Genomic DNA, 115343 nt, shown 5'->3' with positions numbered 1-115343 from the left:
ACTCAAGTTGGTTCCGTGATACTAATAAGTGCGGGCTAGTGGTGAGAACATATTCTTTAGGAAACCTAAATAGAAAAAGGCGCAAATATGCGCCTTTTTCTATTTATGCTTGATAATCGCCAGCACGCTCAGGCTGGTAGTCGACGGCAGTAATGCTAACTTGCATCGTTTTACCATTGGGAGCTGGCCATTCGATGCTTTGACCAACGCTTAACCCAAGAATCGCCGCGCCTATGGGAGCCAGTACCGATATTTTGTTGTTACCGTTGTCCATATCTTTTGGATAACACAGCGTTTTGGTAAAGGTTTCTTTACCGGTCGCCATGGCAAAGGTGATAGTGGAGTTCATGGTCACTATATTATCTGGTACCTCGGTAGGAGGAACCACTGTAGCGCGATCAAGCTCATTTTCTAGCCGTACGACCGCGTCGGACTCGGGCTGTTTCTCTAGCAAGGCTTCTAGCCGTACTAGATCTAGGGTAGATATAGTAATAGGTGGCAACTGAGCCATATAAACCTCCATAAAAAAGCAGGCAACGCTAAAAGCGCTGCCTGATCTCGATACCTAAGATATACCCTAAGACGCTTATTATAGCTAGTCGTCAACCTAGCTATTTTTTATTGATAGCAAAAGTTCAAAGATAATCAAGTTTTCGACACCAAGTTTGCGTTAAATCAAAACCAGTCCGTAACAGCTGAGGCAAACTGACGCCAATTAGTTAGACAACACCATAATAAATTAAGGATAAAGCATGAAAAAAGTTTCCCTATTGGTTGCCGCTGCCTTATTGGCTCCTTCTGCTTTTGCTCACCAAGCTGGCGATGTCTTAGTTCGTGGCGGTGCTATTATGGTGAGCCCTAATGGCAGCGGTGGTGAAGTACCAGGTGCAGGCCCAATAGATGTAAAAAATGACACCCAGTTTGGTTTTACTGTTTCCTACCTTTTGACCGACAACTGGGGTGTTGAACTATTGGGTGCTACGCCTTTCTCTCATGGCGTGGACTTAGAAGGTGCAGGCGAAGTTGCGAAAGTTAAACATCTACCGCCTAGTCTGATGGCACAGTATTACTTTGGTAATTCACAGAGCAAGGTACGTCCTTACGTAGGTGCTGGTATTAACTACACTTTTTTCTTTGATGAAAAAGGCGTTAATGCTTTAGATGGAGCTAAAATTAATGCTAGCAGCTCTTGGGGCTGGGCCGCGCAGGCGGGTATTGATATGGCCGTTAATGAGAATTGGTTCGTGAACAGTTCTCTTTGGTATATGGACATTGATACTGAGGTGACGATTAATGGCGGCTCAGCGACTAAAACCAGCATAGACCCTGTAGGCGTTATGGTGGGTTTAGGCTACCGCTTCTAATAAATTAGTTATTTACGAGGCGCTAGGTCTCGGAGCGATTAGGGTGGGTCTCAGGATCTGCCCTTTTTTGTGCCCTTTTTTGTGAACTCCTGAGCTAACTGGCCGAAACAGCCTTTCGTTTAAGTGCTGTTGTGGTCGCGGACAGTACTCAGATCCACACACACATGTGTTATTCTGAGTTCAACGAAATTATCGAATCAATTGCTCGTTTGGATGCGGACGTGATCACTATCGAAACATCACGTTCTAACATGCAACTGCTGGACGTATTCCGTGACTTCGCCTACCCCAATGAGATTGGATCTGGCGTGTACGACATCCACTCACCGCGTACGCCGACTGTGGCAGAAATGGTTAAGTTGATCGAAAAAGCCGTTGCACGTCTGCCAAAAGAGCGCATCTGGGTGAATCCAGACTGTGGTTTGAAGACGCGTAACTGGGAAGAGACTCGTATTGCCTTGGCCAACATGGTGACAGCGACCACCGAACTGCGTAAGACCTATGCCAGCCGAGGCATAAAGGAATCGTTTTAATTTAAGTTGTCAGGAGATAAACATGGGTTTTTATAGCGCGCGTCATGTAGAAGCGCTGAATCAGACAATGGCTGAGCTAAATGGCGATATTAATGTCTCATTTGAGTTTTTTCCGCCAAACAGTGAGCAGATGGAGAAAACCTTATGGGACTCTATCGACCGACTCAGTACTTTGGCACCCAAGTTTGTCTCCGTTACTTACGGTGCTAACTCTGGTACTCGAGATAGAACCCATAAGGTGATCAAAGACATTCAGGAGAAAACGGGCCTGATTGCCGTACCACACCTGACTTGTATCGATGCCAGCCGTACCGAATTACGTGAGATTGCTAAAGATTACTGGAACAGCGGTATTCGCTCTATTGTGGCATTGCGCGGTGATTTACCTGAGGGCTTGGCAAAGCCCGACATGTATGCCGAAGACTTAGTGCGACTGCTCAAAGAAGAAGCCGACTTTGATATCTCGGTGGCGGCCTATCCTGAGGTACACCCAGAAGCAAAGAGCGCGCAGGCGGATTTACTGAGCTTGAAGCGTAAGATAGATGCGGGTGCTAATCGTGCGATTACGCAGTTCTTCTTCGATGTGGAGTCTTACCTGCGTTTTAGAGATCGTTGCGTGACTATCGGCATCGACACTGAAATAGTGCCGGGTATATTGCCGGTGTCTAACTATCAGACCTTAATTAAGTTTGCGGGGTTTTCTAACGTACGTATTCCAAACTGGATGCATCAGCGCTTCCAAGGCTTGGAAAACGATCAGAATACTCGAAACTTAGTGGGCGCCAGTATTGCCATGGATCAGGTACGCGTATTGAGCCAAGAAGGAGTGAAAGATTTCCACTTCTATACCCTCAACCGCTCGGATCTGACTTATGCGATTTGTCACAGCTTAGGCGTGCGTCCGCAAATAACAGTGCCAGCTTAAGTCGGCAATCATTCGATAGGCGACTTTGCGTAGCATGAGCAAGTAAAAGCCCCGTAACTTAGGTTACGGGGCTTTTTATTTAAGGCGACGCTGAGTTTGACTTATAGCTTATGGCTGAAAGAGCGAAGCCTTTTTTCGCCTCACCTCTCAGGATTATTTAGGCTTTTAACGCTTGCGCTATATCCGCAATAATATCGTCGATATGCTCGATGCCGATGGATAGACGGATCATCTCCGGCTTAACGCCGGCTTGTGCCTGTTCGACTTCACTCATTTGACGATGAGTGGTGGAAGCGGGGTGGCAGGCGAGAGATCGCGTATCACCAATATTCACCAAGCGCTTGATAAGCGCGAGGGCATCGTAGAAACGCACACCGGCTTCATAACCGCCTTTCAGACCAAAGGATAAAATGGCCGACGGCTTGCCCTTCATGTAGCGCTGGGCACGTTCGTAATCTGGATGGTCTTTTAAGCCCGCATAATTTACCCAGTCAACGGCGGCATGATTCTGTAAATACTCTGCCACTTTAAAGGTATTTTCTACATGACGTTCCATGCGCAGTGGCAAGGTTTCTAGCCCTTGCAGCAACAAGAAGGTATTCATCGGCGACAAGGTGCTGCCGGTATTGCGCAGTGGCACTGTGCGGGCGCGGGCAATAAAGGCCGCAGGGCCAAAGGATTCGGTATACACAACGCCATGATAAGCAGGCTCAGGATTATTAAACTGTGGGAAGCGGGTTTTATGCTGAGACCAATCAAACTTGCCGCTGTCGACAATCATGCCCCCCAGCGAGTTACCGTGGCCGCCTATGTATTTGGTCAGCGAATGCAGCACAATATCGGCACCAAATTCGATGGGCTTACACAAAATTGGGCTGGCGACCGTGTTATCCACCACTAAAGGCACGCCTTGGGCATGGGCGGCATCGGCCAAGCCTTGCAAGTCGGTGACGTTGCCGGCTGGGTTACCAATACTTTCGCAAAATACCGCCTTGGTTCTGTCATCGATCAGTTTGGTTATCGCCTCTGGGCTAGCATCTTCGGCAAAACGCACTTCTATGCCCATGCTCGGCAACATATGTGCGAATAAGGTATAGGTGCCGCCATAGAGCTGAGGCGTGGTGACTATGTTATCGCCGTTTTGCGCCAAGTTGATTAAAGTATAATGAATGGCGGCGCTGCCTGCCGATACTGCCAGGCCAGCGATGCCGCCTTCCAGTGCGGCTACCCGCTGCTCGATCACATCGTTGGTGGGGTTCATGATGCGGGTATAGATATTGCCCGGCACTTCCAGGTTAAACAAATCGGCGCCATGCTGGGCGCTGTCAAACTCGTAAGCCACGGTTTGGTAGATGGGCACGGCCACGGATTTGGTGGTGGGATCTGTGGTGTAACCGTAATGAACCACCAGCGTTTCGTCTTTCATGACATCTTGTCCTTGTATGAGTGAGATGAGCCAATGTAGGAACTTTCATTCGCTGTGTAAAGCGCGCTAGCGTGGTAAAAAAACCTGTGCCAGTAAGCCACCTCGCGGATGATTGCTCAGTAATAACTGGCCACCATGTTGGTGGACTAAGGTGCGCGCTATGGCCAACCCCAAGCCAATGCTGCCATCTTCCATATTTCGCGCCGTATCCAGCCGAGTAAAGGGTTTAAACACTTCCTCTAATTGCTCTGCGGGTATGCCGGGGCCAAAGTCGCGAATACGTATTTGTACTTGGGTAGGCGTGACCTCGAGTTCGGCTTCCACTTTGCCGCCATATTTTACGCCATTGTCGAGCAGGTTTTGTAAGGCACGGCGCAAGGCACTGGGGCGACCGCGATAAATAACGGCGCTTTGCGCCACTAAGCTGACATCAAAGCCATTATCTTGTAAGTCATCACACAGGCTTTGTAGCAAGCTGGGTAAGTCCAAATTACGGATCGGCTCGGCTAAGCCGTCTTCCCGAGCAAATTGCAAAGTAGCGCTCAGCATCTGCTCCATGATACTCAAGCTTTGTTGTATTTTTTGCTTGTCTTCACCGTCGGACAAAAACTCACAGCGCAACTTTACGGTGGTCAGCGGCGTACGTAAGTCGTGAGAAATGGCGGCTAGCATGCGGGTGCGATCCGAGACAAAGCGATCCAGCCGGTCTTGCATGCGGTTAAAGGCGGTGAGGGTGTGGCGAATTTCTCGCGGGCCGCTTTCGCTAATAGGCTCAGGCTTATCACCGCGACCGAGCCGCTCTGCCTGCTGGGCCAACTGTTTTAAGGGGCGAGTGGTGCGCTGCAAGAGCCAGATCATCAAGCCCGCTAACAGCCCAGCTAATAGTACAAAAGACAACACGGCTTTAATCGACCAGTTGGGAATTTCGTTATCACGTAATGAGATAAAATCCAGCCAGCGGCCATCTTCCAGCTCAATGCTGCCCTGTAAACGCACATCGGTGCGCATGCCTTGAGCTCGGCGTGTTGGCTGTGCTTGGCCACGGGGGTGATTATGAGGTAACGAGTGGCCAGCAACCGGGTTGCGCTCGGCGCTGATCTGAATGGCAAGCTGTTTGGGGTATTCCAGCTTGCTGCGCACTATGCGCTCAAACTTTGGATTGCGCTCCGCAGGCGTGGTGCCTTGATCCCTGATGCGCAAACGTAGCGTTTCGCTGCGGCTGGCGCGCAATATCTCATCATGTAAGTTCTCGGGGGATTGATTGAGTAAGCGAATGGCTGACACAACCCGTTGCAGGGCAAAGCGACTGTCGACTAAGCCAAGCGTTTCTTCTCGCTCCATGCGATAAATCTGTATGCCTACCAGCTGTATGACGACTAAAAACAGCAGTGCCACCATGACGATTTGGCCACTTAGGCTGCTCAGCCAAAAACGTAGGCGCTTAATCCCCATGGCGCACATCCGCTACTAACATATAGCCGCCGCCCCAAATGGTTTTGATTAAGCGTGGTTGCTTGGAGTCCAGCTCCAACTTGCGGCGCAGCCGACTGACCAGTGTATCTATGGCGCGATCGAAGGCTTGAGCTTCGCGACCACGGGCCAAATCTAACAGCTGATCTCGGCTAAGCACATGATGCGGATGCTGCGTAAACACCCGTAATAAATCAAACTCGGCTGTGCTTAAGCTGACGGTGATACCTTGCTCGTCGCGCAGCTCGCGCCGACTGAGGTCTAAGCACCAGCGATCAAAGTGCAAGTGCGCCGCTTCTTGCACGGCGTTGGCTGGGCTCTCAGCTATGGATTGACGCCTAAGTACGGCTTTAATGCGTGCGAGTAATTCCCGAGGATTAAACGGCTTAGGTAAATAGTCATCGGCACCCATCTCTAAGCCCACGATGCGGTCTGTTTCTTCGCCGACGGCGGTGAGCATAATAATGGGCACCTGATTACCTTGACCGCGCAGCTCTCGGCACAAGGTTAAGCCATCGTCGCCGGGCAGCATAAGATCGAGAATAATTAAGTCTGGGGCATGATGGGTTAAATGCTGGCGCATGGCATTGCCGTCCGCCACGCCTTGCACGCGATAGCCGTGCTGTTCTAAGAAGCGCTTTAGTAAATCACGGATCTCACCGTGGTCATCCACCACCAATAATTGTTTAGTCTGATCCATGCCTGCTCCTCTTGTCGCCGCCACTTATGACCGCTACTTATAACAACGGCGCCAGTATAAGCGGCCAGTAGGCAGAAAGAATGTCAAAGTATGGCAAGCCCCGTTTTTGCCATAGGTTATGGCACATAAGTGAGGGTATAAGTGACGGCACACTTTGTGACAATAAAGCCGAGTTCTGACACATTTTACTGACAGTTGGCTGTTTTAATGGCTACCGAGTCCACCCCTAATTGAGGTCATTATGATGAACATGAAATATAGCGCCCTGATACTCGCCACCAGCTTATTAACCGCTCCGGCTTGGGTCATGGCCGAACAAACAGCCAGTGAGCCGCCAGTTGCAGCAGCTCAAGCTAGTCATCAGCATAAGATGCAACACGGCAGCTATGATGGCCATAAGGGCCATGGCAATAGCTATCAGCGCGGCCATAAGCAGCAGATGAGCCCAGAGCATTTTGAAACGTATTTGAATAAGCATCTAGAGAAGCTGGAAACCCCTGAGCTAAAAGCCCAGTTTATTAAGGCCAGCCAAGCGCGGTTAAACGCGAAAATCGAGCAAGGCCAACTGCGTACGTTAATGGCAGAGCATAAAGCCCAAAAGATAACCGATAAGGCACTTAAAGACGCAACCTTAGAAAAAATCGCCGCCGACCATAAGCTCAAGCAATTGCGTATCAAGCAGTTGCAAGACTTGCTGACTAAAGCGAAGAAGTAAGTGTAAAGCGCCCGGCGCCTAGCTAAATAGAGAACGTGAAGCACCGACGCTGATGGCTTCGGTGCTTTTTTTGCTGGGCGCTTGGTGCTCGGTGCCGGGCGCTGGTCTTAAGGGGCTACGTCTCGGTCAATTGGTTGCTGCAGTGAAATGAGTGTTTCGGTAGATTGAATTTCATCTATGGTTTGCAGTCGGTGCACTAACACCTGCTGCAATTCATCTATGGAATGGGTCATCACCTTAATAAAAATATTGTATTGGCCCGTGGTGTAGTAAGCCTCCACCACCTCTTCAAGCTGCTCTAGCTTGGCTAAAGCCGCCGGATAATCTCGGGCGCTCTTTAAGATAATGCCGATAAAGCAGCACACATCGTAACCGAGTTTTTTTGAGCTCACCTGCACTCGAGTGCCTTGGATAATGCCCGCTTGTTTCATCTTTTCCACCCGCACATGTATGGTGCCGGGGCTGACTGCAAAGCGCTTGGCCAATTCGGCGTAAGGGGCGCGAGCATTGTCCATTAACGCCATGAGAATCGATTTATCTAAATTATCGATTTGATAATGTGGGTCGCCTTTTATCATCATATTTTGTGTATTCCGCAAAAATAAGCCATTTAATTATTTAATCTAGATTAGTGGTGGCATTTTTACTATGTAATGTTGAAATAAAATGCATTTTGTCTGAGAATTCAACAAAACCAATTAGCAACCTAGGTGCATGAGATGAAGCAGTCCTATATTGAACGCCAACGCCAGATCCGTTTTGTAAAAGAATCTTTCTCCGATCAATTGGCGCAGCAGCTCAACCTACTGGAAGTGCAAGCCCCCATTCTCAGTCGTCTAGGCGATGGCATGCAAGACAACCTGTCTGGCTCAGAAAAAGCGGTGCAGGTTAAAGTGAAAGCCATTCCACAATCCACGTTTGAAGTAGTGCACTCCTTGGCTAAGTGGAAGCGCCATACCTTGGCTCGTTTTGAGTTTGAAGCAGGAGAGGGCATTTACACCAACATGAAGGCGCTGCGCCCAGACGAAGACAGCTTAAGCCCCATCCACTCCGTGTATGTGGATCAGTGGGACTGGGAGCTAGTTATGTTGGAACGAGACCGCAACGTCAATTTCTTGGTGACTGTGGTCAATAAGATTTACGATGCTATCAAACAAACGGAAATGGCGGCGGCTGAGCGATACGGCTTAACGCCTTTCTTGCCCGAGCAAATTCATGTCTTGCACGCCGAAGAATTATTAACGCGTTACCCTGATTTAGATGCCAAAGGCCGTGAACGCGCCATTGCCAAAGAGTTTGGTGCGGTATTCTTAATTGGCATAGGTTGTCAGTTAAGCCATGGTGACCGCCATGATGTGCGGGCACCGGATTACGATGATTGGTCGAGCCTAGGTGAAGATGGCTTGTGTGGCTTAAATGGCGATATCTTAGTCTGGAACCCTATCTTAGAAAATGCATTCGAGCTCTCTTCTATGGGGATACGCGTTGATAAAGAAGCGCTACGTTATCAGCTGGCGTTAACTGGCCAAGAAGACAGAGCAGAGCAGGAATGGCACCAAGCGCTGTTAGCCGGTGAGTTGCCTCAAACGGTGGGCGGCGGTATTGGTCAGTCGCGTTTGGCCATGTTGTTGCTGCAGTTATCACATATTGGTCAGGTGCAGTGTGGTGTTTGGCCTGCCGAGCTACATGACTCGATTGACGGCATACTTTAAGCCGAGTTAGCGGTTGATTAGCACTTAAGTTGGTCAAAAAAGGTTAATTAAAAAAATTAGTCAAAAAGACGGGAACCCTAGGGTTCCCGTTTTTATTTGTAGCAAGACAAGTTAAATGTTGATGGAGCAGTTCTGTAACTGAGCGTTTAAAAATTGCATCACTTGACGGCGAGTCACTATGCCAATCACTTTGTTGTCTTCTATCACAGGGTAAATCTTTGGCTTGGCGCCATCCATTAAACGTGCAAGCTCAAATACATCACTGTTGGGGGTGACGGTTAATGGCTCTTTGAACATCAAATCATTTACCGTTACTCGGCTATCGCAGTGATAGCTGGCATTAATAAGTTTAGGTATACAATCCTGCTCCGAAAGAAAGCCAATGATTTTGCGCTGACTATCCACCACGGGCAAACCACTTAAATCCGACGATAATAATTTATCCAGCGCTTGTGTGATCGTCATGTCCGCCGTTAGCAGGGGTATACTACGCCGCATAATTTCGCTTACCGTTGCCATTCCCATGGAGATTCTCCTTACTATTGGTGTAAGCCGAGTGTGCCATTACTCAGCTCGCTATGCCAATTTAGCGTACTTACATACTGTCACAAGCTACTCTGTCTGCTCGTTATTAGTGTAGCGCTAATAGCGAGTTTGATTAGGCTAAATTTATTACCAGAAGAGAGCCATGTACTCGGTGCGCTCAGTCTTGAATTAATTAAAAGCGATAAGGAAGACGCACTCCCACCACATAATCTGGGGCATCTGGGGTGAGGCCTGCTGCCCAGTTAACAACCACAGATAAGTTATCATCTATTGCCCAAGTGACGCCCATGCCCATAGTGGCAGAGTTACCATTGGAGCTTTCAACTTTACTTAGACTTTCCCCTTCGAATGCCTGTTTTGCTTCACGATTAAAGCTTTGGTTAAAGTTAAGCGATAGGCTTAAACGTTCACTGAGTGCAAAGGCCATGCCTAAGCCATAACCAAAAGAGTCGCCTAGTTGTACCTCTCCGGGTAGGCCTTGACCGGCAGAAATATCATCGAAACTGCCTTTTAAATAATGCGTGTAATCAACACTCGCAAACAAAATAGCCGGATCTACAGTTTTTACGGCCGAAAAGCCCGTCGATAGCCCCCACAAACCAGTACCAGTAGCTAGCTTTGTCGGTACATTTAGATTGGTATTCTGATTAGGGGTGTTTGGAATACCAAAAGGGTCGCGGCCGGTAGGGGCAGTGGCTCTAAAATTCCAGACTAAATCAGGACGACTATTAGTTTCAGTTAGCAGTCGATAATAAACAGCGGCACTAATATCACCAATGTTGCTATCGCTTAGGCTATCAAAGACTTTTGTATTGTTATCTGGGCTAGCAGTGTAGTCCATGTAACGGTAGACATAAGGAATTTTTAATTCACCTTGCCAACGGTCGTTAAAGGTATAGCGGCCAGTTACGTCGGCAGTCCATTGATGAGAGCGAATACGGTCGGTATCGATTTTGCCAAGGAAAATAGCATCGAATACGCTGAGCCCCCGCAATAGCAGCTGTTTGCGATCGTAATAGGCATAGCTTAAACCAAAGTCGAGGCTAAATTTTCGATCAAACACGTTGTGTTGTTCTATCAACAGCCCTTCTGTCGAAGCGCTCTTTCCTGGCTCGCGTTGTTCGCTGCTTATACGACCGGCCGAATCTTGTGCGACCGACTGTTGTTGGCTGGTGCTGAGGCTGTTTTGTAGTTGGTGCAGCTGCTGATTCTGCTGAATGAGTTGTTGGCGTAAATTATCGAGCTGCTGTTGCAATAAAGCCTCGTCGGGTCCCGAGGAGGCTTCTTGTGCTGTCACCAGCGTAGCAGAACAGCCTAATATTGCTAAGGCTATTGTTGTTTTGTTCATGCGCATTCCTTGCGTGTTAAATCGTGGTAGTTACCTGATCCCCGTAGGTAATTGCTGCCTTAGGGTTTCTGCCAAATCAGTGTAGGCATTAAGTTGATCGCCCATATAAAATTTAGCCTGATTAGAAAGTAGTTTACTATTGTCAGCAATACTAAATTGTTGCACAAAGCCTTTGCTACCATTGCTGTCACGCAGCATTTGTGTCGTCGTAAGATTGCCGTCGTTAGAAGCGTACGACATGGCTAGACCGCTGTTGTTAAAATCATAACGCACTAAGCCATCGGGTAAGCTTAGCTGATATTGACCTTGCGTGAGTGATGAGCCTTTTACCTGCATTTGGCCGGACATAAAACTAAGGTCGTTAAGTCCTGCGTTACCATTACCGGCAATTTGTGCTATCTGCACCACACCACTGCCATTAGGTGCATTATTAATACTATTTTGAGCGCTGCCTGTCGATAAAGATCCTTCATCTCCGTAATGGTTAACACTCACAGTAGGCTGATTATGATTGAAATTAACATTTAGCTGCATGCCGCTGGTCATAATAGTGCCATTGGGACCGGCAATAGAAGTAATAAATTCAATGCCAAAGTAATGATTTTTAGGGCCGGCCACAAATTTACCGCGCTGTGCACCTAACACTTCATCACTAACAAGCATGCCAATGTCACTATTAAAAGGAGCGGATATGTCAGCTGCTTCTACTAGACCTATACTAGATGCCAATGTTAATAACACTATTGATTTTTTCATGAACGCCTCACAATAAATCCTTATAGTTGAAGCCAAATTCCATTAATGCTGCATCAGATACGGGAACAAAACGTCCGTCTCTGCCTCGCGCCGTTAGTGGCGGTGCTGGGTTTGCAAGAATAGAGTGCTTATCGTAACCCTTACCAACAATAGCCAAAATAATATTGTTCCAACCAGATAAAAACTCATCCATTTCTATGATTTTATTACCCAATGCTGGGTCTGCTAAATAAACGCGGTTTTCACTGTCAATTTTTTTTAACACGACAAAGTGATGAAAGCCTCTAATATTAAGCAGCACAATTGAAGGGATGGTGAGTTGGTTTATATCTTCGGCATTAACTTTAAAGCCTTTAGCCTCCATACCGAGCATTTCTACGTAATTCTTCATATCCAGCATAGAAAAACCGTATTTAGCGACCAATTCTGGGTCTGACATGGCCAGCATACCATCCATTACCCATTTTTCTTTAGTTGGTATGTTGTAAGAATATTTTAATATAGTAGCAACAGAAGCGGCGCCACAACTAAAGTCTGTTTGCTGCTGCTCTACGCCAATAAAACGGCGCTCTGCTAGACTGGTGACTTTTTTGCTGGCTCCACCTACGCCTGAAACTACGCCTGTCATATTAATACTGGCAGCCATAGTGGAAGATGAAAAACAGAGTAAAGCACTAATTAACAATATCCTCATTGCTGTTCCCTCAGCAAAAATAAAAAGACTCCGGATTGCTCCGGAGTCTAGATGGGTACTAGAAGTTACCAACACTCAGTGCCAAGCTGTTGCTTTGCAGGTTATTAGTACCTGCTGCTACGTTAACACCCAGGTTACCAGAAGCGTAATTTAAAGAGCCGCCGCTGATGTTCGCATTGTTTACGTTAGTGCGACCTACTGTGTAATTAATCGTGTCTACAGTACCGGCCAGAGAAATGGTGCCTAAATCGATAGTGCCATTGTCAGCAAACTCAAATTTGCCTGGCTCTCTACCGTTGTTATCAAAGTCGATATGACCGCCGTATGTTTTATTACCGCCACCACTGTGGCCACCATTCTCAGTACCACCAAGCCAAATTTGTGGGTAAACGTTATTGCTTTGGCTGCTGGTACCATTGTAGGTGCCGTTAGCAGAGCCTGATAGCGACACGTCCGTAGTGATGACTTCGTGCTTATCCAGCAAGCTATTGTTGTAGGTAGTGTTATTTGAGGTCATTTGGTTATTATTAACGGTTGATACGGCCAAGTTGGCTTTCTCACCATAAGAAACGGCGAAGTTGTTCGCTTGTACGTTACCGTTACCTGCGGCTACGTTCGCCCCTAAGTTACCTGCGGCACCGTTGAGTGAGCCGCCAGAAACGTTGGCGTTATTATGGTTGCCATTATTTGTTACCATATTTTCTGTTGAGATTTGTGAACTGCCAATCTCAGCATCAACGGAGGCGCCTTTAGCCCAAATAACGGGGTGGTGATAGTTGCCGCCTTTTCTTGCTTCACCGCCTTCACCACCACCCTCTCCTGGAGCGGAGGGGGAGTCGTTGACACCTAACACGGTAAGCGCAGTGCTGTTTGCTTGAACGTTATTGTCGCCTGCTGCTACGTTCACACCGCTATTGCCAGCTAGGCCGTTTGCAGAGCCGCCAGAAATATTAGCATCGTTAGAGTTACGAAAGTTTACTACAGTGTTGTCCGAGGTGCCTTGTAGGTTTTTAATAACCGCCATGCCTAACTGGCTGACACCAATACGGCCACCAATATGAGCATATCCATCGTAGTCCATGTCAAGAGCCACATCGACTTCTTTGTCAATATCTACACCTGTTCCATCATTATATCCAGCGAAGGCTGCACCACTTAAACCAAGCATAACTACGGCTGCAACTGGAGCTATAATAAATTTTTTCATTGTCTCTCTCCTTGAAAGCAATTTCGATTTTATTTACTTCAACTAAGTTGCGATAGATGCACGGCATTATTAGCACCGTGAATACAGTCGCTTACTGAATGGGCATAGATACCCGGTTTACTGCTATATTGCCATTTCCAGCAATTTGGTTTATTTGAATGGTGCCAGTTGCACCACTCAATGAATTTTTATCTAAATAAAAGCTTTTATTGTTTTTGCTCTCGCCATCTATTGAACTATCTTCGGTTGCTGGGCGAACGCTCAGTGAAACATCAGAAATTATTTGTGTGTTTTCACCAAGCGCAATTGTTAAGTCATTTAATTGCAGGTTGCTTGAGCCAGCTACTTGATTAATAGCAATTAAGCCATGAGCATTTTGCAGTGTGTTGGCTTCGATGCGTACGCTTGCTATGCCGTTGTTATTTAAGGTTTGAGTAGAAAGCTGTGACTTACTCGACGCTTGAGCATTTTGCCCTATGGCAATACTTTTATTATTAGCTTGAATATTATTATCACCCGCCGCGGTATTAACACCTATAATGCCACTGATGTTGTTTAGACTATTAGGTGCAATAAGGTTAATGTCTTGGTGAGGCTCAAGAGCCGCAGTATTGAGAGACACGAATAACAAGGCTGCGGTAGTGTAGCTCACGCTTAGATTGGCTACTAATCTGGCATTGTTGTGATGCATGTCTTGCTCCTACTTTATGTGAGTTGAGGTAGTTAGCTCTCTACACTGCTTGGCTTAAACGCTAATTATCCTGTGGTCGTAGTTATTACGTTGCAACAAGGAGGCCAACTTTTAAGTATTTGATTATTAATGACTTTTTATTGGTGGGTATTTTTTAGTCTCAAAAAAGAGAGTGGATTTGTTAGGTTTTGTGAATTAGCTGTTTATAATCAATTGCTTGCGTTAAATCTCAATCGCAACCTCGAGTATCATAAGTGAGACCTTATTCTTTATTTTTTATATTAATAATTTTTTATAGCTAAATACCTAACTCATCGCTGCTTAACACCATTATCGACTAGCCTTAAGAACACTCCGGCATCATCATCAAGCAGGGAATAGCGAATGAATTACCGGCAACAGCAGGGACCCACATTATTTGTCTGTCACAGCGATGACGACATTGTTAATGAAATCAAAAGGATGACTTGGGATGTTAGACAGTTCCGCCATCTAACTAGCTCGCCACCTCCGTCTATAATGGAAGACGTGCAGGTAGGTGTTATTGAAATCAGTACTCATACCAACCTCGACTTTATCGAGAGTTTTATCCGAGCCAATGCGGCGGTTTTTTGGGTCGCTATGGTGAATAAGGAAAAGTTAGATAATGCGGAGGTGCGTTACTTACTGAAGAATTATTTTTACGACTTTCACAGTAACCCGCCTGATTTTACGCGCCTGAAATATGTGCTGGGACACGCGCTCGGCATGGCTGAGCTGTGTGCCACTGAGCGACTGGCCACCAATGAAACTGCAGCGAATGAGTCCATATTAGGACAAAGCCAAAGCATGTTTCATTTGAAGCAACAGCTGCATAAGGTCGCGACTTGCCAGCTACCGGTGTTGATCACAGGGGAAAGTGGCACAGGTAAAGAGCTGGTCGCACAACAGCTACACGCGGCGTCTGAGTGCGCGCACGGCCCCTTTATTGCGGTCAACTGTGGTGCTTTGCCCGCACAATTAGTGCAGTCAGAGTTATTTGGCCATGAAAAAGGTGCTTTTACCGGCGCTACACAACGCAAGATTGGTAAGTTTGAAGCGGCGCATCAGGGCTCTTTGTTTCTCGATGAAATTGGCGATTTGCCTTTAGAGGAACAGGTTAATTTATTGCGCTTCTTGCAAGAAAAAACCATAGAGCGGGTGGGCTCCCATCAATCAATTCATCTTAATGTCCGTATTATTGCCGCTACCCACGTCGATCTGGAAGCGGCCGTAAAAGAGGGGCGATTTCGTGAAGACTTGTACTTTCGTCTGAATGTGATCCGCTTGAAAATCCCGCCGTTGCGACAACGTGGAGACGATATCTTGATGCTGGCTCGTCACTTTCTTGAGCAGCAGCAGAATCCAAACCGTTTGAGTTTTTCTGAGCAAGCTGAAGTGGCGATGTTGCAGCATAACTGGTCGGGTAATGTGCGAGAGTTGCTAAACCGCGTGCAACGAGCGTCCGTCATGGCTACAGGGCGCTACATTCAACCGATAGACTTAGAGATAGAGTCAGGGCCACCACCCACGGCGGGTGAATGTTTGAAAGCTATTCGTGAAGAAGCAGAACGCGATGCTTTAGCTCGAGCATTGAATGAATCACAAGGCAAGGTGAGCACAGTGGCCAAGCAGCTAAATATTTCTCGCGCTACCCTTTACCGATTATTAGATAAGCACAGTTTGTTGTAATGCTTAAATAAGCATTTAAGTAAGCGCCTGAGCCAACGGCTACTCAAGGAGTAGCCGTTTTATATTCTATTGTCTGCCTTTAGGTCCATTTTTGTTATCCTGACTACCCATTAAATAAATGAGTGCCTGTTAAGATGTCCCCTGCCGCTAGAGGATTTGTGCCTCGCTCCTTACTGCGATTGGTATTGGTCGCCTTTACCTTGGTATTACTGCCACTCATTTTGCTGGTGATCCAGAACGGTCGTAGCTTAGAGCGGGTGATATTATCGGCGCAAGCGGGCATAGAAAGCGCGGTAGTCGACACCCGTCGCGCTACGGATATGAGTGATTTGGCGTTAGAAATGGAGCGCGCTATTCGCCGATATGCGGTGCTAGAAAGCCCCGAAATACGACTCTCTTATCTGCGATTATTAGAACGTTATCGATTAGAGCTTGAACAACTGTTGATGAGCATTGATGGCGGCGAGTTGGGCACTTCTTTGCAGCATCAGCTGCTGTATTTGGTGGACTTGGCTCAGGCAAGCAGCGATGAAATTCGTGACCGAGTGGTGATTTTTAACGCTTTTAGCAGTACCACGCTGGCGCTGGATGAATTGACGCGGTCGCAAATCGATGAACGCATTCAACAAGAGCGCGCTCATGTGATCCTGATCCGCCAGCAGCTCTGGCTGTGGAGTGCCGCCTTAGGTGGCGCCAGTTTGTTGCTGGCCTTGCTATTTACCTACCTGATTATTCGCCCGGTGCGGCAACTTGAAAAAAGAATTTTAAATTTAGGCGCCGGCGATGCGCCTGAGACTAAGCCGATCCGTGGCCCTGCCGAGCTGGTGGAGCTGGGTGATAAGTTACAGTGGCTGCACTTGCGCTTGCGTGAGCTTGAAGCGCAAAAACTGCAGTTTTTGCGCCATTTATCCCACGAGCTAAAAACGCCGTTGGCGAGCCTGCGCGAAGGGGCTGATTTGTTACTCGAGTGCGTGACTGGGCCTTTGACCGAGGAACAAGAAGAGATTTGTGAGCTGTTAGTATTGAACAGCTTTCGGCTGCAAGAGTTGATTGAGCAATTACTGGATTACAACCGCATTCAGCAAGTGCAGGTTTATGAAGAGCCGGTGGTGGTGGGGCCCTTGTTAGAGCAAAGCTTAGCGGCTCACAGGTTGACCATTGAAAACAAAAATTTGCAGGTGAGTGTGGCGCTCAGTGATGAACGTCCATTAGCAGATAGTCACCGTTTAAAGCTGGTGTTGGATAATTTGATCTCTAATGCTGTGAACTACGCAGATGTCGACGGCGTGTTGCAAATTAGGTCTCAGCTTCATGGGCCTGCGGCTGAATATGTATTAACCGTGGCTAACACCGGCCAGCCGATCCCTGAGCAAGATAAAGACCGTATTTTTGAGCCTTTCGTGCAAGGCAATCAGGTGCGTAAAGGCGTATTGAAAGGGTCGGGTATTGGACTGAGTATTGCGCGTGAGGCGGCCTTAAGCATGGGCGGTCGCTTAGTCTTGGATACAAAAATAACAACGCTGGTTTGTTTTGAACTTAGCCTACCTAACTATAATGACAAAGGAATCTCTCATGAATAAAGCATGGTATGGCGCCGCCTTGGCGCTGATGTTGTCTGGTTGTACCTTGCCTTTTCCTTTTCCCTTCAATCAGCAGCCAGAGCCTAAGGTTGAACTTAACCTACCTAATGAGTCTACTCAGCTTAAAGCTTGGTTAGACTTGTCAGATAGAGTGTCGGACAGCAATGACCACCAACGCCAGCAGGCGCTAGCGCAGTTAAAAAATGCCCCGCATGCTGAATTAAAGCGCGCAGTATGGCTGAGCCACCCTAAGGCCAGTTATAGCCAACGCCAGCAAGCTCAACAATTGTTTCAACAACATTTAGCCAGCGTTTCAACGGCGGAGCAGCAGTTATTAAGTGTCTACCAAGGCTATAACCAAGAAATATTACAACAACAGCGTCAGTTAGCGGATCGTCAGCAGCAAATTAATAATTTGACCCAAAAACTGAAAGAGCTGGCCAGTATCGATCAGCAGATCAACGATCGTAAATTTCAAGAGTAACTGTGATGAAACGTAAAGCCAGAATATTACTGGTTGACGATGATGTCAGCTTATTGAAATTGTTAGGATTACGTCTAAGGAGTGAAGGCTTTGCCGTGACCACGGCGAGCAGCGGTGCCGAAGCCTTAACTTGGTTAGAGCAAGAGCGGCCTGACCTAGTATTAAGTGATTTGCGTATGGATGGTATGGACGGCTTGGCGCTATTTGAGCGTATTCAGCGTCTGCACGTGGGTCTGCCGGTGGTGATAATGACGGCTCATGGCTCTATCACAGATGCCATTACTGCCACGCGCTCGGGCGTATTTGGTTTTTTAACTAAGCCGATTGATAAAGAAGAATTACGTAAAACCATTAATCATGCTCTGGCGGTATCCTTGCCCGCCGTGGTCGATGATTGGCAGCAAATATTGCATACCCGCAGTCCTATCATGATTGCCTTGTTGGAGCAGGCACGGCGTATAGCGCCGCTAGATATTAGCGTGTTACTGACTGGGCCTTCAGGTTCAGGAAAGGCGCTGTTGGCCGAGGCGCTGCATGATGCGAGCCCGCGTCAAGATTATCCCTTTATCTCTCTTAACTGCGGTGCCGTTACCGAACAACTACTCGAATCTGAGCTATTTGGTCACGTAAAAGGGGCCTTTGCTGGCGCCATCTCAGATCACCCAGGGATTTTTGTTACCGCCGCCGGCGGTACTGTGTTGTTAGAAGATGTGGGGGAACTGAGCCTGGCTTTACAAGGTAAATTGCTACAGGTTTTGGCGCAGCAGCAAGTGCGGGCTTTAGGGGCCAGTGAGAATATGGCTACTGATGTGCGCGTCTTGTCATCGACCAGTCGCGACTTAGTTACCGCCATGGAGCAGGGGCAGTTTCGTGAAGACTTGTTTTATCGCCTCAATGTCATGAACTTGCAACTGCCGGCACTCGAACACAGGCCAGAAGATATTCCCTTGTTAGCGCGCCAGGCGCTAGAGCAACTTAAAGCGCGCCAACAAACACCGGTGACGGGCTTCTCTCCTGAGGCCTTAGCCATGTTGGCTGCTGCACACTGGCCGGGTAATGTGCGCCAATTACTCAACGTGGTGGAGCAAGCTGTGGCCATGGCTTCGGCGCCCGTGATCGGCACTCAGCTATTAGAAGGTATTTTAGCGGACAGCGGTGAGCGTTTTCCGACCTTTAATGAGGCGCGAGCCGAGTTTGAGCGTCTTTATTTACATAAAATTTTGCGTATGACAGACGGTAACGTGAGTCAGGCGGCGAGCTTGGCTGGGCGCAATCGCACGGATTTTTATAAGCTGCTCAGCCGCCACGGTATTGAGGCCAGCGTCTATAAGGAAAAACGTGAGCAATGAAATTTTTTCGTGGAGAGCACGCTCTTAGTAGATAGCCGTTAATCTTTTACGATCACCACGGAATTCATATGAGACTCATAATTAAGAAAAAATCTCACTTAAGCGAGAGTCAGGTCACCCCTGAATCTGTGTATCGTCAACGCCGCCAAATAGTGCAAGGGCTTGGTTTAGGTCTGGGGGCGGCCGCTTTAAGTGGGCCGGCCAGTGCCAGTTTTCTGGATTCTTTATTAGGAAGTAAAGAGCCTGAAAATAAAGCTCAGGGTGCGAAAGAGGCCGTGGCCCGCACTGAACCGCTGACCTTCAGCCAGCCAAAAGCCTATCAGCTGCAGGTGCCATCTACCGCCGAACGGGTAGCCACCAGTTATAATAATTTCTACGAGTTTGGTGCCGATAAATCCGATCCCGTGCGCTATGCCCAACAATTTAATACCAAGCCGTGGACCATTACTATTTCCGGAGAAGTTGATAAACCGCAAACCATAGATGTGTGGGCTTGGCTGGAAAAACAGCAGTTAGAAGAGCGTATTTATCGCCATCGCTGTGTGGAAGCTTGGTCTATGGTGATCCCTTGGTTGGGTGTGCCGTTAGCCAGTATCATCAAGGCCGCCAGTCCTAACTCCAAGGCCAAGTATGTAGCCTTTGAAACCCTCTATGATCCGAAACAGATGCGCGGCCAAGCATCGCGCTTTGTGGGCGGCGGCATTGAATATCCCTACGTGGAGGGCTTGCGCCTAGACGAAGCCATGCATCCGTTGGCCTTGCTTGCGGTCGGTATGTACGGCAAAACGCTACCGCCGCAAAATGGCGCGCCAGTGCGCTTGGTGTTGCCGTGGAAATACGGCTTTAAAGGTATTAAGTCGATCGTACGTATTCATCTGACCGATAAACAACCCCCCACTACTTGGAATAAGTTAGCGGCTCAAGAATACGGTTTTTATGCCAACGTTAATCCTAAGGTGGATCATCCGCGGTGGAGCCAAGCGACCGAGCGAGTGATCGCCGAGGGCGGCTTATTTGGCAGTGAACGCCAGCCCACCTTGATGTTTAACGGCTATGAAGACGAAGTGGCCAGCCTCTATCAAGGCATGGATCTGCGGAAGTTCTACTAGGTGAAAGCGCTGCGTATAAAATTAAGCCCGAAACAAATAACTGGCCTTAAAGTACTATTGCAACTGGCTGCCATGTTGCCACTGTTGTGGCTGCCTTGGGCCTTCTCGGTTGGGCGCTTTAGTGCCGATCCTATCCCTGAGTTAATTCAGTACACAGGTGATTGGGCGCTGCGCATTTTATTGCTGAGCTTATGCGTGTCGCCGCTGGCTAAGGCACTTAAAAGTGCGCCTTTGATCAAGGTGCGCCGTCTTATCGGCCTGTGGAGCTTTACTTATGCCTGCTTGCATCTACTGATCTGGTTATGGTTGGACTTGCAATGGGGCTGGAGCCTGATTGGCAGTGAAATTATTAAGCGCGGTTTTATTACGTTGGGCATGTTGTCTTGGTTAATACTCTTGTTGCTGAGTTTGACATCGCTGCAAAAAATTCAACGTCGCTTAGGCCGCTCTTGGCAACGCTTGCATAATTGGGTTTATTTGGTCGCCATTTTAATTCCCATTCATTATTGGTGGGCGGTTAAGTCGGGTTGGATACAGCCGCTGATTTATCTGTTGCTCAGCTTGAGTCTATTGTGGTGGCGACGGGATAAGTTGTTACGCCCAGTTAGGCGCCTGCTAAACAAGTAATCTAACGGCCCCAGTGGCCGTTTTTTATTATCAGTCATCCAGAAGCTCTGGCTAGGTTTCCTCTCATCTTGCCATTGCGCTAAACTGGACACTCATCTTTATGGCCAAGTTAGGCGGAGTAATACATGGATAATCAGGCGTGGGCACTGTGTTTTCTCGATGAAGGGGTTGCCTTGTCGGTGATCAGTCGCAAAGAAACCCGTTGTCAGTGGCTCGAAGATGAAGGTCAGGCTTTTGAGCACTTGCTGGGTGAGTACCTCAATTATGTGGCCGAATTGGGTGAGCTTGAGCCCGAGCAAATCGAGGTTGCCAGAGAGCGCTTCACCTTATTGATTGAGCAATATCCCGATCCTGAGGTATTAACGGAATACCTCAATGATCTCACTGCTGGCTTAACCCGCATTCTGTGGTTTGGCTCTTTGTCTGCCTTGGCCGAAGACTATGGCGACTTTCCGCTGGCGCTGCGTGCTTTTTATTGGCAAGAATATGGCGAGGGTGACGAAGACCCGGTGACGCCGGTACTGGAAGATGACTGGATTTATCTGGTGGAATGCATGGACGATTTTTTACTGCAGGATGATTATTAAGCGGCTAAAGATGCTCATCGTATTGCCAAATAAGGGAGCGAAAAAAGTAAGTGATCCTGTATATAGCTGAAAAGCCCAGTGTCGGCCGCGCCGTGGCTGATGTACTGCCTAAGCCACAGCAAAAGGGCGATGGTTTTATTACCGCCGCCAATGGCGATGTGGTGACTTGGTGTATTGGTCATTTACTCGAGCAGGCACAGCCCGAGGCTTATAATGCAGACTATAAAAAATGGCGTAAAGACCACCTACCCATAGTGCCAGACGTTTGGCTGCATACCGTTAAGGCCGCCACCAAAAAGCAGTTTAACGTGGTCAAAAAATTGGTTAAGCAAGCTGATGTGCTGGTCAATATGGGTGACCCGGACAGGGTTGGGCAAATACTGGTTGATGAGATCATTAACTACTGCAAGGTGCCTAAGGCTAAACGCGCCGCCGCCCAGCGCTGTTTAATCAACGATATGAACCCAGATGCCATCAAGCGCTCCCTAAAAGATCTGCGCCCTAACAGCGATTTTATCCCGCTGGCCACGTCTGCCTTGGCGCGATCCCGTGCCGACTGGCTATATGGCATTAATATGACGCGTCTGTGTACGCTGCAAGGTCAGGCATCGGGCTATCAAGGAGTGTTGTCGGTGGGCCGGGTACAAACGCCGATTTTAGGGCTAGTGGTGCACCGTGATCTGGAAATTGAAAACTTCGTGACTAAGCCTTTTTATGAGGTGTTTATTACGCTTAATACGGCCAATAACGAAACCTATACTGCAAAGTGGCAACCCAGTACTGCCTGCGAACCCTATATGGACGAAGACGGCCGAGTATTATTAAAAAAGCTTGCCGAAACTGTGCTGAGAAAAGTCGTGGGCCAAGCAGGACAGGTAACGGCTGTCACCGAGAGCCTAAAAAAACAAGCGCCGCCTTTGCCCTACAACTTATCTTCGCTGCAAATTGATGCCTCTAGGCGCTTTAATTTAACGGCGCAAAAAACGCTGGATATTTGTCAGCAGCTTTATGAGCGACACAAGCTGATCACCTATCCGCGTTCCGATTGCCGCTATTTACCCAATGGTCATTACCAAGATAAATTAAAGGTAGTGCAAGCGGTCAGCAAAACCTGCTCGGCACTGAGTGAGGCCGTTAGTAATGCGGATCTCTCCCTTAAGTCTAAAGCTTGGAACGATGCCAAAGTCGGTGCCCACCACGCCATTATTCCGACTAGTCGAGGGTTGGATGGCAGCCGCCTATCGGCGGATGAACTACAGATCTATGAGCTGGTAGCTCGGCAATATTTGATGCAGTTTTATCCGCCTTTTCAATACCAAGAAAAGCAGATAGAGACCGAAGTGGCCGGCGGCGCTTTTATCAGCCGGCAAAAAGAAGTGCTGAGTAAAGGTTGGAAGGCACTTTTTCCTGAGCGCTCATCAAAAGGCTCATCTGCTGGAGAGGATGAAGAGTTCTCCGCTATTCGATTACCTGAGGTGGTTAAAGGGCAGGGCGTGCAGTGTATTGATGGCCGCTTGGATGAGAAGCAGACCAGTCCGCCTCGTCATTTCACCGATGCGACTTTACTGGCGGCCATGACAGGTATCGCCCGATACGTGTCGGATCCTGAGATCAAAAAAGTATTAAGAGACACGGATGGTTTGGGCACTGAGGCCACGCGAGCAGGCATTATTGAGTTACTGTTTAAGCGGGATTTTTTAATTAAAAAAGGCAAGGAGATCCATGCTACTGAAGTAGGGCGGCGCTTAATTTTATCTTTACCGCCAACCATGGCCTTGCCGGATATGACGGCCCATTGGGAGTCTCAGTTGGATGCGATTGCGGAGAAACGCATCAGTTATCAACAGTTTATGACGCCTATGCTGAGCGGCTTGGATCTCTTGATTAGCCAAGTGGATAAAATCGAATTTACCGGCCTTAAGGGCCACGGCAAAGCATTTCGTAAGAAATTTAAGCGAAAACGCGCTTAGTTAGCGGTCTTTTTACCGCCCTCAGTTTTACCACCTTCAGAATGACATGAGCAAAAAAACGCTAAGGGAAACCTTAGCGTTTTTTATTTCTTAAGTTCTGATAACTCAAACTGTTAACTTTTGATCAGAGGCACCAAGGCGCCGTAACCGGATTGTGGCATCACTTCTAATGGGATAAATTGCAGCGCGCCGCCATTGATGCAGTAACGTAAGCCGCCTCTGTCTTTAGGGCCATCGTTAAACACATGGCCTAAATGGGAGTCGGCCACGCGGGAGCGAATTTCCACCCGCAGCATATTAAAGGCGCTGTCTTCGTGCTCAGTGATCACTTGGCTGTCTATAGGTTGAGTAAAGCTGGGCCAGCCGCATTGTGAGTCGTATTTATCCGTGGATAAAAACAAGGGCTCGCCGCTCACTACATCCACGTAAATACCCGGTGCAAATAAATGGTCATATTCATGGCTGTAGGCGCGCTCGGTGCCCGATTTTTGCGTGATCTTGTACTGCTCTCGGGTCAAGGTGCGCTTAAGCGCATCCTTATCAAAGCCCGCATAACGTTTGGCCGCTAACGCTTCCGCTATGGTATTAGCCGGTGCCAACTTATTAGACTCACCGTTACTCGGCTGCAGTTGAGAGGCGTCGGAATTAGCCGCTGCATCATCGGCAAGCTGGTCATCCGCCAAGCTTAAATCGACATGGCAATAACCATTGGGATTTTTAGCTAAATAATCTTGATGATACATTTCGGCCAAGTAGAAGTTATCTAGGGTCTGATTTTCCACCACTATCTTTTGTTTATATTTACCTTGCTGCTCGTTAATTTCGGCCTCAATCACAGCTTGATCTGCGGCCTCTGTGTAATAAATGCCGCTTCTATACTGCACGCCGCGGTCATTGCCCTGTTTATTGAGGCTGGTGGGATCAATCACCCGAAAATAGTATTTTAATAGCGTTTCAAGATTAGTTTTGTCCGCATTATAGGTAACCTTAACCGTCTCCGCATGGCCTGAGCCGCCAATCACTTGCTCATAGCTGGGGTTGGGTAAACCGCCATTGGCGTAGCCAGATACCGCATCGACTACGCCATTAATGCGCTCCATATAGGCTTCTACGCCCCAAAAACATCCGCCGGCCAAATAAATGGTACGCGTATTAATGGCCTGACCTAGTTCGTTGTAGTAAACGCCGTCTCTTTGTTTAATGGCCTCGATCTTGGTCTCATTTTTGTCGCCGTCTAGGGCTACCGTGGCGGGCTTAGCACCGCTGTTTTTTAAGGCTGCAAAATTATTGGCTGCCTGATCAGCCAAGCCATAGGCCTGACTCTCCGTCATATTACCTTTCACAAGCTGCACTAAATTGCCGTTTTTATCTAGCACCGCCCAGCTGGGATACACTTGCAGACCCAGTTTTTTGATAAGCTCCCCCGAGGTATCCACCAATACAGGCAGCTCAGGGTAGTCCGCTTGCAGCACTCCATACCAAGCACTAAATTTAGCATCAGCCTTTTCACCCAAGTGACCTGGGCTGGCCAGGGTGACTAGGTTGAGATGGGTAAATTTAGGGTCACTGCGCCAACTTTCGGTTTCCTCTAAGGTGCTCAAGCATAACGGGCACCAGCTGGCCCAAAACTTCACTAAGGTGGGCTTATTGCCATCAATGACGTTGGCACCCTTGTCACCTAGCCCTGTAGTCAGCTGGGGCAGGGCCTGCAGTTGTTTAAGCATATTGGTGGGCAACATATCTCGTGAGCGGGTGACGCCGGTGTTTTGTGGGCTTACGTTTTGAGTGTCCGCAGCCGCATTACTTTCGGCGTTGCTCACTTTACCGCAGGCCAACAAAAGACCAGCACTAAGCAAACTAATAACACTGGCCGAACCTAAGTTCTTAAGCCAGCGAGTGGATTTATGTGTAAGAGGCATGAGTTGTCCTTCAGGAGAAGCTTAAGAGCCGAGAAGATGAATAAAAAACGATAAAATAACGCGTTATAAACCCATCAGACCGAGGCTAATGATTTTTTAGTTCGTCTTTCCATAAAAACAGCCCTCAATGCTGGTTTATCTCGCCCCCTCACTCTTTACGCCTTACTCCTCACGCTAAGCAACTTAAGGTACACTGAGTCGGCATTTATTTAGGAACCTTCATCATGCATGTCACCTCGGCTTCTCTCGTCCCTTATAACACCTTTGGCCTTAACCACACCGCAGAACAACTTGTAGAACTGACTACCCGCGAGCAGCTACAAAGTCTATGGCAAGCCTATCCACAGATGCCTTTATTGGTGGGTGAGGGTTCTAATCTGCTGTTTACCGAAGCCTATGCTGGGTTGGTACTGGTCAATCGACTCAAGGGTAAACAAATCACAGAGACAGAAGATGCTTGGCTAGTGAAAGTAGAAGGCGGCGAAAACTGGCATCAACTGGTGTGCTGGTGTCTAGAGCATGGCATGCCAGGGCTGGAAAATTTAAGTTTGATACCCGGTACGGTCGGCGCCTCGCCGGTGCAAAATATTGGCGCTTATGGCGTTGAGTTGGCGCAGTTTTGTAGCCAGGTCGAAAGCTTCGATTGGCAAAGTGGCGAGTATAAAACCTGGTCTGTCGCTGAGTGCGACTTTGGTTATCGCGACAGCGTGTTTAAGCATGAGGCGCGTAGCCATTTAATCGTGAGCGTAACCTTTTGCTTGCCTAAAGCTTGGCAGCCGGTGCTCGGTTATGGGCCGCTGGCGGAATTAGGCGAGGCCGCCACAGCGGCGGAAATTTTTGAACGAGTGTGTGCCACTCGCCAAGCCAAGCTGCCCGATCCGGCAGTGCTCGGTAATGCCGGTAGTTTTTTCAAAAATCCTAAGGTCGTTACGGCACAGGCCGAGGCGCTTAAATTGGCGTGGCCTGCGTTGCCGGTTTTTGCCGCCGAGCCGGGTTTGAGCAAGTTGGCCGCGGGTTGGCTGATTGAACAAGCCGACTTAAAAGGCGTGCAAGTGGGTGGTGCCGGTGTACATACTCAGCAAGCGCTGGTGCTGGTCAATCATGGCGGCGCGACGGCTGCGGATGTTTTGCAACTGGCGGCTTTAGTGCGTGAGCGCGTAGAGCAAAGGTTTGGTGTACGCCTTGAGCCTGAGGTGCGCATGATAGGGGCTGCTGGTGAAACTTATTTAGATGAGGCGTTAGCGTGTCTGAACTGAGTCCATTGCGCGAAAGCTTACTTACATTGTTGGCCGATGGGCAGTTTCATTCGGGTGAGCAGTTAGGCGAACGCTTGGACGTGAGCCGGGCGGCGATCGGTAAGCATATTCAAGCGATTAAAGCGCTGGGGCTAGAAGTCTACAGCGTGAGCGGCAAGGGCTACCGTTTGGCGGTGCCCTTACAGTTGCTCGACCAGCAGCGTTTAAGCCGGGAGCTGGCACCGCAACGGGTGGATCTTATCCCCGTCATTGGCTCCACCAATCAGCATTGGTTATCTGAGCTGGCGCAACTCAATAACGGAGATATTTGTGTCGCCGAATGCCAAACCGCCGGCCGTGGCCGCCGTGGTCGCAGCTGGGTATCGCCTTTCGGTGGCCAGCTAATTATGAGCATGTATTGGCGACTGGAGCAGGGCATGGCGGCGGCCATGGGCTTGAGTTTAGTGGTTGGCGTCGCTTTGGTCGAAGCGTTAGAAACCCAAGGCTTTAGTGATGTGCAGCTTAAGTGGCCCAATGATTTGTATGTGCATGGCCGCAAGCTGGCCGGTATCTTAGTCGAAATGTCCGGCACCGCCGGCGGCCCTTGTCAGCTAGTGATAGGACTGGGCGTTAATTTATTATTACCCGCCAGTGAGCAAGAGCGTATTAGTCAGCCATTTGCCGAATTAGCCGAGCTGGGTAAAATTCATGATCGCAATGGCTTAGTCATAGCGCTCAGCCAGCATCTACAGCATTGCTTAAGCATCTTCGAAGCCCACGGCATCAGCGCCTTTCGCGAACAGTGGAATAGGCTTGATTATTTTAACGGTAAAGCGGTGCGCGTATTAATGGGCGAGCAAGTGATTCAAGGTACGGCGCGCGGCATAGATGAGCAGGGCGCGCTATTGTTGGAATTAGCGGATGGGCGCATTCAGCACTATCTAGGTGGCGAAGTGTCGTTGCGCGGGGAAGATACAGCGCCGAGCGCCGAGCGCCCAGCGCACAGCTCAAGATAATACCCAACACAGTAAAACAAAGACGGCGTTTTTTACTGGGCGCCGGGCGCTTCTTTCAACGTTACTTGCGCAACCACACCTGCTCTATGCCGTGGGCTTGGCCTTTAGTTAGGATCAGCTCGGCCCTGTGTTTAGTGGGTAAGATGTTTTGCTTTAAGTTTTTATAGTTAATTTCTTGCCAAATACGGCTGGCGGTCGCCACGGCTTCTGCTTGTGATAATTGCGCATAGTGATGAAAGTAAGAGTCAGGGTCGCTAAAGGCGCCGTCGCGCAGCTTCAAGAAGCGCTCCACATACCAAGTCTGCAGTAACTGCTCATCCGCATCCACGAAGATAGAAAAATCCACGAAGTCTGACACAAACACCCGATGGGGCTCATGGGGGTAATCCATGCCGCTTTGCAGCACGTTTAAGCCCTCGATAATTACTATGTCTGCCTGCTCTACCACCTCTTGCTCGTCAGGCACTATGTCGTAGCACAAGTGCGAATACACAGGCGCCGTGACTCTGGCTTTACCTGATTTAATATCAGACACAAACTGCACTAAGCGGCGAATGTCATAAGACTCGGGGAAGCCTTTTTTACGCATTAAACCGCGCGCTTCTAGCTCGGCGTTGGGATAAAGAAAACCATCGGTGGTAACCAGCGCCACTTTGGGATGCTGTGGCCAGCGCTCTAACAGTGCGGCAAGAATACGCGCCGTGGTGCTTTTACCCACAGCCACTGAACCGGCCAAACTAATGATATAGGGCACATGACGCGGCTCTTTTCTAAGAAACTGATCCAGCACCTTGCTGCGCCTTTGCTTAGCCTTAATATAGAGATTCAGTAAACGCGACAGCGGCAGGTAAATGTCCCTGACTTCGTCGAGTGACACCTTGTCATTAATGCCGCGCAACCGCATTAGCTCGGCTTCGCTTAACGGCTGATGCACGGTATCGCGCAGCTCAGACCAAGTTTCGCGCGAGAAGGCGAGATAAGGAGACTGGTTGTCTATGTCCATTACACCGTCCATCACTCCATCCAGCAGACTATCCATTAGGTCAGTGTCCATCAGTGCTAAGCCGTCTTTTACATCCATGTTTATTGGGCCTTCTTTTATCGCGTCGTGGAGCTTAGCACCATGTTTATTATCGCTATTCGTCATTGGGCTCTGGGTCATTAGCTATGCCATTGGCTGTCCTGTGAGTCGCTTGGCGACGATACACCAAGGGCTTTGCCTCGACAAGCAAGCGAAAGCCGTGGAGCATTATTAACAAAAGAATTTAGTGCCAGCCTGAGGTGGCTAATTAGGCCGCAAGTAGCGATGAAAAGAGCCTGATTGATTATTTAATGTGCACTTAAACGCCGCTAAGCAAAAAGTTCGCATTCATCCCTTGCATAGAGGCCGCAGCTTAGCCTAGAATTCGCCTCGTTCTAGTGCCGGCATAGCTCAGTTGGTAGAGCAACTGACTTGTAATCAGTAGGTCCCGAGTTCGACTCTTGGTGCCGGCACCATAACATTGGAGGGGTTCCCGAGTGGCTAAAGGGATCAGACTGTAAATCTGACGGCTCAGCCTTCACTGGTTCGAATCCAGTCCCCTCCACCATCTTTAAGATACTGCCCTCGTGCGTTATCTTGTTTAATCGCCAGATTAAACTAAATAAGTTAAATCAGAACAGTTTTGCGGGCATCGTATAATGGCTATTACCTCAGCCTTCCAAGCTGATGACGCGGGTTCGATTCCCGCTGCCCGCTCCAATTCTTATGTTCTAAATTAAAAAGCTGCTGATATAGCTCAGTTGGTAGAGCGCACCCTTGGTAAGGGTGAGGTCCCCAGTTCGAATCCGGGTATCAGCACCATTTCTGTATTGCTCGCCATGTTTTTAATTATTTAACACACTCATCTTGCAGTGTGATTTGTCGATCTCATCATTGGCACCCTTCGGGGCCGCAAAAATCAGCGGATAATTACGCTTACAATCCCAGCTAAAAGTCCTTATAATGCTGCCCTTATTGTGTATAGGGGCGTAGTTCCAATTGGTAGAACGGCGGTCTCCAAAACCGACGGTTGGGGGTTCGAATCCCTCCGCCCCTGCCATATACCTCGCCAATAGCGGGGTCTTCGCGTCCGTAATGGACTCAAGCTTTAAACAGGTAGCCTTATGAGTGCAAATATTGAGAGCCAAAGCGGGGCCAAAGATTCCCTGTTATGGGGACTGGTGTTTATTATTTTAGTTGCAACCGTGGTTGCTAACTCTCTTTATAGCGAGCTGTCGGTGGCGATCCGTGCCGCGGCTGTCGTGGTTGCCTTAGGTGTGGCTGGTTTTCTCGCCTACCAAACTCACAAGGGCAAGAATACCGTCGCCTTTGCTAAAGAATCTCGTCTGGAAATGCGCAAAGTGGTGTGGCCTAACCGCCAAGAAGCAATCCAAACTACCCTGATTGTACTGGCCGTTACTGCTGTAGTCGGCTTGTTTCTATTTATGCTGGATGGCTTGCTAGTATGGCTGGTCAATCTGGTCACCGGAGTATAAGGATTAACCATGTCTGAACCAGAACAAAGAATGCGTTGGTACGTGATCCAAGCGTTTTCCGGGTACGAAGGCCGCGTTCAGAAATCGCTGATCGAGCATATCCGACTGAATGAGATGGAAGAGCAGTTTGGCGAAATTTTAGTGCCAACTGAAGAAATCGTAGAAATGCGTGCCGGTCAAAAACGCAAGAGCGAACGTAAATTCTTCCCCGGCTACGTGCTAGTACAAATGCAGATGAATGATGCAACTTGGCATTTAGTGCGCAGCATTCCGCGCGTCATGGGCTTTATCGGTGGCACGCCTGAGCGTCCGGCACCTATTTCTGATAAAGAAGCAGATTTGATCTTGAATCGTCTGCAAGATGCGATCGACAAGCCAAAACCAAAAACGCTGTTTGAGCCAGGTGAACTGGTGCGCGTCTCTGAAGGTCCGTTCGCCGACTTTAACGGTGTGGTGGAGTCGGTCGATTATGAGAAGAGCCGCATTAAGGTGTCGGTTATGATCTTCGGTCGTTCTACCCCAGTTGAGCTGGAGTTTGGTCAGGTTGAAAAATCCTGATTAAAGTTTGCTCATAGAACTTGCGAGTGGCGGCAAATAGTACTAAAATTTGCCGCCCTTTTAATACAGGGGAGCCGATTACAAGCACAGCTTGACGGCGCTATCACCCAATAACGAGGTAATCTCAATGGCTAAGAAAGTCCAAGCCTACATCAAGCTGCAAGTTGCAGCCGGTGCAGCAAACCCAAGTCCTCCGGTTGGTCCAGCTCTGGGTCAGCACGGCGTTAACATCATGGAATTCTGTAAGGCGTTTAACGCTCGTACAGAAAGCCTAGAGAAAGGCTCGCCAACTCCAGTAATCATTACTGTATACAGCGACCGTTCTTTCACCTTCGAAACCAAGACCCCGCCTGCGGCGTTCTTGTTGTTGAAGGCGGCCGGCGTTAAGTCTGGTTCTGCTAAGCCTAACTCAGCTAAAGTGGGCACTGTTAGCCGCGCTCAGTTAGAAGAAATTGCTGCTATTAAGCAAAAAGACATGACCGGTGCCGATGTTGATGCCCGCGTTCGTACAATCGAAGGTACTGCCCGGTCTATGGGCCTGGTAGTGGAGGGTTAAGACGATGGCTAAATTAACTAAGCGTATGCGTGTTATTCGTGACCGCATCGAAAGCACTAAAAACTACGAAATCAACGAAGCCGTTGCTTTGTTACAAGAATTGGCGACTGCCAAGTTTGTAGAAAGCGTAGACGTTGCCGTTAACCTCGGTATCGATGCTCGTAAGTCTGACCAAAACGTACGTGGCGCAACTGTGCTGCCAAACGGTACTGGTCGTGACGTACGCGTTGCTGTGTTCGCACAGGGTGCAAACGCCGAAGCCGCTAAAGAAGCGGGCGCTGAATTGGTTGGCATGGAAGATCTTGCCGAGCAAATCAAGAAAGGCGAAATGAATTTTGACGTGGTTATCGCATCTCCTGATGCAATGCGCGTTGTAGGTCAGTTGGGCCAAGTATTGGGCCCACGCGGTCTGATGCCTAACCCTAAAGTAGGCACAGTAACGCCTAACGTTGCTGAAGCTGTTAAGAATGCTAAAGCGGGTCAGGTTCGTTATCGTAACGACAAGAACGGTATCATCCACACCACTATTGGTAAGGTTGATTTCACCGTTGAGAACCTGAAAGGAAACTTGGAAGCTTTGTTGGTCGCACTGAAGCGTGCTAAGCCTGCAACTTCTAAAGGTATCTTTATCAAGAAAGTAACCCTGTCTACCACTATGGGTGCAGGTGTTGCGATTGATCAAACTAGCTTAGACGACAAAAAATAAGCATTTACAGGGCGCATCGACTCACGTAGTATTTTGCGCCTTGTGATTTGGTTGGGGGCTTCGACTCCCGTCCAAGACCGCTGGAGACGTTATCGTCTTAATGATCCAGCGTAGATGGTGCCGGGACCCAGTTAGAAAATATTTTTTTCTTCTGGAATCGCCACCTTGGTGTCTCTGATTTTACAGAGACGTGTGTTTAATCTGGGAGTTATCCCAGGTAGATCCAGGAGTTTAGCCAATGGCATTAAGACTCGAAGACAAAAAGGCAATAGTTGCTGAAGTCAACGAAGTTGCCAAGGGCGCCCTGTCTGCAGTAGTTGCCGATGCACGTGGCGTTACTGTAGCTGCTATGACCAAACTGCGTCAGCAGGCACGTGAAAACGGAATTTACCTTAAGGTAGTTCGTAACACGTTAGCCCGCATCGCCGTTAAAGAGACCAGCTATGAGTGCCTCAATGAGGTATTCGTTGGTCCTACCCTGATTGCGTTCTCCAACGAACACCCGGGCGCTGCCGCTCGTTTGTTCAAGGACTTTGCTAAAGAGCAAGCCGCATTCGAGGTTAAAGGTCTGGCATACGAGGGTGCTTTTATCCCCGCAGCCGATATTGACCGTCTTGCAAAACTGCCGACGTACAACGAAGCAATTGCACAGCTGATGGCGACTATGAAAGAAGCTTCTGCTGGCAAGCTGGTACGTACTATCGCAGCTCTGCGCGACCAAAAACAAGCAGCAGAAGCAGCATAAGCTGTTACTTGCTACTTCATATCAAACACTTCAGAACATTAGGAATTTGAGTCATGTCTCTTACTAAAGACCAAATCATTGAAGCCGTTGCAGAAATGTCTGTAATGCAAGTTGTTGAACTGATCGAAGCAATGGAAGAAAAGTTCGGCGTTTCTGCCGCTGCTGCTGTTGCCGTTGCTGGTGAAGCTGCAGTTGCTGAAGAGCAAACTGAGTTTGACGTTATGCTGACTGAAATCGGCGCGAACAAAGTATCTGTTATCAAAGCAGTACGTTCAGCGACTGGCTTGGGCTTGAAAGAAGCCAAAGGCTTAGTTGAGTCTGCTCCATGTGCAGTTAAAGAAGCACTGAGCAAAGGCGAAGCTGAAGCATTGAAGAAAGAGCTTGAAGAAGCTGGTGCTAAAGTTGACCTTAAATAAGCTAAACTTTAGCTTAGCGGCCTAAGCAATTAGGCTAGGGCTGGTGAATATATATTCACCAGCCCTTTTGCGCTGTAGAATGATAGGAATTTTCACATCGTTTGTGCCTATCATTAGCACCAAACACCGGATGTTGTCGAGACGTCCGAGTCCCAAAGAAACGATGTTATTTAGAGCTGTCCCATTTGGACAGATGGGTCACTTATCAGCGAGCTGAGGAACCCTATGGTTTACTCTTACACAGAGAAAAAGCGCATTCGTAAGGACTTCGGTAAACGTGACCAAGTCTTGGACACGCCTTACCTGCTATCAATCCAGCTTGACTCCTTCAAACAGTTTATTGAAGCAGATCCGCGCGGCGAACACGGTTTGGAAGCAGCTTTTCGGAGCGTCTTTCCCATCGCCAGCTATTCTGGCAATGCTGAATTGCAATATGTCAGTTTCCGTTTGGGCGAGCCCGTGTTTGACGTTAAAGAATGTCAAATTCGTGGCGTAACTTATTCGGCGCCCTTGCGCGTTAAATTGCGCATGGTGCTGTACGACAGAGAAGCCGCACCTGGCACTGTCAAAGACATTAAAGAGCAAGAAGTCTACATGGGCGAAATCCCGCTCATGACAGAAAACGGCACCTTCGTTATCAACGGTACCGAGCGGGTAATAGTCTCCCAGCTGCATCGCAGCCCGGGTGTGTTTTTCGATCACGACCGTGGCAAAACCCACTCTTCGGGTAAGGTTTTGTATAACGCGCGTGTGATCCCTTACCGTGGTTCCTGGCTCGATTTTGAGTTTGATGCGAAAGACAACCTGTTTGTTCGTATCGACCGTCGTCGCAAGCTACCCGCAACCATCATGCTGCGTGCTCTTGAGTTCACGACCGAAGAAATTTTGGCCATGTTCTTTGAGACCACCACCTTCGAAGTTACCGAAGGCAAGTTGATGATGGAGCTTAAGCCTGAGCGTCTGCGTGGCGAAACCGCCTCGTTCGACATTTTGGTTGAAGGTGAAGTGCTGGTTGAAACTGGCCGCCGCATTACCGCGCGCCATATTCGTCAGCTAGAAAAATCCGGCATTAATAAAATTGAAGTACCGGTGGAATATGCCGTCGGTAAAGTGGTTGCTAAAGACTATGTTAACGTCGACACCGGCGAACTGGTTATTGGTGCCAACAGCGAGCTGAGCCTGGAAGTATTGGCTAACTTGTCTGTGGCCGGCATTAAGCAGTTTGAGACCCTGTTCACTAACGAACTGGATCACGGCGCTTACATGTCAGAAACCCTGCGTATCGACTCTTCAACCAACCGCGTAGAAGCGCTGGTCGAAGTGTATCGCATGATGCGCCCAGGCGAGCCGCCAACCCGTGATGCCGCGGATACCCTGTTTGAGAACTTATTCTTCTCAGAAGACCGCTATGACCTCTCCACCGTGGGCCGGATGAAATTTAACCGTCGTCTGTTCCGTGATGAGATTGATGGTCCAGGTACCCTGACTAAGTCAGATATCGTTGATGTGATGAAGCGTTTGATCGACATCCGTAACGGTAATGACGAAGTGGACGATATCGACCACTTGGGTAACCGTCGTATTCGCTCGGTTGGCGAAATGGCAGAAAACCAGTTCCGTGTTGGTCTGGTTCGTGTTGAGCGTGCGGTCCGCGAGCGCTTGTCATTAGGCGACTTGGATACCCTGATGCCACAAGACTTAATCAACGCCAAGCCCATTTCGGCGGCGGTGAAAGAGTTCTTTGGCTCAAGCCAATTGTCCCAGTTTATGGACCAAAACAACCCGCTATCAGAAGTCACGCACAAGCGTCGTATTTCTGCATTAGGCCCAGGTGGTTTGACCCGTGAGCGTGCTGGCTTTGAAGTTCGAGACGTACATACCACCCACTACGGTCGTTTGTGCCCAATCGAAACGCCAGAAGGACCAAACATCGGTTTGATCAACTCACTGGCGTGCTACTCGCGCACCAACGAATACGGTTTCCTTGAGACCCCGTATCGTAAAGTGGTCGATGGTCAAATCACAGATGAAGTAGATTACTTGTCTGCTATCGAGGAAGGTCACTTCGTGATCGCTCAGGCTAACGCCGCCTCCGATGACAACAACCGTTTACTTGATGAATTGGTTGCCTCGCGTCATAAAGGTGAAGCCACCTATATGAACGCCGATCAGGTCCAGTACATGGACGTGAGCCCACAACAGGTAGTATCTGTTGCGGCCTCTTTGATCCCGTTCCTTGAGCACGATGATGCTAACCGAGCCTTGATGGGCTCGAACATGCAACGTCAAGCCGTGCCTACACTGCGTGCCGATAAGCCGTTAGTGGGTACCGGTATTGAGCGTGCAGTAGCGGTCGACTCAGGTGTAACTGTGGTAGCCAAGCGTGGTGGTATCGTCGATTACGCCGATTCTTCACGCATAGTGGTAAAAGTTAACGAAGAAGAGATGACGCCTGGCGAAGCCGGTATCGACATCTATAACCTGACCAAATACACCCGTTCTAACCAGAACACCTGTATCAACCAGCGTCCTTGTGTGATGCCGGGTGAGCGGGTACTGGGCGGCGACGTATTGGCCGATGGTCCTTCAACTGACTTGGGCGAACTCGCTCTGGGTCAGAACCTGCGCGTGGCATTTATGCCATGGAACGGTTACAACTTCGAAGACTCCATCTTGTTGAATGAGCGTCTGGTAGAGCATGATCGCCTGACCACCATTCATATTCAGGAACTAACCTGTATCTCTCGTGATACTAAGTTGGGTCCAGAAGAAATCACCGCCGACATCCCGAACGTGGGTGAGTCTGCGCTGAGCAAGCTTGATGAGTCCGGTATCGTCTATGTGGGTGCAGAAATGCGTCCTGGCGATATCTTGGTTGGTAAAGTAACCCCTAAAGGTGAAAGCCAGCTGACGCCGGAAGAGAAGCTGCTGCGAGCTATCTTCGGTGAAAAAGCCTCAGACGTTAAAGACTCGTCTTTACGCGTACCCAACTCAGTGTTTGGTACCGTTATCGACGTACAGGTCTTTACTCGTGATGGCGTAGAAAAAGACAAGCGTGCCCAAGACATAGAGCACATGCAGTTAAAGCAGGCTAAGAAAGACTTAACGGAAGAGTTCAGCATTCTCGAAGACGGCGTTTACGCTCGTGCTCGTAACGTGCTAATCGCCTCTGGTATGTCTGCCGAGCAAGTAGCGAAAATTGATCGCAACAAGCTGCTGGAACAGTCTATCGATGACGAAGCCAAGCAAATTGAGCTTGAGCAATTAGCCGATCAGCAAGCTGAGCTGAAAGCCGACTTCGATAAGATGTTCGAAAACAAACGTCGCAAGATCACCCAAGGTGATGATCTGGCGCCGGGCGTGCTGAAGATCGTTAAGGTGTACTTGGCAGTTAAACGTCAAATTCAGCCTGGCGATAAGATGGCAGGTCGTCACGGTAACAAGGGTGTGGTTTCTACCATAGTTCCTGTTGAAGATATGCCACATGACGTACATGGCGTACCGGTTGACATAGTACTGAACCCATTGGGTGTACCGTCGCGAATGAACATAGGTCAGATCCTTGAGACGCACTTAGGCTTAGCGGCCAAGGGCATCGGCGAGAAAATCGACCGTATGATCAAAGAGCAGCAAGGCTTAGCTCGTCTGCGTGAATTCATTCAGGAAGTTTACGACCTGGGTGATGGCACGCGTCAGAAAGTAGACCTGTCTACCTTCACCGACGCCGAAGTGCAGACGCTGGCTAATAACTTGCGCCACGGCATGCCAATGGCAACGCCTGCGTTCGATGGTGCCGATGAAGGCGAAATCAAGCGTATGTTGCTGCTGGCCGATCTGCCAGAATCTGGTCAGATCACGCTGTATGACGGTCGTACCGGTAACGCGTTTGAGCGTGCGGTCACCGTGGGCTATATGTACATGCTGAAGTTGAACCACTTGGTGGACGACAAGATGCACGCCCGTTCTACTGGTTCTTACAGTCTGGTAACGCAACAGCCGCTGGGTGGTAAAGCTCAGTTTGGTGGTCAGCGTTTCGGTGAGATGGAAGTGTGGGCACTGGAAGCATACGGTGCCGCCTATACCTTGCAAGAAATGTTGACGGTCAAGTCGGATGACGTTAACGGTCGTACCAAGATGTATAAAAACATCGTCGATGGTGATCACCGCATGGAGCCGGGCATGCCCGAGTCTTTCAACGTATTGTTGAAAGAAATTCGCTCTCTCGGTATCAACATCGAGCTGGACGAAAGTTAAGGCGACAGACTGCCTGAGAAATAACGGCGCCCCTTTTCCTAAGGAGAAGGGGCGTCTAGGTAGAACTCCTCACAGGAGACTAATGTGAAAGACTTACTTAAGTTTTTGAAAGCGCAGAATAAGACAGAAGAGTTTGACGGGATCAAAATCGGTCTGGCATCCCCAGACATGATCCGCTCTTGGTCCTATGGCGAAGTCAAAAAGCCTGAGACCATCAACTACCGTACCTTCAAACCGGAGCGTGACGGTCTGTTCTGTGCCCGGATTTTTGGTCCGGTCAAGGACTATGAGTGTCTGTGTGGTAAGTACAAGCGCCTCAAGCATCGCGGTGTTATCTGCGAAAAATGCGGCGTTGAAGTTACCCAGACCAAAGTGCGCCGTGAGCGCATGGGCCACATTGAGCTGGCCAGTCCGGTCGCTCACATCTGGTTCTTGAAGTCCCTGCCAAGCCGTATCGGTTTGTTGCTGGACATGACACTGCGTGACATAGAACGCGTACTGTACTTCGAATCCTTCGTGGTTATCGAAGCCGGTATGACCAATCTTGAGCGTGGTCAAATGCTGTCTGAAGAGCAGTATTTAGACGCGTTAGAAGAGTGGGGCGACGAATTTGACGCCAAGATGGGTGCCGAAGCGGTACTGTCTTTGCTGAGCGCTATCGATCTCGGTGCCGAAATCGAAGTGATGCGTGAAGAGCTGGGTCAAACCAACTCCGAAACCAAGCGTAAGAAAATTACCAAGCGCTTCAAACTGATGGAAGCTTTCTTCGGCTCAGGCAACAAGCCCGAGTGGATGGTGCTGACCGTATTACCCGTATTGCCACCGGATTTGCGTCCGCTGGTACCACTGGACGGCGGCCGTTTTGCGACTTCTGATCTGAACGATTTATATCGTCGTGTGATCAACCGTAACAACCGTTTGAAGCGTCTATTGGACTTGGCCGCGCCCGATATTATCGTGCGTAACGAAAAGCGTATGCTGCAGGAATCTGTGGATGCGCTGCTCGATAACGGCCGTCGCGGTCGTGCCATTACTGGCTCTAACAAGCGTCCTCTGAAATCCTTGGCCGATATGATCAAGGGTAAGCAGGGTCGTTTCCGTCAGAACTTGCTCGGTAAGCGTGTTGACTACTCAGGTCGTTCGGTCATCGTAGTAGGTCCGACTTTGCGTCTGCACCAGTGCGGTCTGCCAAAGAAAATGGCACTCGAGCTGTTCAAGCCCTTCATCTATGGCAAGTTGGAAGCCCGTGGCCTAGCTACGACTATCAAAGCCGCTAAGAAGATGGTTGAGCGCGAAGAAGCCGTAGTGTGGGACGTACTGGATGACGTGATCCGCGAACACCCGGTATTACTGAACCGTGCACCTACCTTGCACCGTTTGGGTATCCAGGCGTTTGAGCCTGTGTTGATCGAAGGTAAAGCGATTCAGTTGCACCCATTAGTGTGTGCGGCCTACAACGCCGACTTCGATGGTGACCAAATGGCGGTCCACGTACCGCTGACCATAGAAGCACAGCTTGAAGCTCGTGCGCTTATGATGTCGACCAACAACATACTGTCTCCTGCTAACGGCGAACCTATCATAGTTCCTTCACAGGACGTGGTATTGGGTCTGTATTACATGACTCGCGACAAGATCAATGCCAAAGGTGAAGGCATGCTCTTGACCAGCGCTAAAGAAGCGGAAATGGTCTATCGCGGCGGTCATGCGGAGCTGCATGCCAAGGTTAAAATTCGTATTACGGATTTCGAGCGCATGGAAGACGGCACCGAAGTAGAGACCACGGCTATCCGTGAGACCACTATCGGTCGTGCCATCCTGAGCTTGATCGTGCCTAAAGGTTTACCTTTTAGCATGATCGACCAAGCCATGGGCAAGAAGCAGATTTCTAAGTTGCTGAACGCTTGTTATCGTCGTTTGGGCCTGAAAGACTCAGTCGTCTTTGCTGACCAACTGATGTATACCGGTTTTCAGTACGCCACGCTGTCTGGCGTGTCTGTGGGTATCAACGACATGGTTATTCCAGCTGCGAAGAAGCACATCATAGATGAAGCCGAAGCGGAAGTGTCTGAAATTCAGGAGCAGTTCCAATCAGGTTTAGTTACCGCGGGCGAGCGTTACAACAAAGTTATCGATATTTGGGCCAGCGCCAACGAGCGCGTGTCTAAGGCGATGATGGAAAACTTGTCGAAAGACAAGGTAATCGACGCCGAAGGTAATGAAGTGCTGCAAGACTCGTTTAACAGCATCTACATGATGGCTGACTCAGGTGCGCGAGGCAGTGCCGCTCAGATCCGTCAGTTGGCGGGTATGCGTGGTCTGATGGCGAAGCCGGATGGCTCCATCATCGAAACGCCAATTATCGCCAACTTCCGTGAAGGTTTGAACGTACTCCAGTACTTCAACTCCACCCACGGTGCACGTAAGGGTCTGGCAGATACCGCATTGAAGACGGCTAACTCCGGTTACCTGACTCGTCGTCTGGTAGACGTGGCGCAAGACTTGGTGATCACCACCGACGACTGTGGCACCTTCAACGGTCTGTGGATCACCTCCTTGATCGAAGGTGGTGACGTAGTTGAGCCGTTGCGTGAGCGCGTATTGGGCCGTGTTGTGGCCGAAGACGTGATCCGCCCAGGCACCGAGAATGAAATCTTAGTTGCACGTAACACCCTGCTCGATGAGAAGTGGTGTGATGTGATCGAAGAAAGCTCGGTTGATGGCATCATGGTGCGCTCTGTTATCACCTGTGATAACGACCACGGCGTGTGTGCTCATTGTTACGGCCGTGACTTGGCCCGTGGCCACTTGGTTAACCAAGGCGAAGCAGTGGGCGTTATCGCCGCTCAGTCTATCGGTGAGCCGGGTACCCAGTTAACGATGCGTACCTTCCACATCGGTGGTGCAGCATCCAGAGCGGCAGCAGAAAACAGCATTCAGGTGAAAAACCCAGGTACCTTGAAGCTGTTGAACGCCAAGTTCGTAACCAACAACGACGGCAAGACGGTTATCGTGTCACGTTCATCAGAACTGACTATTATCGATGACTTGGGTCAAACCCGCGAAAACCACAAACTGCCGTACGGTGCTTTGTTGGAGAAAGCGGACGGCGAGCAGGTACAAATTGGCCAGTTAGTGGCAACGTGGGACCCGCACACCCACCCAATCGTCACCGAAGTAGCAGGTCACCTGAAGTTTATCGACATGATTGATGGCGTGACCATCAGCCGTCAAACCGATGAACTGACCGGTCTGTCCAGTATCGTAGTGATGGACGTGAACGAGCGTCCGGCTTCTGGTAAAGATCTGCGCCCAACGGTGAAGCTGCTTGATGACAACAACAACGATGTCATCATCCCAGGTACCGACTTGTCTGCGCTGTACTTCTTACCAGGCCGTTCGATTGTCAGCCTAGAAGATGGTGCCGTGGTGAACGTGGGTGACGCGGTTGCGCGTATTCCACAAGAATCCAGTGGTACTAAAGATATCACCGGTGGTCTACCACGGGTTGCTGACTTGTTTGAAGCGCGTTTACCGAAAGAGCCGGCTATCTTGGCGGAAATTTCGGGCACCATCGCCTTCGGTAAAGAGACCAAAGGCAAGCGCCGCTTGGTGATCACACCGTTGGATGGTGGCGAACCGTTTGAGGAGATGATCCACAAATGGCGTCACGTGAACGTGTTCGAAGGTGAGAAAGTTGAAAAAGGCGAAGTACTGGCCGATGGTCCAGAATCTGCCCACGATATCTTGCGTCTGCGTGGCATTAGCCCAGTCGCCAACTATATCGTGAACGAAGTGCAAGAGGTTTACCGCTTGCAGGGCGTTAAGATCAACGATAAACACATCGAAACTATCGTGCGTCAGATGCTGCGTCGCGCCGAAATAATGAATGCCGGTGATTCCGATTTCATTAACGGCGAACAAGCAGAAGTGGTGCGTATTCGCCAGGCTAACCGTGCGTTGATTGCCGCGAACAAGCAGCCAGTAGAATACCGTCATGTGTTGATGGGTATTACTAAGGCATCGCTAAGCACTGAATCCTTCATCTCGGCGGCATCCTTCCAGGAAACCACTCGAGTACTGACGGAAGCTGCGGTATCGGGCAAGGTAGATAACTTGCGCGGTCTGAAAGAGAACGTGATCGTTGGCCGTCTGGTACCTGCGGGTACGGGTTTTGCCTTCCATCAGGCGCGTAACGCCAGACGTAATCCAGACCAGCAAGTGGCTGTATCGGCTGATGAAGTCGAACAGAACCTAGCTAACCTGTTGAACGCGACCAAATAAGTAACAAGCAAAGAATCTCGACTCGCTGATAACAAGGCCCCCGTAAGGGGGCCTTTTTTTTGCACCGCAAGTGCTGTGAGGGGAGAATCGTGAGGTGTAAGGTGGACGAGAGAACCATAAGAGCTAAAGGGTGAGGGGAGATAAGTAAAGAGTTAGGCGTCACACACTGGATCTGCAATATGGGTGTGTTGCGCCTCACTCCTCACCATTTACTCCTCACTTGCGCACCTTATTCTTTTAAAGCATAAAAAATCATCTTTTATTCTTTCTTGTTGGACTCAACCTCGTTTAAGCTATACCTATCTGGAAAAAGTGGAAGCAAATCTTATGCTGTTAAAAGAACTCGCGGCGTCTGCCAGCCCGCTAAACGAACAACAAGTCCATAAGCTTACTCAGGTGGCAGCCGAGTTAAGTGCGACTCAACTGGCGTGGGTAAGCGGGTATTTTTACGGCATCAGCCAACATGCTACTGGTATTACGGCACCGGCAGCGATTGCTAATGCACAACCGGCCGGCAAGCTGACCATTATTTATGCCTCACAAACCGGTAACGCTAAAGGCGTAGCCGAAGAATTACGCGCTAGCGCCAGCGCCAATGGCGTGGAAGTGAGCCTATTTAGTGCTGCTGACTATAAAGTCCGCAATCTGAAAAAAGAAACCCATGTCTTAATCGTCGCCAGTACTAACGGCGAGGGCGAAGCCCCAGACGACGCCATTGAGTTTCATAAAGAATTAAAAGCCGGCAAGGCAGGCAAATTAGACGGCCTGCAATACGGCATTATTGGTTTGGGCGACTCCTCTTATGAGTTCTATTGCCAGACCGGTAAAGACTTCGACCAATACTTAAGCAAAGCCGGTGCCAAGCCGTTATTGGCGCGCCTAGATGCAGACGTCGACTACGACGCCGTGTGCCAAAGCTGGATCCAAGAGTCTGTGGCGCTGGTAAAAGAAGCGCTTAAGTCTGAGGCTGCTAATGACGTGGCTGGCTTGGCTGGCGTAGCTCCACTGACTGCCGGTGCCACTAGCCTCTACAACAAAAAGCACCCCTTTACCGCCGAGTTGCTGACCAACCAAGCGATTGTGGGTCGTGATTCAGATAGAGATGTGCGCCATTTTGAGATTTCTCTGGAAGGCTCAGATCTTAGCTATCAGCCCGGCGACGCACTCGGCGTGTGGTTTAGCAACGACGAGCAGTTAGTGGATGCGCTATTGGCGCAAACCGGCGTAGACGGTGCAAGCGAAGTGATTGTGGATGAGCAAAGCGTGAATATCCGTGAAGCCTTAATTCACAACTATGAGCTGACCCAAGGCTATAACAGTTTTGTGCAGTCTTATGCCGAGCTCACCGACGCGCCTAAGTTACGGGCACTGGTCGATGACAAAGCCGCGCTGCGTGAATACTGCGCTACTCATCAAATCCTTGATATCGCCCGTGAGCAACAAGGTGCCTTGAGCGCCGAGCAGCTACAAGCTAGCCTGCGCCGCCTTACACCGCGTTTGTACTCCATTGCCTCGTCGCAAGCTGAAGTAGAAGACGAAGTGCATTTAACTGTGGGTGTGGTGCGTTTTGAGCAAGATGGCCAAGCCCGTAACGGCGGCGCTTCTTCTCATCTGGCAGATCGTTTAGAGGAAGGCGGCCAAGTGCGGGTGTTTATCGAACATAACGATAACTTCCGCCTCCCTGCCAACGACGACACGCCTGTGATCATGGTGGGCCCAGGCACCGGCATAGCGCCGTTCCGTGCCTTTATGCAAGAGCGTGATGCCCGCTCTGCCAACGGTCAAAACTGGTTGTTCTTCGGTAATCCGCACTTTACTCAAGACTTCTTGTATCAGCTGGAATGGCAGCGTTATGTTAAGTCTGGTTTGTTGAACAAGATTTCACTGGCCTTTAGCCGCGACCAGCAAGAAAAAATCTATGTGCAGCACAAATTGCGTGAGCAAGGCGCCGAGGTTTATCAGTGGTTAGAGCAAGGCGCGCACTTTTACGTGTGTGGCGATGCCAACAAGATGGCTAAAGACGTGCATGAGGCGTTGATCGACATAGTGGCCGAGCACGGCAATAAGACTAGCGACCAAGCAACCGAATATGTAGATGCGCTACGCGCAGCTAAGCGTTACCAGAGGGATGTGTACTAATGAGCGAACTAAAACTGTCTGACAACGAACGCATGAAGCGCGAGAGTAATTTTTTGCGCGGCACCATAGAAGCGGATTTAAGCGATGAACTCACCGGTGGTTTTAACGGTGATAACTTCCAGCTGATCCGCGTACACGGCATGTATCAGCAAGACGACCGCGACATTCGTAACGAACGTACCGCCCAAAAGCTAGAGCCCCTGCATAACGTTATGCTGCGCGCTCGCTTACCCGGCGGCATTATCAAGCCTGAGCAGTGGTTGGTAATCGACAAGTTCGCCGAAGAAAGCAGCATCTATGGCAGTATTCGCCTGACTACCCGTCAAACCTTCCAGTTTCACGGTGTGTTAAAGCGCGACATCAAGCATATGCACCAAACTCTGAACAGCACAGGTATCGACTCCATCGCCACCGCCGGTGACGTAAACCGTAACGTGCTGTGCACCAGTAATCCGGTTGAGTCGCATCTGCACCAAGAGGCTTACGAGTGGGCGAAGAAGATCTCCGAGCACTTGCTGCCGAAGACCCGTGCTTATCTTGAAATTTGGCTGGACGGCGAGCGGTTAGATACGCCTGACGAAGAGCCAATTTTGGGTGCCACTTATCTGCCTCGTAAGTTTAAAACCACTGTGGTGATCCCACCGCACAACGATGTGGACTTACACGCCAACGACTTAAACTTCGTGGCCATTGCCGAAGACGGTAAATTGGTCGGCTTTAACGTATTAGTGGGCGGTGGCTTAGCCATGACTCACGGCGACACAGCTACCTTTCCGCGCAAGGCGACCGACTTTGGTTTTATCCCACTGTCGCACACCATCGCCATCGCCGAAGCCGTGGTCACCACCCAGCGCGACATGGGTAACCGTGTGGAGCGTAAAAACGCCAAGACCAAGTACACCCTTGAGCGCGTGGGCGTAGAGGTATTTAAGGCCGAAGTGGAAAAGCGCGCCGGTATCAAGTTTGCCGACAGCCGTCCTTATGAGTTCACTAGCCGTGGCGATCGCTTTGGTTGGGTAGAAGGCATAGACGGTAAGCAGCACTTAACGCTGTTTATCGAAAACGGTCGTATTCTGGATTACCCAGGTAAGACCCTGAAAACCGGTATGCGCGAAATCGCTAAGATTCACCAAGGTGACTTCCGCTTAACTGCCAACCAAAACCTGATCATTGCCGGCGTACCAACCGAGCAAAAAGCACAAATTGAGCAGCTAGCGCGCGAGCACGGTTTAATCGAAGACTCAGTGTCCGAGCAGCGTAAGAGCTCCATGGCCTGTGTGGCACTGCCGACCTGCCCGCTCGCCATGGCGGAGTCTGAGCGGGTGTTGCCCGAGTATGTGACTGAGTTAGAAGGTTATTTGGCCAAGCACAACATCAGTGACGACAACATCATCTTTCGCGTCACCGGCTGCCCGAACGGCTGTGGTCGTGCCATGTTGGCCGAAGTGGGCTTAGTGGGTAAGGCGCCGGGTCGTTATAACCTGCACTTAGGCGGTAACCGCGAAGGCACGCGTATTCCGCGCATGTACAAAGAAAACATCACAGATCGCCAGATAATGGCGGAGCTCGATGAGCTGATTGGTCGTTGGGCGCTCGAGCGTAATAGTGGTGAAGGCTTCGGTGACTTTGTGATCCGTGCCGGTATTATCGCGCCCGTCATCGACTCGGCGAGGGACTTTTATGCCGCAGTCTAGCGTGTTAATTAGCTTATCCGAGCTGAATAACCTGAGCGCTGTTGAACGAGCACAGGCTCTAGCCCCGCTCAATCAAGAGTTGAAAGCCATGAGCGCGCCCGAGCGGGTGCGCTGGGCATTGGAGCACCTACCGGGTGCTCCCGTGTTGTCGTCAAGCTTTGGTATTCAAGCGGCCGTCATGCTGCACTTGGTCACTCAAGAGAAAGCCGATACGCCGGTGATTTTGACCGACACCGGTTACTTATTTCCGGAAACCTATCGCTTTATCGACGAATTAACCGAGCGCTTAGGCCTGAATCTGAAAATTTATCAGGCTAGCCGTTCCAGCGCTTGGCAAGAAGCTTGTTACGGCAAATTGTGGGAGCAGGGCGTAGACGGCATCAGCCGCTATAACCATCTGAACAAAGTCGAGCCCATGCAGCGTGCGTTGCGTGACCTTGAAGCCAGCACTTGGTTTTCGGGCTTGCGCCGCACTCAGTCCGAAAGCCGCGACAGTCTAGAAGTATTGGGCGTGCAAGGCGGGCGTTTTAAGTTCTTGCCGATCATCGACTGGAGCAACAAAGACGTGCATTATTACCTGCAACAGTTTGATTTACCTTATCATCCGCTGTGGGAGCAAGGTTACGTCTCGGTAGGCGACGTGCACACCACGGCGAAATGGGAACCGGGCATGTCTGAAGCCGATACGCGCTTCTTCGGTATGAAACGTGAATGTGGTCTTCATGAAGCCCAAGAAGCTGACGGCAGTGGTATCTAAACGCGGCGGCTCCTTGGGTTAATAAGCCTTAAAAGGAGAATGCATGCGCGTTCAAGAAATAATGACTCGGCGAATTGCCACCGTCCACCAAGACGATCGGCTGGAATTTGTACGAAATATTTTTACCCAGTCGGCGTTTCGCCATTTGTTGGTCTTGAATAGCCAAGAGCAGCTGTGCGGTATTATCAGCCATGCAGATATGAGCCGTGCCCTTAGCCCTTATTTGGGCACGGATGCAGAAGTTGAGCGCGATCGCGATACCTTGCAAAGGCGCGTCCATCAAGTGATGTCACGCGATGTGCTCACCATTACCGGTGCCGCTACCTTGCAAAGCGCCGCGCGCATCATGCTCGAGCATAACATCGGCTGCTTGCCGGTGATGGATAACGGCAAACTCGAAGGCTTGGTCTCTTGGAAAGATTTACTGCGCCAAGTAATTAAATAAAAGCAGCGCCGAGCGCCCGGCGCCCAGCTAAAGAAAAACAAAACACCCTCTGCTCTTTGCCGTCATACCGGACTTGCGACCGTATTTTTGTCTGTTGGGTTGGTTTTTAGCTAGGCGCTGGGTGCCGGGCGCTGCCTATTTATTCCTTTTAGTAATAAAAAAGCATCTTCCATTCTTTTGAGATCTACCTGTCATCCTTTATAGTGTGGCTACTGCAACGTATTAGTGGATACCCTCATGGAACACCTACCTCTCTTTATTAAAATCAAACACCGCCCTTGCTTGGTAGTGGGAGGAGGTGTGGTGGCTGCGCGCAAAGCCAAAGTCTTGCTGGCCCGCGGCGCGCGCTTAACCCTAGTGGCGCCGCAATTGTGCCCAGAGCTTGCCGCTTTGCAGTCGCAGTTTGTTTGGCAAAACGACGTGTTTGCTGAGCACTATCTTGATGAGCAGTTTTTAGTGGTGGCGGCCACCGATAATAAAGAAGTGAATGCGCGCGTCTATCAGGCCGCCAACTCGCGTGGTTTATTGGTGAATAAAGCCGACGACAGCAAGCGCTCGGCGGTGATCTTTCCCTCAATTGTGGAGCGTTTTCCGCTGCAAGTGGCCTTTAGCACCGGCGGCGACGCCCCTTGGCTGGCGCGTTTACTGCGTGCCCGCCTCGATGCCTTGTTACCTAAACACTGGGGCGAGCTAAGCCGAGTGGCGGGTAAGTTGCGCACTAAAGTGCAATTAGCATTTGCTACCAGCGATGAACGCCGCCGCTTTTGGGCGCGGGCCGAAGACGACGCCACGCTTAATACGCTGTTACAACAAGGCGAGTTGGCGAATGCTGAGCGCTGGTTAGAGCAGGCCATCACTCAGCCCCAAACCGGCGAGGTGATTTTGGTGGGGGCGGGTCCTGGCGACCCAGACTTATTAACCATTAAGGCCTTAAATGAATTACAAAAAGCCGAAGTGGTGCTGTATGACCAATTGGTGTCACCGGAAATAATGGCGCTGATCCGCCCAGAAGCCGAGTTAATTGCCGTTGGCAAAAAGGCCGGTCATCACAGCGTGCCCCAAGATCAAATTAATCAGCTGCTGGTAGAGCAAGCACTTAGCGGCAAGCGCGTAGTACGCCTTAAAGGCGGTGACCCTTTTATGTTTGGTCGCGGTGCCGAAGAGCTAGAAACCTTAAAAGCTGCAGGTATTCCTTTTCAAGTCGTGCCGGGTATTACGGCCGCCGCCGGCGCCACTGCTTATGCGGGTATTCCGCTCACGCATCGCGATCACGCGCAAAGCGCAATATTCATTACCGGTCACAGTAAAGAAGATGGCAAAGAGCCAAACTGGGCATCATTGGCACAGAGTCGTCAGACGTTAGTGATTTACATGGGGCTAATGCGCTCCGGTCATATTCAACAGCGCTTAATCGACAATGGTCTGTCATCCAGTACACCTGTGGCCTTAATCGAGCGCGGCACCACGCCCCAGCAGCGGGTAGTGCGTGGCACCTTAAGTGAGCTCGCCGTGTTGGCCGAGCAAGTAGTCAGCCCGTCTTTGATGGTGATTGGCAACGTGGCCGCATTAGCAGATTCACTGGCTTGGTTTAAGCCGCAAGCGGCACAGACAGAAGCCCAAGCACAATACGCTTAAAGGCAAGCCGAAAGCGGTAAGCTGTAAGTTAAAGATAACAACCCTTTTGCAAACCACCTTTATACCGGACTCGTTCCGGTATTTTTTTGCCTGGGTTTTGTTGGCTTAGCTAGGCCCTTGGTGCTGGGCGCTCGGCGCTATATCTTGAGGCTCAACTGCCCCAGTGGTGCCAATAGATCTTGTAGGTCGTTGCGATAATCTGCGGGCGTGGGCTCTGTAATCAGTCCTGCGAGTTCGTTACCGACCGTGGTAAAGCGGTAATAAAGGAGTCGTATGCCTTTGCGTTGTGGCTGCAAGGTCATGGGCTGATTGTTTAATACCACGCGCAGCGGTGCCGTTTGCGAGAGCTCACCGGATTCTAATTCTGCCTGATGCAACAATCCCAATTCAAATAATTGCAACATACCCGCATAAGGGAGGCGATATCGACCTAGATTAAGCCGTTGCTGACGCTGGCCTTGTAACAAAGTGCGATATTGGTAACCAAATAATAACCTTAAGTTATCGTCACCAAAGTGGCAGGCGAGGGCGCTGGCTTTTTGCAGCAAGAGTGCATCTTTTTGGGTCATGAGTTGCAAGCGGCTCAAAGCTTGAATCGAACAATTCCCCGGGCTGAGCATCTCTTGGGAGAGTATATTGGCCCAAAATTGTTGCATGGCGGGATGGCGAATATTTTGTGCTAATTCAAGGAAATGACTAAGCCAGTCGGGATCTGGCTCGTTGGCTAATTCGTCATTATCCTGCTTGCTTGCCAGCTCAACTATGGTTTCTAGATTTTTTTGCCGCGCCGCTTCATCTAGTTGGAGGCGAATTTTAAAGCGCTCACCAAAGCTGATTTTAGTATCGCCATGCAGCAGCCCAGCCACGCCTCTTTGCTCGGCGAGTTGCTGTAAAAGGGCCCTGCGACTCTTTAATTTATTATCCAGTGTTGCAGCTTTTCGCGTCATCAGTTTCTATTGTTAACCATGTTGTTTCTATGTTAAAATTGCGGCCTAAATTTTAAATGGAGCGGCGCATGTACATGCAACAAAATCCAAAAAGCAAAACCAGTATGGCCAGAGTGCTATTAATGGTGGGCTATCTATCCAGTCTGGGTATTTTAGCGACCATAATTGCCATCATAGAATAAGCCTGCGCAAAACATAAGGTCTTGATGAGGCTTATATTTTTAATTATTAAGTGCGCGTCGCACTCAGTTTTCGACGTCGATCATCTGCTCACTAGTTAATGCCTCTTCTTTAGCGAAAAGCACTATTCCTTTCTGAACAAACAGCATAATCTTTAAGCTTTTGGGCTGAAATTGTTATGCCTGTGCCGCTACGCATGTTTCATCGGTCATTATCTAATCCTGAAGAATATAAGCGCTAACTGCTCTCGAGCCTGCTGTGCACCCAAGGCTATGGGAGTATTTGATTTACGGCTGTGTATTCACGCCATAAAAAAACCCTCATTCACTGAGGGTTTTTTTGTGCACATTTTTCGTGCACATTTTTCGTGCATATTTTTTGTACACATTATTTGTATAAAGGATAAGCGGGACGCTTAGGCTTTATTAAAGCGCTCGGCAGAGCTTAAAATCTCGGCTTCGGCGGCGGCTTTGTCGCCCCAGCCTTCCAACTTCACCCACTTGCCCGCTTCCAAATCTTTGTAGTGCTCGAAGAAGTGCTGGATTTGCGCCTTCAGTGAAGCAGACACATCGTTGATGTCCTGAATGTGCTCGTATTCTTTGCTCAGCTTAGTGTGTGGCACGGCAATGATCTTGGCATCTTCACCAGACTCATCTGTCATGTGCAGCACGCCCACTGGGCGACAACGGATCACAGAGCCGGCTTCTAACGGATACGGGGTATGAACCAGTACGTCAACTGGGTCACCGTCCAGTGACAGTGTGTGGTTCACATAGCCGTAGTTGCATGGGTAAAACATAGGCGTTGACATGAAACGGTCTACAAAAAGCGCGCCTGTGTCTTTATCTACTTCGTATTTAATCGGATCTGCGTTTTGTGGAATTTCGATTACTACGTAAATATCTTCTGGCAAATTAAGGCCGGCAGGGACGTTCTTCAGGCTCATGAGAGCTCCTTTAATAGTGTGTTACAAACTTAAACTTGAGTTTACCACGCTAAGCGGGCAGGTTCGGTTATACCAAGGGATAATGCTTACTAGGCAGATATTATAACTAGTGTCGCAGAGATCACCATACAAGTGCCCAAAGTGCGGACACATTGTTAGAATGGAGCCAATACAGCAGCCAGAGGCACGTTATGCACATCCATATTCTCGGTATTTGTGGCACCTTCATGGGCGGCATTGCCGTTCTCGCCAAACAACTCGGCTATCGGGTCACCGGCAGTGATGCCAATGTTTACCCGCCTATGAGTACTCAGCTTATGGCTCAGGGTATAGAGCTGATTGAAGGTTATGATCCGGCTCAGCTCGACGATATCCCCGACTTGGTGGTGATTGGCAATGCAATGAGCCGTGGTAATCCGTGTGTGGAGGCAGTATTAAATCGTCGCCTGCCTTACACCTCTGGCCCACAATGGCTGCTGGAGCATATGCTGCAAGACCGCTGGGTGTTAGCTGTGTCTGGCACCCACGGTAAAACCACCACAGCCGGTATGTTGGCTTGGATCTTAGCAGACTGCGGGCTAAACCCTGGCTTCTTAATCGGCGGTGTACCGGGCAACTTCGAGGTATCGGCCCGCTTAGGTGAGGCGCCGTTTTTTGTGATTGAGGCAGATGAATACGACAGCGCCTTCTTCGATAAGCGCTCCAAGTTTGTGCATTACCGCCCTAGCACGCTGATTTTGAACAATCTTGAGTTCGACCATGCCGATATATTCCCAGATCTTGCGGCCATTCAACGTCAATTCCATCATTTACTGCGCATGGTGCCGGGCCATGGCCGGGTGCTGGCGCCGACTCAAACGCCTGCCATAGATGAAGTGCTGGCCATGGGCTGCTGGAGTGAAGTGGAGCGCCTAGGTGAGGGGAAGGACGGGGGCGAAGGCGGCCAGTGGCAAGCCAAGGCGTTGAGCGCAGATGGCAGCCAGTTTGCGGTATTCGTGGATGGCCAACAGGTGGGCGAAGTGCACTGGGGCTGCATCGGCCTGCATAACGTTAATAATGGCCTAATGGCCTTGGCGGCGGCGCGCCATGCCGGTGTGCCTGTGCATGAAGCCATTAAATCGCTGTGCTTATTTGTGTCGCCTAAGCGGCGTATGGAGCTAAAGGGTACCGTGAGCCAAGTGAGCGTTTGGGACGACTTTGCTCATCACCCCACCGCTATCGCCACTACCTTGGCGGGACTGAAAGCCCAAGTTAACGCGCAAAGCCAAGGCCGCGTATTAGCGGTATTAGAACCACGATCTAATACCATGAAGATGGGTATTCATCAGCAGCCGTTAGCGGATTCACTGCAATTGGCGGACGCTACCTATTTCTTTAAGCCTAGCGGCTTAGATTGGGACTTGGGCACGGTCGCTAACGCCTGCCCACAAGGTCAAATTTATGAGGATTTGGATATCTTAATTGCCGCTTTAGTGAAAGAAGCCCAGCCCCATGACCATATTTTAGTGATGAGCAATGGCGGCTTTGGTGGCATTCATCAGCGGCTGTTAGATGCCTTGGCGCTGCGCTCAGGTAGTCGTTTATGAGTGCGCTTAACTTAGTACCAAACTATCCAAGAGCAAGGCAGATAACGCTGGCCTTATCTGGCGCTTCAGGCGCCCCATATGCACTGGCGTTGTTAAAGCGTTTGCTAGAAGCCGACTTGCAGGTGCACTTGTTGGTTTCCAGTGCCGCACGTGTGGTGATGGCCACCGAACAAGACGAACAGTGGCCGGCACAACCCGCCGCTTTGGCTACCTTATTAAGCGAGCGTTATCAGGCCAAATCTGAGCAGCTGAAAGTCTATGGCAAAGAAGAGTGGTTTTCACCTGTGGCGTCTGGCTCAGGTGCGCCCCGGCGCATGGTGATTTGCCCCTGTTCTATGGGCACAGTGGCAGCCATCGCTATGGGTAACTCGGATAACTTAATCGAGCGCGCCGCAGATGTGGTGATCAAGGAAAAAGGCCAGCTGATCATAGTGCCGCGCGAGTCACCGTATTCGGCGCTACATCTTGAAAACATGCTGAAATTAGCACGCCTAAACGTGACTATTATGCCCGCCTCACCGGGTTTTTATCACCAGCCGAAAACCATTGCCGATTTAGTGGATTTTATGGTGGCGCGCATCTTGGATCATTTAGATGTGGATCACGCACTCATGTCGCGCTGGGGATATGGGCATTAAAACACTGTGAGGAGTAAATGGTGAGGAGTGAGGTGTTAAACCGATGTGCGCTAAGTTTTGGTTTTTGCCTCACTCATTACGCCTCACCCCTCACGGCACTAAATGCAGCCCAGTAAGATTTCCGTTAGAATACGTCTTTAATCACTGTCGGGTACCGTTACCCGAACGGAGCAAAAATGAAACACAGAGTGGATGTCCTGATCAGTACCGAAGAGGTTAATGCCAGGATCCAAGCATTAGGCGAACAAATTACCCAACATTATCAAGGCGTAGATGAGCTGGTGATGGTGGGTTTGCTGCGCGGCTCCTGTGTGTTTATGGCCGATCTGTGCCGCCAAATCCCGTTACCGATACGTCTGGATTTTATGACGGCCTCAAGTTACGGGAACGGCACTAGCAGTAGTCGGGATGTGCGTATTCTCAAAGACTTAGACGATGAAATTAACGGCAAGCATGTGCTGATCGTCGAAGATATTATCGACTCCGGTTACACCTTGAGTAAGGTGAAAGAAATTTTATCGTTGCGCGAACCGGCCTCACTGACCATTTGTTCCTTGCTCGATAAACCGGATCGTCGCGTAGTAGACGTGCCCGTAGATTGGGTGGGCTTTACCATTCCTGATGAGTTTGTGGTGGGTTATGGCATCGATTATGCCCAGCGCTATCGTAATCTGCCCTACATCGGCAAAGTCATACCGCTCGATTGATCTGTTTGTGAGGAGTGAGGTGTAAAGGGTGAAGAGGACAAGCTAAAAGCCTAAAATCAACCCCTTTCGCAACGAAATCCACGCCTCTTTGTTTACGATAAGCACGGAAAAATAGAGATCAGGTCTGAAAGTGATTCCATTGGTAAGACCAAGGGCAATGTTTGTCTTTAGCTGATCGCTTAAAGCCTTTTTTTCGCACTTATCTTAGCTTTATTTTTCTGTGGATTCCGTGTTCTTCCGTGGCAAAAAGTCTTTAGTCTTTAAAGACATACTTGCGGCAAGTTCTTATGAGTTATGCCATATCAATGAGCTATTTGTTTAGCGATTCACTAGCCTAGGAATAAGGCGACGAGCAGATTCGTTGGCCGTCTCTGGGCTTCTTTATGTTATGGAGCTATTGATGACCAAAGCACTGGAAATTACAGGCTTACGCAAAATCTACGCCGGTGGTGTGGAAGCGCTGAAGGGTATAGATTTGACCGTAGAGCAGGGAGACTTCTATGCCCTGTTAGGACCTAATGGAGCGGGTAAATCCACCACTATCGGCATTATTTCGTCCTTGGTAAATAAAACCGCCGGCAGCGTTAAAGTGTTTGGCTTCGATATCGACACCCATTTAGAAGACGCCAAAATCCAAATTGGTTTAGTGCCGCAAGAATTTAACTTTAATCAGTTTGAAAAAGTCGAGCAGGTGGTGATCAACCAAGCTGGCTTATACGGAGTAGAGCGTAAAGAAGCCAAAGTGCGTGCCGAGCGTTACTTAAAGCAATTAGATTTATGGGATAAGCGTAACGCTATTTCACGCACCCTGTCTGGCGGCATGAAACGCCGTTTGATGATAGCCCGCGCCCTGATGCATGAGCCTAAACTGCTGATCTTGGATGAGCCAACCGCGGGTGTGGATATTGAAATTCGTCGCGCCATGTGGGACTTTTTAAAGTTGATCAACGAGCAAGGCATCACCATTATTCTGACTACCCATTATCTGGAAGAGGCGGAATTGCTGTGCCGTCATATCGGCATCATAGATAAGGGCCGCTTGGTTGAAAATACCAGCATGAAGGGCCTGCTCGGTAAACTAACCGTAGAAACCTTTCTTCTCGACTTAGCCGCAGACGGCCGAGAGCCGTTTTTATCTGGTTTTAACTGGCAGCTTCTCGACGATCACACCTTAGAGGTGGAAGTCAAAAAAGAGCAGGGCTTAAACAGTGTGTTTGCTCAGCTGAACGAGCAAGGGGTGCGAGTGTTAAGCATGCGTAATAAGTCCAATCGCTTAGAAGAGTTATTTGTTAGCTTGGTAGAAAACGGGAGAGCAGCAGTATGAGCGAGATGCGTTATTATGTGGCCTTTAAGAGTATTTTAACTCGTGAAGTGGTGCGCTTTGGCCGTATTTGGGTACAAACTCTGGTGCCGCCTGCTATCACTATGACGCTGTATTTCGTGATTTTTGGCAACCTGATCGGTAGCCGGATTGGCGAGATGGGCGGCTTTTCTTATATGGCCTTTATCGTGCCAGGCCTGATTATGATGTCGGTGATCACTAACTCTTACTCTAACGTGGCTTCCTCTTTTTACAGTAGTAAGTTCCAAAATAACATTGAAGAGCTATTAGTGGCTCCGGTGCCGACGTATGTGATTATTGCCGGCTACGTGGGTGGCGGTGTGGTGCGCGGTTTGCTGGTGGGCTTAATCGTCAGCCTAGTGTCGTTGTTCTTCGTCGACTTGCATATTGAGCATCTGTTTAGCGTGATATTTACCGTGTTCTTGACCTCGGTATTATTTGCACTGGCCGGACTTTTGAATGCAATTTATGCCCGTAGTTTCGATAATATCAGCATAATTCCGACTTTTATCTTAACGCCGCTCACCTACTTAGGCGGGGTGTTTTACTCCATTAGCTTGCTACCCAGCATCTGGCAGACCATATCGCACGTAAACCCAGTGCTCTATATGGTGAATGCTTTCCGCTATGGCTTCTTGGGTGTGTCGGATGTGCGCTTAAGTGTGGCCTACACCATTATTATCGGTTTTATCTTGGTCTTCTACTGGTGGGCTTGGTACTTGATCCGCACCGGACGCGGATTAAGAACTTAGCACTGTGTGAGGCGTGAAGGGTGAGGAGAGAGGCGAAAACACCGAATTGTTAGGCTTAGGTTTAGGTTTAGGTTTTCCCCTTCACGCTTTACACCTCACTCCTCACAATGACTTGAAAATTAAAATGGCAGCCAATTGGCTGCCTTTTTTTATAGCTGACCCTGCGGGGTGCGATACGTTTTGCGCCGTACGCTGACCGTCAAAACAAGACGATGTTGGTCTTTTACTTGCAGCGTATAGCGCGTACGGCTTTTCCCCAAGCATACTACTAATATTACTGCCTGCTCTTACAGGTTGTAGCATAGCTAAAAATACTACGAGCGCGCTAGGCGCTATTATTTCGGAGTCGCCTCTTGGTTGGTTACACGACCAGTTTTCTAACTCAGATCTAGAAGCACTCCAAGAGATGGAGTTAGCCTACCAAGCTGGCAAACATGTGATTATGATGCTAGATGTACAAATGCTATATAATTTACTCAAACGCATTGGATAGTCAGGGCAAGATCACGAACATTTTTTGAACAATTAGAGCCTTAAATAGTGCGTAGGTTGACGTGATCTACTGATTATGATCATATGCCCTCTTTTGGCGAGAAACCTATGCCCATCGAGACCTTTAAAGCACACTTCCAGCCTGTTGAAGACGCACGACAGAGCGCCAAAATAACCTATCCCTTATTCGATGTGCTATTCGGCAAGCTGTGCTCCGTTATTGCTGGAGCCCGAGGCTGGTTTGAGATCCGTGAATACCTACTAGGCCAGCATGAATGGTTTGTTGAACAGGGCATGTTTGAAGAAGGCGTTCCTGTCGATGACACCATTGCCAGCATCATTTCCAGCATTAAGCCCGAGTTGTTTCAAGCATGCTTTATAGAGTGGATGCAATCTGTGCATCAGCTCACGGATGGTGAGTTAGTGGCGATTGATGGCAAGACCTTACGCGGCTCTTATAGCCGTGAAAACCGTAATGCAACTATCCATATGGTGAGCGCTTATTCGTCAGCGAATAAGCTGGTACTCGGTCAGGTAAAAACGGACAGTAAGAGTAACGAAATTACTGCTATTCCAGAGCTGCTAAAAATGCTCGACCTGCGCGGAGCGCTTGTGTCTATTGATGCCATGGGTTGTCAGACTAAAATAGCCCACGGCATTGTGACCCAAGGTGGTGATTATTTTCTGGCAGTGAAAGGCAACCAAAGTAAGTTAGCTAAAGCAGTTAAAAATGCCTTTGTAGTTCAACGTGCTGTCGGCTTAGACGGCGATAAACTCAAGACTGAGGTTCACCATGGTCGTGTTGAATCTCGACGTAGTTATGTGCTTGATGCCGACGTGCTAAACGGTGACTTCTCCCGTTGGACAGGGCTAAAAACTGTAGTCATGGTTGAAAGTTTTCGTGCTGAAAAAGGCACACCCGTACAGCTTTCGTATCGCTACTACATCAGCTCAAAAGAGATGGATGAAGAGCAAGTTGCTAACGCCGTCCGTGAGCATTGGGGTATAGAATCCATGCATTGGATGCTGGATGTCAGCATGCAGGAAGATGCCTGCCAGATTTATAAAGGTAATGGGGCTGAAAACTTAGCCTGCTTGCGGCACATGTCATTGAACATGCTGCGAGCCGAGCCAACGAAGCTCAGCCTTGTTGGTAAACAGCGGCGGTGCTGGATGAAAATGGAGCACCTTGAGAAAGTGTTAATCGCTGGAATATCTTCAATGGTCAAAGACTAAACACTCATGCGGTTACCCTGGTTTAGGATGCGTCTTTGATGAAGGATTAAATTAAAACAACTAGCAAAGGCTGAATATGCTATTTTATTAATTAATAATCATAACCTTTATTAGTGACTCATCGGGGAATCCTAATATTCTAATGCTTTCATCCGCTTCAATAATTATCTCAACTTGATTGATAAGCTCTGGCTGCTCGCTTTCTCGAGACCCTGCGGGATAAATAACGATCTGGTTATTAGATCCGATCCATTGCTGATTAATATTTTTTTTGTTTTCATCGTAACGTCCAAGTGCAACTATGTCGCAATTTTCGAGAATATTAGATAATTGTCCAAGCTGTGCTAATTCATTTTGTTCATAACCCGTAAACAAGAAAATAGTCAAATTAGTACGCTCTCTAATCTGGTTAATAAGCCACCATAAACTATTAGCCTGATGCATCGGCTCACCGCCAAGAAAAGTAACACCTTTGATATTTGATGTGGTCAAAATAATTTCTAGCAATCGTTCTTTATGAATCAATTGTTTGCTTTTAAATGACCACATCTCTCGATTCCAGCAGCCTTTGCATGCGAGCTTACAGCCCTGAAACCAAACTACAAAGCGCTCTCCGGGGCCATAAATATGACTTGATGCCTCTATGTGTGCCAGATTAAAATATTCACCATAATCTTTAACCACAATGCTATACCGTACGAGTTAGGACTAACTGAATTTGTCCTTTAGCTGTTCTACTTTCCTTCACAGAGTACCCCTGAGATTTGGCCTTAGCGATAGACTGCTGACGGATCGCTTCCACCCGATTTTTTCTCTCTTCTTCCAAGATCGCCCGTTCTTGCTCAGCCAATTGTTCTAAGAGTTGTTGATAAGCAATATCATAAGCCAAGCTCAACTGAGCTAAAAATTGTTTAACTCCCGTATAACGACGATCTGCTAGCTGACTGACAATATTTGCACCCAACTCGTCACTGTCATGTAATAAAACCCAGCGTTCTCCTTGCTGTCGGAAAAGCTGACGACCATTATAATCCTTACGGTTCGTCAAAATATCGCCCAGCTCTATTTGATTACGCTGTGAGATACCTTGTAGCACTGTATTGGTAACCTTTTTCGGATCTGCACCTGAAACCTCTAACGCTGTAAATAAAACGGATTCAAGCGCAAATGGTGTGGCTGTTTTAATCACTGCACTCATGCTTATTTCCTTTCGATTTTTTGTAAAGATGATTGTTTTAATGACTGTTTTTGATGGTACTCATCAGTTTTATTCAGTTCGGTCACACCAGCGTCCAGCTCTAAGAGGTCATTCAATGCACCCAAGCAAGTTTCTCCTTTAAAGCCACTGGTTTTAGCGGTAATACCACCGTCATCATCGATAGTAATAACTATTATTTGCTCAGGCATTTATAAATTCCTTATCACAGACTATTTTACTATTCAGTGTTTTGGCATCTCTGCGTGCTTGTTCCAAATGATCCGTATTGAAAATCACCAAGTAACGTTGCTTATTTAGGTTACGTAGCTCTGCACCGTACATGGGTAGTTCTTCTGCTGGCCATGTAAAAGACGCTAACTTGCGTGATGTGTCCTTGATACCTAATTGTTGATCAAGCGCACTACTCTTATCAGCCTGATATACAAAATTTTGCCCATGATTATTAAGCTTAGTTTGGGCGCTCTCTAACTGGGATTGGGTACTGCTTACCGCTTTTTCTATTTCTTGAAGATCACGTTTAATTTTTTGCAATGCTAAACGATGATTCTCTAATACTCTATCAAGAGCACCATAGTGCTTCTTCCAGACTTTTTCTTTAAACGAGATCTTCCATTGCTGAGCGTGCTCAACTGTCATTGTGCGCAGCGCTTCTCGTTTTTGACGAAGACATTCAGTCTTAGCTGACAACAACTCCTGCTCTTTATCTTCAGGCTGGACATCAGGAAGAAACTGCTCAGGCTGCAAATCATTGATTTGTGCATCTTGCAGTTGTTTGTCGGCAAGCGAGTCTGTAGATTTTTTCCAATCGGATATAAAACTGCTATTAATCTGTTGTTCTTTAATGGGTACCTGCGCCAGTAATTGATCTCGATTTTCTAATCTATCATCAACAGTGAGCTTTATTTCTGACAGCTGTTTTTCTAACATTGTGCGTTCGTTTTCCCACTGATCCTGCTGTACTGCAGCATCTTGTTTTTCAGCCGTATCTTTACTACGTTGACGAATACGCTCATGTAACTCAATCAATATTTTTTGCTGCGCTGTACGTTCGGCTGGCGTCGCCTGAGTAACTGACCAGTCTTTTAATAGAGCTAACTCACGATCCAATTGCTTTACAGAATGGCCTTGACCTAATAAGAAGCTTTTAAGAAAGCCTTTCAATCGTTCTGGGATACCTGCCTGCTGCTCATCAATGACTCGTTGTTGGCGATCTAGTGAAGCAATACGTCCCTGCCAATCCTTCTCAGCAGTACTCCACGCATCATACAATGCATCCTTGCTCGCATCTGCAGGGCTATAAGGAGGATGGATAGTCACTTGATAGTTGATTTGATGCGCAAGCAAATCAGGCTGCCAATTTAAAACGTTTTGAGCTAACTCCTGTGCTCTCTCATTTAAAAACTCATCAATGCTCTCAGTATAAATATCCTGCAATGTATGATCACGGACAGATTCAACCGAGCGAACTAATTCTGGCAGCTCAACAAAACGCAATTCTTGCTGACTCTGCAACTCACCAATACACACTGAAGATTTGAATTGCCAGCTAGCATCAAGCAATGCTTGACGATAGGCATGTTCAAGTTTTTCGCTTTGAGCATTTGATAATTGTAAGCACCAGTTTGTAATACTTGCTTCTGCTGCGTTAGGTAAAAGCCAGTTGCCGTCATCAGATAATAGTAAAGATGGTATAGGCTTATCAGTAAGTGCCACACCGTGCCGTGCTAACTGTGAGATATCGGGTGCATTACCGCTAAGCAGCAGCTGATAAGAATTAATTTGCGGCTTAAATAGTAGATTACTTACACCTGTAACTGTCTCCAAAGCAGCACTAATATTATCTTGTAAAGCTCCACGCAGTTGGTGTGAATGATTGGTTACAATAGTTCCATCAGGATGATGCAATGCTGACTGGGGGCGGTTTTGCTGTAAATACTCAGTCTCTGCGTCTTCCCAGAAAATTTTACAAAAACTTCGTACGCTATCTTCGCGCTGCTGCGACTCTAACTCTATAGTCCAAGCCTGAGCTTCAGGCGCAACAAGCACTTGATGGTCAGTGAGTAAAAAACCTTCGGACTGATTCGTAATATGATCAACAATAATCAGAGTGCCTTGCTGAACAACCCCGCCTCTTATCAAACAGCGTCCTGACAAGGTATCAATCGCGCTTTGATTTAACGTCTCATCACCCAAGAGCAAGTAAATACGAATACCATTATCAGCCTGCTCGCATAATTGCTGAATCAGCATTGCATCTTTAATCTGTTGACATGCAATTAATAGAGTCTGTCGCGCTTTTTTTATGTTTAAAATAACATCACTACAGTTCATACGAACTATTAGGTCAGATGCTGAAAAATCACAGTCAGAGGTTTGCCCCAAGAACAGTTCAGGTAATGTATCGCGAGTGTAATCTACAGTAAAATTATCTTTCCTTACTTTTAGCTGGGCCATTACGCAACCTCCACAGACGTTATACGTTTAAGCGCTATTTTTAAAAATTGTGGAAGTTCATGCTCTTCTTTGGGGGTAAAACTTGGTGTGCCGGTCACTATCAATCCCTTTTCAGTATCCCTAATAAAATCTAAGCCGCTCGTACACTCCCAGCAATAGGTATGTTTCTCTCCAATAAATATCCAATAGCGCCCATGATTATCGTTTTCTTTTTGCATAACCGTTCGACACCAGTGCAATGGTAGTGTGGCCTCATTACCCTTTTGAGACTCTAACGTGAACAAAAATCCGTCAGCATTACTAACACATGACGCAATTGTTGCTAGGTTTCTATTTTGCCTTGATGTGTGTACATAACGGTCAGAGTAAATAATTTTTTCTACAGTATCGTTGCCTGTTAAGAAGGTGACTAACTCCTTAATGTTTAATTCATCATCATTAATTAAGCTGATGGGTAGTCTCAGCTTTTTACTTTGACTCGGTGTTAAATCAGCAATCGCTGCCACATGCCAATACGCTTGCGGCTGCTTTTCACGGTCTAAACTGCTGTCTAACAAGGAGGAGCCTTCGACTAAAGACAAATCAAAGCCTGTCAGTGCAGGATCATCAAGCCATTGTGCTTGCTGCTGACGAGCTCTCTCAGATGAGTGGTATGCTTCGGCATAAAATTCCCCTAACCACTGCTGATGCCATAGTTGCGCATCAGCTGAGTTTTCTGGTTTAACAGGAATATTGCTTAACTCTGCCGTATTAAATCTACCGTATGGCGTTTCTAAGTCGTTAAAATCTTTACTATCGATTTTGAACCGTGCGATTGCATTTGAATACGACTCGAGACTTTGCTGATTAATAGCCAGACGATGATCTTTACTGCTCCAATAACCATCAAGCTGTAACGCAACAGTGCTCATTACTGTCGGCAGATGCTCTTGAAAATCCGATATGGATAAATTAAAGTTTTCAGATCTGCGATTACCTTTTTTTTGTTTAAACTCAAGCACATCCAGCTGACCTTCCAGGCTAACCAGTGATTGTGCTAATGACAGACTCCAAACAAGATCTAACTCTGCATTTCTATCTGCGGCACATACCACTTCGGGTTCGAGTTTTAATAGCGTTAATTTTTGTAATTCTTGCGTAGAATGGCGACCATTATAGACCTCTTCGATGACGTCTAAATCTAGATTTTTATCTACTTTGAACTCTGATTGAGCAGCATCAACACCTTTCAACCATGCTTTAGTGCTTGGCTCAAAAAAAGCTGTATCTCTCTGGATTAAAACAGGGCGAATTTGCAGTAATGGATCGTTATCTATATACCAAATATGGTACAAGCCACGTTCTTTACTCTCAAACGTCCCTGAGCTTTGAACTGCTAAGCCTCTATCAGTCAAGGTACTTAATTCATCATCCCAAAGCGCTTCACGCTGCAGGTAGGCTTTAAGTCTCAAAGGGATATTTTTTTCCTGCTGTACAGCATTGAGCAAAGACACGAGATCAGGACGTTTAAGTAAAAAAGTTAATTTAGCAATAATAGGAAAACGCTTAAGTTGTACTTTACGAGTTAACTGCAAAGAAAACGGCCTAACCTCTCCTCGGTTTTGCGTAGCAAAACTTTGACCATTATTAGTGCCTCCCTGAGTAGAGGTCTTACGCTTATGCTGACTCATATTAATTCATTCCATTTTTAGCTGACTTTTTAGCGTTACAGCCTAGATACTCTTCACAAGATCTAGCTAAATTACGCAGTTCTTCCGTACGTGATTGCTCACTAAAGTACCTGTAATGTCCAACTACAATCAGCTGATAACGCGCACGGGTAATAGAGACATTCAAGCGGTTCGGAGAATCCATAAAGCCATCACGCTGGGTATTCACCATGGATAAAAACACCACATCAGCCTCTTGACCTTGAAAGTAATCAACGGTTGCCAATTTGATTGAAACACCCTTGTAACTAAAGCGTGCATTACGACCTGCATTGCTGGGTAGCTTTTGTAATGCCTCACGCAATGCTTTTTCTTGCCGCTTATAGAAGGTCAAGACCGCCACATCATAGGGTTCGTCTTTTTGGTTCTTCATATTGCCTTCAGCCCAATCACAAAAGGCTTTCAGTTCAGTAATAAGCGCTTGAACTTCCTCAGCGTTAGAGTTGCCAGATGTCTTCCCATTAATATTAAGCCAAGTATTTCGAGCCTTATAACGCTTATAGGCCCACTGACGCGCTGGTGTCGTTTGGCTGCCGTCTGCTAATACACCTTTTGGATAAAACTGGCTTCTTGGAAATGCAGAAATATCAGGATGCATACGATGCTGATAGGTTAGTGTTGTGTGACGCTGTGGCTTTTCATACCGATTAAAACCTTGATTTAAAGTAGTTGGCGCATCGCGCTTAAGTTTCTCTAAACCAGAACCTGATAGGGCTTCTAAAATAGATGGAAAAGCAATGTTTTTTAGAATATGAATTCGCCCATCAGCCTGTACTGATTTTGGGAGAAGACGTTCAAGCGTCTCTGAAAGATAATTCGTTTTTCTATGATGGTTTTTTGATAGCCGCAGCCAATATTCACGCTCCAAGCGCCAGCACACTTCTTCTGACCACTTACTGCTATCAAGACGATCAAGTAATTCTTGCTGGATAGATTGGGTATCTGTTTTCTCGGTATTCTTAATTTTATAAGCTTTGGTTTTTGTACTGCTATGCTTATGAACAAAAGCTTGACTAGTACGCGGCCAGTCTTTATGCAAAACCAGCATATCGTTAGGGATAAGGTACTGAAGTTCGGGTAAAGCGGCTTCATCAATAAAACACAAATTTGCGTTATATAAATGCAGTGGTTGCTGTTGAATAGCAATACTGTCTAAAAACCAATCATAAATTGAAACTCTTAGGCCACTTTTGGCTATTAACAGAATATGACTCAATCCTTTGCGTAAATTAGGTTTATCAAACCTTGCTTCAAGTTCCTTGCTCAACGCTTGAAGTACTGCAGCTGTGACAGGTACCACCATCGGTTGCTGGTACGGAGTGTCATCCTTTCGCGAGTTACCGCGTAACTCCTCTAGTAAAAAACAGGCTTGCTGTATAGCTGGAGATAAATACTGAATTTTTTTAGGATCTCTATCATGCCTTAACATCAACTGGTCAAGATTGGTGACTATTTGTTCACGATCAGTGAAGGGTGAGAGTTGACGCACATCCCCCACTAATACCCAACGCTTAGCAAAGCGCGCCGGCACTAAAAATTCTTGGAACGTAGTTTTGCTGCACTCATCAATGATCATGACATCAAACGGCGGCTCACCCTTATCCAAAGCGATATCTTTCTCATTAAATAATCTCAGAATGCCAATAGTAGTGCCGCAGACTAAGTTTGAGGCATCAATCATCAATTGCTTACTGATATCTTCACAGCCTGACGCACTTCTAAGCGCATCGAACACGTTTTCGAACTGAAAATCTTCAACGCCAGTCGCATTGTTTTCATTACCAATACGTAGAGGAAAAACATGCTTATTTAATGCAGAGTCGTCCTTAATCCTTTCCAACACATTATTGATTGCCGCATGCGTGGACGCAGAGAGTAGAACGCGCTTTCCATCCAAAACCAGCTGAATAATCAACTCTAAAATAGTGGTGGTTTTCCCCGTACCCGGAGGCCCGTCAAGAATTGTAAAGTCTTGGCTCGCCAATGCTTTACTGACAAATTCTCTCTGTCTATCTGAACCATCAAAACTCGGATCAGTTAAGACTTTCCACTGTATAGACTGCTCTGGCACTGCTGAAACGTCTTGCCACTGTATTTTATCACGAGCTTGTAAAAGATGAATAAGAGGACGATGGCCAACAGCAGGGCGATTGACTAACTGATTAATGGCATCTTTTTGCTTTTTAAGTTGACTCGTATCAACACTGACACGGATTTCGTTTTGACTGCCTTGTATCGCAGGGTATTCACTATCCCTGTTCCTTTTACCTTTTAAGTTTTTTGCGAGTAAAACCTGCCGGTCTTCAGGTCGTGACTTAAGCACTCTAAAACCATCACCATATCTATTCTCAGTAGAATCTAGTATTTTTATGCCTTGATTTTCATCAAAGAAGTAATCCAGCTCTGACTTGCCCGTATCGTCACCAACATTATCTTTTTCAATTAACTGAATCCATTTCTCTGCAACCTTACGCCGCTCAATTGCAAAGCTTATCCCTGAAAAAAGAGTGCAACGGATCTGCTCTTGGATTTGAAGTTTAACGTCGCTACACGCTTCTAGTAATAGACCTTCGCTATCCTTAGATAATGTCCAGTCATCAGCGGCTAGAGTTGCTTCTTTATACTGCAGATCACCTAAATTCAACTGCGATAAACTAATTTTTGTAATATCTTCGGTCACGCTAGACGCTAAGCTAGGCCTGTTCTCAGATAGAACACGCCAAGCATTTCCGTCAGGTTTAACAGATAAATTATTGAGTGCAGATAAATTTAGCGTTTTAATAACTTTAAAAGCAACACTTTGTCCTTCTATAGATAGCGAACTGCTTTCGGTAATCTGTCCTTCTAGCGTCATGCTACAAGTAGTTTGCTCAACGACTTTGCACTGCTGCCCATCCACATGCACGTAAGCTAGGCTGCCTAGGTCAACGGAAAGCGGACGAATTAATAGACTGTAACCGCTCCACTGAATTTCAGACGGTTCAGCAATTTCAGGTAAAAAAATCTGGAATTGATTAGTACCTGCACGATAATCATTTTCCTTTATGATGAAGCGCTGACGGCTAGCGCCTTTACCAACAATGAGGGGGTCTTCCAACTGAGGATCAAAGCCATCATAAAACGTTGCCTCCTCACACCCAGATAAAATTTCATGCCAACCTTTTTGAGCGTCTGCAATTTCTATTTCACACACTGGCGTCAAGCGCCAGATTCGCAGGTTAGGCTTTAAGCGGTAGGAGTGAGTGGCAACAGGCTTCCATTCACAACTCACTTCTTTGTCTTCTAACGCTTTAATACTGTTATTGAGGTAATTTATAAAAGGTACTAATACATCATTGGTTTGCTTAGCCAGCGTTGCTGCATCAAAACCGTTATCTTCCAAGGCGGTGAAAAAGGGGTTATCCATTCGTTAAGACTCGATTAAATAAAAGGGTTTTCGCCTTCCTGCTTCAGACGAGGCTTTTGGCTGCTTGGTGTCTCCAAGGGTTCTGGCTCAGCAGAACTTGCCATAACTGCACGCCCCTTGGCCCAGTCTCGGGTTTTGCTGATCATCTCTGCCATGGTTTGGGATAATGGCGTAGATGATTGAATCGCTTTAAGAATATCGTCCTTGCAAAGCTGATGACCATCATCAAAAGCCAAGAACATCGCCTCTTTCACCGCTTCCTCTAACTCTGCGCCAGTGAAGCCTTTACTTGCTTGTGCCAACTCTATGAGTTCACTGTCTGAGCAGGCATCTAGACGATCACGTCGCTTGAGGTGAATAGAGAGGATATCTTTGCGATCACTCTCTACCGGCAAATCAACAAAGAAGATCTCATCAACACGTCCTTTACGCAGTAACTCAGGTGGCAACTGCGCAATATGATTGGCAGTTGCGACTACAAACACCGGTTTTTCTTTCTCTTGCATCCATGTCAGAAACGTACCCAAAACACGCGATGTAGTACCACCATCTGTAGCTCCTGAACTTTGCATACCTGATAGGCCTTTTTCGATCTCATCAATCCATAAAATGCTAGGTGCAAGGGCTTCAGCAGTTTGCAAAGCAGAACGAATATTGGCTTCTGACTGACCAACAATACCGCCGTAAATCTTACCCATATCAAGACGCAAGAGTGGTAGCTGCCAAGCACTGGCCACGGCTTTAGCGGCTAAACTTTTGCCTGTTCCAGGTAATCCCAGTAACAATACACCTCGAGGTGTTTCTAGGCCAAAGTCACGAGCATCTTGAGTGAAAGCCTGGCGGCGACGGTTTAGCCAAGACTTAAGGTTATCAAGGCCACCGATATCATCTAAAGTGGCTTTAGGATGAAAGTACTCCAAATGACCGCTTTTACGAATGACCTGCTCTTTCTCCTTAACTATAAAAGGGATTTGAGCTTCGGTCAGCTGGCCCTCCTGATTAGCAACCTTAGAAAACGCCAACTGCGCTTCACTAGTAGACAAGCCAAGTGCTGCATCAAGTAGCGCTGAAGACTCTCGATAATCACGATCATCAATCTGATAACGCTGTTTTGCTTGTTGCATGATTTTTTTAAGATCATTGACATCAGGTAATGACATTTCCATCACCTGCACCTCCTTTTCCAGCTCGATCGGCAATAAAGCTGTGGGCTGTGATAGCACAACTGAACAGCCAGTAATCTCACGGCTTGCTACAGCAATAGCAAAAGCACGTAGTCGGCTAATAAGTGAGTGATCTGCGGGCGTTAAAAAATGATGGAAATCTTCAAGTAATAGCAAGAAGTCTGAGCGTTCGCCTTCCTTACTGCGATCGAGTAACCACTCTAATATGTCATTAGGCTGACTATGGTCATCTATGGTTTCCCAAATTTTCTCATTATGGCTGTACTTTCTTAAACCTTCGGGCATATTCCAAACGAAAAACTCTCTTTTAAGCTCAAGCGATATTTGTGTACAGCAAGCGCGAATGCGTAATGTTTCATGACTAACGATTTGAATGATCGCTGCTGATGACTGAAGGTTTATGGCAAATGTTTTTGAAAAATTCACTCTCGCACCTTTTTATATAAGAACGTTTTAAACATATATTCATGTGAAATTACATTTTTAAAGATTAACAAGGCAGAGGATATGTTGCGAAAAATAGTAGGGCATGACACTGTAAATTCGATAGCTATTTAAATATCACTGCGATATAGCTCGACTTATACGCCATTAAAATCTCAATGTTAAGTTTATAAAAATGGTACCAATTGGAGCACCATTACAGTTGTTTGTAAGCTATGATTTTTTTGTGATTATGGTAGCTCTTACCCACTAGCAAGCATTCCAATAACTATTCGTGGCTCAGTAAATAAGTGCAGAAAATTTAACCAGATATAATAAGGTATTCAAGCTGCCCGTCAACAGCTGGTTACGCATTATTGCGCATAGGTTGTAGAAAGTGATTACCCGTTCTGCGGTAGCTTACTACTGATAGATGCTTTTTAAGCATCAACCACGTCTGCGTATCCAGCAATATAGGCGTTGCTGTGATCTGAAAGCCCAAGCTCTGGTAAAACTGCACGTTGCTGAGCTTATCAGTTTCCAGATACAGGCTAATGCCGTTTGCCTCTTTAACCGCGTATTCCATCAAGGTCCGACCTATGCATTGGCGCTGAAAATTGGGTGCTATCGCTAAAGGACCAAGGTGCCAGTGTGGGACTTTAGGATCCAGTGCCGCCCATTGACTGAGCCAGCGTAGTGTTCTCAGCCAGCCTAACGGTGAGTTACTGGCCAGCAGTGCGGGCATCAGCTTCATCATCTCTACGTAACCCGGCTGGCAACATCCGGGTTTAAGACGACCTAATACGCCGACTAGCTGCTGATCCACATAAGCGCCCGTCAGCTCACCATTCCGGCTTATGTAAGGCAATAAGCCACTAAACAGCCGCGTTAACCGCTGCTGGCGTTTTTCTCGCCGGCGACCAAAAACCTTAATGTAACGGATTGTCCAGCATAGCCTCGGCGCACAGCGAAGCCGAGGTGGCTAAATCCGCGGGGCGTAATGGCTGAATGAGAGTGAGATTAGATGAAGTATTGATGTTAAGAGCCGGCCTCTGAGGTGTTGATGGTCGTCGTTGCTTAGCTTTACAGGTGTTCGCCTTCGGCGAAATGCGAGAGCAAGCGTTCGCCTACAAACCTTAGCGAAAGCTCGAGCATACAAACAAAAACACCGAGCATCGGCTCGGTGTTTATCTTTAACGTACGGCGTAAAGCGTAAAGCGTACGGCTTACAGCGGCTCTTAAGCTAATTGCAGCGGAATGTTTTTGCTGGTGCGCACTATGTTGTTGTCCACATCCAGATACACCAAGCTTGGCTGGTATTTTTCAATCTGCTGCTCGCTCATGGGGGCATAAGCACAAATGATGATGCGATCCCCCACAGCGGCCTTACGGGCGGCGGCGCCATTGAGCGAGATCATCTTAGAGCCACGCTCACCGGAAATTGCATAGGTGTGAAAGCGCTCGCCATTTTCGATGTTATAAATATCGATTTGTTCAAATTCGCGAATGTTTACCGCATCCAGCAAGTCTTGGTCGATGGCGCAAGAACCTTCGTAGTTTAGCTCAGCGTGAGTCACCCGTGCTTGATGCAGCTTGCCTCTCAGCATAACGCGTTGCATATCCATGTTTCCTGATCTCCGTTGTAAGTGCTGAGGACTTATTGGCCCCAAGTGCACGCATCCGACGGCTCGCTAAAAAATCCTGACGAGCCAGTCCTGCCAAAATAAAGGCGCATCTTATAAAGACACGACCCGATTGTCTATTAATCGCGCCTTGCCTAAGAAGGCCGCCATTAAAATCACCACAGCTTGGGTTCGCTCGGTAATGGGCAACAGCGTGTGCGCGTCTACGATGTCGATAGCATCTGTGGTAAAGCCTCGGCCATTTAGACGCGCACTGGCGTCATTCACTAAGGTGGCAAAGTCGCGCTCACCCTGAGTGATGCGTTCGGCCAGCGCATTCATGGTGGCCGCCAATTCGGGCGCTTGGGCCAGCTCACTGGTTGTTAAATAACCGTTGCGTGAGCTTAGCGCTAAGCCGCTGTCGGCACGCACAGTGGGCTGGCTTATAATATCCAGCGGCATATTTAAATCGCTGACCATTTTACGGATCAGTGCTAGCTGCTGATAGTCTTTTTCACCGAAGCAGGCGACATCGGGCTGTACCAGATTGAACAGCTTACACACAACCGTGCTCACACCATCAAAGTGGCCTGGGCGCAGCGCGCCTTCCAGCACTTGGCTAATGCCTGGCACTATCACGCGGGTTTGCTGCTGTTGGCCTTCTGGATACATCAACTCAGGGGTGGGCGTAAATATGGCATCCGCTAAGCCCGCTAAACGCTCGCAGTCTTGCGTTAGGGTGCGCGGATAGGCGCTTAGGTCTGAAGCGCGGTCAAACTGCAACGGATTAACGAAGATGCTGACCACTACCTTGTCGCAATGCAGGCGCGCCGTGTGCACCAACTGCAGATGACCGGCGTGTAAATTGCCCATGGTCGGCACGAAGCCGATGCGCAAGCCTTGGCGACGCCAATTGTTAATGGTGGCTCTTAACTTGGTAATCTCAGAAATAAGCGGCATGTTCTGCTCTCTATTTTCCATTCTTTTCAATTAAGTGTTAATTGAAGCTGTGTTCTGGGCCGGGGAAGCGGCCTTCTGCCACCTCACACACGTAAGCGCTGATGGCAGCTTGTACGCTGTCGTGCTCGGCTAAGAAGTTCTTAGTGAACTTAGGGACGTAGCCTGTGGTTAGACCCAAGGCGTCTTGCATCACCAGCACTTGGCCATCGGTATCTGGGCCGGCACCTATGCCGATCACCGGAATGCTCAGTGATTGGCTAATCTCTTTTGCCAGCGGGCTGGGCACGCATTCCAGTACCAGTAGCTGAATGCCGGCGGCTTCAAGCGCCTTGGCATCTTGCTTAATTTTTGCCGCTTGATCTAAGTCGCGGCCTTGCAGCTTAAAGCCACCAAACACGTGTACCGATTGCGGTGTTAAGCCTAAATGGCCACACACAGGCACGCCTTGGCGAGTTAGCTGAGTGATGGTCTCACTCAGCCAAGCGCCGCCTTCCAGTTTCACCATGTGCGCGCCGGCACGCATTAGCGTGGCGGCATTGGTGCAGGCAAGCTCTGCATTGCTGTAACTCATAAACGGCAAGTCGGCGACCACCAGTGCTGTGGTGCAGCCTTTGGCCACACAACGGGTGTGATAAGCCATTTCTTCGACGGTGACTTTTAGCGTGCTGTCTTCGCCTTGTAAGACCATGCCGAGCGAGTCGCCAATTAAAATGGCATGGGCTCCGGCTTGCTCAAACACTTTGGCAAAGGTGGCATCGTAGGCGGTGATCATGGCGATTTTTTGCCGATCGCGTTTCATCGCTAACAGGCGGGCTGTGGTTGTTTTACTCATTAGAGATTCCTTTGACTACGAGAGCAGTGGCGTCATGCCATTGATGGGGCAAGTTCGCAGCAACTCGGTGAGGGCCGTACCACAAGGCAAAATAAGCTCAGGGCACAGACTTGCCAACGGATACAGCACAAACTCGCGCTGCTTCATGCCGTAGTGGGGCAGGGTTAATCTGTCGTCATGCATTATCAAGTCGTCGTACAACAAGATATCTAAGTCCAGAGTACGTGGCCCCCAACGCTCATCTTTTCGCACGCGGCCCTGTGTTTGCTCTATGGCTTGCAGCGCATCCAACAGTGCGTGTGGCGCTAATTCAGTATCAAATACAGACACACCATTAATATAGGGCGGCTGCTCAGCCGGCCCCATAGGTTGGCTTTGATACAGTGGCGAGTGGCGCAGGCTACCGGGGACAGCAAGGTCAAAAAGCGCGGCTTGCGCCGCCTTTATGTGTGCCAGCGGCTCGCCTAAGTTGGCGCCTAAGGCTACATACACTCGACTCATGCTTCTTTTTTCTTGCGCGGGCGACGACGAGGGCGCTTGCGCGGTGCTTTGGTCGGCTCTTCGCCGCCAAACTGATTGTGACGAGCTTGGGCGGTACGAGATAACTGTTGGCGGTCCACCGGATTGGCCAGTTGAAAGTCGGTCCACCAGTCGGCTAATTCTTTGAGCCTAGGATCCAGCTCGGCGCGCAATAACAAGAAGTCATACCCGGCACGAAACTTAGGATGCTCTAATAAGCGATGCGGACGTTTGCCGCTGCGCTTAGTTAAGCGGTCTTGCAACATCCAGATATCGCGCACTACCGAGCTAAAGCGCCGCGGTATGGCCACGCTCTTCACTTGGCGGCCCAGCACTTCGTCCATGGCCAGCAAGAAAGCATCGTAATAGTTGAGGCCGCCTTCGTGCATAAACTGCTGGGTGCGGGTTTCTACTGGGCCCCATAATAGGGCGGCGTACAAGAAAGCCGGGGTCACGCGCAGGTCTTGAGCGATGCGCTGGTCGGTATTGGTCAGCGCCAGTTCCAAAAATTTATGATAGTCGTTATCACCCTGGCCCATTACTTCTGCCGCTTCGGGGAATAAGGGCTCAAACAAACCGAATTGTTGTAACTGACGATAAGTTTCGAGGCCGTAACCGGCTAACAATAATTTTAGGGTTTCTTCAAACAAACGAGCGGCGGGAATATCCCCAAGCAGCGGCGCTAACTCACGGATAGGTGCTGCGGTGCGTGGGCTTATGGTTAAGCCTAGCTTGGCCGAAAAACGCACGGCGCGGATCATACGCACCGGATCTTCGCGGTAGCGGGTTTCTGGGTCGCCAATCAGCTCTAAGCGGCGGTTTTCAAGATCTTGCAAACCATTAGCAAAACCCACCACGCTAAAGTCGGCAATGTTGTAATACAAAGCATTGACGCTAAAGTCGCGACGCTCGGCGTCTTCTTCTATGGTGCCGTAGACGTTGTCACGCAGCAGCATGCCTTCAGAAGACTGAGATGATACATTTTTGTTGTTATTGACCTCATGATGATGACCACGAAAGGTCGCCACTTCGATCACATCACGACCGAATAAGATGTGCGCCAAGCGAAAACGACGGCCCACAAGGCGGCTGTTACTAAACAGCTGCTTGACTTGCTCCGGCGTGGCGCTGGTGGCGATATCGAAGTCTTTAGGCTGGCGGCCCAATAACAAATCACGTACGCCACCGCCGACTAAATAGGCTTCGAAGCCAGATTTATTGAGGCGATACAGCACTTTAAGGGCGTTATCACTGATTTGTTGACGTGAAATACCGTGTTGGTCGCGTGTTAAGAGCACGGGTTGCAACGGCAGTGCCTCCTGGGGCGTTCCGGCCTGCGGGGCTCGGGTTAGTAGCTTCTTACAAAAGCCAGCAATCTGGGAAAAAATAGGACACCTCGTATGGCCTTTAGCTGAAAAAATCGGCGCGTTATCATAGCGTCGAGCGTTGAAAATGCGGATCTGTACGCATTACAACTCAATGTGTGTGGTACTGGGCACCTGTGGCAACTGCCAGTGAGCGATAGCCCAGTTTAATACCACTGTTACGTCTTCCTGCCACAGTGTGGCCGGTGGTGCCTGGCCTAAAAAGGCGAGGGCTTGGTATAACTGACGACTCGCTTGGTTTAAATCCAAGGCGGTTGCATGGTTTTGCTTAGACAATTTATTACCGGCTAGTGTTGCCAAGGGTAAGTGCAGCCAACTAGGAGTAGGGGCCTTTAGCTTTTGATATAGCGAAATTTGTCGGCCTGTGGGCTCCAATAAATCGGCTCCGCGCACTACTTCGGTAATGCCTGCATCCGCGTCATCTAACACCACCGCCAGATTATACGCATAAAAACCGTCACGGCGACGCACAATAAAATCTTCTTCTGCAAGTGCGCGCGGTATTTTAACACACCCTTGCAGTTGATCGACAAACTCATAAACGGGATTAGTCATCACCAAACGGGTTGCCGCGTGCGCAGGCCCTAGCCCGAGCGCGCGACAGTGGCCGGTATAAAAACCGCCACCTTCGGCAATCATTTTGCGGCTGCAATGGCAATAATAGGTTAACCCTTGGCTTGCCCAGTCATCCAGCACCGCTTGATAAGCGGCCAAGCGCTGGCTTTGGTAGACCAAGGGGCCATCCCAATGTAAACCAAAGGCATCTAGGGTAAAGAGAATATCATCGGCCGCACCCGAGACTTCTCGAGGTGGGTCTAGGTCTTCAATGCGTAGCAGCCAGCTTCCCTGATGACTTTTGGCTTGCAAGTAACTACCTAAGGCGGCAATTAAGGAACCAAAATGCAGGGGGCCACTGGGTGAGGGGGCAAAGCGCCCAATATAAGGCTTGGGCGCACTGTTATTCATGAGCTTATGCTTAGTAGCCGGCCATCTGTTTTTCTTTGATTTCGGCAAGCGTTTTACAATCTATGCATAAATCGGCGGTCGGTCTGGCTTCCAGACGACGAATGCCAATTTCTACACCACAGTGCTCACAGTAACCAAAATCGTCTTCTTCGATTTTCTGCAGGGTTTTTTCGATTTTCTTGATCAGTTTGCGTTCTCTATCACGCGCACGTAGTTCAAGTGCAAATTCTTCTTCTTGAGCCGCTCTGTCCACCGGATCGGGGAAGTTAGCGGCCTCATCTTTCATGTAGCCCACGGTGCGATCGACTTCTTCGCGCAACTGCGTGCGCCAAGCGCCCAGAATTTTACGAAAGTGCGTTTTCTGCGCATCATTCATGTATTCTTCATCGGGCTTTGCCTGATAGGCCTCAACACCGGCGATGGCCAGAATACCGAGAGATTTCTTGATTTCGACTGCTGGCATTCTGTATCTCCTCAGAAGCAATATTGCGCCAACCAAATTTTTGAGCGGCTATCTATAGCAGAAAGCCTATTCACAAGGCAATTTTTGCCGTGCTATTTCAGTGAAAAATCTACGAGAAACAAGACGAGGAGCACTTTATTCAGGTTAAATAAGGTCTCATTCTTATCTGATCAAGCGTCTCAGTCTTGTGTTATTAAGTAAGGTACTACTTGATGCTTCCACAATATTGGGGCCATAAAGCAGGTTTTCAAGAGGCAAGTCGCCAGACAAGTGGGTTTGTTTAACTATTTAACGTATGACTATAGGTGTGAGTGTGCAGTTTTCATCTTCATTGCAGTCTGGTGTATTAGTCCAGCGCTATAAACGCTTTTTAGCGGACGTAAACGTCAATGGTCAAACCTTGACCATCCATTGCCCCAACACCGGCAAGATGACCGGCTGTGCCGAACCGGGGTGGACTGTCTATTTTTCGACCTCCAATAATCTTAAACGCAAATATGCCCACACTTGGGAGCTAGTGCAAAACCAGCAACATCAGTTTATTTGTGTGAACACCAATCAAGCCAATGCGCTGGTAGCCGAAGCGCTGGCCAATCACACCATAGCGCCCTTAGCGCATTATACGCAGGTGATGGCAGAGGTACGCTATGGCAGCGAAAACAGTCGTATCGACTTCTTATTGCGGGCTGAGGGTTCGCCTGACTGCTATGTGGAAGTGAAAAGCGTGACCCTTCTTGATGACCAAGCGCTAGCTGAGGGTGTAGCTGACGGCTTGAACCATGAAGCTGGGCAAGGCTACTTTCCTGACACTAAGAGCGAGCGTGCACAAAAGCACGTGCGTGAGCTGATGCAGTGTGTGCGGGATGGTCACAGAGCCGTGCTGCTGTTTTGCGTATTACACACCGGCATTGCACGAGTGAGCCCGGCCCAGCATCTGGATCCTACCTACGGGGCGCTGGTCGCCGAGGCTATGGCGCTTGGGGTGGAATGCCTAGCTTGGCGCGCCCATATTAGCCCCGATGGCATGCAGTTAGTCGAACAAGTGCCGTTTTTGCTGTAGCGACGCCGTAGGTTCTACGCCTCACCTTTCACTCCTCACCCCTCACCCCTCACCCCTCACCCCTCACAGTCAGTGAGAGGCCAGCTGGCTTCAATGTGGTAATCATGACCCAAGGCGCTGGGCACAGAACTATATAAAGCCAGTTGGCGCGGGCGAAAAATGATAGGGCTAATACTTGGCAGCGCCGATAAATCTGACAACTCGGTTTGACGATACAAACTAATGTGTGGCCGATAGGCTTTGTGCGGTGGGGCTAGGCGCAAAGAAGCACAGCGCAATAGTAAGTCTTGATATAAGTCGCTGAGTGCTTGCGGCACCTCACTGGGGCCGAGCCAGAGCACATTGGCACTGGGAAAATAGCCGAGCTTATCAAGCTGTAATGTAAAGCCGGACAGGGTGAGGGTCGGCAATTGTCTTAGCAAAGAATGATGCTGAGTGGCGTTGAGTTGGCCTAAGAAACGTAGCGTTAAATGAAACTGGCTGGCAGGAATGCGCCGGCTGGGCAGGGCTAGTTGCTCTTGCAGCCCCTCTTGTAGCTGGCAAAGTGGTGCCGTCAGCTCTGCTGCGGGAAAGGCTAAAAATAATCGGGTGTCATCTGGCATCTTAGGATGGGTCCCTTATGGTTCTATGTGGTTCGGCATAACAGAGGCGGTTATAGGTTAGGATGCCGTGTCTCAAAGAAAAAACCCAGTGCTACACCTTATTTTTGCCATAGAGTCCACGGACGTAAGCCAGTGCAAAAGAGGTAAGTGAGCGAAATTGATGGAGATTAAGATGCTACCCCAGGAGTGTTTTCCGTTTGGCTCTTATCTCTTAGCTCTTCCTGATTACGTATGAACTTCAGCCATGATGCGCGTTGTTTTGGTTTGTTCTTTGTAGCAGCCAATTTATTCGGCTGGCCAGCTTTGCTGGCTGTTACTGAGGTTTAGATTTAGACCAAAACACCAAACCGGGCCGAATAAATTGGCCCCTACAAGGTCAAAACACCAAACTGAGCCTCATATTCTTTACCGAAGAGGCGGCACCTCCATGTAACCTATTGAATTTATTGATACTGAACTCACTGATATATGGCTGAGCTTTGTGGGTAATCAGGTAGCTCTTAGCCTATTTTCCGTGCGTGCAGTGGCAAAAAAGTCTTGGATCGCTAAGTAAAAACTGCTGGCCCAACATCCACATGCGTTATGCCGTATTATTTGCTGGCCGCCATTCTGAGTCTGTCTCCATGGGGATCTGCTCGCTCGGCGCTAACTCAGCAAATCCCCAATATTGCAGCGCTTGCTCGGGCACCAAAGGTCTCGCAAGCAGAAAGCCTTGCCCATAATCACAGCCGATCTTTTTCAGAAACCTCAACTGTGCAGCGGTTTCAATGCCTTCGGCCACCACTTTTAGCCCCAGCTTATGTACCATTATGGTCATGGCCTCAACCATCTGGCGATCAATGGGACTGGTTTCTAGGTTTATGATAAAGGAACGGTCGATTTTTAGGATATCGACCGGAACAAGGCGTAATTGCGATAGCGAAGAATAGCCGGTGCCAAAGTCATCAATCGAGATGCGTATCCCTAGGCGCCTCAGGTTAGCTATCAGCATCATGGCAAGCTCGACATTCTCCATCAGCATGGACTCGGTAATTTCCAGTTCAAGCAAGCTGGGCGTAATCTGGCAACGCGCTAATAGGGCTTCAACCCTATTCGCAAATTCAGGTTCGCGTAGCTGACAGACGCTCAAGTTCACCGCCACCGGCTTTACGCTGAGCTCGGCTTGCATTTGTTGCTGAATAAAACCACAGGCCGCTTCTATTACCCAGTAACCAATGGGCACTATCAATCCCGTTTGCTCCGCAATCTTAATAAAGCTGCCTGGGTTTTGCATACCTCGTTCTGGTTGATGCCAGCGTAGTAAGGCTTCAAACTTTTCGGTCAGCCCATTGCTCAGGGCAACTATGGGTTGAAAGACCAGCGAAAATTCTTCTCGGACCAAGGCCCGACGTAACTCTTCTTCGAGCCGTATCGAGTACAGCGCCTGCTCTTGCATCGCTATGTTGTAAAAAGAAAGCTGATTTCTGCCCGCTCGTTTTGATTCATACATGGCCAAGTCGGCATTGCGCAATAACTCACCACTGCTGATGCCATCTTGTGGTGCTAATGTAATCCCAATGCTGGCGCCTACTATGGCTTCATTTTGAGCCAACTGTACCGGTAGACCTATATTGACAATAATTTTTTCGGCAACTAGGCGTACATGTTCGACGCTTTCTATGTGCATCAAGACCACCGCAAATTCGTCCCCTCCTAAGCGGCCGACGAGATCACACTCTCTTACTGTGGCTTTCAGTCGTTGAGCGACTTCGATCAGTAATCGATCACCATCATGGTGTCCGGTGGAGTCGTTGATGCGTTTAAAGTCATCTAGATCTAGGTAAAGTAATGCTAGGCCGCCACCCCCACGTCGAATATTCAACATGGCCTGATCTAACTGCTCGGTAAGAAAGCGCCGATTAGCCAAACCCGTGAGTTCATCAAAAAAAGCCAACTGTTCCAAGCGACTAGTTTGTATTTTTATCAGTGCTCTTAACCGCTCTGGCTCTAACAGGATACGGCGTATTAGCAGCGAAAATAGGCCAGCCGTAAGCAGGCTGAGCAGGGTGCCCAGCATAATTTGCAAGGTGAAGTTGATGGGCCTGTCCATCGCGAGGAACCATTCCCCATTTGGAACCTTAATTATTTTTCTTACCTGCTGCTCAGTAAGATCCTTACTGGAGCGGGCAAAAATAGTCATCTGCTTAGTATCTGGATGTAAACGCGATAGTTCAAAGGCATAGCCTTTACGATCGAGTTGATCGATCGCTGTAAATGACAATAGATCATCCAGATAAAGCAATGCCGTCGCAAACCCCCAAAAATAGGGCTCGCCGTTGTTCTCAAGAAAAACGGGGTTTCGCACCAGTATGCCCATACGGCCCTGTACCAGCATAAAGGGGCCCGCCAAGGTTAAGGTTTTACTGTCGATCGCTTGCCAGGCCTCCTTACTGCGCGTATCACTTAGCAACAGGTTATGACCAATGCCCTTTTCATTGCCCGCCAGTGGATAAATTTGCTGAGTGATGCCGTTAGGGGCCAGCTGCAGGCTGGAGACACCGCCTATAGTCTGCATCACTTCTTTAGCAAAACTGTTGAAATCCTTGAACCGGCCGTTACTGCGCCGCACTTCTTGGGCAAGAATATAAGTCGATGATAATGAATGAGTGAGATGCCGCTCTATGGCGGAGGCTTGAGTACTCACTACCTCTTCCATTGAGCGTTGCTGCTCTTTGTGGCGAGCCTCAATATTTAGATAAGTGTAATAAGACCCTGCTGCAAAAATACAGATAAACGCCATCAGGGTATAAAGGCTGCTGAGCCTAAATGTAAGCATTTATTTCTCTTACCTGGTTTGCCAGGAATTTTTGAGAGGCTAGTTTAGCGGCACTAAGCATGACAACTGATTCATGCCTACATCAGTGTAACAGACCTTACTCAGTTCTCTGCTAACCACTATACATAGGTTCCTATACTGAGCATCCTATGGAGCTCACTTATAATCATAACTGTAAAGCCGGTCACAAGTTCTTTGCGGGTGTTCTTCTCACGTTAGGGCATGAACGAGCAGTGAGCAAAAACGCCACACAATATAGCGAACTAAGTGGCGTGTAATCGAGCCTTAACTAATCGTGACTGACGCACTGTATAGGAGAAAAACAGAGGATCAAACCCTGGTTATGCATCGCGCTTTAGGCCGAGTTTTGGCATTATATAGCCGTTCTTATATTCACCGTTTTTGCATTTGCGTTTTCCATCACTGCTCTTTCCATCATTAGGTTATCCCGTGAATCAGCTTCCTATTGCCCAAGTACTGCCAGAATTAAAGGCGGCATTAAAGGTGCCACATATTATTTTGGAAGCGCCGCCTGGTGCAGGCAAGTCGACCGGCTTGCCGTTATGGCTATTGGCGCAACCCGAGGTAGCAGGCCGCATTATCTTGCTGGAGCCCAGACGCTTGGCGGCACGCAGCATAGCCCAGTACTTAGCGAGCCAGTTAGGCGAACAGCCGGGCCAACAGGTGGGGTATCGAATGCGCGGTGAAAGCTGCGTCAGTAAGCACACCCGCTTAGAAGTGGTGACCGAGGGGGTATTAACGCGCATGCTGCAAGCGGATCCTGAGCTTGGCGGCGTCGACTTACTGATTTTTGATGAGTTTCATGAGCGCAGCTTACAGGCCGAGCTGGCGTTGGCCTTTGCGCTTGAGTGCCAAGAGCTACGTGAAAATTTAACCATAATGATCATGTCCGCCACGCTCGATGGCTTGGCGCTGGATGAGCTGCTGCCCGATGCGGTTTACATTAAAAGTGCTGGGCGCAGTTTTCCGGTCGAGGTCAGTTATCAGCCGCGCAATTTGCATGCGCGTCTCGATGACGCCATGGGCCGCGCCATTGTAAACGCGTTGGCCGAGCATGCGGGCAGTGTGCTGGCTTTTTTACCCGGTGAGCGCGAAATTCGCGATACCTTGCTGTGGCTTGAAAGACAAGGGCTTGAGAGACAGGGGCTCGAAGGTAAAATTGATACGCAAGTGGAGCTGCGGCCTTTATACGGTCGCCTGAGCTTACCAGAGCAACAAGCGGCGATTGCCCCTGCAGCGGCGGGGCGGCGTAAGGTAGTGTTAGCCACTAATGTGGCAGAAACCTCGCTCACCATAGATGGCATCAGCATAGTGGTGGACTCAGGTCTAGAGAGGCGCGCCGAGTTTGAACCTCAGTCAGGCATGACACGACTTTACACGCGGCCCATTAGTCAAACTTCGGCCACCCAAAGGGCCGGCCGCGCGGGTCGTTTGCAGCCGGGCAGTTGCGTGCGGCTATGGAGCCAAGAGCAGCAGCAACGCTTGTTAGTGCGCCGGCCTGCGGAAATTGAACAAAGTGATTTGGCCAGCTTCGTACTGGAGTGCGCCGCTTGGGGTTGTACGCCGGAGCAGTTGGCTTTGCTAACGCAGCCGCCCGTGCCGCTGTTAGCCGCCGCGCGCCAACAATTAACTGATTTACAGCTGATCACTGGCAGCCAGCTAACGGCCTTGGGCCGCCAAGTCTGGCAATTAGGTTGTGAGCCAAGTCTTGGCCAATTACTGCTTAGCGCTCAAGCATGGCAGCAGCAAGGGCATCAAGGTGCGCTGGCAGATGCTGTGTATTTAGTGGCCTTATTAGAAGAAGGTCGCTGGGATTCGGGCCCCTTATCGGGGCAGTTGTTAGCGCGGCAGGGCGCGCTTAAAGCCGCGGCGCGGCGCTGGTTTACGCGCCTACAAGCCAAACCGGCCACGCCGAGTGGCGAATATGTGGGCCCGCTATTGGCCAATGCGCGGCCCGAATGGGTGGCTTTATTACGGCAAGAGGCACGCCAGCTCAGCCGTTATGGCTTGGCCGGTGGTTTGAGTGCCGACTTGCCCAAAGATAGTCCCTTGCAAGGCAAAAATATGCTGGCCATCGCCGCCTTAGGCCGCAGCGAACGGGGCATTTTTATTCAAGCCGCAGAGCCCATTGCATTGGCGCAGTTACAAACCTTTGCTGGGGCTCATTTTAGTGATCAGGCTCATTTAGAATGGGATAACGAGGCTAATCGGGTGCGCGCCGAGCGCCAGTGGTGTTTTGGCAGTTTAGTGTTACAGCGCACGCCCCTGACCAATATCAGCCCAGAGCAAAAGGCGCAGTGCTTATTGGGAGAGGTGAAACGCCGCGGTTGGCAGGCGTTGCCGCTAGATGAGGCGGCCGAGCAGTATTGGCTGAGATTAAAGCTTGCCGGACAAAAGCTGGCCGATCGCGGCTTCGCCGTTTGTGATGAAAACAGCTGGCTAAATGAGGCCGAGCACTGGTTATTACCTTATTTAACAGGGCTTGGCCGTTGGGAAGCGCTGGCGCGCTTGCCTTGGGCACAGATATTTAAAAGTCGTCTGGACTGGTCACAGCAGCAATTGCTGGATACCCTGCTACCCGGCTCACTGACCTTGGCTACGGGTACTCAAGCGCGCATTCGTTATCGAGAAACCGAAGACCCCGTATTGCCGGTGCGTTTACAAGAGATGTTTGGCCAAGCCACTGGGCCTGAGCTCGCCCAAGGGCGGGTGTCTTTGGTGCTAGAGCTGTTGTCGCCGGCGCGGCGTCCATTACAAATTACTCGAGACTTGGCCGCATTTTGGGCCGGCTCTTATGAAGATGTTAAAAAAGAAATGCGGGGGCGCTACCCTAAGCACCATTGGCCAGATAGCCCGGCCACCACGGCGCCAACCCAGTATACCAAGAGGCATATAAAGCACTGATTATGGCAAAAGATACTCAAAAGCAGAAAAAATCGAAGAAGAAGCCGGTGAGACAAAACCGCTTTTGGTGGGGCCTGCTGTTTAAATTAACACTGGTATTTGCAGTGCTAATGGGCATATTTGGTATTTATTTAGATAGCCAAGTTCGTGAGCGCTTCGATGGCCAAAAATGGGCGCTGCCGGCCTTGGTGTATAGCCGACCGTTAGAGCTATTCCCCGACCAAAAGCTGTCTCATGCTCAGATGTTGCGAGAGCTGGCGCTATTAAACTATCGTAAGGTGGCCAGCCCCAGCCGCCCGGGTGAATACTCGGCCAACAATAACCGCATTGAAATTAACCGTCGTCCCTTTACCTTCTCCGATGGTCCAGAAGAGGCGCGGCAAATTTTACTCACCTTCGCAGGCCAACGCTTACAGTCGATTAAAAACCCCACCAACGGTCGTGAGCTGGGTTATGCGCGCATGGATCCCGTATTGCTGGATCGCTTAAACGTAGAAAAGCGTGAAGACCGCCTATTGGTGCGTTTAGACCAAGTGCCTGAGCTGCTGAAAACCGCCTTAATTACGGTAGAAGACAGAGAATTTTATAACCACGACGGTGTGTCGCCGATGGCGATACTGCGTGCCTTGGTGGTAAACGTAAAAGCGGGGCGCACGGTACAGGGCGGCAGTACTCTGACCCAGCAGTTGGCAAAAAATTTATTCTTAACCCAAGACCGTAGTTTATGGCGCAAGGTACAAGAAGCCTATATGGCGCTGATCATCGACTTTCGCTACGACAAAGACGAGATCTTAGAAGCCTATTTGAACGAAGTGTATCTGGGCCAAAATGGTAACCAAGGGGTGTATGGCTTTGGCTTAGCCAGTTATTTCTATTTTGGCTTACCACTTAATGAGCTAAACCCCGATCAAATCGCCCTTATGGTGGCGCTCGTGAAAGGGCCGTCTTATTACGATCCTTGGCGCAATGCTGAGCGCGCTCGCGAGCGTCGGGATCTGGTGCTGCGGCTATTAGCTAACGACGCTCATATTGACCGCGCCACCTATGAGCGAGCAAGTGAGACGCCGCTGCAGCTTATCGAGCGCGGCCGTATGGGTTATGGCCGTACACCGGCCTTTATGGGCTTATTGCGCCAAGAGCTGCAAGAGCGATTTGGCAGTGACTTCTTACGCCAAAACGGCCTGAAAATTTTCAGTAGTCTGGATCCTATCGCCCAACACAGTGCCGAACAGGCAATCTTGGAGCAGGTAAAACAGCTACGCGCTAACACTAAGAAGCCAGATCTTGAGGCGGCCATGGTGGTAAGCAACTGGCGCAAGGGTGAAGTGAGCGCCGTGGTGGGCGGGGCCGATCCTAGCTTTGCCGGTTTTAACCGCGCCTTATCGGCACGACGTGCCATTGGCTCACTGATCAAGCCACCTGTGTATGCGGAAGCCCTAGCTAATGGTTTTACCTTAGGCAGTGCCATTAAAGACCAACCCATTAGTCTGCGTAGTGAAGGTGGGCAAGTGTGGAAACCTAATAACTATGACCGTAAGTTCCGTGGTCAGGTGATGCTGGTGGACGCCTTGGCACAATCTTTAAACGTGCCGACCGTAAACTTAGGCATGGCAGTGGGGCTGGATAACATCATTAAAGGCCTGCAGCGTATGGGTGTGCGCCAAACCATTCCCGCCTATCCGTCTTTGATGTTAGGCACGCTGGAATTGACGCCTATGGAGGTGAATCAGCTGTATTTAACCTTGGCTAACCAAGGTCTGTATCAGCCATTAACCTCGATTCGCGCCATTCAAGATGATAAAGGCGAGCTCTTGTATCAGCACACCGCCAAGGCCACTCAGGTATTGGATCCGGATGCGGGTTACTTAGCCTTGTATGCCATGACCCGAGTGGTGGGTGGGGGGACGGCGGCGCACTTGGCCGCACGTTTCCCCAATCGAGTGATGGCGGGTAAAACCGGTACCACCAACGACTTGCGCGATGCTTGGTATGCGGGACTCGATAACGAAGAGTTAGCCAGTGTCTGGGTGGGCTTAGATAATAACGCCAGCACCGGCTTAACCGGTGCCAGCGGTGCGCTGCGCATTTATAGCCGCTACTTAGACAGCCGTGGTGTGGACTCTTTGGAGCTTAAATCGCCACCGGGTATCGACCAAGTTAACTTAGCTTACAGTGACGGCATGCCGGCCGACCCGCGTTGCGAGCAAACCCGCTTACTGCCTGCCAAGGTCTCGGCTTTGCCGCCGATCCGAGCGTGTCAGCCGGCTGAGCCGATTTACAATTTGCCCAAAACCGGTGAGCAAGTAGGCGACTGGTTAAAAGACATCTTTAACTTCGCGCGCTAACTTCGTCGTGAAGGGTAAAGGGCAAAGTGTGAGGCGAGCGCTAGCATTAAGCATTAAACCCAACTTAAACAGGCAGCTGATCAAAATCAGCTGCCTGTTTTTTTATATCGATTTAACTCCTCACTCCTCACGCTTAACCCCTCACATTTTGCTGGGTCGTATATGCTCAAGGTGTCTAATCGGAGGATGTGTCATGTTTTCTTTTCATCACCTGACCATGAGCGTGCAGAATTTATCCGCTTCTGAGTCGTTTTATAAAGGCTTAGGCTTTGAACCCGTCTATCGCTGGCAGGATGACGTTGGGTTGTTGCAAATTTGTCATTTGCAGTTAGGGCAAGCGGTGTTGGAGCTGTATTGTTTTAAACCCGATGAAGAAATAGATACGTTGGCGGCGTTTCCGCCTTGGGCCAATGGTGTGCGTTTGGGGCTAAGACATTTTGCGTTGCAGGTCAATGACGTGGATGATGCTTTGAGTGCCTTGCATGGCGCGGGATTATTAACGGATAAACCCTCTGTGGTGCGCGGTCAAAGCTGTGATCGCTATGTATTTATCATGGATCCGGATGGTAATAGCATTGAATTATTAGAGGGGCCACTGGTGCATATCCAGCGGCCCGAGCAGCCTAATTAATCTAAGCCTGTAAACAATTCAGGGCTAATCTATTACGCCGCCATGGCCGCGAACGCCTTATCGGCGGCGGCTAAGGTGTGAGCAATTTCTTTGTCGCCGTGAGCCAGTGACATAAAGCCTGCTTCAAAAGCGCTGGGTGCCAAGTACACGCCTTGATCCAACATCAAATGGAAGAAGCGTTTAAAGGCATCCACGTCACAATCCATCACTTGTGCGTAGCTGTGGATATTTTTTTCAGTGGTGAAGAAGAAGCCAAACATGGCGCCCACTTGAGTGGTGGTAAAAGGGATGCCGTGTTTATCGGCCGCTGCTTGTAAGCCATTGACCAGCGCTCTGGTGCTGGCTTCCAGCTTATCGTGCAAACCCGGTGTGCAAAGGGCGTTTAGGGTGGCTAAACCGGCGGCCATGGCAATTGGATTGCCAGACAAGGTGCCAGCCTGATACACGGGCCCCGTTGGTGCCAAGTGTTCCATTACTTCACGACGGCCACCAAAGGCGCCTACTGGCATGCCGCCACCTATGATTTTACCGAGCGTGGTTAAATCTGGGGTTACGCCATAGCGCTGTTGGGCGCCGCCCAAAGCCACACGGAAACCACACATCACTTCATCAAAAATCAATAAGGCGCTGTACTGGTCACAAATATCGCGCAAGCCTTGCAAGAAACCATTTGCCGGCGGAATACAGTTCATATTGCCGGCAATCGGCTCGACGATAATGCAGGCGATGTCGTTAGGGGCGGCGGCAAAGGCGGCTTTAACTGACTCTAAATCGTTAAAAGTGGCGGTCAGCGTGTGCTTGGCAAAATCCGCCGGCACACCCGGTGAGTTAGGCTGGCCTAAGGTCAGCGCACCGGATCCGGCTTTTACCAACAAACAGTCGGCGTGGCCGTGATAACAACCTTCAAACTTTAAGATCTTGTCGCGATGAGTAAAGCCGCGGGCTAAACGAATGGCGCTCATGGTGGCTTCGGTGCCGGAGTTGACCATGCGCGTGAGCTCCATGGAGGGCACCAGCTCCTTAACCTTTTCGGCCATGGTCACTTCACTGGCGGTTGGCGCGCCAAAGCTTAAGCCGCGCTCTGCGGCTTCAATGACGGCCTCGCGCACCACGGGGGCGTTATGGCCCAAAATCATCGGCCCCCAAGAGCCGATGTAATCCACATAGGACTGGCCGTCCGCATCATAGATATAGGCACCATCGGCGCGTTCGATAAAGCGCGGCGTACCGCCTACACCATTAAAGGCGCGCACCGGAGAGTTAACGCCACCTGGAATAACGAGGCGGGCCTTGGCAAATAAATCGTCAGACTTGGACATGTAAGCATCCTTTGAATTGAGCCGTGGCCGTAAGTACGGCCAATGTGAGCTGACTATATCAAAAACTCGTATCAAAAACTGCGCCTAGCTCGAATGTGTTGAGCCTGAGATCGCTAAATTAAGGACACGCTAAATTAAGCTAAGCGAAAGCCTTGCTGGCGCCCAAGGCTGTGCTTTGGCACAATTCGGCCTTACCTGATGGAGACGTTATGATGACTAAAGTTTTAGATCGTCGTTTTATGCTGTCTTTAGTGTTTTGCGTGGTGTTGGCATTGCTGCTGGGCTTTAGCGCGCTGCGTTATTACGAGCAAAAACAGTTATTGACGCTGCAAGCCACCCAAGTTGAGCGTAGCCGCCAAGAGTTACTGGCGCTGCGGGTGGATTTACAAACGCTACTCAGTGCCGAAAGCAGTCAGTTGGCACAACTGGATTTGCAGTCACGGCAACTGGCCGAGCAAGCCCAACAGTTGGCCCTATACCGACAAGTGCTGGCTAGCGACAGTGGTGGCGAGCTGCTGTTAACCCATGAAGATATTACGCCGCTCGGTGAAACGGGCTTATTTGCCTACCGACTGGTACTGTTACAACCCACTAAGACAGATAAACGTGTTACTGGCCAAGCACGCTTGAAAGTACGAGCGTTGCAAGACGGTAAGTCGGTGTTACTCAGTGAAGAGACCTTGGGTGTGGCAACTGTCAGCTTAGACTTTCGCCATTTTCAGGTGTTAAGCGGTCAGCTGCAATTGCCCGAGGGTAGCCAAGCCCAGACCTTAGAGTTGCACTTAAATTTAGTTGGCAGGCCGACGCGCACCTTGAGTCTTAACTGGCCAACCGCGGAGCCTGCGCCGGTAATCGGTGTTGTCACAACGCCGCCATAGCTAAAGGTCTACGGACAATACTTGACCTGTTTAGTCGGGTATTAGATAATTTTGGTCGATAACTAATTTTAGAGGTAGTGATGAGCGAAGCAATGTTCTTGCCAATCCAGATGAGTGATGCGGCAGCCACCAAGATCCAAGCCTTAATCACCGAAGAAGAAAATCCCGAGTTGCGTCTGCGTGTTTACATTACCGGAGGCGGTTGCTCGGGTTTTGAATATGGTTTTACCTTCGATGAAAAAACCAATGACGGCGATACCGTGATCGAGAAAAACGGCGTCATCATGGTGGTCGACAGCATGAGCCTGCAATACCTAATTGGCGGCACGGTCGACTATATCGATGGCCTCGCCGGTTCACGCTTTTTGGTTACCAACCCTAACGCCACCAGCACCTGTGGTTGTGGCTCATCGTTTAGCGTTTAATTCTTATAGACGTTTAAGCCCTTAATTGAGAGGTGTGCTTATGTCAGTACTTGATTGGTTTAAAGACTTGTCGCCCGAGTCAAATTCGGCCGCGCCTATCGTCGAGAGTGCGGCGCAATTAGCCCTGTATGAAAAAGACTGGTGCCCCTATTGCGAGCGGGTAAAAAGTGTCATTAACGAGCTGGGCCTGGCGATTCAAGAGTGTGATATTAATCAGCCCGAACACTTACAAGCTTTGATGCATGGTGGCGGCCAGCGCATGGTGCCTTGCCTGCGCATTGAGTCTGAGCCCGGTCAATTTTTTTGGTTGTATGAATCCGCAGATATTATTGCTTATCTGCGCTTGCACGCGGCCGTGCTTAAATGAGCGAGTTTTGCTTACACCCGCAATTAGTGGCCGATAGCTTGCTCTTGGGTGAGCTGCCCTTGTGTTTGGTGTTACTGGCGAACGACCGTCAATATCCGTGGTTGATTTTGGTGCCTAAGCGCGCCGAGCTGCGTGAAATCCATCACTTAAGCGAGCAGGATCAGCAACAGCTGATGCGTGAGTCTTGTGCGGTAGCGGCCTTGTTGGAAAGTGAATTGAGCGCGCAGAAGATAAACGTAGCCGCCTTGGGCAATATGGTGGCGCAGTTGCATGTGCATCATGTGGCGCGCTTTAGCAGCGATGCCGCGTGGCCTGCGCCAATTTGGGGCAAGCATCCCGCCTTAGCTTATGATGCACCTGACGAGCAAATAAGCGGGTGGCAAGGCCGCTTAAAGGCGCTAGTCGGCTTCACTGCGGCGTAAGCGTGCAGTGTTAGGCGTGAGTGTTACCCTCACGCCACACCTTTTCTACTCGTTATTGCTCGCCAACATAATGTCACTCACCTTATTCAGCTGTGCCATCAGGCGGTTAGCCTGGGGTTTAAAGCTGGCTAATTCGGCTGGTGATAATACGGCGGCTTGAGGCATATCGACCGTTTTCGGGTCTTTGTGCACGCCGTTGACCAAGAACTCATAATGCAAATGTGGTCCGGTTACTCGACCGGTGGCGCCCACGGTACCAATTTGTTGTTCTTGTTTTACCTTTTCGCCTCTATTCACCATGCGCTTATGTAAGTGCAAATATTTGGTGATGTAGGTGCTGTCGTGGCGGATCACCACATAGTTGCCATTAAACGGGCTAAAGCCAGACTCCAACACCAGGCCCCCGCCGGCAGCCACAACCGGCGTGCCGGTGCGTGCTGCATAATCGATACCGCGATGGGCTTTGATTTGACCCGTGACCGGATGCAGGCGGCGCGGATTAAAGTTAGAGCTAATGTGCGAAAAGTTGACTGGGGCCCGCAAGAAACTCTTGCGCATATAGCGGCCTTCTGGCGAATAATAATTACCGTCTTTATGGCGTATGGCGTTATATACCTTGCCTTGGTTGGTAAAGGCTGCGGCTAAAATATTACCGGAATTGACTAAAATGCCGTCTTTAAAATGCTGCTCATACAAAACGGTAAAGCTGTCGTTGGCGCGAATGTCCAAGGCAAAATCCACGTCCCAGGCAAACATACCGGCCAAACTCATGATTTGATTGGGCGTGAGGCCGGCACTGGCGGCAGCGTTCCAAAAGTTAGAACTTACCGTGGCTTGGGCAAATTCGGTGCGCAACTCCAGCTCTTCGCTGTCAATTTTTGAGCTCAAGCCAGTCGCCGTTTGGCTAATCAGCAGGGTACGGCTGTCATCCAATGGATAACGCAAACTGCTAAAGGCGTTGTCTTCATCCAAGGTAACATTCAGCTGCTTGCCAGGATAGAGTTTTGCCAGCTCCTCACCGGCGCCCTTGAGCTGGTTAATATCATGCACCAGCTGAGAGGGCAGGCCGCTGCGGGCAAAGATGGCGGACAAGGTATCGCCACTGCGTACTGTGATGGTGCGTTCGCGAGTCAGTGGTTGTGTGTCTAGCTCTGCCGACTCTTCTATGTTGAGTTCTAAGGCCAGAGGCTGGCGCTCACCGACAATGTGGGTAACAAGCTCATGTTCAGCCTGGGCGCGCCCGGCTAGGGCGGTTTCAGAAGGCGCGAACGACAGCAATCCAACCATTACACTCAATACCGAAATCGCCACCTTATGGGGGCGTGGAAGTTGTTTGAAGCGTCTAATCATGAGGGGCCTAATGCTCTTCCTTGAAAGTATGAAAGATTTTACAGGCTTTCCAATTTATCTGCCATTCCAGTAATATGCTCGCCTTATTTTGTTTGGTTTGTCTACATAGCCATTTCGAACAGCGAGCGTCTTTGACTGGATGTTCAAAATCGCTATTTAGGTGCACAGCACAGGAGTAAAGTTGTCATGTCCGAGCTAGAAACGGCACTGGCGGAAATTAAGCGCGGTGTAGAAGAGATTTTGGTTGAAGAAGAGCTGGTGGCTAAGTTAAAGCTAGGTCGGCCGTTACGCGTTAAATTGGGCATGGATCCTACCGCTCCCGATATTCATTTAGGTCACACTGTGATCCTCAATAAACTGCGTCAGTTTCAAGACTTAGGTCATGACGTGTTATTGCTGATTGGCGATTTTACCGCCCAAGTGGGTGACCCTAGCGGTAAGAACAGCACCCGCCCGCCGCTGACGGCGGAGCAAGTGGCCGACAACGCTAAAACCTATGCCGAGCAAGCCTTTAAGGTGCTTGACGCCGATAAAACCCAAATCGTGTACAACTCCAGTTGGTTAGGCGAGTTGGGCGCCACCGGCATGATTAAATTGGCCTCTAAGTTGACGGTAGCGCGTATGTTAGAGCGCGACGACTTTAAGAAGCGCTACGCCGGTGGCCAGTCGATTGCCATTCATGAATTTATGTATCCCTTGTTACAAGGCTATGACTCGGTGGCATTAAAAGCCGACATTGAGCTGGGCGGCACCGACCAAAAGTTCAATCTCTTGATGGGCCGTGAGCTGCAAAAAGACGCGGGCCAGCCGGCACAAGTGGTGATTACCATGCCGTTGTTAGAAGGCCTAGACGGCGTGAAAAAAATGTCTAAGTCTGCGAATAACTACATAGGCGTGGATGAAGCGCCGAGCGAAATGTTCGGCAAAATCATGTCGCTGTCTGATGAAATCATGTGGCGCTACTTCGAGCTCTTATCTCGTTTGAGCTTGGATGAGATCGCCGGCCTCAAGCAACAAGTGGCCGAGGGCACCAACCCGCGCGACATTAAAATCTTGCTGGCCAAGGAAATCATCAGCCGTTATCACGACGCTGATGCCGCAGAACAGGCGCACCAAGACTTCGTGAATCGTTTTCAGAAGAACGCCATTCCTGATGATTTACCAGAAGTGACCCTAAGTGTGGAAGCGGAAGGTATGGCCATCGCTAATCTGTTGAAAGAGGCCGGTTTAGTGGCTTCCACCTCGGAAGCGCTGCGCATGATCAAACAAGGCGCGGTTAAGGTGGATGGCGATAAGCTGGAAGACGGTAAGTTGCTGGTGACTGCTGGTACAGCCGTGTATCAAGTGGGCAAGCGCAAGTTCGCTAAGGTGACCTTGGCTTGAGTGTGAGGAGTGAGGGGTAAATAGTGAGGAGTAACACACCGAATTTGTAGACGGAGATGTTATTCTTTTACGCCTAAGCACAAAAAAGGCCTCCTGATAAAGGAGGCCTTTTTACTTTGCGCCACAAATCTTGTTACACATCCTAATAGCGTGTTTAAAATTTCGCCTCACGCCTCACGCCTCACGCCTCAGCGATTCAACGAAAACGCGGGTAGCGACAGGTGCCAACGAATGGCGGCGATGCGCAAGATAAAGGTGCCTGACATGCCCAGTAAGGTGGCCAATAGCGGCGTGATACCCAGCGCTAAGGAGCCAGTGTAGAGTATGCCGCCCAAGATGCAGGCGGTGGCGTAAATTTCACGCTGCAACACCATGGGAATTTCGCGAGCTAACACATCGCGGATCATGCCGCCCGCCACGCCTGTGATCACGCCCATCACTACCGCCACCATGCCTGAAGTGCCGTGACTCAAGGCTTTTTCGGTGCCAATAATGGTAAAAATGGCTAAACCAAAGGCATCGGCTAGCGGCAATATATACCAAGGTAGGCGTCGAGGTAGTTTGGCTATGTATTGGCCTAATAAGGCGGTGGCTAAGATCACCCACAGGTATAAAGTATTTTCGGTCCAAAATACCTTATCGGCGCCGATAATAAGGTCGCGAATGGTACCGCCGCCGATGGCGGTTACGGCGGCCAGTACGATGACGCCAAAGCCGTCCATGCGCAAGCGCCCAGCCACCAGCACTCCGGAAAACGCGAACACAGCGGTGCCAAACAGATCACTCCAGTAAAACACCGACTCAACCAAGGGCTGCATTCACGGTTACCTTATAAAAAGAGTTAAAAAAACAGCGCTATTGTATAGAGGCGCCGAAATGAACTCAATTAGGAAGCGTGTGCGTGGCGCACTTTATCCATTTGCTCGCAAAGTTGGCGAATGCCTTGGGTGGTGCGGGTGGTAAAACGATGCATCAAGTTGGCATCCACCGTCAGTAATTGCCGATTGGCCACGGCTTGCAGCGCCGGCCATTGTTGCCAGTGGCGAAGCTCCGCATTATCTGCGGCCACTATCACGTCTGGATTTTGCGCCAACACTTGCTCGGCGTTCACTTGCGGGTAGGGCGCAAGGCTGTCTTCCATGATATTCACGCCACCACACAAGGTCACCGCTTGGCTCATCCAAGTACTGCCATTGGCAGACATAAGGGGCACTTCGGCGATTTGATAAAATACCGTCAGCGGCGTGCGGTCTTGATACTGGAGTTTCAGCTCACCCAGCTCTTGCTCATATTCTTTGATAACGACGCCAGCTTGTGCTTGATGGCCGGTTAACTCACCTAATTGCTCAAGCTCTGTGCTTAAATCCGCGAAAGTAGCAGGCGCCGAAAAAAACACCGACATACCTAACTGCACCAGCGGTTGCACCACTTGGCTCTGGGCCGAGCCCCAAGCCACAATCAAGTCTGGCGACAACGCCAAGATACGCTCGGTATTAAGCGACCTATAGTTGGCGACCTTGGGCAAGGTCTTGGCGGCGGCGGGATAATCGCTGGCATCGTCGATGGCGACCACTTGTCCACCGGCACCTATGGCAAACAGCAGTTCGGTAATGTGTGGCGCCAAGCTAATAATGCGTTGGGCAGGCTTGGTTTCGGGACTAAGGGCGGTAACTTGAGCCGTTGCGTTAGCCGCTGTGCAAAGTAATGCGGTGATAAAGAGCGAATAAAACCAAGCGGTTTTAGGCTTCATATTAATCGTCATGAGTCCATTAACCATTTAATAAAGGAATAAGCATTAAGGCCCAGGCGATCGATAACCAAAATAATAAGGCGATGACCAGTCGCCATAAAATAGCGCGGGTAGCGGCCTCATTAATATATAGCTGGCTGCCTAATTTAGGGTAGTAATCGGTGGCGTCCGTATAACGCCTCGGGCCCCCGAGTCCTACATTTACGCCTCCGGCCACCACGGCTAATAACCGACCACTGGCGGCAAACGCCCATAATCGGCCTTGAGGCCAAGCCTTAATGGCGCGTATTGATCCCGGATAAATCAGTAAACTGAACGCAAACATTTGAAAGGGTAGCCAAGCCAGCGTGCGATAAGCCAAGGAGGGAAACCAGCCAAAGGCGCGCCATGCCACTAGTTTATGGGGCCAAGCTTGCGCCGCGTAACGTAACACCCCAAACAGTAGTGCGGCGTAAATACCGGCTACTAAATACCAAACCAATAACGCAAAATCGGCAGCAAGGCGCAGTATTGTCACCTCGGCCAGCGTTTTATACAAACCTAAGGGCGACAAGGGGTCGGTTTGGCGCAAGCATAAAGGCGACAGCGCCAAGCGCGCTAAGGGTCTGTTATCTACGCTATTACGCATGCAAGTGGGTAGCGCTCGGCTGAGCCGCCCCATGTCCAAACAGCACCACAGTAATAACGGCTCGAGTAAATGTGGCCAAGGAGCTAACACCGCCAGCGCCCAATAAGTGGCGACCAGCGGCAGCAGCAAGCATAGCAGCGCGCCGCTGCCGGCCCGTTTGAGATAACGAGGGCTATAACGCTCGCCATTCAAGCGCTGACCCAGCAACTGCAGCCCTTGGGTTATTAGCTGTTGTACCCGAGTAGCGGGCAGTATTAGGCTGAGCACAACACCCAAGGTGAGCAAAATAACAGGCTGCTCAAGCAGCGACAGAGTTAGCATGGCTGCTGTGGCTTAGTTTGGCAAACGAGCGAGCATGGCTTGCACCATCAGGGATGAGTGCGCTGCCGCCACTTCTAAAAATGCCTCAAACGACTCGGCTTGTTCTTTACCGGCAATATCAGACAGCGCGCGCACGACCACAAAAGGTACGCCAAATTGATGGCAAACTTGGGCAATGCCTGCCGCTTCCATATCACAGGCTTTCATTAGCGGAAACTGAGTGACGGCCTTTTGCAGCTGATCTTCGCGGTGCATAAACTGATCACCGGTACAAATTAAGCCCACCGCTGAATTAATGTCATTCTGCTCGGCTAGGCAGGCTTCTGCCAAGGCGATCAGCGAGCTGTCTGCGATAAAAGCGGCGGGCTGTTGTGCCATCTGGCCCATCTCGTAACCGAAGGCGGTCACGTCTACGTCGTGAAAACGGACTTCACTGGACACAATAACGTCACCCACTTTAAGGTTGGGGTCAAAGCCACCCGCTGAGCCGGTGTTAATCACGGCCTTAGGTGAAAAGCGCTCCAGCAATAAGGTGGTCGCGACACTGGCCGCCACTTTGCCAATACCCGAGCGCGTAATCACTACATCTTGGCCTGATAGCGTGCCTTGATAAAATTCACAGCCCGCTACGGTAATGGTGTGGGTGTTCTCCAGCTTGGCACGAAGTACGGCAACTTCCTGCTCCATGGCGCCAATAATGCCGATAGTCATAAGGTTCTCTCGCAACGAAAATAATGGGGAGAGTTTATCACTATCTAAGCCGTTCGGCGTCACTGCGGCATAAAATATCGCCACCAGATGCTTATTGTCAGCTGCAATAGAGACCAAGTTTTAAAGAAAGTTTTTGCCACGAAATACACGGACATAGAGCAAGAATAAAGAGACATTTATATTTTCCTGATTACTTATGAACCTCAGCCATTATGTCCGATGTTTGGGTTTGTTTTTTCTCACTGCCCGGTTGGCTCCAAGGCCAAGGGGCTAGCACTTGTAGCAGCCCGTCTCTTTAATAAAGAGGACTTCGGCTGGCCAGCTCCGCTGGCTGTTTGTGAGGTTTAAGAATAAAACCAAAACCGTGCCGAAGTCCTCTTCGCCGAAGAGACGGGCACCTACAAGAGAGGAGACGGGCATCCCCCTGTAACTTATTGAATTCATTGATGCTGAATTAACTGAAATATGGCTGAGCTTTCTGGGTAATCAGGTATATTTTTAAGGTCTTACCAGCTCAAAGTTAGTTTTTTCATTTTCGCTTTCTGTGTCTTTCCGTGTATTCCGTGGCCAATAAGTCTTTAATCTGTCATCGCAAACTTGCTACAAAAAAGGCCGCTCGATGAGCGGCCTATCATTGCAGGAAAGCAAGCTTATACCCCGATATAGTCCAAGATGCCTTCGGCGGCTTTACGGCCTTCGGCGATGGCGGTGACCACCAAATCCGAACCCCGTACCGCGTCGCCGCCGGCGAAGATTTTGGCGTTGCTGGTTTGAAAGGCGAATTCGGCTTGCTCGGGGGCGACAATGCGGCCCGACTGATCGGCCTCTATGCCAAACTCCTGCAGCCAAGGTTGATCGTGGGGCTGAAACCCGAACGCCATAATCACCACATCGGCGGGCAGCACTTGCTCGGAGCCCGCGATGGCTTCTGGCCGGCGACGTCCCTTAGCATCGGGCTCGCCCAGCTGGGTGGACACCACCTCGACGCCGCTGACTTTGCCGTTGGCGTCAACCTGCACGCCAGTCGGCTGCAGGTTAAACATGAAGTTCACCCCTTCTTCGCGGGCGTTTTGCACCTCGCGGCGTGAGCCCGGCATATTGGCTTCGTCGCGGCGATAGGCACACAGCACATCAGCGGCACCTTGACGAATAGAGGTGCGTACACAGTCCATGGCGGTATCACCACCGCCCAGCACCACGACTTTCTTGCCGGCCATGTCGATGTAATCGGAGGCCTGCTTCTCGAAGCCCAGTACCCGATTGGCGTTGGAGATCAAAAATGGCAGCGCATCATAAACGCCTTCGGCATCTTCGTTGCTCAAGCCACCGCGCAGATACTTGTAGGTGCCTACCGCCAGAAACACCGCATCGTAATCCTCAAGCAACGACTGAAAACTGACGTCTTTGCCTACTTCGGTATTGAGGCAAAACTCTATGCCCATATCGGAGAAAATCTCACGGCGATTGCTCATCACCGACTTTTCCAGCTTGAAAGAGGGAATACCAAAGGTCAGCAAGCCGCCAATTTCCGGGTAACGGTCAAATACTACTGGGGTAACACCATTACGCGCCAGCACATCGGCACAAGCCAAGCCCGCCGGGCCCGCACCAATCACCGCCACCTTGCGATCGGTTTTTATTACCTTAGACATATCAGGGCGCCAGCCCAGCTCGAAGGCCTTGTCGGTAATGTATTTTTCGATATTACCGATAGTTACGGCACCAAATTCGTCGTTCAGCGTGCAAGCGCCTTCGCATAATCTGTCTTGCGGGCACACCCGGCCGCACACCTCGGGTAGGCTATTGGTTTGATGACACAAGTCAGCCGCCTCAAAGATGCGGCCCTCGTTGGCCAGTTTCAGCCAGTTGGGAATATAGTTGTGTACCGGACACTTCCATTCGCAGTAAGGGTTGCCGCAGTCTAGGCAGCGATCGGCCTGCATCTCGACCTGATTGTCGGAGAAGGGCTCGTAGATTTCCACAAACTCGATTTTACGGGTGCTGATCGGCTTCTTGGCCGGATCGACCCGTTGCACATCGATAAACTGAAATACGTTCTGACTCATCACACTCTTCCTTTACTGTGCATGGACACGCAGCTCTGCGCTGGAACGGCTTTGATGGCCCAACAAAGAAGTCACATCACTGGATTTTGGTTTAACCAACTTAAACTTGGGCAAGTATTGGCCGAAATCGGTGAGAATTTGCTGTGCTCTTTGGCTGCCCGTTTCTTGCAGGTGCTGGGTGATAATGCCGCGCAGGTGTTCTTGGTGGATCATCAAGTCACCCAGCTCCAGCAATTCCACCAGCTCGAAGTTGGTTTTCAGTTCGAAGTCGTTCGCCTCATCCAGTACATAGGCAAAGCCGCCTGTCATGCCGGCCGCAAAGTTAACGCCGGTGGAGCCCAGCACTGTCACTATGCCGCTGGTCATGTATTCGCAACCGTTGTCGCCCACGCCTTCTACCACGGCTAGGGTGCCGGAGTTGCGCACCGCGAATCGTTCACCGGCACGACCCGCCACGTATAAATGGCCACCTGTGGCGCCATACAGGCAGGTGTTGCCCACCAGTGTCGCTTCGTGCGAGGCAAACGCCACGCCCACATGAGACTTGATCACCAGCTTGCCGCCTGTCATGCCCTTGCCGACGTAATCATTGGCATCGCCGGTGAGTATCATCTCCAGACCTCCGGCGTTCCAGACCCCGAAGCTTTGGCCAGCGGTGCCATCCAGATGGATACGAATTGGGTCTGCCGCCATGCCTTGGTTGCCGTGACGCCGAGCGATTTCGCCAGACAAACGGGAGCCCACCGAGCGGTCGGTATTGCGAATCGAGTAATAGAAGTCGCCACCGCTGCTGTTTTCCACCGCACTCAGGGTGTCTTGAGTGATCTTTAGGTTAAGCTCGCCCTTGTCGACGTTGGGGTTGGCTGCCTGACAGAAGACGCCCAGCCCCGGCTTGGGTTGAGGTTTGGCAATGATGTCAGACAAGTCCAGTTTCTGCTGCTTGGCGGTCAGGCCGGGCAGTATTTCCAGCAAATCGGTGCGCCCGATGAGATCTGTCAGCTGGGCCACACCCAATTGAGCCATCAGCTGGCGGGTTTCTTCGGCGATAAACTTAAAGTAGTTTTCTACCATCTCGGGCAGGCCAAGGAAGTGATCGCGGCGCAGTTTTTCATCCTGAGTGGCCACGCCGGTGGCGCAGTTATTCAGGTGGCAAATACGCAGATACTTGCAGCCTAAGGCCACCATGGGGCCAGTACCAAAGCCGAAGCTCTCGGCACCCAGAATGGCTGCCTTAACGATATCCAAACCGGTTTTCAGGCCGCCGTCTACCTGTAGTCGTATCTTGTGGCGCAGGCCGTTAGCCACCAACGCCTGTTGAGTTTCGGCCAATCCTAACTCCCAAGGGGAGCCGGCATACTTAACCGAAGACAGCGGGCTGGCGCCCGTGCCGCCATCGTAACCCGAGATAGTAATCAGATCCGCATAGGCCTTGGCTACCCCTGTGGCGATAGTGCCGACCCCAGGCTCGGACACCAGCTTGACCGAGACTAAACAGTTGGGATTAATTTGCTTAATATCGAAGATCAGCTGGGCCAAATCCTCGATAGAATAAATATCGTGGTGCGGCGGCGGTGAAATCAGCGTTACCCCAGGTACCGCATAGCGCAACTTGGCGATCTCAGCCGTCACCTTGTGACCGGGCAACTGGCCGCCTTCACCGGGCTTGGCACCTTGGGCTATTTTGATCTGAATCACTTCGGCGTTCATCAAGTAGTGGGGCGTGACCCCAAAGCGACCGGAAGCCACCTGTTTTATCTTGGAGTTCTTCAAGCTATTAAAACGCCGCGCGTCTTCACCGCCTTCGCCGGAATTACTCTTGCCGCCGAGGCGGTTCATGGCGATGGCCAATGACTCATGGGCTTCTGGGCCTAAGGCACCTATGGACATAGCCGCACTGTCGAAGCGGGGAAAAAGCTCACTGGCTGGCTCTACTTGATCCAGCGGTATGCCCGAGCCATTTACTTTAAGCGCGAGCAAGTCACGCAGCGTGGCCACCGGGCGCTCATTTACCAGCTTGGCGTACAGCTGGTAGTCTTGGTAATTGCCGGAACGCACCGCAGTTTGTAGAGTGGTGACCACATCTGGGTTATAGCTGTGGTATTCGCCGTCGTGCACATACTTGAGTAGCCCACCTTGATTAAGGGGCTTGCGATCGATCCAAGCGACTCGGCTCAGGTTGAATAAATCTTGCTGAAAGTCTTCGAAAGAAGCCCCTTGCACGCGACTGGAAACCCCCTTGAAGCACAGATTAATCACTTCCTGATGCAGGCCTATGGCTTCAAATAGTTGCGAGTAGCGGTAAGAGGCGATGGTGCTGATGCCCATCTTGGACATCACCTTGTACAGGCCCTTATTGATGGCGTTGCGAAAATTAAGCAGCGCCTCACGCAGCGGCATTTTGAGCACGCCGTCTTCCACCATGCGCGCCAGCGTTTCATAGGCCAAATAGGGATAGATGGCGGTGACGCCAAACCCAAGCAACACCGCAAACTGATGGGGGTCTCGGGTGCTGGCGGTTTCCACTATGATGTTGGAGTCGCAGCGCAGGTTGTGTTCGACCAAGGTGCGCTGTACCGCACCGGCGGCCATGGCAGCTGGAATGGGTAGTCGGTCTTTACTGATATGACGGTCGCTCAGCACCAGCAATACGCTACCATTTTCAACGGCGTCTTTGGCATCGTCACACAAGCGGGTAATGGCCGCTTGCAGGCCCTCTATTGGATCGAAGTTCAGATCCAGCACAGTGTGTTTATGGTGGGTTTGATCCAAATTCATCAGCTGATGAAAATCGGAATACAGCAAAATGGGTGATTCAAACTGCACCCTATGAGCGTGACCATGGGTTTCGTTAAATACGTTTTGCTCGCGACCGATAAGGGTGGTCAGCGACATAACGTGATTTTCCCGCAACGAGTCGATAGGCGGGTTGGTTACTTGGGCAAACATTTGGCGGAAATAATCATAAAGGGAGCGCGGCTTGCTAGACAGCACCGCCATGGGAGTATCGTCACCCATGGAGCCCACAGCTTCTTGGCCGTTTTCACCCATTACTCGGATCACCTGCTCTAAATCTTCTATCGAGTAGCCAAACAGCTTCTGATAAGTGCGCAGGGTATCGGTGTCCAGCTCGCTTTGGCCGGCCAGATCGTCGGGTAAATCCTCGAAGCGGGTGAGGCGGCGCTTGTGCTTGGTCATCCACTCTTGATAAGGATGGCGACACTTAAGGTCGTCATCAATCTCGAAGCTGGTCCAAATCTTGCCCTTAGCGGTGTCGACTACGAATAATTCGCCGGGGCCGACACGGCCTTTTTCGATGACTTCATCTGGGGTGTAATCCCAGATGCCGATTTCTGAGGCGAGCGTAATAAAGCCGTCTTTGGTACGCACAAAACGCGCAGGACGCAGGCCGTTACGGTCTAGGGCACAGGCGGCGAAGCGACCGTCAGACATCACTATGCCGGCGGGGCCATCCCAAGGCTCCATATGCATGGAGTTAAAATCGTAGAAGGCGCGCAAGTCTTGATCCATGGCGGTATTCTTCTGCCAAGCGGGCGGGATCAGCATGCGCATGGCGCGGAACAAGTCCATACCGCCGGCCAGAAACAGCTCCAACATGTTGTCGAGACTGGAGGAGTCGGAGCCGTCTGTGTTAACGAAAGGCGCCGCTTCTTTGAGATCTGGCAATAATGGCGAGCCAAATTTGTAAGCGCGTGCCTGAGCCCAGCGCCGATTACCGCCTATGGTATTGATTTCGCCGTTATGGGCCAGAAAACGGAACGGCTGAGCCAGCGGCCAGCGCGGTTGGGTATTGGTGGAAAAACGCTGGTGGAATACACAAATTGCCGATTGCAGGCGAATGTCTGCCAAGTCCAGATAGAAGCGCGGCAAATCCGCGGGCATGCACAGGCCCTTGTAGGTCATCACCAAATTAGACAGGCTGACCACATAGAAGTACTCGTCATTAATGCGTTTTTCAATCCGCCGGCGCATGATGTAGAGTCGACGTTCAATGTCTTTTTCTACCCAACCGGTGGGCGCATTAATAAATACCTGCTCGATACGGGGCAGTGAGGCCATGGCTATTTCGCCCAACACCTGAGTATTAATCGGCACCTCTCGCCAGCCCACCAAGCTCAGGGTTTCTTTTTCCAGTTCTTCATTAACGATGCGCCGACATTGCTCGGCCAGCACTGGGTCTGGATTAAGAAACATCATGCCCACCGCATATTTACGGCCGAGCTGCCAATTTTTGTCTTTGGCAATGGCGTGAAAGAAGCTATCGGGCTTTTGCATTAACAGGCCGCAACCGTCACCGGTTTTACCATCGGCGGCGATACCGCCGCGGTGCTGCATGCGATCGAGCGCCGAAATGGCCAGCCGAACCAGCTTATGGCTGGCATCACCCTCTATATGGGCGATCAGGCCAAAACCACAGTTATCCTTCTCAAGCGTGGGGTCATAAAGAGGCATTTCCATTTCTCCATTACTGCACTAAGACGAGCGCACTATTACATTCAAGCACTATGTGGGTGAGGTAGCATGCCTTTTTTGTCGCTTATCCAATATAGTATTTTTTATGTGACAGCAATATCAGAATCATGGGCATCATCACATGTTTTTCACTCTGATCGGCGCTTGCGGGTGCTTATTTAAGGTAAAGAAGGTGAGCTATCACGGCATGACAGTTTAGGGTTAAGTCGGTATCCTGCGCTTATACCTCATGGATGGAAAAGAGTGATGAAACCCATAAAAACTTGGGCCCAGTATTACGTCGATTTGATGACCAAATTAGGCATAGTGCGTTTTAGTATGCTGTTGGCCACCTGTATTATCTTTCTGGCAATTTTTATCCAAGTAGGCGTGACGCTATTTTTGCGCGGTAACGTGGAGTCGGTGGACTTAGTACGCTCGGTATTTTTTGGGTTATTGGTTACGCCTTGGGCCGTGTATTTTTTATCTGTGGTGGTGGATCAGCTTGAAGACTCACGCCAGCGCTTGAGTCGCTTGGTGCAACGACTGCAACAGATGCGCGAGCGCGATTTAGAGCTCAACAATGAGCTACAAGAGAAAATCGAACTGCTGAATTGCCAAATAGAAGAAACCCACAAGGCGGAAACTGGCCGCGATCAGGCAATAGAAGATTTAGAAGCGGAAGTCTATCAGCGCGAAAAGGCACAAATGGAGTCTCAAGAGCGTATGGCCTTGCTGCGCTCCTTTATCGATACCTCGCCAGACTTAGTGTATTACCGCAACGAGCGCGAACAGTTCTCGGGTTGTAACCGCGCCATGGAAAACCTACTGGGCAAGCAAGAAAAAGAGCTGATCGGCTTAACGCCCTATGATGTGTATCCTGCGGATGTGGCCGAAAAAGTGGTCGAAACCGATAAGGAAGTGTTTGCCCGCAATGAAAGCCAAACCTATGAGCAATGGCTGCAATATCCTGAGGGTCGCCGTGCCTGCTTTGAATTGCGCAAGGTGCCGTTTTTTGACCGCAATGGTAAACGCTTAGGATTATTAGGCTTTGGCCGGGATATTACCGAGCGTAAGCGTTATCAAGAAGAATTAGAGAAAGCCAGTCGCGATAAAACCACCTTTATCTCTACCATCAGCCACGAATTGCGCACTCCCTTAAACGGCATAGTGGGTTTAAGCCGTATTTTGCTGGCCACCAAGCTAGACAAAGCACAGCACCAGCATATGAAAACCATTCACTTTAGTGCCGTCACCTTGGGTAATATTTTTAACGATATTATTGATTTAGATAAAATTGATCGCAGCCGTTTGGAGCTGGCGCCTGAGCCCATGGACTTTCCCGGCTTCTTAGACGATTTAGAAAGCTTGGCCCGCTTGCAGGCCGAGCAAAAAGGCCTGTATTTACACTTTGATCGCGATGGCGATATTCCCGACTGGATCATGGCCGATGGTACCCGCCTGCGCCAAGTGTTGTGGAACTTGGTCGGCAATGCGGTGAAGTTTACCGATGAGGGCGGCGTGACCATTCGTTGCATGGCCGATGAGCTGATGGTAGGCGAGATAACCTTACGCTTCGATATTGAAGACACCGGCATCGGTATTCCGCTAGGCCTGCAAGAGCAAATATTTGCCCTCTACTTTCAGGTAGAAGGCGATAAATATGCCACAGGTACCGGCATTGGTTTGGCGGTGTCTAAGCAGTTGGTGGAAGCCATGCGCGGCACCATTGAACTCGACAGTGAACCCAATGAGGGCTCCTGTTTTAGCATCACCATTAAGGTACCCAGAAGTGTGGCGCCGGTTGATGACCCAGTAGTGGCGCACCTGCCTTGTTTGTCTATGCTGCTGGTAGAGGACGTAGAGCTAAACGTCACTGTGGCCTGTGCGCTGTTAGAAAAGCTGGGTCATCAAGTCACGGTCGCCCGCGACGGTAAAGAAGCTTTTGCCTGCTTGGCGCAGCAAAGCTTTGATCTGGTGTTTTTAGATATTCAACTGCCGGACATGACAGGCTTTGATATAGCGGCGCGACTGCGCCAAGAAGCGAGCGAGCAAGGGTACAGCTTGCCGCCATTGGTGGCGCTCACCGCCAACTTGATAAGCGACAAGCAAGAATATCTGGCCAAGGGCATGGACGATGCCATTAGTAAGCCCTTGTCTTCTAAGGCCATTAAAGGTGTATTGGCGCGCTTTTTTGCCCATAAGCCCAGAGTCAGTAGCCGTGCTCGCCTGTTGGCTGCCACGTCTACGCCGCTCATGATAGACGCGCCGACCACAGCCGCGCCGCCTTTAGAGCCTGCAATTAATCATGATGAAAGCATTATATTGAATAGCGTATTTCTTAACGATTATGTAGATACGGTCGGCGCCAATATCTTGTTGTCGAGTGTGGATATGCTGGATGATATGGCGGTTGATTACCTCTGCAAACTCAATGAGTTTATGGCGGCGAAAGCGCAAGACCAAATTGTGGAAGAGGCGCACAAGATCAAAGGTGCGGCGGGCTCTGTGGGCTTAAAGCGTATTCAGCAATTGGCACAACTGATCCAGAGCCCTGAGCACCCAGATTGGTGGCAAGAAGTCCCTCGTTGGACGCAGCAATTAAACCAGCATCTACCCGGCGATTTGGCCGTATTGCGCCATTGGCTTGAGAGCCGCGTATGAGTGATTACCAAGATTTTATCTTAAGTGACCGCCAACAAAGCTTGCCTGATGCTCTGTCTGAGACGAAACCAGATACCAAACCAGTGGCGAAAAAAGAGACGGCTTTAAGCGCTATAGAAGCGGATCGCAGTCGTATCGTGCAATGCTCGCCGGTGCGCCGCTTGCAACAAAAAACACAGGTGTTTCCGCTGGACGTAAAAGCCTCGGTGCGCAGCCGCTTAACGCATTCGCTGGAGGTGAAAGAAATCGGCCGACAACTTGCGCTGTTAGTGTTGGCAGGCAATGAAGAGGTGATCGATAAACAAGCCTTTGTTAGCCTAGTGGAGATGGCCTGTTTGCTGCACGACGTGGGCAATCCGCCCTTTGGCCATTTTGGCGAAGTGGTGATGATTGACTGGTTGCGCACCCGCTTGCCGAGTTTATTTTCGCAAGCCCTAGGCCAAGGCTCTCGGCAATGGCCGATGTTACTGGCGGACTTACAGCAGTTTGAGGGTAACGCCCAAAGTTTGCGCTTGTTGCACAGTGTACAGAGTTTAAATTTAACCTTGAGTCAGCTGGCGGCCTTGCAAAAGTACGTGCGTGGCGGCTATCAGCGCCAAGGCCAAGCTCAAGAAGGAAAAAAGCGGCCTTGGCAACAAAAGCCCGGTCATTACTTTAGTGAGCGCCCGCTGGTACAAGAGATCAGGGCGCTATTTCCCAGTACTAGGCGGGGGCGCTATCCGCTAACGTTTTTAATGGAAGCCGCCGATGACATGGCCTACGGCGTGGCAGATTTGGAAGATGCGGTTGACCGCGGCGTGCTCAGTATAGTGGAGCTGGAGCAGGCGATTTTGCGTGACGGCAATGCGTATCTGCAAGACTGCTGGCACCAAGCGCTAGCCGCCGAACCGGGCTTTTTCGCTCGTTTTCGCCAACTGTTGAATGATGATTTATTAGTGCTAGTGAGCGAGCAATATCTTGCGCATCAGGCGGCTATCTTGGCTGGCAGCCATGATCAACCCTTGCTCGCAGTAGAGCAGGCGCCGGCTCAGGCGTTGCAGTGGTTGAAAGACTTTGCGCAGCGCGAGGTGTTTAAGCATCGTGAGGTGGAAGCATTAGAATTAGCGGGCTTTGCCGCACTGAAAGGTATTTTGGGTGCGTTTGCGCCCTTGCTGGCCTTACCGGAGTCTGAATTTACTAGCTTAGAAAGACGCCAAGATGCAGAAGGACTGTTACTGCGCCGTTTATACCACAGGCTGCCACCGCGCCATTTAGCGGCGTATAAAAGAGACAGCCAACATGCGCCTTTGTTTGAACAGGCGCATGAGCGTGAGTGGTATTTTAGAGTCCGCCTATTACTGGACTTCGTGAGCGGCATGACAGATACCTACGTGCTCGAAGAGTATCGGCTCTTGTGTGGTTTTCAGGGCTAGAACGTGGTGTTTAGGGTTAGTGTGGTTTTAAGGTTAGCTGTTTTATGCCTTCCTGTTCACTGACTCTTAGCTACCCGAGAAAACTCTTCGACACCAAAGCTGGTGGAGGTTTCTTTCTGCAATAGAGTCAACAGCAAGATGGCGCGCATTTCGCCGTCGGCTTCGAGATAAATCGCTTCTAGGCCGGCAAAGGGGCCTTGTTCTATCCGCACCGTCTCGCCCTTTAGCGGCACATCGCTTAACTGCTCTCTGAGCGCATCGCTGTCGCAATGGGCCATCAAGTCATACACCAATTCGCTCGGTACTACGCTTGGGCCTCCGCCAAAACGCACTAAGCTGCGCACTCCTCGGGTGGAGCCTATGGTAGTGGAGCTGACAAGTTCAAGGTCGGCATGCACGAAAATATAACCTGGAAATAAGGCCTCGGTGCGAGTCACTAACTTGTTGCGCACGCGCTTTTTTACCTCGGCGTAAGGGTAAAAAGCGTCTATATCCTGATTATTTAAGTTCTGTAAGGCGCGATCTTCTTCTCGGGGGCGACACTGCGCCAAATACCACTTTTGCATACTAGGCCCCTATCAACATTACGTGAGCATTATTATGACAGCACAATGAAAAAAGGCCACGGCAAGCCGTGACCTTTCGTCGAGTGAAGAGTTGATTACCAGCCCTTAACTACTTATTTTTAACTACCAGCCTTTGACCACGCCGCCTTTAAACAGCTCTTTCGCTGCTTCATAGACTTCATCGCTTTGATAAGCCTTAACGAAGGTCTGTACGCGCGCATCTTCTTGGTTGTCTTTGCGTGCCACAATTAAGTTGGTGTAAGGGGAGTCTTTGTCTTCCACAAACAAACCATCACGCTCTGGTAGCAAATCGAGCTGTGAGGCGTAAGTGGTGTTGATGATGGCAAAGGCCACGTCATCTAAAGAGCGCGGCAATTGTGGTGCTTCTAGCTCGATAATGTTCAGATTTTTTGGGTTCGCAGTAATGTTTAATGGGGTGGCTTCGAGGCCGGCCGCATCATCCACTTCAATCAGGCCTTGCTGTTCTAATAACAGTAAGCTGCGACCTAAGTTAGTAGGATCGTTAGGCACGGCTATCTTGGCACCCTCTTCTAACTCGTCCAATGACTTGATGACTTTAGAATAAGCGGCAATGGGGTAGACGAAAGTTTTACCTACTTGCACTAACTCATAACCGCGGTCGGCAATTTGTTTGTCGAGGTAAGGCTGATGTTGGAAGGCATTAAGATCTAAGCTGCCATCGCTTAACGCCACGTTTGGCGTTACATAATCGCTGAAAGAAACCAGCTCCACGTCCAGATTGTATTTTTCTTTGGCGACTTTGGCGGCCACTTCGGCCACTTGCTCTTCGGCACCGGCAATCACGCCTATGCGTAGGGGTTTAATGGCAGCGGCAGGTTCAGCGGCGGCGGTTTCTTTGGGTGCTTGATCGCAGGCGCTCAGTGCGAGCGCCGACGCTAAGACGCTGACGGTGGTTAATGCTGAAAAACTAAACTTCATAGCCTAAATTCCTTGTTTAATTAACGATGATCTACATAAGTAACCAGACGATCGCCGGCGCTTTGAATAACTTGTACTAATACGACCAAAATCAAGATAACCAACAGCATCACTTGCAAGTCGAAGCGCTGATAGCCGTAGCGAATACCCACATCGCCTAAGCCTCCGCCACCTACCACACCGGCCATGGCCGAGTAATTCACCAGTGTCACCAGTGTAATAATCACGCCGTTGAGCATGCTGGGCAGGGCTTCGGGCAGCAAGACTTTGCTAATGATCTGCATCCGCGTCGCCCCCATGGCCTGCGCCGCTTCTGTGAGTCCGGCCGGCACTTCCATCAGTGCGCCTTCCATCAATCTGGCGACAAATGGAATGGCTGCCACCGTAAGCGGTACCACGGCGGCCAGAGTACCAATACTGCTACCGACAATGAAGCGGGTAAAAGGAATAATGGCCACTAATAAAATGATAAAGGGAATGGAGCGGCCGATATTTACCACAGCTCCCAGAAACCAGTTAAGGGTGGCGTGTTGCCAAATTTGGCCGGGCTTACTCACGTGCAGAGCCACACCTAGGGGAATGCCAAACAAACAGGCGAGCGCCCCCGAGCCAAAGGTCATCAGCAAGGTTTCCCAAAACGCGGATAACAACAAATTAATCATGGCGTCGGACATAACCTAATACCTCTACTTGGATCTTATGGTCTTGCAGGTAAGCCAATGCGGCCTGTGTTTGAGCAGGCTCGCCTTCGAGCTCCGCCAGCATAAAGCCAAACTTAACGCCGCCTGCATATTCCATGTCGGCACTTAAGATGCTGACATCCACACCCAGCTCACGGCTTAAAATAGAAATCAGCGGGCTATCGACGGTTTCGCCACTAAAGCCAAGGCGCACCAAAGGCAAACTGTCGGCGCAGGGCTCGGCCTGTAAGCGAGTTTGATAATCTTCCGGAATGCTCAAATTAGTGGTGGAAGCAATAAAACGGCGTGCCAGTTCTGTTTTCGCATTAGCAAAAAACCAAGCCACTTCGCCTTGTTCGATTAGCTCGCCGTCACTAATGATCGCCACCCGGTCACAGATGGTTTTGACCACCTGCATCTCGTGGGTGATCAGCAGTATGGTGAGACCAAGCTTGCGATTTAAGTCTTTAAGCAGTGCCAAAATTGATTGCGTCGTATTAGGGTCCAGCGCCGAGGTGGCCTCATCACATAACAACACATTAGGCTTAGGCGCCAAGGCGCGGGCGATGGCGACCCTTTGCTTTTGTCCGCCCGACAGCGCATTAGGATAAGCGTTAGCTCTGTGGCTTAAGCCTACTAACTCTAATAGCTCCGCCACTCTGACTTTAATTTGCGCTTTATTCATGCCGGCCAGCTCGAGCGGCAAGGCGACGTTGGCCGCTACGGTACGGGACGACAACAAGTTAAAATGCTGAAATATCATGCCGATTTTGCGTCGTGCCGCCGGTAACTGATGTTCTTGCAGCTGGGTTAAATCTTGGCCGTCGACTAAGATTTGGCCACTGGTGGGGCTTTCTAACATATTCACGCAGCGGATCAGCGTGCTCTTACCCGCGCCCGACTCGCCGATTACGCCCATAATTTGGCCGGCGCTCACTGCTAGGTTAATGTTTCGCACCGCATGCACGGCCTGTTTGCCGTCGCCGTAGCGTTTACTGATATTGATTAGCTTGATCATCAATGGATGAGCCTTTGCGGTAAGGTTTTCACTATTTTAACAGAACACAATTTTAACATAATACAATAGTGACAAGTCACAAAAGTATGACCAATAACGGCTGATGCTAAGCCGTCTAGATGTCTGAGTCAATGCAAAATACACTCTGTTTATTATAAGGTGAAGCCCGTCTCTTTCTTGCTTAGCGAGGCTCAGGTAGGCTAGGGTGCTCACAGCGTTATTTCCACGCTTTCAGGGAAAGAATTTAAGGAAAACAATGGCTCAGTATTTTTTGCGGCGCTTATTGCTGCTGATCCCGACTTTTTTGGGGATCACCCTAGTGGTGTTTGCCATTACCCGTTTCGTGCCGGGCGGCCCCGTCGAGCGCATGTTGATGGAAAGTCAAATGCAAAGCAGCGAGTTTAGCCAAAGCTCGCGTGGCAGCCAGATGCTCTCGGCGGAACAAATTGATGAGCTAAAAGCCTTCTATGGCCTAGATAAGCCGGTGTTCGAAGCCTATCGCGATTGGCTAACTAAGTTGGTGCAATTAGACTTGGGCGAGTCGAGCCGTTATTTTTTGCCGGTGTGGGAGCTGATTAAAGAGCGCCTTCCGGTGTCCGCCTTCTTTGGCATCTGTACTTTTATCCTCAGTTATCTGATCTCTATCCCGCTTGGCATCCTCAAGGCGCTGAAACATAACAGCCGCTTTGATAGCATCAGCTCTATGCTGATCTACGCCGGCTATGCACTGCCCGCTTATGTGGTGGGCATTTTCTTGCTCACGATTTTTGCTTTTCAGTTGGGCTGGTTTCCCATGGGCGGCTTCGTAGGCGATGACTTCTACTACTTAGAAGGTTTCTGGCCTAAGGCGCTGAACTTGTTTCATCACGCCTTCTTGCCGTTAATCGCTTATGCCATTGGTGACTTTGCGGTGCTGACCATGACCATGAAAAACAGCCTGATGGAAAATCTGTCGGCGGATTATGTACGCACCGCCGTCGCTAAGGGCTTGCCGTTTCATAAGGCCGTCACCCGCCATGCGCTGCGCAACAGCATGATCCCCATCGCCAGCCATTTTGGTAACGTGATTTCGGTATTTTTCGCCGGCTCTTTCTTAATCGAGGTGATCTTTAATATCGACGGCCTTGGCTTGCTAGGTTACGAGGCAATAGTAGAGCGCGACTATCCGGTGGTGATGGGCATCTTGGCGGTCACCTCCTTGATGATGTTAGTGGGTAATATTTTATCGGATATCTGCGTGGCGATGGTAGATCCTAGGGTGCGCTTCGATGGCTAATTTCTTCTCAGACGTTACGGTAAAAAAATGGCGCCGCTTTCGCGGTATTCGTCGTGGTTATTACGCCTTTTGTTTATTTATGTTGATGGTCGTGCTGGCGGTCACCGCCGAGCTGTGGGCCAGCAATCGCGCTTTAATCGTTAACTATGAAGGCCAGCTGTATTTCCCCAGTTACGGAGAGGTGATCACCGGCAACACCTTTGGTTTAGGCTATCAATACGAAACTAACTATCGCGAGCTCAAAGCCCTGTTTGCCGAACAAGCGAGCGCAGAACAAGCCAATCCAGAACTCACAAATGCAGACTTAGGCCAAAGCAGCCAATCAAATAACTGGGTGTTATTGCCCGTTGTGCCTTGGAGCCCCTATGAGCAAGATTACAGTGCCAGCGGTTATCCGCCCACGGCACCCAGCGCGGCGCAGGGCCATTATCTAGGCACAGATAGCTCGGGCCGGGATATTTTAGCGCGACTGGTATATGGCTTTCGCACCGCTGTGGGTTTTGCCTTTATCGCACTCACCGCCAGCTACGTAATTGGCGTGCTGTTAGGTTGCGCCATGGGTTTTGTGGGGGGCAAGTTTGACTTGTTCTTTCAGCGCTTTATTGAAGTTTGGTCTCAGGTGCCGTTCTTGTATGTGATCATGATCTTGGTGTCGCTAACCCAGCCTAATTTTATGCTGTTTGTGGGAATTAACGTCTTGTTCGGTTGGATGGGCATTACTTGGTATATGCGCACCCTTACTTATCGTGAAAAAGTGCGCGACTATGTGTTGGCGGCCCGCGCTCAAGGAGCAGGGCTATGGCGGATTATCGTGCACCATATATTGCCCAATACTTTAGTGATGATAGTGACGCTGGCGCCTTTTACTGTGGTCGCCAATATTTCATTGCTCACGGCACTTGATTATTTGGGCTTTGGTTTAGCACCGCCCACGCCCAGTTGGGGTGAGTTATTGCGCCAAGGGGTAAATCATTTAGATGCGCCTTGGATTGTGGGCTCTGTGGTCACGGCTGTGTCTTTGGTGCTGATTACCGTATCTTTTATTGGCGAGGCGATCCGTGAAGCCTTGGATCCCAAACATTTTTCTCGTTATGAATAGGCAGGGAAGCATGAAAAAATTATTCAAAAAGTTAGGTGGCTGGTTACTGGCCTTAGGGCTAGTGGCCAACATCAATGTCAGTGCGGCCGAGCTACCCAGCGGGCTGGATTGGCAGACTAATAATGACGATCCTGTCTTTGCCTCTCCTGAGGCCAAGCGTGGCGGTGTGTTTAATTTAAGCTTGATGAGCTTCCCGCTGACCTTTCGCACCGTAGGGCCCGACTCCAATACCGCGTTTCGCTCTTTTATCTTAGAAAATCAGTTAGGGCTATATTCGCTACATCCCGTCACCCAAAATCCCATTCCCGGCTTGGCCACTCATTGGGCCTTTGGCGACGATAATAAAACCATGTACTTCAAGCTCAATCCCGCCGCGCGCTGGTCTGATGGTAAGCCGGTCACCAGTAGCGATTTCTTATTTGCCATCGAGATGATGCGCTCCGAGGTGATCCGCGCCCCTTGGTATAACAACTATTTCAGCGAAGAGATTGTCGATGTCACGGCCTTCGATGAATACACAATTTCGGTGACCGCGGGCAGCGAAAAAAGTCAGCGTGAGTTACTCAATACCGTGGGCTTAACGCCAGAGCCAAAACATTTTTATACGCTCACCGACGATTGGGTGCGCAGCTACAACTGGGCGCAAGCCCCAGTAACCGGTGCTTACGTGATGGACGATGTAAAACGCGGCCGCTCTATTAGCTTTAAGCGCCTCGATGACTGGTGGGGCAATAGCTTGAAGTATTATCGGCACCGTTTTAACCCCGATGTGATCCGCTTAACCGTGATCCGCGATCTTAATATCTCTTATCGGCATTTTTTGCGTGGCGACATCGACACCTTTGGTCTGATTTTGCCGGAATGGTGGCACGATAAAACCGATACCCCAGAATACAAACAAGGCTTAATTAACCGCATTTGGTTTTATAACGACATGCCTCAAGGCGCCCAAGGTTTTCACCTCAACACTGCCCATCCCCGTTTAAGCGATCAGCGTGTGCGCGAAGGCATGGCGCATGCTCTGAATATGCAACGCATGCTGGACACCATATTGCGCGGTGATTACGAGCGCATGCATACCTTTGGTACCGGTTACGATGCCTTTACCGATGCGGGCATTCATGCTCGCGATTACGACATTAAACGCGCCCGTGAGCTGTTTGCCGAAGCGGGATATGACCAACAAGGGCCTGGAGGCTTTTTACGTAATCAAGCGGGTGATGTGTTGAGCTTAGCTGTCACCTACACCACCCAAGAGCACACGCCTCGCCTCGCCATATTGCGCGAAGAAGCCCGTAAAGCCGGACTCGACTTGCAGCTTAATTTGGTGGATGGGGCCAGTGGTTTCAAAGTCATGCTGGAGAAAAAGCATGAAGCGGCGTGGCTAGGTTGGGCGGGCGGTGGCTTGTATCCCCAATATTGGGAGTTTTTCCACTCGGCTAACGCCAATATTCCACAAACCAATAACCTGTTTAATATTGCCGATGCAGAGCTTGATCGGTTAATCGAGCAATATCGAGTGACCATGGACTTGGATGCTAAAGCCGCTATATCGCAGCAAATTCAACGCCGCGTGCATGAGTTGGCGATTTTTATTCCCGGCTACCAAGTGCCTTATACCCGTGAAGCTTATTGGCGCTATATACGTTTGCCCGAGGTCAAAGGCAGCCGCCATTCGCCATCGCTGTTTTGGCCTATGGAAGGTACCACTTACAGCACGGGTGGCTTGTTCTGGATAGATGAAGATCTTAAAAAAGAAGTGAAAGCCGGCAAGGCGCGCTTTGAACCCGTGCTGGAGATAGATGAAACTTGGCGGCATAAGGAGCAGTAATGGAGGCCCTGTCACAGGTTACAAAAACGGAGCCTTCGCTTTCGGATCCGCTACTACAAGTTGAACATCTGGCTGTGAGCTTCACCACCGAACAAGGTGAGTTTCGGGTGGTAGACGATGTGAGCTTTAGCTTATTGGCCGGCCAAACCCTCGGTCTGGTGGGTGAGTCTGGTTGTGGCAAGAGCGTCACCGCCTTGAGCTTGTTAGGGCTGCTGCCTAAGCCGGCGGGGCAGGTGGTGGGAGGTCAGGCGCTGTTTCAAGGGCAGGACCTCTTAACCTTAACTTGTGATAAGCGTTATCAAGTACGCGGCAATAAAATTGCCATGATTTTTCAAGAGCCGATGACGGCGCTCAATCCGGTGCACACAGTGGGCCGTCAGTTGATGGAGGTCTATCAACTGCACAGGCCTGAAATGAGCAAACGCGAGCAACAGCAAGCGGCCACGGACATGCTGCAACAGGTGGGTATCCCAGAAGCTAAAGCGCGACTCAAAGCCTACCCTCATCAGCTATCGGGTGGCATGCGCCAAAGAGTGATGATTGCCATGGCGCTGGCTTGTGAGCCGGACTTATTAATTTGTGACGAGCCGACAACGGCATTGGATGTCACCATACAAGCGCAAATTCTGCATTTGATTAAAGCCTTGCAGCAGAGAAATGGCATGGCGGTGTTATTTATTACCCATGACTTAGGCGTAGTGGCGCAAATTTGTGACCAAGTATTAGTTATGTATGCGGGGCGCAGCGCCGAGCAAGCGCCGGTATTGCGCTTATATGAGAGCCCAGCCCACCCTTATACCCAAGGCTTGTTGGCGTCTATTCCTCGGCTAAACCAACCCAGTAAAACCGTGTTGGCCACCATTCCCGGCCAAGTGCCCAGCCTAGAAGAGCAGGTGAGTGGTTGTCGCTTTGCTAATCGCTGCCTATATCAAACCGACATTTGCCAACAGCAACCCAGTGTGGAGCAAGTAGCGGAAACGCATACGGTGTGGTGTCATCATTGGCGGGAGTTAGCCTTATGACTAAGGGCATAAGCATCGAGCAGGTGCAGGAAGCCGCCCCAGAGTTGAACGCATCAAAATCAGCCGCGCCTCTCTTGCAACTAGAAAACTTGGCGCAACATTTCACGCTGGGTGGTGGTTTATTACGCCGTGGCCAAACCCTGTATGCGGTCGATGGCGTCAGCTTTACCTTGGCCGCCGGCAAAACCCTTGGGCTGGTGGGCGAGTCTGGGTGTGGTAAGTCGACGCTGGCCCGCTCCTTACTCAAATTACAGCAGCCAAGCTCTGGCCGCATTTATTTCAATGGTAAAGATATTACTGACTATTCGGCTCGGCAAATGCGCCCATTACGCCAGCAAATGCAGCTGGTATTTCAAGACCCTCAAGAATCCCTAAATAGTCGTCATACCATAGCGACTATTTTACAGGAGCCTTTTGTTATTCACGGGCTCGGCACAGCCAAAGAGCGTCAAGCGTGGGCGGGCGAGTTATTGCAGCGAGTTGGCTTACCAATTTCGGCGCTTAATCGTTATCCCCATGAGTTTTCTGGCGGCCAACGACAACGTATCGGTATCGCGCGCGCCATGGCGCTGAAGCCGAAATTGCTGGTGTGTGATGAAGCAGTGTCCGCGTTAGACGTGTCGGTACAATCGCAGATTTTGAATTTATTGCTATCGCTGCAGCAAGAATACCAACTGGCGATTTTGTTTATTGCCCACAATCTTTCGGTAGTTAAGCACATCTCGGATCATATCGCCGTCATGTATCTGGGCCGCATTATTGAGCTGGCGCCTAGTGATGCCTTATACGCCCAAGCCTTGCATCCTTATACTCAAGCGCTGCTGGCCGCGATCCCAGAGCCGGATCCCAGACGGCGCAAGGCACCTTTGATGCTACAAGGCGAGCCGCCGTCACCGGCCAATCCGCCTTCGGGCTGTCATTTTCGTACTCGCTGCCCTTATGCAGGCGAGCGCTGTATCAATGAAGTGCCGCTCTTGCTGCCAGCAGAACCGACTCTTGGCGCAGAACCCTTGTTAAACACAGAGCAAGCTGGTGGCGAAGCCCATCACGTCGCCTGTCACTTTTACCGAGAAATCATGAGTGGTGAACGCTTACCTCAGAATTAGGTGGCTGTGATATTATGGCTCTCTTATATAGAGACTGTTGTCCCAGACATTTCTACACTCTTTTCCAACACCACTTAATAGGAAGTACCCGTGAGCAGAGCAGCAATTTTTCTCGACCGAGATGGCGTTATCAATCAAGACGGCGGCTATGTGTCCACTAGAGATAACTTTGTCTTCATTGAAGGCGTGATCGGCGCCATGAAGCAGCTAAAAGCAAAAGGCTATCAGCTAGTAGTGGTGACCAACCAATCTGGTATTGCGCGGGGCCTGTTCAGTGAAAATGATTTTATTCGTTTAACTGAATGGATGGATTGGTCACTTGCGGATCAAGATGTGGATCTCGACGGTATTTACTTTTGCCCTCATCACCCGACAGAGGGCAACACGGCTAACACTCAAGCCTGCCAATGCCGTAAACCTGCACCTGGTATGTTTTTAGAAGCCATTGCCGATCTGGATATAGATGCCAGCGTTTCCTATATGGTGGGCGATAAGGTTTCTGACCTGCAAGCCGCCCAAGCCGCAGGTGTAACTAACTTAGTATTAGTGCGTACCGGTAAAGAAATCACGACAGAAGGTGAGGCTATGGCGGGCGCCGTGTATCCGTCCTTGGTCGAATTTGCAGAAAAACTCCCCACATTGGTGTGATCTAGCGCATATTGCTCAAATGCTGACCGCTTGAGCGGCTTTTGCTAAAAAAGCCCTTGCGCTAAAACGAGAGCTCCCTATAATGCGCACCACTGACACGGGGCAAGGCGCTCACGGTCACAAGGGTTTGAGAAAACGAAATTTATTTTGAAACAAGCACTTGACGAACACTACGGATTGCGTAGAATACGCATCCCGACCTGAGACACGGTCACGCTCTTTAACAATTTATCAAGCAAACTGTGT

The 115343-nt window shown here is 49.7% G+C and carries 95 protein-coding genes, 5 tRNA genes and 1 pseudogene (1 of these 101 running past the window's edge); 56 read left to right on the top strand and 45 right to left on the bottom strand.

Annotated elements, in window-relative coordinates; translation table 11 throughout:
- Together ACEN2G_RS07190 and rnk are read right to left on the bottom strand one after the other, a co-directional pair.
- Window positions 1–6, bottom strand: the beginning of a protein-coding gene (locus tag ACEN2G_RS07190; RefSeq protein WP_442020795.1) for an AEC family transporter. Its footprint begins 951 nt before the window's first position; 6 of the gene's 957 nt are visible here — the first part of the coding sequence; the start codon lies at window positions 4–6; its stop codon lies off the left edge, out of view.
- 97 nt (window positions 7–103) lie between these two features.
- Window positions 104–511 carry a nucleoside diphosphate kinase regulator gene (gene rnk, locus ACEN2G_RS07185; RefSeq protein WP_442020794.1) on the bottom strand — a complete coding sequence of 136 codons (408 nt, stop codon included), beginning with the start codon at window positions 509–511 and terminating at the stop codon, window positions 104–106.
- 241 nt (window positions 512–752) lie between these two features.
- Here rnk and ACEN2G_RS07180 point away from each other — a divergent pair, with 241 nt between their 5' ends.
- The 3 genes and pseudogenes from ACEN2G_RS07180 to metF all read left to right on the top strand — a co-directional run bounded on the left by ACEN2G_RS07180 (window position 753) and on the right by metF (window position 2822).
- Window positions 753–1364 (top strand): OmpW family outer membrane protein, encoded by a 612-nt coding sequence (locus tag ACEN2G_RS07180; RefSeq protein WP_442020793.1) that lies wholly within the window; start codon window positions 753–755, stop codon window positions 1362–1364.
- Between the two features lie 101 nt (window positions 1365–1465).
- Window positions 1466–1897, top strand: a pseudogene (locus tag ACEN2G_RS07175) (5-methyltetrahydropteroyltriglutamate--homocysteine S-methyltransferase); the annotation flags it as partial.
- 22 nt (window positions 1898–1919) lie between these two features.
- A complete protein-coding gene (metF, locus tag ACEN2G_RS07170) occupies window positions 1920–2822 on the top strand; it encodes a methylenetetrahydrofolate reductase (RefSeq protein WP_442020792.1) in 903 nt (300 codons plus the stop codon).
- A 157-nt stretch (window positions 2823–2979) separates the two neighbouring features.
- Here the strand turns inward: metF and ACEN2G_RS07165 are convergent, their stop codons facing one another.
- The 3 genes from ACEN2G_RS07165 to ACEN2G_RS07155 all read right to left on the bottom strand — a co-directional run bounded on the left by ACEN2G_RS07165 (window position 2980) and on the right by ACEN2G_RS07155 (window position 6418).
- Window positions 2980–4248 (bottom strand): O-acetylhomoserine aminocarboxypropyltransferase/cysteine synthase family protein, encoded by a 1269-nt coding sequence (locus tag ACEN2G_RS07165; protein ID WP_442020791.1) that lies wholly within the window; start codon window positions 4246–4248, stop codon window positions 2980–2982.
- Window positions 4249–4314: 66 nt separating this feature from the next.
- Window positions 4315–5700 (bottom strand): ATP-binding protein, encoded by a 1386-nt coding sequence (locus ACEN2G_RS07160; RefSeq protein ID WP_442020790.1) that lies wholly within the window; start codon window positions 5698–5700, stop codon window positions 4315–4317.
- Window positions 5690–6418 (bottom strand): response regulator, encoded by a 729-nt coding sequence (locus ACEN2G_RS07155; protein ID WP_442020789.1) that lies wholly within the window; start codon window positions 6416–6418, stop codon window positions 5690–5692. Before ACEN2G_RS07155 ends, ACEN2G_RS07160 begins: the two co-directional genes overlap by 11 nt.
- Window positions 6419–6659: 241 nt before the next feature.
- Between ACEN2G_RS07155 and ACEN2G_RS07150 the strand changes: the two genes are divergently transcribed.
- Window positions 6660–7133 carry a hypothetical protein gene (locus tag ACEN2G_RS07150; RefSeq protein ID WP_442020788.1) on the top strand — a complete coding sequence of 158 codons (474 nt, stop codon included), beginning with the start codon at window positions 6660–6662 and terminating at the stop codon, window positions 7131–7133.
- Window positions 7134–7240: 107 nt separating this feature from the next.
- On the opposite strand, the gene asnC is transcribed toward ACEN2G_RS07150, so the two are convergent.
- Entirely contained in the window at window positions 7241–7714 is a 474-nt protein-coding gene (gene asnC, locus ACEN2G_RS07145; RefSeq protein WP_442020787.1) for a transcriptional regulator AsnC, read from the bottom strand.
- Window positions 7715–7852: 138 nt separating this feature from the next.
- Here asnC and asnA point away from each other — a divergent pair, with 138 nt between their 5' ends.
- Complete coding sequence (gene asnA / locus ACEN2G_RS07140) at window positions 7853–8845, top strand: aspartate--ammonia ligase (protein ID WP_442020786.1); 993 nt, start codon at window positions 7853–7855, stop codon at window positions 8843–8845.
- A gap of 111 nt (window positions 8846–8956) precedes the next feature.
- Here asnA and ACEN2G_RS07135 read toward each other — a convergent pair whose 3' ends face one another.
- The 6 genes from ACEN2G_RS07135 to ACEN2G_RS07110 form a co-directional block, all read right to left on the bottom strand.
- Window positions 8957–9364, bottom strand: coding sequence for a CBS domain-containing protein (locus tag ACEN2G_RS07135; RefSeq protein WP_442020801.1), 408 nt, complete (start codon window positions 9362–9364; stop codon window positions 8957–8959).
- Between the two features lie 199 nt (window positions 9365–9563).
- Window positions 9564–10739, bottom strand: a complete 1176-nt coding sequence (locus tag ACEN2G_RS07130) for a transporter (RefSeq protein WP_442020785.1) — start codon at window positions 10737–10739, stop codon at window positions 9564–9566.
- Window positions 10740–10769: 30 nt separating this feature from the next.
- Window positions 10770–11495: a hypothetical protein gene (locus ACEN2G_RS07125; protein ID WP_442020784.1), complete on the bottom strand. Its 726-nt coding sequence runs from the start codon at window positions 11493–11495 to the stop codon at window positions 10770–10772.
- Between the two features lie 7 nt (window positions 11496–11502).
- The gene (locus ACEN2G_RS07120) at window positions 11503–12189 is read right to left on the bottom strand and encodes a C39 family peptidase (RefSeq protein ID WP_442020783.1); all 687 of its coding nucleotides are present in this window, start codon (window positions 12187–12189) and stop codon (window positions 11503–11505) included.
- Between the two features lie 58 nt (window positions 12190–12247).
- A complete protein-coding gene (locus ACEN2G_RS07115; RefSeq protein WP_442020782.1) occupies window positions 12248–13396 on the bottom strand; it encodes a hypothetical protein in 1149 nt (382 codons plus the stop codon).
- Between the two features lie 91 nt (window positions 13397–13487).
- Complete coding sequence (locus ACEN2G_RS07110) at window positions 13488–14087, bottom strand: hypothetical protein (RefSeq protein ID WP_442020781.1); 600 nt, start codon at window positions 14085–14087, stop codon at window positions 13488–13490.
- Window positions 14088–14471: 384 nt separating this feature from the next.
- On the opposite strand from ACEN2G_RS07110, the gene ACEN2G_RS07105 reads away from it, so the two are divergent.
- The 8 genes from ACEN2G_RS07105 (at window position 14472) to ACEN2G_RS07070 (ending at window position 23503) form a co-directional block, all read left to right on the top strand.
- Window positions 14472–15797 carry a sigma 54-interacting transcriptional regulator gene (locus ACEN2G_RS07105; RefSeq protein ID WP_442020780.1) on the top strand — a complete coding sequence of 442 codons (1326 nt, stop codon included), beginning with the start codon at window positions 14472–14474 and terminating at the stop codon, window positions 15795–15797.
- Between the two features lie 134 nt (window positions 15798–15931).
- Entirely contained in the window at window positions 15932–17377 is a 1446-nt protein-coding gene (locus ACEN2G_RS07100; protein WP_442020779.1) for a sensor histidine kinase, read from the top strand.
- The gene (locus ACEN2G_RS07095) at window positions 17370–17861 is read left to right on the top strand and encodes a hypothetical protein (RefSeq protein WP_442020778.1); all 492 of its coding nucleotides are present in this window, start codon (window positions 17370–17372) and stop codon (window positions 17859–17861) included. The genes ACEN2G_RS07100 and ACEN2G_RS07095 overlap by 8 nt, the downstream gene beginning before the upstream one ends.
- A 5-nt stretch (window positions 17862–17866) precedes the next feature.
- Window positions 17867–19210, top strand: coding sequence for a sigma 54-interacting transcriptional regulator (locus ACEN2G_RS07090; protein ID WP_442020800.1), 1344 nt, complete (start codon window positions 17867–17869; stop codon window positions 19208–19210).
- A gap of 68 nt (window positions 19211–19278) precedes the next feature.
- Window positions 19279–20319: a protein-methionine-sulfoxide reductase catalytic subunit MsrP gene (msrP, locus tag ACEN2G_RS07085; RefSeq protein ID WP_442020777.1), complete on the top strand. Its 1041-nt coding sequence runs from the start codon at window positions 19279–19281 to the stop codon at window positions 20317–20319.
- A 9-nt stretch (window positions 20320–20328) separates the two neighbouring features.
- Window positions 20329–20946, top strand: a complete 618-nt coding sequence (locus tag ACEN2G_RS07080; protein ID WP_442020799.1) for a sulfite oxidase heme-binding subunit YedZ — start codon at window positions 20329–20331, stop codon at window positions 20944–20946.
- Window positions 20947–21071: 125 nt separating this feature from the next.
- Window positions 21072–21533, top strand: a complete 462-nt coding sequence (locus ACEN2G_RS07075; RefSeq protein WP_442020776.1) for a hypothetical protein — start codon at window positions 21072–21074, stop codon at window positions 21531–21533.
- A 50-nt stretch (window positions 21534–21583) separates the two neighbouring features.
- Entirely contained in the window at window positions 21584–23503 is a 1920-nt protein-coding gene (locus ACEN2G_RS07070) for a DNA topoisomerase III (RefSeq protein ID WP_442020775.1), read from the top strand.
- A 113-nt stretch (window positions 23504–23616) separates the two neighbouring features.
- Here ACEN2G_RS07070 and msrAB read toward each other — a convergent pair whose 3' ends face one another.
- Complete coding sequence (gene msrAB / locus ACEN2G_RS07065; protein ID WP_442020774.1) at window positions 23617–25422, bottom strand: bifunctional peptide-methionine (S)-S-oxide reductase MsrA/peptide-methionine (R)-S-oxide reductase MsrB; 1806 nt, start codon at window positions 25420–25422, stop codon at window positions 23617–23619.
- Between the two features lie 224 nt (window positions 25423–25646).
- Between msrAB and murB the strand changes: the two genes are divergently transcribed.
- Window positions 25647–26678, top strand: a complete 1032-nt coding sequence (gene murB, locus ACEN2G_RS07060; protein WP_442020773.1) for a UDP-N-acetylmuramate dehydrogenase — start codon at window positions 25647–25649, stop codon at window positions 26676–26678.
- Window positions 26666–27673: a bifunctional biotin--[acetyl-CoA-carboxylase] ligase/biotin operon repressor BirA gene (birA, locus tag ACEN2G_RS07055; protein WP_442020772.1), complete on the top strand. Its 1008-nt coding sequence runs from the start codon at window positions 26666–26668 to the stop codon at window positions 27671–27673. The genes murB and birA overlap by 13 nt, the downstream gene beginning before the upstream one ends.
- A gap of 61 nt (window positions 27674–27734) precedes the next feature.
- Here the strand turns inward: birA and coaA are convergent, their stop codons facing one another.
- A complete protein-coding gene (gene coaA, locus ACEN2G_RS07050) occupies window positions 27735–28676 on the bottom strand; it encodes a type I pantothenate kinase (protein ID WP_442020798.1) in 942 nt (313 codons plus the stop codon).
- Between the two features lie 418 nt (window positions 28677–29094).
- On the opposite strand from coaA, the gene ACEN2G_RS07045 reads away from it, so the two are divergent.
- From ACEN2G_RS07045 to cysG, 18 genes are all read left to right on the top strand, one after another.
- Window positions 29095–29170, top strand: a tRNA-Thr gene (locus ACEN2G_RS07045).
- Window positions 29171–29177: 7 nt separating this feature from the next.
- A tRNA-Tyr gene (locus tag ACEN2G_RS07040) sits at window positions 29178–29262 on the top strand.
- Between the two features lie 77 nt (window positions 29263–29339).
- Window positions 29340–29414 (top strand) — tRNA-Gly (locus ACEN2G_RS07035).
- Window positions 29415–29440: 26 nt separating this feature from the next.
- Window positions 29441–29516: transfer RNA gene (locus ACEN2G_RS07030), tRNA-Thr, on the top strand.
- Between the two features lie 161 nt (window positions 29517–29677).
- Window positions 29678–29754, top strand: a tRNA-Trp gene (locus ACEN2G_RS07025).
- Between the two features lie 64 nt (window positions 29755–29818).
- Window positions 29819–30190, top strand: coding sequence for a preprotein translocase subunit SecE (gene secE, locus ACEN2G_RS07020; protein ID WP_442020771.1), 372 nt, complete (start codon window positions 29819–29821; stop codon window positions 30188–30190).
- A 9-nt stretch (window positions 30191–30199) separates the two neighbouring features.
- Window positions 30200–30748, top strand: a complete 549-nt coding sequence (gene nusG / locus ACEN2G_RS07015; protein ID WP_442020770.1) for a transcription termination/antitermination protein NusG — start codon at window positions 30200–30202, stop codon at window positions 30746–30748.
- Window positions 30749–30875: 127 nt separating this feature from the next.
- A complete protein-coding gene (gene rplK, locus ACEN2G_RS07010; RefSeq protein WP_442020769.1) occupies window positions 30876–31304 on the top strand; it encodes a 50S ribosomal protein L11 in 429 nt (142 codons plus the stop codon).
- 4 nt (window positions 31305–31308) lie between these two features.
- Window positions 31309–32010 carry a 50S ribosomal protein L1 gene (rplA, locus tag ACEN2G_RS07005; RefSeq protein WP_442020768.1) on the top strand — a complete coding sequence of 234 codons (702 nt, stop codon included), beginning with the start codon at window positions 31309–31311 and terminating at the stop codon, window positions 32008–32010.
- A gap of 238 nt (window positions 32011–32248) precedes the next feature.
- Window positions 32249–32755 (top strand): 50S ribosomal protein L10, encoded by a 507-nt coding sequence (gene rplJ / locus ACEN2G_RS07000; RefSeq protein WP_442020767.1) that lies wholly within the window; start codon window positions 32249–32251, stop codon window positions 32753–32755.
- Between the two features lie 53 nt (window positions 32756–32808).
- A complete protein-coding gene (rplL, locus tag ACEN2G_RS06995) occupies window positions 32809–33171 on the top strand; it encodes a 50S ribosomal protein L7/L12 (RefSeq protein ID WP_442020766.1) in 363 nt (120 codons plus the stop codon).
- A 225-nt stretch (window positions 33172–33396) separates the two neighbouring features.
- Entirely contained in the window at window positions 33397–37425 is a 4029-nt protein-coding gene (gene rpoB, locus ACEN2G_RS06990) for a DNA-directed RNA polymerase subunit beta (RefSeq protein WP_442020765.1), read from the top strand.
- Between the two features lie 84 nt (window positions 37426–37509).
- Window positions 37510–41709 (top strand): DNA-directed RNA polymerase subunit beta', encoded by a 4200-nt coding sequence (gene rpoC, locus ACEN2G_RS06985; RefSeq protein ID WP_442020764.1) that lies wholly within the window; start codon window positions 37510–37512, stop codon window positions 41707–41709.
- A gap of 327 nt (window positions 41710–42036) precedes the next feature.
- On the top strand, window positions 42037–43848 hold the full coding sequence (locus tag ACEN2G_RS06980) for an assimilatory sulfite reductase (NADPH) flavoprotein subunit (protein WP_442020763.1): 1812 nt from the start codon (window positions 42037–42039) through the stop codon (window positions 43846–43848).
- Window positions 43848–45542 (top strand): assimilatory sulfite reductase (NADPH) hemoprotein subunit, encoded by a 1695-nt coding sequence (gene cysI, locus ACEN2G_RS06975; RefSeq protein WP_442020762.1) that lies wholly within the window; start codon window positions 43848–43850, stop codon window positions 45540–45542. The genes ACEN2G_RS06980 and cysI overlap by 1 nt, the downstream gene beginning before the upstream one ends.
- Window positions 45529–46299, top strand: a complete 771-nt coding sequence (locus tag ACEN2G_RS06970) for a phosphoadenylyl-sulfate reductase (protein ID WP_442020761.1) — start codon at window positions 45529–45531, stop codon at window positions 46297–46299. The genes cysI and ACEN2G_RS06970 overlap by 14 nt, the downstream gene beginning before the upstream one ends.
- Before the next feature lie 43 nt (window positions 46300–46342).
- Window positions 46343–46744 carry a CBS domain-containing protein gene (locus ACEN2G_RS06965; protein ID WP_442020760.1) on the top strand — a complete coding sequence of 134 codons (402 nt, stop codon included), beginning with the start codon at window positions 46343–46345 and terminating at the stop codon, window positions 46742–46744.
- 237 nt (window positions 46745–46981) lie between these two features.
- Complete coding sequence (cysG, locus tag ACEN2G_RS06960; RefSeq protein ID WP_442020759.1) at window positions 46982–48379, top strand: siroheme synthase CysG; 1398 nt, start codon at window positions 46982–46984, stop codon at window positions 48377–48379.
- Between the two features lie 137 nt (window positions 48380–48516).
- On the opposite strand, the gene ACEN2G_RS06955 is transcribed toward cysG, so the two are convergent.
- Together ACEN2G_RS06955 and ppa are read right to left on the bottom strand one after the other, a co-directional pair.
- On the bottom strand, window positions 48517–49326 hold the full coding sequence (locus ACEN2G_RS06955; RefSeq protein ID WP_442020758.1) for a TIGR03899 family protein: 810 nt from the start codon (window positions 49324–49326) through the stop codon (window positions 48517–48519).
- A 595-nt stretch (window positions 49327–49921) separates the two neighbouring features.
- Window positions 49922–50452, bottom strand: coding sequence for an inorganic diphosphatase (gene ppa / locus ACEN2G_RS06950; RefSeq protein ID WP_442020757.1), 531 nt, complete (start codon window positions 50450–50452; stop codon window positions 49922–49924).
- 191 nt (window positions 50453–50643) lie between these two features.
- Here ppa and mpl point away from each other — a divergent pair, with 191 nt between their 5' ends.
- The 6 genes from mpl (at window position 50644) to ACEN2G_RS06920 (ending at window position 57205) form a co-directional block, all read left to right on the top strand.
- Window positions 50644–52038, top strand: a complete 1395-nt coding sequence (gene mpl / locus ACEN2G_RS06945; protein ID WP_442020756.1) for a UDP-N-acetylmuramate:L-alanyl-gamma-D-glutamyl-meso-diaminopimelate ligase — start codon at window positions 50644–50646, stop codon at window positions 52036–52038.
- A complete protein-coding gene (locus tag ACEN2G_RS06940) occupies window positions 52035–52676 on the top strand; it encodes a flavin prenyltransferase UbiX (protein ID WP_442020755.1) in 642 nt (213 codons plus the stop codon). The genes mpl and ACEN2G_RS06940 overlap by 4 nt, the downstream gene beginning before the upstream one ends.
- Before the next feature lie 176 nt (window positions 52677–52852).
- Window positions 52853–53383, top strand: coding sequence for a hypoxanthine phosphoribosyltransferase (gene hpt, locus ACEN2G_RS06935; RefSeq protein ID WP_442020754.1), 531 nt, complete (start codon window positions 52853–52855; stop codon window positions 53381–53383).
- A 400-nt stretch (window positions 53384–53783) separates the two neighbouring features.
- A complete protein-coding gene (locus ACEN2G_RS06930) occupies window positions 53784–54707 on the top strand; it encodes an ABC transporter ATP-binding protein (protein ID WP_442020753.1) in 924 nt (307 codons plus the stop codon).
- A complete protein-coding gene (locus ACEN2G_RS06925; protein ID WP_442020752.1) occupies window positions 54704–55477 on the top strand; it encodes an ABC transporter permease in 774 nt (257 codons plus the stop codon). The genes ACEN2G_RS06930 and ACEN2G_RS06925 overlap by 4 nt, the downstream gene beginning before the upstream one ends.
- A 600-nt stretch (window positions 55478–56077) precedes the next feature.
- Window positions 56078–57205, top strand: coding sequence for an ISAs1 family transposase (locus tag ACEN2G_RS06920; RefSeq protein ID WP_442020751.1), 1128 nt, complete (start codon window positions 56078–56080; stop codon window positions 57203–57205).
- 87 nt (window positions 57206–57292) lie between these two features.
- On the opposite strand, the gene ACEN2G_RS06915 is transcribed toward ACEN2G_RS06920, so the two are convergent.
- The 15 genes from ACEN2G_RS06915 to dksA form a co-directional block, all read right to left on the bottom strand.
- Window positions 57293–57889: a 4Fe-4S single cluster domain-containing protein gene (locus ACEN2G_RS06915; RefSeq protein WP_442020750.1), complete on the bottom strand. Its 597-nt coding sequence runs from the start codon at window positions 57887–57889 to the stop codon at window positions 57293–57295.
- Window positions 57890–57893: 4 nt separating this feature from the next.
- Window positions 57894–58403: a hypothetical protein gene (locus ACEN2G_RS06910; RefSeq protein WP_442020749.1), complete on the bottom strand. Its 510-nt coding sequence runs from the start codon at window positions 58401–58403 to the stop codon at window positions 57894–57896.
- 2 nt (window positions 58404–58405) lie between these two features.
- Window positions 58406–58612 carry a DUF2997 domain-containing protein gene (locus ACEN2G_RS06905; protein ID WP_442020748.1) on the bottom strand — a complete coding sequence of 69 codons (207 nt, stop codon included), beginning with the start codon at window positions 58610–58612 and terminating at the stop codon, window positions 58406–58408.
- Window positions 58605–60878, bottom strand: a complete 2274-nt coding sequence (locus ACEN2G_RS06900) for a hypothetical protein (protein WP_442020747.1) — start codon at window positions 60876–60878, stop codon at window positions 58605–58607. The genes ACEN2G_RS06905 and ACEN2G_RS06900 overlap by 8 nt, the downstream gene beginning before the upstream one ends.
- Complete coding sequence (locus tag ACEN2G_RS06895; protein WP_442020746.1) at window positions 60878–62548, bottom strand: hypothetical protein; 1671 nt, start codon at window positions 62546–62548, stop codon at window positions 60878–60880. Before ACEN2G_RS06895 ends, ACEN2G_RS06900 begins: the two co-directional genes overlap by 1 nt.
- A 1-nt stretch (window position 62549) precedes the next feature.
- Window positions 62550–65993, bottom strand: coding sequence for an AAA domain-containing protein (locus tag ACEN2G_RS06890; protein WP_442020745.1), 3444 nt, complete (start codon window positions 65991–65993; stop codon window positions 62550–62552).
- A 14-nt stretch (window positions 65994–66007) separates the two neighbouring features.
- A complete protein-coding gene (locus tag ACEN2G_RS06885; RefSeq protein WP_442020744.1) occupies window positions 66008–67603 on the bottom strand; it encodes an AAA family ATPase in 1596 nt (531 codons plus the stop codon).
- 364 nt (window positions 67604–67967) lie between these two features.
- Window positions 67968–68426: a GNAT family N-acetyltransferase gene (locus ACEN2G_RS06880; protein WP_442020743.1), complete on the bottom strand. Its 459-nt coding sequence runs from the start codon at window positions 68424–68426 to the stop codon at window positions 67968–67970.
- 412 nt (window positions 68427–68838) lie between these two features.
- Window positions 68839–69225 carry an aspartate 1-decarboxylase gene (gene panD, locus ACEN2G_RS06875; protein WP_442020742.1) on the bottom strand — a complete coding sequence of 129 codons (387 nt, stop codon included), beginning with the start codon at window positions 69223–69225 and terminating at the stop codon, window positions 68839–68841.
- A gap of 111 nt (window positions 69226–69336) precedes the next feature.
- Window positions 69337–70182 (bottom strand): pantoate--beta-alanine ligase, encoded by an 846-nt coding sequence (gene panC, locus ACEN2G_RS06870; RefSeq protein WP_442020741.1) that lies wholly within the window; start codon window positions 70180–70182, stop codon window positions 69337–69339.
- Window positions 70183–70219: 37 nt separating this feature from the next.
- Window positions 70220–71014 (bottom strand): 3-methyl-2-oxobutanoate hydroxymethyltransferase, encoded by a 795-nt coding sequence (gene panB / locus ACEN2G_RS06865; RefSeq protein WP_442020740.1) that lies wholly within the window; start codon window positions 71012–71014, stop codon window positions 70220–70222.
- Between the two features lie 15 nt (window positions 71015–71029).
- Entirely contained in the window at window positions 71030–71515 is a 486-nt protein-coding gene (folK, locus tag ACEN2G_RS06860; protein ID WP_442020739.1) for a 2-amino-4-hydroxy-6-hydroxymethyldihydropteridine diphosphokinase, read from the bottom strand.
- On the bottom strand, window positions 71512–72840 hold the full coding sequence (pcnB, locus tag ACEN2G_RS06855; RefSeq protein WP_442020738.1) for a polynucleotide adenylyltransferase PcnB: 1329 nt from the start codon (window positions 72838–72840) through the stop codon (window positions 71512–71514). Before pcnB ends, folK begins: the two co-directional genes overlap by 4 nt.
- A gap of 162 nt (window positions 72841–73002) precedes the next feature.
- Entirely contained in the window at window positions 73003–73884 is an 882-nt protein-coding gene (gene gluQRS / locus ACEN2G_RS06850) for a tRNA glutamyl-Q(34) synthetase GluQRS (RefSeq protein ID WP_442020737.1), read from the bottom strand.
- Between the two features lie 10 nt (window positions 73885–73894).
- A complete protein-coding gene (gene dksA, locus ACEN2G_RS06845; protein WP_442020736.1) occupies window positions 73895–74347 on the bottom strand; it encodes an RNA polymerase-binding protein DksA in 453 nt (150 codons plus the stop codon).
- A 313-nt stretch (window positions 74348–74660) separates the two neighbouring features.
- On the opposite strand from dksA, the gene sfsA reads away from it, so the two are divergent.
- On the top strand, window positions 74661–75407 hold the full coding sequence (gene sfsA / locus ACEN2G_RS06840) for a DNA/RNA nuclease SfsA (protein ID WP_442020735.1): 747 nt from the start codon (window positions 74661–74663) through the stop codon (window positions 75405–75407).
- Window positions 75408–75463: 56 nt separating this feature from the next.
- Here sfsA and thpR read toward each other — a convergent pair whose 3' ends face one another.
- Both thpR and ACEN2G_RS06830 read right to left on the bottom strand, forming a co-directional pair.
- Entirely contained in the window at window positions 75464–76009 is a 546-nt protein-coding gene (gene thpR / locus ACEN2G_RS06835) for an RNA 2',3'-cyclic phosphodiesterase (RefSeq protein WP_442020734.1), read from the bottom strand.
- Window positions 76010–76589: 580 nt separating this feature from the next.
- A complete protein-coding gene (locus ACEN2G_RS06830; protein ID WP_442020733.1) occupies window positions 76590–78824 on the bottom strand; it encodes a bifunctional diguanylate cyclase/phosphodiesterase in 2235 nt (744 codons plus the stop codon).
- Between the two features lie 450 nt (window positions 78825–79274).
- On the opposite strand from ACEN2G_RS06830, the gene hrpB reads away from it, so the two are divergent.
- The 3 genes from hrpB (at window position 79275) to ACEN2G_RS06815 (ending at window position 84725) form a co-directional block, all read left to right on the top strand.
- A complete protein-coding gene (gene hrpB, locus ACEN2G_RS06825; protein WP_442020732.1) occupies window positions 79275–81749 on the top strand; it encodes an ATP-dependent helicase HrpB in 2475 nt (824 codons plus the stop codon).
- Between the two features lie 2 nt (window positions 81750–81751).
- Window positions 81752–84094, top strand: coding sequence for a penicillin-binding protein 1B (gene mrcB / locus ACEN2G_RS06820; RefSeq protein ID WP_442020731.1), 2343 nt, complete (start codon window positions 81752–81754; stop codon window positions 84092–84094).
- 193 nt (window positions 84095–84287) lie between these two features.
- On the top strand, window positions 84288–84725 hold the full coding sequence (locus tag ACEN2G_RS06815) for a VOC family protein (RefSeq protein WP_442020730.1): 438 nt from the start codon (window positions 84288–84290) through the stop codon (window positions 84723–84725).
- A gap of 32 nt (window positions 84726–84757) precedes the next feature.
- On the opposite strand, the gene hemL is transcribed toward ACEN2G_RS06815, so the two are convergent.
- Window positions 84758–86044: a glutamate-1-semialdehyde 2,1-aminomutase gene (gene hemL, locus ACEN2G_RS06810; RefSeq protein WP_442020729.1), complete on the bottom strand. Its 1287-nt coding sequence runs from the start codon at window positions 86042–86044 to the stop codon at window positions 84758–84760.
- 209 nt (window positions 86045–86253) lie between these two features.
- Between hemL and ACEN2G_RS06805 the strand changes: the two genes are divergently transcribed.
- The 4 genes from ACEN2G_RS06805 to ACEN2G_RS06790 all read left to right on the top strand — a co-directional run bounded on the left by ACEN2G_RS06805 (window position 86254) and on the right by ACEN2G_RS06790 (window position 88136).
- Window positions 86254–86922 carry a DUF6776 family protein gene (locus tag ACEN2G_RS06805; protein ID WP_442020728.1) on the top strand — a complete coding sequence of 223 codons (669 nt, stop codon included), beginning with the start codon at window positions 86254–86256 and terminating at the stop codon, window positions 86920–86922.
- Between the two features lie 80 nt (window positions 86923–87002).
- On the top strand, window positions 87003–87347 hold the full coding sequence (erpA, locus tag ACEN2G_RS06800) for an iron-sulfur cluster insertion protein ErpA (RefSeq protein WP_442020727.1): 345 nt from the start codon (window positions 87003–87005) through the stop codon (window positions 87345–87347).
- Between the two features lie 40 nt (window positions 87348–87387).
- Window positions 87388–87714: a glutaredoxin family protein gene (locus ACEN2G_RS06795; protein ID WP_442020726.1), complete on the top strand. Its 327-nt coding sequence runs from the start codon at window positions 87388–87390 to the stop codon at window positions 87712–87714.
- Window positions 87711–88136 (top strand): HIT domain-containing protein, encoded by a 426-nt coding sequence (locus tag ACEN2G_RS06790; protein ID WP_442020725.1) that lies wholly within the window; start codon window positions 87711–87713, stop codon window positions 88134–88136. The genes ACEN2G_RS06795 and ACEN2G_RS06790 overlap by 4 nt, the downstream gene beginning before the upstream one ends.
- 45 nt (window positions 88137–88181) lie before the next feature.
- On the opposite strand, the gene ACEN2G_RS06785 is transcribed toward ACEN2G_RS06790, so the two are convergent.
- Complete coding sequence (locus tag ACEN2G_RS06785; RefSeq protein ID WP_442020724.1) at window positions 88182–89486, bottom strand: peptidoglycan DD-metalloendopeptidase family protein; 1305 nt, start codon at window positions 89484–89486, stop codon at window positions 88182–88184.
- Window positions 89487–89672: 186 nt separating this feature from the next.
- Here ACEN2G_RS06785 and tyrS point away from each other — a divergent pair, with 186 nt between their 5' ends.
- A complete protein-coding gene (gene tyrS / locus ACEN2G_RS06780; RefSeq protein WP_442020723.1) occupies window positions 89673–90869 on the top strand; it encodes a tyrosine--tRNA ligase in 1197 nt (398 codons plus the stop codon).
- Window positions 90870–91057: 188 nt separating this feature from the next.
- Here tyrS and ACEN2G_RS06775 read toward each other — a convergent pair whose 3' ends face one another.
- The 6 genes from ACEN2G_RS06775 to gltB all read right to left on the bottom strand — a co-directional run bounded on the left by ACEN2G_RS06775 (window position 91058) and on the right by gltB (window position 100815).
- A complete protein-coding gene (locus ACEN2G_RS06775) occupies window positions 91058–91687 on the bottom strand; it encodes a trimeric intracellular cation channel family protein (protein ID WP_442020722.1) in 630 nt (209 codons plus the stop codon).
- A 68-nt stretch (window positions 91688–91755) separates the two neighbouring features.
- Window positions 91756–92631 carry a cobalamin-binding protein gene (locus tag ACEN2G_RS06770; RefSeq protein ID WP_442020721.1) on the bottom strand — a complete coding sequence of 292 codons (876 nt, stop codon included), beginning with the start codon at window positions 92629–92631 and terminating at the stop codon, window positions 91756–91758.
- Between the two features lie 7 nt (window positions 92632–92638).
- Window positions 92639–93568, bottom strand: a complete 930-nt coding sequence (locus tag ACEN2G_RS06765) for a cobalamin biosynthesis protein (protein ID WP_442020720.1) — start codon at window positions 93566–93568, stop codon at window positions 92639–92641.
- 12 nt (window positions 93569–93580) lie between these two features.
- The gene (gene mtnN / locus ACEN2G_RS06760; protein ID WP_442020719.1) at window positions 93581–94279 is read right to left on the bottom strand and encodes a 5'-methylthioadenosine/S-adenosylhomocysteine nucleosidase; all 699 of its coding nucleotides are present in this window, start codon (window positions 94277–94279) and stop codon (window positions 93581–93583) included.
- A 650-nt stretch (window positions 94280–94929) separates the two neighbouring features.
- On the bottom strand, window positions 94930–96345 hold the full coding sequence (locus ACEN2G_RS06755) for an FAD-dependent oxidoreductase (RefSeq protein WP_442020718.1): 1416 nt from the start codon (window positions 96343–96345) through the stop codon (window positions 94930–94932).
- Between the two features lie 12 nt (window positions 96346–96357).
- Window positions 96358–100815: a glutamate synthase large subunit gene (gene gltB, locus ACEN2G_RS06750; protein WP_442020717.1), complete on the bottom strand. Its 4458-nt coding sequence runs from the start codon at window positions 100813–100815 to the stop codon at window positions 96358–96360.
- Window positions 100816–101082: 267 nt separating this feature from the next.
- Between gltB and arcB the strand changes: the two genes are divergently transcribed.
- Together arcB and dgt are read left to right on the top strand one after the other, a co-directional pair.
- Window positions 101083–103479 carry an aerobic respiration two-component sensor histidine kinase ArcB gene (gene arcB / locus ACEN2G_RS06745; protein WP_442020716.1) on the top strand — a complete coding sequence of 799 codons (2397 nt, stop codon included), beginning with the start codon at window positions 101083–101085 and terminating at the stop codon, window positions 103477–103479.
- Window positions 103476–104891 carry a dGTPase gene (gene dgt / locus ACEN2G_RS06740; protein WP_442020715.1) on the top strand — a complete coding sequence of 472 codons (1416 nt, stop codon included), beginning with the start codon at window positions 103476–103478 and terminating at the stop codon, window positions 104889–104891. The genes arcB and dgt overlap by 4 nt, the downstream gene beginning before the upstream one ends.
- A 56-nt stretch (window positions 104892–104947) precedes the next feature.
- Here dgt and rfaH read toward each other — a convergent pair whose 3' ends face one another.
- The 4 genes from rfaH to metN form a co-directional block, all read right to left on the bottom strand.
- The gene (gene rfaH / locus ACEN2G_RS06735; protein WP_442020714.1) at window positions 104948–105457 is read right to left on the bottom strand and encodes a transcription/translation regulatory transformer protein RfaH; all 510 of its coding nucleotides are present in this window, start codon (window positions 105455–105457) and stop codon (window positions 104948–104950) included.
- Between the two features lie 123 nt (window positions 105458–105580).
- Window positions 105581–106417 carry a methionine ABC transporter substrate-binding lipoprotein MetQ gene (gene metQ / locus ACEN2G_RS06730; protein ID WP_442020713.1) on the bottom strand — a complete coding sequence of 279 codons (837 nt, stop codon included), beginning with the start codon at window positions 106415–106417 and terminating at the stop codon, window positions 105581–105583.
- A 20-nt stretch (window positions 106418–106437) separates the two neighbouring features.
- A complete protein-coding gene (locus tag ACEN2G_RS06725) occupies window positions 106438–107091 on the bottom strand; it encodes a methionine ABC transporter permease (protein ID WP_442020712.1) in 654 nt (217 codons plus the stop codon).
- Window positions 107072–108115 (bottom strand): methionine ABC transporter ATP-binding protein MetN, encoded by a 1044-nt coding sequence (metN, locus tag ACEN2G_RS06720; RefSeq protein WP_442020711.1) that lies wholly within the window; start codon window positions 108113–108115, stop codon window positions 107072–107074. The genes ACEN2G_RS06725 and metN overlap by 20 nt, the downstream gene beginning before the upstream one ends.
- 256 nt (window positions 108116–108371) lie before the next feature.
- Here metN and ACEN2G_RS06715 point away from each other — a divergent pair, with 256 nt between their 5' ends.
- From ACEN2G_RS06715 to gmhB, 6 genes are all read left to right on the top strand, one after another.
- Window positions 108372–109391: an ABC transporter permease subunit gene (locus ACEN2G_RS06715; RefSeq protein WP_442020710.1), complete on the top strand. Its 1020-nt coding sequence runs from the start codon at window positions 108372–108374 to the stop codon at window positions 109389–109391.
- A complete protein-coding gene (locus tag ACEN2G_RS06710) occupies window positions 109384–110490 on the top strand; it encodes an ABC transporter permease (protein ID WP_442020709.1) in 1107 nt (368 codons plus the stop codon). The genes ACEN2G_RS06715 and ACEN2G_RS06710 overlap by 8 nt, the downstream gene beginning before the upstream one ends.
- 10 nt (window positions 110491–110500) lie before the next feature.
- Window positions 110501–112321 (top strand): extracellular solute-binding protein, encoded by a 1821-nt coding sequence (locus tag ACEN2G_RS06705; protein ID WP_442020708.1) that lies wholly within the window; start codon window positions 110501–110503, stop codon window positions 112319–112321.
- Window positions 112321–113343 carry an ABC transporter ATP-binding protein gene (locus ACEN2G_RS06700; RefSeq protein WP_442020707.1) on the top strand — a complete coding sequence of 341 codons (1023 nt, stop codon included), beginning with the start codon at window positions 112321–112323 and terminating at the stop codon, window positions 113341–113343. The genes ACEN2G_RS06705 and ACEN2G_RS06700 overlap by 1 nt, the downstream gene beginning before the upstream one ends.
- A complete protein-coding gene (locus ACEN2G_RS06695; protein WP_442020706.1) occupies window positions 113340–114449 on the top strand; it encodes an ABC transporter ATP-binding protein in 1110 nt (369 codons plus the stop codon). Before ACEN2G_RS06700 ends, ACEN2G_RS06695 begins: the two co-directional genes overlap by 4 nt.
- A 90-nt stretch (window positions 114450–114539) precedes the next feature.
- Complete coding sequence (gene gmhB, locus ACEN2G_RS06690) at window positions 114540–115097, top strand: D-glycero-beta-D-manno-heptose 1,7-bisphosphate 7-phosphatase (protein ID WP_442020705.1); 558 nt, start codon at window positions 114540–114542, stop codon at window positions 115095–115097.
- The last annotated feature ends 246 nt before the right edge of the window (window positions 115098–115343 follow it).

Source organism: Oceanisphaera sp. W20_SRM_FM3 (assembly GCF_052119705.1).
GTDB lineage: Bacteria > Pseudomonadota > Gammaproteobacteria > Enterobacterales > Aeromonadaceae > Oceanimonas.
This window is presented reverse-complemented; position numbering and strand designations above follow the sequence as displayed.

Excerpts from the sequence above, each read along its gene's own strand:
- rnk (WP_442020794.1), bottom strand. The coding sequence starts at position 511 with ATGGCTCAGTTGCCACCTATTACTATATCTACCCTAGATCTAGTACGG.
- ACEN2G_RS07180 (WP_442020793.1), top strand. The coding sequence starts at position 753 with ATGAAAAAAGTTTCCCTATTGGTTGCCGCTGCCTTATTGGCTCCTTCT.
- metF (WP_442020792.1), top strand. The coding sequence starts at position 1,920 with ATGGGTTTTTATAGCGCGCGTCATGTAGAAGCGCTGAATCAGACAATG.
- ACEN2G_RS07165 (WP_442020791.1), bottom strand. The coding sequence starts at position 4,248 with ATGAAAGACGAAACGCTGGTGGTTCATTACGGTTACACCACAGATCCC.
- ACEN2G_RS07160 (WP_442020790.1), bottom strand. The coding sequence starts at position 5,700 with ATGGGGATTAAGCGCCTACGTTTTTGGCTGAGCAGCCTAAGTGGCCAA.
- ACEN2G_RS07155 (WP_442020789.1), bottom strand. The coding sequence starts at position 6,418 with ATGGATCAGACTAAACAATTATTGGTGGTGGATGACCACGGTGAGATC.
- ACEN2G_RS07150 (WP_442020788.1), top strand. The coding sequence starts at position 6,660 with ATGATGAACATGAAATATAGCGCCCTGATACTCGCCACCAGCTTATTA.
- asnC (WP_442020787.1), bottom strand. The coding sequence starts at position 7,714 with ATGATGATAAAAGGCGACCCACATTATCAAATCGATAATTTAGATAAA.
- asnA (WP_442020786.1), top strand. The coding sequence starts at position 7,853 with ATGAAGCAGTCCTATATTGAACGCCAACGCCAGATCCGTTTTGTAAAA.
- ACEN2G_RS07135 (WP_442020801.1), bottom strand. The coding sequence starts at position 9,364 with ATGGCAACGGTAAGCGAAATTATGCGGCGTAGTATACCCCTGCTAACG.
- ACEN2G_RS07130 (WP_442020785.1), bottom strand. The coding sequence starts at position 10,739 with ATGAACAAAACAACAATAGCCTTAGCAATATTAGGCTGTTCTGCTACG.
- ACEN2G_RS07125 (WP_442020784.1), bottom strand. The coding sequence starts at position 11,495 with ATGAAAAAATCAATAGTGTTATTAACATTGGCATCTAGTATAGGTCTA.
- ACEN2G_RS07120 (WP_442020783.1), bottom strand. The coding sequence starts at position 12,189 with ATGAGGATATTGTTAATTAGTGCTTTACTCTGTTTTTCATCTTCCACT.
- ACEN2G_RS07115 (WP_442020782.1), bottom strand. The coding sequence starts at position 13,396 with ATGAAAAAATTTATTATAGCTCCAGTTGCAGCCGTAGTTATGCTTGGT.
- ACEN2G_RS07110 (WP_442020781.1), bottom strand. The coding sequence starts at position 14,087 with ATGCATCACAACAATGCCAGATTAGTAGCCAATCTAAGCGTGAGCTAC.
- ACEN2G_RS07105 (WP_442020780.1), top strand. The coding sequence starts at position 14,472 with ATGAATTACCGGCAACAGCAGGGACCCACATTATTTGTCTGTCACAGC.
- ACEN2G_RS07100 (WP_442020779.1), top strand. The coding sequence starts at position 15,932 with ATGTCCCCTGCCGCTAGAGGATTTGTGCCTCGCTCCTTACTGCGATTG.
- ACEN2G_RS07095 (WP_442020778.1), top strand. The coding sequence starts at position 17,370 with ATGAATAAAGCATGGTATGGCGCCGCCTTGGCGCTGATGTTGTCTGGT.
- ACEN2G_RS07090 (WP_442020800.1), top strand. The coding sequence starts at position 17,867 with ATGAAACGTAAAGCCAGAATATTACTGGTTGACGATGATGTCAGCTTA.
- msrP (WP_442020777.1), top strand. The coding sequence starts at position 19,279 with ATGAGACTCATAATTAAGAAAAAATCTCACTTAAGCGAGAGTCAGGTC.
- ACEN2G_RS07075 (WP_442020776.1), top strand. The coding sequence starts at position 21,072 with ATGGATAATCAGGCGTGGGCACTGTGTTTTCTCGATGAAGGGGTTGCC.
- msrAB (WP_442020774.1), bottom strand. The coding sequence starts at position 25,422 with ATGCCTCTTACACATAAATCCACTCGCTGGCTTAAGAACTTAGGTTCG.
- murB (WP_442020773.1), top strand. The coding sequence starts at position 25,647 with ATGCATGTCACCTCGGCTTCTCTCGTCCCTTATAACACCTTTGGCCTT.
- coaA (WP_442020798.1), bottom strand. The coding sequence starts at position 28,676 with ATGGACATAGACAACCAGTCTCCTTATCTCGCCTTCTCGCGCGAAACT.
- secE (WP_442020771.1), top strand. The coding sequence starts at position 29,819 with ATGAGTGCAAATATTGAGAGCCAAAGCGGGGCCAAAGATTCCCTGTTA.
- nusG (WP_442020770.1), top strand. The coding sequence starts at position 30,200 with ATGTCTGAACCAGAACAAAGAATGCGTTGGTACGTGATCCAAGCGTTT.
- rplK (WP_442020769.1), top strand. The coding sequence starts at position 30,876 with ATGGCTAAGAAAGTCCAAGCCTACATCAAGCTGCAAGTTGCAGCCGGT.
- rplA (WP_442020768.1), top strand. The coding sequence starts at position 31,309 with ATGGCTAAATTAACTAAGCGTATGCGTGTTATTCGTGACCGCATCGAA.
- rplJ (WP_442020767.1), top strand. The coding sequence starts at position 32,249 with ATGGCATTAAGACTCGAAGACAAAAAGGCAATAGTTGCTGAAGTCAAC.
- rplL (WP_442020766.1), top strand. The coding sequence starts at position 32,809 with ATGTCTCTTACTAAAGACCAAATCATTGAAGCCGTTGCAGAAATGTCT.
- rpoB (WP_442020765.1), top strand. The coding sequence starts at position 33,397 with ATGGTTTACTCTTACACAGAGAAAAAGCGCATTCGTAAGGACTTCGGT.
- ACEN2G_RS06980 (WP_442020763.1), top strand. The coding sequence starts at position 42,037 with ATGCTGTTAAAAGAACTCGCGGCGTCTGCCAGCCCGCTAAACGAACAA.
- cysI (WP_442020762.1), top strand. The coding sequence starts at position 43,848 with ATGAGCGAACTAAAACTGTCTGACAACGAACGCATGAAGCGCGAGAGT.
- ACEN2G_RS06970 (WP_442020761.1), top strand. The coding sequence starts at position 45,529 with ATGCCGCAGTCTAGCGTGTTAATTAGCTTATCCGAGCTGAATAACCTG.
- ACEN2G_RS06965 (WP_442020760.1), top strand. The coding sequence starts at position 46,343 with ATGCGCGTTCAAGAAATAATGACTCGGCGAATTGCCACCGTCCACCAA.
- cysG (WP_442020759.1), top strand. The coding sequence starts at position 46,982 with ATGGAACACCTACCTCTCTTTATTAAAATCAAACACCGCCCTTGCTTG.
- ACEN2G_RS06955 (WP_442020758.1), bottom strand. The coding sequence starts at position 49,326 with ATGACGCGAAAAGCTGCAACACTGGATAATAAATTAAAGAGTCGCAGG.
- ppa (WP_442020757.1), bottom strand. The coding sequence starts at position 50,452 with ATGAGCCTGAAGAACGTCCCTGCCGGCCTTAATTTGCCAGAAGATATT.
- mpl (WP_442020756.1), top strand. The coding sequence starts at position 50,644 with ATGCACATCCATATTCTCGGTATTTGTGGCACCTTCATGGGCGGCATT.
- ACEN2G_RS06940 (WP_442020755.1), top strand. The coding sequence starts at position 52,035 with ATGAGTGCGCTTAACTTAGTACCAAACTATCCAAGAGCAAGGCAGATA.
- hpt (WP_442020754.1), top strand. The coding sequence starts at position 52,853 with ATGAAACACAGAGTGGATGTCCTGATCAGTACCGAAGAGGTTAATGCC.
- ACEN2G_RS06930 (WP_442020753.1), top strand. The coding sequence starts at position 53,784 with ATGACCAAAGCACTGGAAATTACAGGCTTACGCAAAATCTACGCCGGT.
- ACEN2G_RS06925 (WP_442020752.1), top strand. The coding sequence starts at position 54,704 with ATGAGCGAGATGCGTTATTATGTGGCCTTTAAGAGTATTTTAACTCGT.
- ACEN2G_RS06920 (WP_442020751.1), top strand. The coding sequence starts at position 56,078 with ATGCCCATCGAGACCTTTAAAGCACACTTCCAGCCTGTTGAAGACGCA.
- ACEN2G_RS06910 (WP_442020749.1), bottom strand. The coding sequence starts at position 58,403 with ATGAGTGCAGTGATTAAAACAGCCACACCATTTGCGCTTGAATCCGTT.
- ACEN2G_RS06905 (WP_442020748.1), bottom strand. The coding sequence starts at position 58,612 with ATGCCTGAGCAAATAATAGTTATTACTATCGATGATGACGGTGGTATT.
- ACEN2G_RS06900 (WP_442020747.1), bottom strand. The coding sequence starts at position 60,878 with ATGGCCCAGCTAAAAGTAAGGAAAGATAATTTTACTGTAGATTACACT.
- ACEN2G_RS06895 (WP_442020746.1), bottom strand. The coding sequence starts at position 62,548 with ATGAGTCAGCATAAGCGTAAGACCTCTACTCAGGGAGGCACTAATAAT.
- ACEN2G_RS06890 (WP_442020745.1), bottom strand. The coding sequence starts at position 65,993 with ATGGATAACCCCTTTTTCACCGCCTTGGAAGATAACGGTTTTGATGCA.
- panD (WP_442020742.1), bottom strand. The coding sequence starts at position 69,225 with ATGGATATGCAACGCGTTATGCTGAGAGGCAAGCTGCATCAAGCACGG.
- panC (WP_442020741.1), bottom strand. The coding sequence starts at position 70,182 with ATGCCGCTTATTTCTGAGATTACCAAGTTAAGAGCCACCATTAACAAT.
- panB (WP_442020740.1), bottom strand. The coding sequence starts at position 71,014 with ATGAGTAAAACAACCACAGCCCGCCTGTTAGCGATGAAACGCGATCGG.
- folK (WP_442020739.1), bottom strand. The coding sequence starts at position 71,515 with ATGAGTCGAGTGTATGTAGCCTTAGGCGCCAACTTAGGCGAGCCGCTG.
- gluQRS (WP_442020737.1), bottom strand. The coding sequence starts at position 73,884 with ATGAATAACAGTGCGCCCAAGCCTTATATTGGGCGCTTTGCCCCCTCA.
- dksA (WP_442020736.1), bottom strand. The coding sequence starts at position 74,347 with ATGCCAGCAGTCGAAATCAAGAAATCTCTCGGTATTCTGGCCATCGCC.
- thpR (WP_442020734.1), bottom strand. The coding sequence starts at position 76,009 with ATGCCAGATGACACCCGATTATTTTTAGCCTTTCCCGCAGCAGAGCTG.
- ACEN2G_RS06830 (WP_442020733.1), bottom strand. The coding sequence starts at position 78,824 with ATGCTTACATTTAGGCTCAGCAGCCTTTATACCCTGATGGCGTTTATC.
- mrcB (WP_442020731.1), top strand. The coding sequence starts at position 81,752 with ATGGCAAAAGATACTCAAAAGCAGAAAAAATCGAAGAAGAAGCCGGTG.
- ACEN2G_RS06815 (WP_442020730.1), top strand. The coding sequence starts at position 84,288 with ATGTTTTCTTTTCATCACCTGACCATGAGCGTGCAGAATTTATCCGCT.
- hemL (WP_442020729.1), bottom strand. The coding sequence starts at position 86,044 with ATGTCCAAGTCTGACGATTTATTTGCCAAGGCCCGCCTCGTTATTCCA.
- ACEN2G_RS06805 (WP_442020728.1), top strand. The coding sequence starts at position 86,254 with ATGATGACTAAAGTTTTAGATCGTCGTTTTATGCTGTCTTTAGTGTTT.
- erpA (WP_442020727.1), top strand. The coding sequence starts at position 87,003 with ATGAGCGAAGCAATGTTCTTGCCAATCCAGATGAGTGATGCGGCAGCC.
- ACEN2G_RS06795 (WP_442020726.1), top strand. The coding sequence starts at position 87,388 with ATGTCAGTACTTGATTGGTTTAAAGACTTGTCGCCCGAGTCAAATTCG.
- ACEN2G_RS06790 (WP_442020725.1), top strand. The coding sequence starts at position 87,711 with ATGAGCGAGTTTTGCTTACACCCGCAATTAGTGGCCGATAGCTTGCTC.
- ACEN2G_RS06785 (WP_442020724.1), bottom strand. The coding sequence starts at position 89,486 with ATGATTAGACGCTTCAAACAACTTCCACGCCCCCATAAGGTGGCGATT.
- tyrS (WP_442020723.1), top strand. The coding sequence starts at position 89,673 with ATGTCCGAGCTAGAAACGGCACTGGCGGAAATTAAGCGCGGTGTAGAA.
- ACEN2G_RS06775 (WP_442020722.1), bottom strand. The coding sequence starts at position 91,687 with ATGCAGCCCTTGGTTGAGTCGGTGTTTTACTGGAGTGATCTGTTTGGC.
- ACEN2G_RS06770 (WP_442020721.1), bottom strand. The coding sequence starts at position 92,631 with ATGACGATTAATATGAAGCCTAAAACCGCTTGGTTTTATTCGCTCTTT.
- ACEN2G_RS06765 (WP_442020720.1), bottom strand. The coding sequence starts at position 93,568 with ATGCTAACTCTGTCGCTGCTTGAGCAGCCTGTTATTTTGCTCACCTTG.
- mtnN (WP_442020719.1), bottom strand. The coding sequence starts at position 94,279 with ATGACTATCGGCATTATTGGCGCCATGGAGCAGGAAGTTGCCGTACTT.
- ACEN2G_RS06755 (WP_442020718.1), bottom strand. The coding sequence starts at position 96,345 with ATGAGTCAGAACGTATTTCAGTTTATCGATGTGCAACGGGTCGATCCG.
- gltB (WP_442020717.1), bottom strand. The coding sequence starts at position 100,815 with ATGCCTCTTTATGACCCCACGCTTGAGAAGGATAACTGTGGTTTTGGC.
- arcB (WP_442020716.1), top strand. The coding sequence starts at position 101,083 with ATGAAACCCATAAAAACTTGGGCCCAGTATTACGTCGATTTGATGACC.
- dgt (WP_442020715.1), top strand. The coding sequence starts at position 103,476 with ATGAGTGATTACCAAGATTTTATCTTAAGTGACCGCCAACAAAGCTTG.
- rfaH (WP_442020714.1), bottom strand. The coding sequence starts at position 105,457 with ATGCAAAAGTGGTATTTGGCGCAGTGTCGCCCCCGAGAAGAAGATCGC.
- metQ (WP_442020713.1), bottom strand. The coding sequence starts at position 106,417 with ATGAAGTTTAGTTTTTCAGCATTAACCACCGTCAGCGTCTTAGCGTCG.
- ACEN2G_RS06725 (WP_442020712.1), bottom strand. The coding sequence starts at position 107,091 with ATGTCCGACGCCATGATTAATTTGTTGTTATCCGCGTTTTGGGAAACC.
- metN (WP_442020711.1), bottom strand. The coding sequence starts at position 108,115 with ATGATCAAGCTAATCAATATCAGTAAACGCTACGGCGACGGCAAACAG.
- ACEN2G_RS06715 (WP_442020710.1), top strand. The coding sequence starts at position 108,372 with ATGGCTCAGTATTTTTTGCGGCGCTTATTGCTGCTGATCCCGACTTTT.
- ACEN2G_RS06710 (WP_442020709.1), top strand. The coding sequence starts at position 109,384 with ATGGCTAATTTCTTCTCAGACGTTACGGTAAAAAAATGGCGCCGCTTT.
- ACEN2G_RS06705 (WP_442020708.1), top strand. The coding sequence starts at position 110,501 with ATGAAAAAATTATTCAAAAAGTTAGGTGGCTGGTTACTGGCCTTAGGG.
- ACEN2G_RS06700 (WP_442020707.1), top strand. The coding sequence starts at position 112,321 with ATGGAGGCCCTGTCACAGGTTACAAAAACGGAGCCTTCGCTTTCGGAT.
- ACEN2G_RS06695 (WP_442020706.1), top strand. The coding sequence starts at position 113,340 with ATGACTAAGGGCATAAGCATCGAGCAGGTGCAGGAAGCCGCCCCAGAG.